Source organism: Flavobacterium rhamnosi (genome assembly GCF_048286515.1).
Classification (GTDB): domain Bacteria; phylum Bacteroidota; class Bacteroidia; order Flavobacteriales; family Flavobacteriaceae; genus Flavobacterium.
The window spans coordinates 1-115,343 of record NZ_JBLVPS010000001.1 but is presented as its reverse complement, the minus strand read 5'-3'; the positions used below and the strand labels follow the sequence as shown (position 1 = coordinate 115,343).

At 34.0% G+C, this 115,343-nt stretch carries 106 protein-coding genes (1 of these 106 running past the window's edge); 63 read left to right on the top strand and 43 right to left on the bottom strand.

All coding sequences use genetic code 11. The features are described from left to right. The 6 genes from ACNQGN_RS00530 to ACNQGN_RS00505 all read left to right on the top strand — a co-directional run. Positions 1-1,762, top strand: partial view of a cation-translocating P-type ATPase gene (locus tag ACNQGN_RS00530; RefSeq protein ID WP_417985920.1) — the 3' portion only. 833 nt of this gene lie to the left of the window's left edge; only the last 1,762 of its 2,595 coding nucleotides appear in the window; its start codon lies beyond the left edge, outside the window; the stop codon is at positions 1,760-1,762. Between the two features lie 320 nt (positions 1,763-2,082). Next, positions 2,083-2,865, top strand: a complete 783-nt coding sequence (locus ACNQGN_RS00525) for an MlaE family ABC transporter permease (protein WP_417985919.1) — start codon at positions 2,083-2,085, stop codon at positions 2,863-2,865. A 6-nt stretch (positions 2,866-2,871) separates the two neighbouring features. Further along, a complete protein-coding gene (locus ACNQGN_RS00520; protein WP_417985918.1) occupies positions 2,872-3,624 on the top strand; it encodes an ABC transporter ATP-binding protein in 753 nt (250 codons plus the stop codon). Between the two features lie 8 nt (positions 3,625-3,632). Then, positions 3,633-4,610, top strand: a complete 978-nt coding sequence (locus tag ACNQGN_RS00515) for an MlaD family protein (protein WP_417985917.1) — start codon at positions 3,633-3,635, stop codon at positions 4,608-4,610. Between the two features lie 44 nt (positions 4,611-4,654). After that, complete coding sequence (locus ACNQGN_RS00510; protein WP_417985916.1) at positions 4,655-5,692, top strand: glycoside hydrolase family 130 protein; 1,038 nt, start codon at positions 4,655-4,657, stop codon at positions 5,690-5,692. 10 nt (positions 5,693-5,702) lie between these two features. Beyond that, positions 5,703-7,925: a glycosyltransferase gene (locus ACNQGN_RS00505; RefSeq protein ID WP_417985915.1), complete on the top strand. Its 2,223-nt coding sequence runs from the start codon at positions 5,703-5,705 to the stop codon at positions 7,923-7,925. Positions 7,926-8,029: 104 nt separating this feature from the next. Here the strand turns inward: ACNQGN_RS00505 and ACNQGN_RS00500 are convergent, their stop codons facing one another. Continuing rightward, positions 8,030-9,154: a cysteine desulfurase family protein gene (locus tag ACNQGN_RS00500; protein WP_417985914.1), complete on the bottom strand. Its 1,125-nt coding sequence runs from the start codon at positions 9,152-9,154 to the stop codon at positions 8,030-8,032. Positions 9,155-9,164: 10 nt separating this feature from the next. Beyond that, positions 9,165-10,088, bottom strand: a complete 924-nt coding sequence (locus tag ACNQGN_RS00495; protein WP_417985913.1) for an EamA family transporter — start codon at positions 10,086-10,088, stop codon at positions 9,165-9,167. Positions 10,089-10,281: 193 nt separating this feature from the next. Between ACNQGN_RS00495 and ACNQGN_RS00490 the strand changes: the two genes are divergently transcribed. Next, a complete protein-coding gene (locus ACNQGN_RS00490) occupies positions 10,282-11,238 on the top strand; it encodes a hypothetical protein (protein WP_417985912.1) in 957 nt (318 codons plus the stop codon). A 110-nt stretch (positions 11,239-11,348) separates the two neighbouring features. Here ACNQGN_RS00490 and ACNQGN_RS00485 read toward each other — a convergent pair whose 3' ends face one another. Both ACNQGN_RS00485 and ACNQGN_RS00480 read right to left on the bottom strand, forming a co-directional pair. Next, complete coding sequence (locus tag ACNQGN_RS00485; protein ID WP_417985911.1) at positions 11,349-11,897, bottom strand: Smr/MutS family protein; 549 nt, start codon at positions 11,895-11,897, stop codon at positions 11,349-11,351. Next, positions 11,890-12,072 carry a hypothetical protein gene (locus ACNQGN_RS00480; RefSeq protein ID WP_417985910.1) on the bottom strand — a complete coding sequence of 61 codons (183 nt, stop codon included), beginning with the start codon at positions 12,070-12,072 and terminating at the stop codon, positions 11,890-11,892. Before ACNQGN_RS00480 ends, ACNQGN_RS00485 begins: the two co-directional genes overlap by 8 nt. Positions 12,073-12,172: 100 nt before the next feature. On the opposite strand from ACNQGN_RS00480, the gene ACNQGN_RS00475 reads away from it, so the two are divergent. From ACNQGN_RS00475 to ACNQGN_RS00450, 6 genes are all read left to right on the top strand, one after another. Next, on the top strand, positions 12,173-12,451 hold the full coding sequence (locus ACNQGN_RS00475) for a DUF2752 domain-containing protein (RefSeq protein WP_417985909.1): 279 nt from the start codon (positions 12,173-12,175) through the stop codon (positions 12,449-12,451). A 229-nt stretch (positions 12,452-12,680) separates the two neighbouring features. Next, positions 12,681-14,075 (top strand): ATP-binding protein, encoded by a 1,395-nt coding sequence (locus ACNQGN_RS00470; protein ID WP_417985908.1) that lies wholly within the window; start codon positions 12,681-12,683, stop codon positions 14,073-14,075. 219 nt (positions 14,076-14,294) lie between these two features. Further along, positions 14,295-15,086, top strand: a complete 792-nt coding sequence (gene epsC, locus ACNQGN_RS00465) for a serine O-acetyltransferase EpsC (RefSeq protein WP_417985907.1) — start codon at positions 14,295-14,297, stop codon at positions 15,084-15,086. 1 nt (position 15,087) lies between these two features. After that, entirely contained in the window at positions 15,088-15,975 is an 888-nt protein-coding gene (cysM, locus tag ACNQGN_RS00460; RefSeq protein WP_417985906.1) for a cysteine synthase CysM, read from the top strand. Positions 15,976-16,075: 100 nt separating this feature from the next. Further along, the gene (locus ACNQGN_RS00455) at positions 16,076-16,768 is read left to right on the top strand and encodes an SGNH/GDSL hydrolase family protein (RefSeq protein WP_417985905.1); all 693 of its coding nucleotides are present in this window, start codon (positions 16,076-16,078) and stop codon (positions 16,766-16,768) included. 25 nt (positions 16,769-16,793) lie between these two features. After that, complete coding sequence (locus ACNQGN_RS00450; RefSeq protein ID WP_417985904.1) at positions 16,794-17,780, top strand: aldo/keto reductase; 987 nt, start codon at positions 16,794-16,796, stop codon at positions 17,778-17,780. 75 nt (positions 17,781-17,855) lie between these two features. Here ACNQGN_RS00450 and ACNQGN_RS00445 read toward each other — a convergent pair whose 3' ends face one another. Then, complete coding sequence (locus ACNQGN_RS00445; RefSeq protein WP_417985903.1) at positions 17,856-18,887, bottom strand: alpha/beta hydrolase fold domain-containing protein; 1,032 nt, start codon at positions 18,885-18,887, stop codon at positions 17,856-17,858. 102 nt (positions 18,888-18,989) lie between these two features. Beyond that, the gene (locus ACNQGN_RS00440) at positions 18,990-19,400 is read right to left on the bottom strand and encodes an OsmC family peroxiredoxin (RefSeq protein ID WP_417985902.1); all 411 of its coding nucleotides are present in this window, start codon (positions 19,398-19,400) and stop codon (positions 18,990-18,992) included. A gap of 310 nt (positions 19,401-19,710) precedes the next feature. Here ACNQGN_RS00440 and rlmD point away from each other — a divergent pair, with 310 nt between their 5' ends. From rlmD to ACNQGN_RS00425, 3 genes are all read left to right on the top strand, one after another. After that, entirely contained in the window at positions 19,711-21,123 is a 1,413-nt protein-coding gene (gene rlmD / locus ACNQGN_RS00435; protein ID WP_417985901.1) for a 23S rRNA (uracil(1939)-C(5))-methyltransferase RlmD, read from the top strand. Between the two features lie 82 nt (positions 21,124-21,205). Further along, positions 21,206-21,745, top strand: coding sequence for a DUF6452 family protein (locus ACNQGN_RS00430; protein WP_417985900.1), 540 nt, complete (start codon positions 21,206-21,208; stop codon positions 21,743-21,745). A 10-nt stretch (positions 21,746-21,755) separates the two neighbouring features. Then, entirely contained in the window at positions 21,756-22,565 is an 810-nt protein-coding gene (locus ACNQGN_RS00425; RefSeq protein WP_417985899.1) for a DUF6048 family protein, read from the top strand. Between the two features lie 84 nt (positions 22,566-22,649). Here the strand turns inward: ACNQGN_RS00425 and ACNQGN_RS00420 are convergent, their stop codons facing one another. Beyond that, entirely contained in the window at positions 22,650-22,886 is a 237-nt protein-coding gene (locus ACNQGN_RS00420) for a hypothetical protein (protein WP_417985898.1), read from the bottom strand. Positions 22,887-22,934: 48 nt separating this feature from the next. Beyond that, positions 22,935-24,125, bottom strand: a complete 1,191-nt coding sequence (locus ACNQGN_RS00415) for a THUMP domain-containing class I SAM-dependent RNA methyltransferase (RefSeq protein ID WP_417985897.1) — start codon at positions 24,123-24,125, stop codon at positions 22,935-22,937. Between the two features lie 69 nt (positions 24,126-24,194). Here ACNQGN_RS00415 and ACNQGN_RS00410 point away from each other — a divergent pair, with 69 nt between their 5' ends. From ACNQGN_RS00410 to ACNQGN_RS00365, 10 genes are all read left to right on the top strand, one after another. Further along, complete coding sequence (locus tag ACNQGN_RS00410; RefSeq protein ID WP_417985896.1) at positions 24,195-24,959, top strand: class I SAM-dependent methyltransferase; 765 nt, start codon at positions 24,195-24,197, stop codon at positions 24,957-24,959. Between the two features lie 81 nt (positions 24,960-25,040). Then, the gene (locus ACNQGN_RS00405; RefSeq protein ID WP_417985895.1) at positions 25,041-25,709 is read left to right on the top strand and encodes a ZIP family metal transporter; all 669 of its coding nucleotides are present in this window, start codon (positions 25,041-25,043) and stop codon (positions 25,707-25,709) included. Positions 25,710-25,860: 151 nt separating this feature from the next. Beyond that, a complete protein-coding gene (gene murQ, locus ACNQGN_RS00400; protein ID WP_417985894.1) occupies positions 25,861-26,679 on the top strand; it encodes an N-acetylmuramic acid 6-phosphate etherase in 819 nt (272 codons plus the stop codon). Positions 26,680-26,713: 34 nt separating this feature from the next. Beyond that, entirely contained in the window at positions 26,714-26,935 is a 222-nt protein-coding gene (locus ACNQGN_RS00395; protein ID WP_417985893.1) for a DUF6095 family protein, read from the top strand. Beyond that, the gene (locus ACNQGN_RS00390; protein WP_417985892.1) at positions 26,935-27,507 is read left to right on the top strand and encodes a pentapeptide repeat-containing protein; all 573 of its coding nucleotides are present in this window, start codon (positions 26,935-26,937) and stop codon (positions 27,505-27,507) included. The genes ACNQGN_RS00395 and ACNQGN_RS00390 overlap by 1 nt, the downstream gene beginning before the upstream one ends. A gap of 2 nt (positions 27,508-27,509) precedes the next feature. Beyond that, positions 27,510-28,085 (top strand): DUF1572 family protein, encoded by a 576-nt coding sequence (locus tag ACNQGN_RS00385; RefSeq protein WP_417985891.1) that lies wholly within the window; start codon positions 27,510-27,512, stop codon positions 28,083-28,085. Between the two features lie 130 nt (positions 28,086-28,215). Continuing rightward, positions 28,216-28,590, top strand: coding sequence for a DNA topoisomerase IV (locus tag ACNQGN_RS00380; protein WP_417985890.1), 375 nt, complete (start codon positions 28,216-28,218; stop codon positions 28,588-28,590). Positions 28,591-28,632: 42 nt separating this feature from the next. Further along, the gene (locus ACNQGN_RS00375) at positions 28,633-29,403 is read left to right on the top strand and encodes a TerC family protein (protein ID WP_417985889.1); all 771 of its coding nucleotides are present in this window, start codon (positions 28,633-28,635) and stop codon (positions 29,401-29,403) included. Between the two features lie 165 nt (positions 29,404-29,568). After that, the gene (locus ACNQGN_RS00370; RefSeq protein ID WP_417985888.1) at positions 29,569-31,488 is read left to right on the top strand and encodes a DUF294 nucleotidyltransferase-like domain-containing protein; all 1,920 of its coding nucleotides are present in this window, start codon (positions 29,569-29,571) and stop codon (positions 31,486-31,488) included. A 2-nt stretch (positions 31,489-31,490) separates the two neighbouring features. Continuing rightward, entirely contained in the window at positions 31,491-32,150 is a 660-nt protein-coding gene (locus ACNQGN_RS00365) for a 3'-5' exonuclease (RefSeq protein ID WP_417985887.1), read from the top strand. 353 nt (positions 32,151-32,503) lie between these two features. On the opposite strand, the gene ACNQGN_RS00360 is transcribed toward ACNQGN_RS00365, so the two are convergent. The 5 genes from ACNQGN_RS00360 to ychF all read right to left on the bottom strand — a co-directional run bounded on the left by ACNQGN_RS00360 (position 32,504) and on the right by ychF (position 40,249). Continuing rightward, on the bottom strand, positions 32,504-35,194 hold the full coding sequence (locus ACNQGN_RS00360; protein WP_417985886.1) for a DNA gyrase/topoisomerase IV subunit A: 2,691 nt from the start codon (positions 35,192-35,194) through the stop codon (positions 32,504-32,506). Between the two features lie 246 nt (positions 35,195-35,440). Then, the gene (locus ACNQGN_RS00355) at positions 35,441-37,303 is read right to left on the bottom strand and encodes a DNA topoisomerase IV subunit B (RefSeq protein ID WP_417985885.1); all 1,863 of its coding nucleotides are present in this window, start codon (positions 37,301-37,303) and stop codon (positions 35,441-35,443) included. Between the two features lie 163 nt (positions 37,304-37,466). Next, positions 37,467-38,444 carry a transglutaminase domain-containing protein gene (locus tag ACNQGN_RS00350; protein WP_417985884.1) on the bottom strand — a complete coding sequence of 326 codons (978 nt, stop codon included), beginning with the start codon at positions 38,442-38,444 and terminating at the stop codon, positions 37,467-37,469. 15 nt (positions 38,445-38,459) lie between these two features. Beyond that, on the bottom strand, positions 38,460-38,981 hold the full coding sequence (locus ACNQGN_RS00345; protein ID WP_417985883.1) for an NADPH-dependent FMN reductase: 522 nt from the start codon (positions 38,979-38,981) through the stop codon (positions 38,460-38,462). A 173-nt stretch (positions 38,982-39,154) separates the two neighbouring features. After that, the gene (gene ychF, locus ACNQGN_RS00340; RefSeq protein WP_417985882.1) at positions 39,155-40,249 is read right to left on the bottom strand and encodes a redox-regulated ATPase YchF; all 1,095 of its coding nucleotides are present in this window, start codon (positions 40,247-40,249) and stop codon (positions 39,155-39,157) included. 368 nt (positions 40,250-40,617) lie between these two features. On the opposite strand from ychF, the gene ACNQGN_RS00335 reads away from it, so the two are divergent. The 3 genes from ACNQGN_RS00335 (at position 40,618) to ACNQGN_RS00325 (ending at position 44,762) form a co-directional block, all read left to right on the top strand. Continuing rightward, a complete protein-coding gene (locus tag ACNQGN_RS00335) occupies positions 40,618-43,266 on the top strand; it encodes a TonB-dependent receptor (RefSeq protein ID WP_417985881.1) in 2,649 nt (882 codons plus the stop codon). 93 nt (positions 43,267-43,359) lie between these two features. Further along, positions 43,360-44,115 carry a class I SAM-dependent DNA methyltransferase gene (locus ACNQGN_RS00330; RefSeq protein WP_417985880.1) on the top strand — a complete coding sequence of 252 codons (756 nt, stop codon included), beginning with the start codon at positions 43,360-43,362 and terminating at the stop codon, positions 44,113-44,115. Positions 44,116-44,225: 110 nt separating this feature from the next. Next, on the top strand, positions 44,226-44,762 hold the full coding sequence (locus ACNQGN_RS00325; RefSeq protein ID WP_417985879.1) for a hypothetical protein: 537 nt from the start codon (positions 44,226-44,228) through the stop codon (positions 44,760-44,762). A 70-nt stretch (positions 44,763-44,832) separates the two neighbouring features. Here ACNQGN_RS00325 and ACNQGN_RS00320 read toward each other — a convergent pair whose 3' ends face one another. Further along, a complete protein-coding gene (locus ACNQGN_RS00320; RefSeq protein WP_417985878.1) occupies positions 44,833-45,183 on the bottom strand; it encodes a 4Fe-4S dicluster domain-containing protein in 351 nt (116 codons plus the stop codon). A gap of 137 nt (positions 45,184-45,320) precedes the next feature. Here ACNQGN_RS00320 and ACNQGN_RS00315 point away from each other — a divergent pair, with 137 nt between their 5' ends. The 5 genes from ACNQGN_RS00315 to ACNQGN_RS00295 all read left to right on the top strand — a co-directional run bounded on the left by ACNQGN_RS00315 (position 45,321) and on the right by ACNQGN_RS00295 (position 49,667). Then, positions 45,321-46,379, top strand: a complete 1,059-nt coding sequence (locus ACNQGN_RS00315; protein WP_417985877.1) for an acyl-CoA reductase — start codon at positions 45,321-45,323, stop codon at positions 46,377-46,379. Positions 46,380-46,472: 93 nt separating this feature from the next. Further along, positions 46,473-47,543: a 3-phosphoserine/phosphohydroxythreonine transaminase gene (serC, locus tag ACNQGN_RS00310; RefSeq protein ID WP_417985876.1), complete on the top strand. Its 1,071-nt coding sequence runs from the start codon at positions 46,473-46,475 to the stop codon at positions 47,541-47,543. Between the two features lie 196 nt (positions 47,544-47,739). Beyond that, entirely contained in the window at positions 47,740-48,690 is a 951-nt protein-coding gene (locus ACNQGN_RS00305) for a D-2-hydroxyacid dehydrogenase (protein ID WP_417985875.1), read from the top strand. A 207-nt stretch (positions 48,691-48,897) separates the two neighbouring features. Further along, positions 48,898-49,332, top strand: a complete 435-nt coding sequence (locus tag ACNQGN_RS00300) for a DUF6146 family protein (RefSeq protein WP_417985874.1) — start codon at positions 48,898-48,900, stop codon at positions 49,330-49,332. A gap of 32 nt (positions 49,333-49,364) precedes the next feature. Further along, on the top strand, positions 49,365-49,667 hold the full coding sequence (locus tag ACNQGN_RS00295) for a DUF6787 family protein (RefSeq protein WP_417985873.1): 303 nt from the start codon (positions 49,365-49,367) through the stop codon (positions 49,665-49,667). A 7-nt stretch (positions 49,668-49,674) separates the two neighbouring features. Here ACNQGN_RS00295 and ACNQGN_RS00290 read toward each other — a convergent pair whose 3' ends face one another. After that, positions 49,675-49,971, bottom strand: a complete 297-nt coding sequence (locus ACNQGN_RS00290; protein WP_417985872.1) for a hypothetical protein — start codon at positions 49,969-49,971, stop codon at positions 49,675-49,677. A gap of 49 nt (positions 49,972-50,020) precedes the next feature. Beyond that, positions 50,021-50,569, bottom strand: a complete 549-nt coding sequence (gene msrA / locus ACNQGN_RS00285) for a peptide-methionine (S)-S-oxide reductase MsrA (RefSeq protein ID WP_417985871.1) — start codon at positions 50,567-50,569, stop codon at positions 50,021-50,023. Positions 50,570-50,757: 188 nt separating this feature from the next. Between msrA and ACNQGN_RS00280 the strand changes: the two genes are divergently transcribed. The 8 genes from ACNQGN_RS00280 to ACNQGN_RS00245 all read left to right on the top strand — a co-directional run bounded on the left by ACNQGN_RS00280 (position 50,758) and on the right by ACNQGN_RS00245 (position 60,801). After that, positions 50,758-51,420, top strand: coding sequence for an ABC transporter ATP-binding protein (locus tag ACNQGN_RS00280; RefSeq protein WP_417985870.1), 663 nt, complete (start codon positions 50,758-50,760; stop codon positions 51,418-51,420). A 65-nt stretch (positions 51,421-51,485) separates the two neighbouring features. After that, positions 51,486-52,250: a TIGR02757 family protein gene (locus tag ACNQGN_RS00275; protein WP_417985869.1), complete on the top strand. Its 765-nt coding sequence runs from the start codon at positions 51,486-51,488 to the stop codon at positions 52,248-52,250. Positions 52,251-52,749: 499 nt separating this feature from the next. Further along, a complete protein-coding gene (locus tag ACNQGN_RS00270; protein WP_417985868.1) occupies positions 52,750-53,118 on the top strand; it encodes a response regulator transcription factor in 369 nt (122 codons plus the stop codon). 32 nt (positions 53,119-53,150) lie between these two features. Further along, positions 53,151-54,254 (top strand): HEAT repeat domain-containing protein, encoded by a 1,104-nt coding sequence (locus ACNQGN_RS00265; protein ID WP_417985867.1) that lies wholly within the window; start codon positions 53,151-53,153, stop codon positions 54,252-54,254. A 2-nt stretch (positions 54,255-54,256) separates the two neighbouring features. Beyond that, positions 54,257-55,681 carry a glycosyltransferase family 2 protein gene (locus tag ACNQGN_RS00260; RefSeq protein WP_417985866.1) on the top strand — a complete coding sequence of 475 codons (1,425 nt, stop codon included), beginning with the start codon at positions 54,257-54,259 and terminating at the stop codon, positions 55,679-55,681. 22 nt (positions 55,682-55,703) lie between these two features. Then, positions 55,704-58,094, top strand: coding sequence for a sulfatase-like hydrolase/transferase (locus ACNQGN_RS00255; RefSeq protein ID WP_417985865.1), 2,391 nt, complete (start codon positions 55,704-55,706; stop codon positions 58,092-58,094). Then, positions 58,091-59,356, top strand: a complete 1,266-nt coding sequence (locus ACNQGN_RS00250; protein ID WP_417985864.1) for a YaiO family outer membrane beta-barrel protein — start codon at positions 58,091-58,093, stop codon at positions 59,354-59,356. Before ACNQGN_RS00255 ends, ACNQGN_RS00250 begins: the two co-directional genes overlap by 4 nt. 92 nt (positions 59,357-59,448) lie before the next feature. Next, complete coding sequence (locus ACNQGN_RS00245) at positions 59,449-60,801, top strand: DEAD/DEAH box helicase (protein WP_417985863.1); 1,353 nt, start codon at positions 59,449-59,451, stop codon at positions 60,799-60,801. Positions 60,802-60,870: 69 nt separating this feature from the next. On the opposite strand, the gene ACNQGN_RS00240 is transcribed toward ACNQGN_RS00245, so the two are convergent. After that, positions 60,871-61,983, bottom strand: a complete 1,113-nt coding sequence (locus tag ACNQGN_RS00240) for a lactonase family protein (RefSeq protein WP_417985862.1) — start codon at positions 61,981-61,983, stop codon at positions 60,871-60,873. 182 nt (positions 61,984-62,165) lie between these two features. Here ACNQGN_RS00240 and ACNQGN_RS00235 point away from each other — a divergent pair, with 182 nt between their 5' ends. From ACNQGN_RS00235 to ACNQGN_RS00220, 4 genes are read left to right on the top strand one after another with little or no spacing between them, the layout of a single operon-like run. Then, positions 62,166-64,094 (top strand): vWA domain-containing protein, encoded by a 1,929-nt coding sequence (locus tag ACNQGN_RS00235; RefSeq protein WP_417985861.1) that lies wholly within the window; start codon positions 62,166-62,168, stop codon positions 64,092-64,094. A gap of 30 nt (positions 64,095-64,124) precedes the next feature. Then, on the top strand, positions 64,125-65,378 hold the full coding sequence (locus tag ACNQGN_RS00230) for a dihydroorotase (RefSeq protein ID WP_417985860.1): 1,254 nt from the start codon (positions 64,125-64,127) through the stop codon (positions 65,376-65,378). Positions 65,379-65,382: 4 nt separating this feature from the next. After that, positions 65,383-65,709 (top strand): hypothetical protein, encoded by a 327-nt coding sequence (locus ACNQGN_RS00225; protein ID WP_417985859.1) that lies wholly within the window; start codon positions 65,383-65,385, stop codon positions 65,707-65,709. A 4-nt stretch (positions 65,710-65,713) separates the two neighbouring features. Next, entirely contained in the window at positions 65,714-66,361 is a 648-nt protein-coding gene (locus ACNQGN_RS00220) for an alpha/beta hydrolase (protein ID WP_417985858.1), read from the top strand. Positions 66,362-66,519: 158 nt separating this feature from the next. On the opposite strand, the gene ACNQGN_RS00215 is transcribed toward ACNQGN_RS00220, so the two are convergent. Then, entirely contained in the window at positions 66,520-67,020 is a 501-nt protein-coding gene (locus ACNQGN_RS00215; protein WP_417985857.1) for a hypothetical protein, read from the bottom strand. An 11-nt stretch (positions 67,021-67,031) separates the two neighbouring features. Next, positions 67,032-67,796: an MBL fold metallo-hydrolase gene (locus tag ACNQGN_RS00210; RefSeq protein ID WP_417985856.1), complete on the bottom strand. Its 765-nt coding sequence runs from the start codon at positions 67,794-67,796 to the stop codon at positions 67,032-67,034. A 95-nt stretch (positions 67,797-67,891) separates the two neighbouring features. Between ACNQGN_RS00210 and ACNQGN_RS00205 the strand changes: the two genes are divergently transcribed. Continuing rightward, positions 67,892-69,352 carry a TonB-dependent receptor gene (locus ACNQGN_RS00205; RefSeq protein ID WP_416853566.1) on the top strand — a complete coding sequence of 487 codons (1,461 nt, stop codon included), beginning with the start codon at positions 67,892-67,894 and terminating at the stop codon, positions 69,350-69,352. 115 nt (positions 69,353-69,467) lie between these two features. Here ACNQGN_RS00205 and bcp read toward each other — a convergent pair whose 3' ends face one another. Beyond that, a complete protein-coding gene (gene bcp / locus ACNQGN_RS00200; RefSeq protein ID WP_417985855.1) occupies positions 69,468-69,920 on the bottom strand; it encodes a thioredoxin-dependent thiol peroxidase in 453 nt (150 codons plus the stop codon). A gap of 90 nt (positions 69,921-70,010) precedes the next feature. On the opposite strand from bcp, the gene ACNQGN_RS00195 reads away from it, so the two are divergent. Then, on the top strand, positions 70,011-70,676 hold the full coding sequence (locus tag ACNQGN_RS00195) for an endonuclease III domain-containing protein (RefSeq protein WP_417985854.1): 666 nt from the start codon (positions 70,011-70,013) through the stop codon (positions 70,674-70,676). A gap of 113 nt (positions 70,677-70,789) precedes the next feature. Here the strand turns inward: ACNQGN_RS00195 and ACNQGN_RS00190 are convergent, their stop codons facing one another. The 3 genes from ACNQGN_RS00190 to ACNQGN_RS00180 all read right to left on the bottom strand — a co-directional run bounded on the left by ACNQGN_RS00190 (position 70,790) and on the right by ACNQGN_RS00180 (position 72,681). Further along, positions 70,790-70,933, bottom strand: coding sequence for a hypothetical protein (locus tag ACNQGN_RS00190; RefSeq protein WP_417985853.1), 144 nt, complete (start codon positions 70,931-70,933; stop codon positions 70,790-70,792). A gap of 51 nt (positions 70,934-70,984) precedes the next feature. Beyond that, complete coding sequence (locus tag ACNQGN_RS00185) at positions 70,985-71,569, bottom strand: RNA polymerase sigma factor (RefSeq protein WP_417985852.1); 585 nt, start codon at positions 71,567-71,569, stop codon at positions 70,985-70,987. A 368-nt stretch (positions 71,570-71,937) separates the two neighbouring features. Next, positions 71,938-72,681 (bottom strand): glycoside hydrolase family 16 protein, encoded by a 744-nt coding sequence (locus ACNQGN_RS00180; RefSeq protein WP_417985851.1) that lies wholly within the window; start codon positions 72,679-72,681, stop codon positions 71,938-71,940. Positions 72,682-72,938: 257 nt separating this feature from the next. Here ACNQGN_RS00180 and uvrA point away from each other — a divergent pair, with 257 nt between their 5' ends. After that, the gene (gene uvrA / locus ACNQGN_RS00175; RefSeq protein WP_417985850.1) at positions 72,939-75,725 is read left to right on the top strand and encodes an excinuclease ABC subunit UvrA; all 2,787 of its coding nucleotides are present in this window, start codon (positions 72,939-72,941) and stop codon (positions 75,723-75,725) included. A gap of 6 nt (positions 75,726-75,731) precedes the next feature. Here the strand turns inward: uvrA and ACNQGN_RS00170 are convergent, their stop codons facing one another. The 5 genes from ACNQGN_RS00170 to ACNQGN_RS00150 form a co-directional block, all read right to left on the bottom strand. Continuing rightward, positions 75,732-76,031 carry a hypothetical protein gene (locus ACNQGN_RS00170; RefSeq protein WP_417985849.1) on the bottom strand — a complete coding sequence of 100 codons (300 nt, stop codon included), beginning with the start codon at positions 76,029-76,031 and terminating at the stop codon, positions 75,732-75,734. 364 nt (positions 76,032-76,395) lie between these two features. Continuing rightward, a complete protein-coding gene (locus tag ACNQGN_RS00165) occupies positions 76,396-77,868 on the bottom strand; it encodes a lipopolysaccharide biosynthesis protein (protein WP_417985848.1) in 1,473 nt (490 codons plus the stop codon). Positions 77,869-77,916: 48 nt separating this feature from the next. Continuing rightward, the gene (locus ACNQGN_RS00160; protein ID WP_417985847.1) at positions 77,917-79,200 is read right to left on the bottom strand and encodes a glycosyltransferase family 4 protein; all 1,284 of its coding nucleotides are present in this window, start codon (positions 79,198-79,200) and stop codon (positions 77,917-77,919) included. A gap of 49 nt (positions 79,201-79,249) precedes the next feature. Continuing rightward, positions 79,250-81,670, bottom strand: a complete 2,421-nt coding sequence (locus ACNQGN_RS00155) for a YfhO family protein (protein ID WP_417985846.1) — start codon at positions 81,668-81,670, stop codon at positions 79,250-79,252. Between the two features lie 49 nt (positions 81,671-81,719). Then, on the bottom strand, positions 81,720-82,001 hold the full coding sequence (locus ACNQGN_RS00150) for a DUF4834 family protein (RefSeq protein WP_417985845.1): 282 nt from the start codon (positions 81,999-82,001) through the stop codon (positions 81,720-81,722). A gap of 124 nt (positions 82,002-82,125) precedes the next feature. Between ACNQGN_RS00150 and ACNQGN_RS00145 the strand changes: the two genes are divergently transcribed. Together ACNQGN_RS00145 and ACNQGN_RS00140 are read left to right on the top strand one after the other, a co-directional pair. Then, positions 82,126-83,091 (top strand): transporter, encoded by a 966-nt coding sequence (locus ACNQGN_RS00145; RefSeq protein ID WP_417985844.1) that lies wholly within the window; start codon positions 82,126-82,128, stop codon positions 83,089-83,091. A gap of 7 nt (positions 83,092-83,098) precedes the next feature. Then, entirely contained in the window at positions 83,099-84,217 is a 1,119-nt protein-coding gene (locus tag ACNQGN_RS00140) for a GTP cyclohydrolase (protein ID WP_417985843.1), read from the top strand. Positions 84,218-84,311: 94 nt separating this feature from the next. Here the strand turns inward: ACNQGN_RS00140 and ACNQGN_RS00135 are convergent, their stop codons facing one another. Continuing rightward, positions 84,312-84,785 carry a hypothetical protein gene (locus ACNQGN_RS00135; RefSeq protein WP_417985842.1) on the bottom strand — a complete coding sequence of 158 codons (474 nt, stop codon included), beginning with the start codon at positions 84,783-84,785 and terminating at the stop codon, positions 84,312-84,314. Between the two features lie 113 nt (positions 84,786-84,898). Next, positions 84,899-86,161, bottom strand: a complete 1,263-nt coding sequence (locus tag ACNQGN_RS00130) for a cysteate-C-fatty acyltransferase (protein WP_417985841.1) — start codon at positions 86,159-86,161, stop codon at positions 84,899-84,901. A gap of 246 nt (positions 86,162-86,407) precedes the next feature. On the opposite strand from ACNQGN_RS00130, the gene ACNQGN_RS00125 reads away from it, so the two are divergent. From ACNQGN_RS00125 to ACNQGN_RS00115, 3 genes are all read left to right on the top strand, one after another. Then, entirely contained in the window at positions 86,408-87,691 is a 1,284-nt protein-coding gene (locus tag ACNQGN_RS00125; RefSeq protein ID WP_417985840.1) for a DUF2157 domain-containing protein, read from the top strand. Next, positions 87,681-88,241, top strand: a complete 561-nt coding sequence (locus tag ACNQGN_RS00120; protein ID WP_417985839.1) for a GDYXXLXY domain-containing protein — start codon at positions 87,681-87,683, stop codon at positions 88,239-88,241. Before ACNQGN_RS00125 ends, ACNQGN_RS00120 begins: the two co-directional genes overlap by 11 nt. 63 nt (positions 88,242-88,304) lie before the next feature. After that, a complete protein-coding gene (locus ACNQGN_RS00115; RefSeq protein ID WP_417985838.1) occupies positions 88,305-89,069 on the top strand; it encodes an NYN domain-containing protein in 765 nt (254 codons plus the stop codon). Here ACNQGN_RS00115 and ACNQGN_RS00110 read toward each other — a convergent pair. Further along, entirely contained in the window at positions 89,066-91,447 is a 2,382-nt protein-coding gene (locus ACNQGN_RS00110; RefSeq protein WP_417985837.1) for a hybrid sensor histidine kinase/response regulator, read from the bottom strand. The genes ACNQGN_RS00115 and ACNQGN_RS00110 overlap by 4 nt on opposite strands. Positions 91,448-92,057: 610 nt before the next feature. Between ACNQGN_RS00110 and ACNQGN_RS00105 the strand changes: the two genes are divergently transcribed. The 5 genes from ACNQGN_RS00105 to ACNQGN_RS00085 all read left to right on the top strand — a co-directional run bounded on the left by ACNQGN_RS00105 (position 92,058) and on the right by ACNQGN_RS00085 (position 99,129). Further along, positions 92,058-93,131, top strand: coding sequence for a serine hydrolase domain-containing protein (locus ACNQGN_RS00105; protein WP_417985836.1), 1,074 nt, complete (start codon positions 92,058-92,060; stop codon positions 93,129-93,131). A 1,957-nt stretch (positions 93,132-95,088) separates the two neighbouring features. Beyond that, positions 95,089-95,667, top strand: a complete 579-nt coding sequence (locus ACNQGN_RS00100) for a non-canonical purine NTP diphosphatase (protein ID WP_417986114.1) — start codon at positions 95,089-95,091, stop codon at positions 95,665-95,667. A 203-nt stretch (positions 95,668-95,870) separates the two neighbouring features. Then, the gene (locus tag ACNQGN_RS00095) at positions 95,871-97,808 is read left to right on the top strand and encodes a DEAD/DEAH box helicase (protein ID WP_417985835.1); all 1,938 of its coding nucleotides are present in this window, start codon (positions 95,871-95,873) and stop codon (positions 97,806-97,808) included. Between the two features lie 86 nt (positions 97,809-97,894). Further along, positions 97,895-98,662 carry a carboxypeptidase-like regulatory domain-containing protein gene (locus ACNQGN_RS00090; RefSeq protein ID WP_417985834.1) on the top strand — a complete coding sequence of 256 codons (768 nt, stop codon included), beginning with the start codon at positions 97,895-97,897 and terminating at the stop codon, positions 98,660-98,662. A gap of 128 nt (positions 98,663-98,790) precedes the next feature. Beyond that, positions 98,791-99,129: a DHCW motif cupin fold protein gene (locus tag ACNQGN_RS00085; protein ID WP_417985833.1), complete on the top strand. Its 339-nt coding sequence runs from the start codon at positions 98,791-98,793 to the stop codon at positions 99,127-99,129. Between the two features lie 249 nt (positions 99,130-99,378). Here ACNQGN_RS00085 and ACNQGN_RS00080 read toward each other — a convergent pair whose 3' ends face one another. Then, positions 99,379-100,839, bottom strand: coding sequence for an aminoacyl-histidine dipeptidase (locus tag ACNQGN_RS00080; RefSeq protein WP_417985832.1), 1,461 nt, complete (start codon positions 100,837-100,839; stop codon positions 99,379-99,381). 109 nt (positions 100,840-100,948) lie between these two features. Here ACNQGN_RS00080 and ACNQGN_RS00075 point away from each other — a divergent pair, with 109 nt between their 5' ends. After that, on the top strand, positions 100,949-102,013 hold the full coding sequence (locus tag ACNQGN_RS00075) for a DUF3810 domain-containing protein (protein WP_417985831.1): 1,065 nt from the start codon (positions 100,949-100,951) through the stop codon (positions 102,011-102,013). Positions 102,014-102,058: 45 nt separating this feature from the next. On the opposite strand, the gene ACNQGN_RS00070 is transcribed toward ACNQGN_RS00075, so the two are convergent. The 3 genes from ACNQGN_RS00070 to ACNQGN_RS00060 form a co-directional block, all read right to left on the bottom strand. Next, a complete protein-coding gene (locus ACNQGN_RS00070; RefSeq protein WP_417985830.1) occupies positions 102,059-103,273 on the bottom strand; it encodes a 3-oxoacyl-[acyl-carrier-protein] synthase III C-terminal domain-containing protein in 1,215 nt (404 codons plus the stop codon). A gap of 436 nt (positions 103,274-103,709) precedes the next feature. Next, positions 103,710-104,837: a lactonase family protein gene (locus ACNQGN_RS00065; protein ID WP_417985829.1), complete on the bottom strand. Its 1,128-nt coding sequence runs from the start codon at positions 104,835-104,837 to the stop codon at positions 103,710-103,712. A 59-nt stretch (positions 104,838-104,896) separates the two neighbouring features. Continuing rightward, positions 104,897-106,201, bottom strand: coding sequence for an NAD(P)/FAD-dependent oxidoreductase (locus tag ACNQGN_RS00060; RefSeq protein WP_417986113.1), 1,305 nt, complete (start codon positions 106,199-106,201; stop codon positions 104,897-104,899). Between the two features lie 259 nt (positions 106,202-106,460). Here ACNQGN_RS00060 and ACNQGN_RS00055 point away from each other — a divergent pair, with 259 nt between their 5' ends. Together ACNQGN_RS00055 and ACNQGN_RS00050 are read left to right on the top strand one after the other, a co-directional pair. Beyond that, positions 106,461-106,964 carry an RNA polymerase sigma factor gene (locus tag ACNQGN_RS00055; protein WP_416853593.1) on the top strand — a complete coding sequence of 168 codons (504 nt, stop codon included), beginning with the start codon at positions 106,461-106,463 and terminating at the stop codon, positions 106,962-106,964. Then, positions 106,961-107,593 carry a hypothetical protein gene (locus ACNQGN_RS00050; protein WP_417985828.1) on the top strand — a complete coding sequence of 211 codons (633 nt, stop codon included), beginning with the start codon at positions 106,961-106,963 and terminating at the stop codon, positions 107,591-107,593. Before ACNQGN_RS00055 ends, ACNQGN_RS00050 begins: the two co-directional genes overlap by 4 nt. A gap of 38 nt (positions 107,594-107,631) precedes the next feature. Here the strand turns inward: ACNQGN_RS00050 and ACNQGN_RS00045 are convergent, their stop codons facing one another. Together ACNQGN_RS00045 and ACNQGN_RS00040 are read right to left on the bottom strand one after the other, a co-directional pair. Continuing rightward, the gene (locus ACNQGN_RS00045) at positions 107,632-108,441 is read right to left on the bottom strand and encodes a lysophospholipid acyltransferase family protein (protein WP_417985827.1); all 810 of its coding nucleotides are present in this window, start codon (positions 108,439-108,441) and stop codon (positions 107,632-107,634) included. 124 nt (positions 108,442-108,565) lie between these two features. Then, entirely contained in the window at positions 108,566-109,207 is a 642-nt protein-coding gene (locus ACNQGN_RS00040) for an NUDIX hydrolase (protein ID WP_417985826.1), read from the bottom strand. A 97-nt stretch (positions 109,208-109,304) separates the two neighbouring features. Here ACNQGN_RS00040 and ACNQGN_RS00035 point away from each other — a divergent pair, with 97 nt between their 5' ends. Continuing rightward, positions 109,305-109,745: a DUF4268 domain-containing protein gene (locus ACNQGN_RS00035; protein ID WP_417985825.1), complete on the top strand. Its 441-nt coding sequence runs from the start codon at positions 109,305-109,307 to the stop codon at positions 109,743-109,745. Positions 109,746-109,962: 217 nt separating this feature from the next. On the opposite strand, the gene ACNQGN_RS00030 is transcribed toward ACNQGN_RS00035, so the two are convergent. The 6 genes from ACNQGN_RS00030 to ACNQGN_RS00005 all read right to left on the bottom strand — a co-directional run. Then, a complete protein-coding gene (locus tag ACNQGN_RS00030; protein WP_417985824.1) occupies positions 109,963-110,373 on the bottom strand; it encodes a hypothetical protein in 411 nt (136 codons plus the stop codon). Positions 110,374-110,376: 3 nt separating this feature from the next. Beyond that, positions 110,377-111,327: an NAD(P)H-dependent flavin oxidoreductase gene (locus ACNQGN_RS00025; RefSeq protein ID WP_417985823.1), complete on the bottom strand. Its 951-nt coding sequence runs from the start codon at positions 111,325-111,327 to the stop codon at positions 110,377-110,379. A gap of 14 nt (positions 111,328-111,341) precedes the next feature. Further along, complete coding sequence (locus ACNQGN_RS00020) at positions 111,342-112,955, bottom strand: S8 family peptidase (protein WP_417985822.1); 1,614 nt, start codon at positions 112,953-112,955, stop codon at positions 111,342-111,344. Between the two features lie 136 nt (positions 112,956-113,091). Continuing rightward, on the bottom strand, positions 113,092-114,279 hold the full coding sequence (gene mnmA, locus ACNQGN_RS00015; protein ID WP_417986112.1) for a tRNA 2-thiouridine(34) synthase MnmA: 1,188 nt from the start codon (positions 114,277-114,279) through the stop codon (positions 113,092-113,094). A 79-nt stretch (positions 114,280-114,358) separates the two neighbouring features. Beyond that, complete coding sequence (locus ACNQGN_RS00010; RefSeq protein WP_417985821.1) at positions 114,359-115,036, bottom strand: toxin-antitoxin system YwqK family antitoxin; 678 nt, start codon at positions 115,034-115,036, stop codon at positions 114,359-114,361. Positions 115,037-115,149: 113 nt separating this feature from the next. Beyond that, positions 115,150-115,343: zinc ribbon domain-containing protein (locus ACNQGN_RS00005; protein WP_417985820.1), on the bottom strand; the 194-nt coding region annotated here is incomplete at its 5' end.

The following is a 115,343-nucleotide window of genomic DNA, read 5'->3' as shown; positions in this document are numbered from 1 at the left end:
CGCCATTCCTGAAGCTTTACCGGCATTGGTGACTATTGCTTTGGCTTTTGGCGCCAAGAAGTTAGCGAAAAGTAATGCACTTATCCGAAAATTACCAGCAGTAGAAACTTTGGGTTCCGTTACCTATATCTGTTCTGATAAAACGGGAACTCTTACGCTGAATAAAATGACAGTGCAGGAAATTTTTGAACCTTCAGACACAAAATACAATGCTTTTTACGGAGAAAACAATACGTTACTCCATGCGATGGCCCTAAACAATGATGTCACAGAGGGTAAAGAAGGTAAGTGGATTGGAGATTCAACTGAAGTGGCCTTAGTTCAATATGCTTCCGATAAAAATTCGAATCGAGCTGATTTAGAACAAAAATTTCCCAGAATTGCAGAATTACCTTTCGATTCTAAAAGAAAGTGCATGACTACAATCCATCAAATTAAAAATTATGACGCTAATCAGAACACGGGAATTATTGTAATTACAAAAGGGGCTGTCGATGTACTACTTAACAAACTAAACACCGACCAGAAATCACTTATTCCTGAATTTGAACTCAAAGCCAACGAGATGGCCGAAAAAGGATATCGCGTATTGGGATATGCTATGAAAACAATTCCTTCGTTGCCGGAAAATTTGGATGCTATTGAAATTGAAACAGAATTAACGCTTATTGGTTTTGCCGGTATGATTGACCCTCCGCGTGAAGAAGCAAAGCAAGCTGTTGCTGAATGCAAAGAAGCAGGTATCATTCCCGTAATGATTACTGGTGATCATAAGCTAACCGCCAAAGCCATTGCCGAAAAACTAGGAATCATTTCTACAGCTGAAGATCTGGTACTGACAGGTCCAGAACTTACGGTATTAACACAAATTGAGTTTATAAATATTGTGGAAAAAGTAAAAGTATATGCCCGGGTAAATCCGGAACAAAAATTAAGAATCATTAACGCCCTGCAATCAAAAAATCACTTTGTCGCGATGACAGGCGATGGCGTGAATGATGCGCCAGCGCTTAAAAATGCCGATATCGGTATTGCAATGGGAATTAATGGAACGGAAGTTTCCAAAGAAGCCTCGCACATGATTTTGCTGGATGATAATTTTGCCACTATCGTTGTAGCAGTAAAACATGGCAGAAAAATATTCGATAACATCCTCAAATTCATTAAGTACATCATGACCGGAAATTCAGGCGAAATCTGGGCGATATTTTTAGCTCCTTTTTTCGGGTTGCCCATTCCACTATTGGCCATACATATTCTTTGGATCAATTTAGTAACCGATGGTTTACCAGGGCTAGCGCTTGCCTCAGAACCGTCCGAATCAAACATAATGAAACGGCCGCCAAGAAATCCGAAGGAAAATATTTTTTCAAATGGTATGGCCCTACATATTTTGTGGGTAGGATTTTTGATGGGTGTCGTAACCATTGGAATGCAAGCATGGGCAATACACGGTGCAAATACCCACTGGCAAACGATGGCATTTACAGTACTATGTTTCAGCCAGCTGGGACATGTTATTGTCATTCGTTCCGGAAGACAATCCATATTCAAAATAGGATTTTTTTCTAACAGACCCATGATAGGCGCCCTACTAATCACCATCATTCTTCAGTTTATGATTATTTACATGCCCTTCTTTAACGAGGTATTTAAAACACAACCCCTTACTATTTATGAGTTGCTGCTAACCTTAGCAGCGTCAAGTATTGTATTTTGGTCTGGTGAATTTGAGAAATGGATTAAAAGCAGAAAAAAATAAACTACAATCATCTTTTAATTCTTTATTTGATTTTAATATAAAAACTGCTGTGAAATTTTCTACTTTGTCTGAATGTTTTTTTTCATTCGCTTCGTAAACAAAAGCAACTTTTATGATCGCTTACTTCAGGACAAATATAGTGTCCAAAATAAAAAGAGTGAATCCATAAGCATCCCTATTTTAGTATAATTTCCCAAATCAATGTTTCCTCGGCGAAACGATTAAAAAAATAGATTAACGACACCTAAAACACCTGATAATCAGAGAAATAATCGTATATTTGGGTAGCCATTTTCTGTTAAAAATTAATTCATTCGCCTATGAATAGTATTTTTAAAATAATCGAATTGTTTAAAGTTTTTTTACTTGAAATTGGTGAACTCTCGTACTTTGCAGCCCGTTTTTTTAAAGAAGTTTTTAAACATCCTTCAGAATTCAAGGAATTCCTTCGCCAATGCTTTAATATGGGAAATCGTTCTCTTCTGCTTGTTGCTGTTACGGGGTTTATCATTGGTTTAGTTTTTACTTTACAATCTCGTCCCACTTTGCAGGAATTTGGCGCAGTTTCCTGGATGCCATCTATGGTGAGTATTTCGCTTATTAGAGAAATAGGACCAATTATAACGGCCTTGATTTGTGCGGGCCGCATCGGCTCCGGAATTGGTGCCGAGCTGGGTTCCATGAGAGTTACAGAACAAATTGATGCCATGGAAGTTTCAGGGACAAACCCTTTTAAATACTTAGTAGTTACACGAATATTAGCGACCACTTTTATGCTGCCCATTTTGGTTTTTTTTGGAGATGCTATCGCCATTTTCGGCTCTTTTCTAGTGGAAAACATCAAGGGAAATGTGTCCTTTTTATTGTATTACAATCAGGTTTTTGATGCCCTGGAATTTGGTGATTTAATCCCGGCGACCATTAAAACTTTCTTTTTTGGATTTGCTATTGGACTGGTTGGTTGTTTCAAGGGATATAATTGTAAAAAAGGTACTGCAGGTGTAGGTTTAGCGGCCAATTCTGCGGTGGTTTTCACATCGATGCTGCTTTTTATTATTGACTTTGTTGCTGTTTTTATTACCGATATTTTTTATGATTTATAATTGATTATGAGTACACCTATACAAAATCAAAAACCTATTATAGAAATCAAAGACTTAAAAAAAAGCTATGGTGATAATCATGTTTTGGCTGGTTTTAATATGGTTTTATACGAAGGTGAAAATTTAGTTATCATGGGGAAATCCGGTTCCGGAAAATCCGTAATGATTAAATGTCTTATTGGACTGGAAGAACATGACAGTGGTTCTATCCTAGTTATGGGAAAAGACATCAATGAACTCGACCATGAGGAATTAGACGAGCTTAGGACAGAAGTTGGATTTCTTTTTCAAGGAAGCGCACTTTATGATTCTATGACGGTCAGAGAAAATCTGGAATTCCCATTAAGACGTCATAAAAAAAAATTCGGAAAAATAAAAGACACCACTCCATTGGTTATGGAAGCATTGGAAAACGTGGGTTTGGCTCAAACTATAAATTTAATGCCCGAAGAACTTTCGGGAGGAATGAAACGGAGGATTGCTTTGGCAAGAACTTTAATTCTCCAACCTAAAATTATTCTTTATGACGAACCAACCACTGGTTTAGACCCCATCACAGCAAAGGAAATTTTGCTACTAATGGTCTCCATCCAGAAAAAATACAACACTTCGGCAATTATCATCACACATGATGTGGATTGCGCCAGAGTGATTTCGAACAGAATGATTTTATTGGTAGATGGTATCAATTATATCGAAGGCACTTTTGAGGAATTATCAGTCTCAACTGATCCTAAGGTACAAGCATTTTTTAAATAAGAATAAAAATGGAAAAAACGACATCACAAAAAATACGCCTTGGGCTTTTTGTAATAATCGGGTTAATAATTTTTATACTAGCCGTTTATTTCATTGGCGATAAGCAACAAATGTTTGGAAAAACCTACCATTTAAAAGCTGTTTTCAACAACGTGAATGGCTTACAATTAGGCAATAATGTACGCTACTCCGGGATAAACGTAGGAACCGTTGAAGGAATTGAAATGGTTAGTGACACAATTATTCGAGTGGATATGCTTATTGAAAAAACCATTTTTTCCTATATCAAAAAAGATGCAGTTGCCATTATAGGTTCCGATGGTCTGGTAGGAAACATGATTATAAACATTCTTCCGGGGAAAGGCAAATTTCCGCCCGTCACCCCAGGAGATGAGATTAAATCCTTAAACCGAATTCGTACGGATGATATGCTTAATACACTTGGGGTGACAAATAAAAACGCATCACTTCTTACCGCTGATTTACTTGAAATCACAAAGGAAATCACTAATGGAAAAGGGACTGTGGGCTTATTGATTAAAGATTCCATTCTAGCAAGAGACCTGAAAGAGACAGCGCATTACTTAAAAATTACAGGAAAAGGGACCTCCGAATCTGTAACAAAATTAAACCAAATCATTTCTTCACTGGATAATAAAGACAATGTGATAGGTGTTTTGAAAGACACGGCTGTAGCCAATAATATGAAAACAATTGTTCGAAATTTAGATGAATCAAGCTATAAAATTGACGAGGTGGTCAGCAATCTCAACGCGACAATAACAAATATTAAAGATGGAAAAGGGACTATAAATTATCTTTCAAATGACCCTGAATTAGTACGAAAAATAGATTCTACGATGACTAACATCAATGAAGCCAGTTTTCGTCTGAATGAAAATATGGAAGCTTTGAAACACAATTTCTTCTTTCGAGGTTATTTTAGAAAACAGGAAAGAGCAAAATTAAAAGAACAGAAAAAATAGATTCATGTGATTAACATTGAAGAAATCTATAAAAAGATCAAATCATGGTTTCAGTAGAAAAACTTGGAATAATCCTTAGCCCCACCGACAAAGAATTTGAAAATAACGGCGTATTTAATCCCGGAATTTATCAGGAAGGCGATACGGTACATATATTATACCGAGCGGTGCAACATGGAAATTACTCCACCATCGGCTATGCAAAAACGGAAGGACCACTCAAGATAATCGAAAGAAAAGAGAAACCATTAATTGTCCGTGATTTTGATTACGAGAAACATGGTGTGGAAGATGCACGAATTGTAAAAATTGAAAATACTTATTACATTACTTATACAGCATATGATGGTATCAATGCGATGGGAGCACTTGCCACTTCAACGGATTTAATCAATTTTGAAAAACACGGAATAATAACACCACATATCAATTACCAGGAATATGAAAACTTTGTGACTTGCACCGCTGATGCCAAATTAAATCCAAAATACCATCAATACTACAATCTTTTTGCACAAATAGGATTAGTAGATGATGAATTTCGACTGCTCAGAGATAAAGATGTGGTATTATTTCCAAGAAAAATAAACGGAAAATTTGTTATGCTGCATCGCATCTGGCCTGGAATTCAGATTGTTCAGTTTGAAGACTGGAAAGATTTAACGGAATATTTTTGGGAAGAGTACCTTAAAAATCTTGTCAATCACATTGTCCTTGACCCCAAGGATGTATTTGAGGTAAATTACATTGGAGCTGGTGGTCCGCCTATAGAAACTGAATTTGGCTGGCTACTCATATATCATGGTGTACAAGAAACGATAACAGGAAAAATATATCACGCCAAGGCGGCTTTATTGCAATTAGACAACCCAAAAATTGAAATAGCAAGATTGCCTTATCCCTTGTTCTCTCCTACCAAACAATGGGAATTAGAAGGTGAAGTAAGCAATATTGTATTCCCAACTGGCCATGCTCTATTCGGTAATGATCTTTATATCTATTATGGTGTAGCAGACAAGCATATTGCTGTTGCAAAATTAGACTTACAAGAAATACTTCTTGAATTGCAAAAACAACCCTAAAAAAAGCGTCATGGAATTCGATAGAAGAATAAAAATGTTAATCGTAAGTTCTTATACGCCAAGAGAATGTGGCATAGCAACTTTTTCAAATGATATTGTCAATGCAATAGAAATTGTTTTTGGAGACACGCTTTCGGTAGAGGTATGTGCATTGGAAAACAAAGACAAGGAATTTAAATACAATAAGGAAGTAACGTATACTTTAGCTGCTGGTTCTTTAGACGATTATCGGCTGGTTGCTGAGCGAATAAATGAGCGAAACGATATAGGTTTGGTTTGCATTCAGCATGAGTTCGGACTTTTTGGTGGTGAATATGGCGATTATATCCTCTCTTTTATACTAGCGCTAAATAAACCAATCGTGACTGTTTTCCATACAGTGCTTCCAAATCCCGATGAGAAGAGAAAAAAAATTGTACATGCCTTTGCAGATTTATCCGACCGCATCATTGTACTTACCAAAAATTCTCAGTCTATTTTAACAAATGATTACGATGTTCATAAAACGAAAACAGTGGTAATTCCTCACGGAAACCATAGTGTGCTTTGGGAACAAAAGGAAAAATTAAAAAACAAATATAATTTCTCGGATAAAATAATAATGTCCACTTTTGGTTTAATCAGTAAAAATAAAGGGATCGAAAACGTATTGCGCGCTTTACCGGAAATTGTTGCTAAATATCCTGAAGTGATTTACTTAGTGATTGGAAAAACGCATCCTGAAATAATTCGTCAGGAGCGTGAAGAATATAGAGAAGTACTTCTCAATACTGTAAAAGAGCTCCATTTAGAAAACAATGTTCTTTTCATCAATAAATATCTTAAACTACAGCAATTACTGGATTACTTAACTTTATCTGAAATCTATTTATTTTCTTCCAAGGACCCCAATCAGACTGTGAGTGGCACTTTTGCCTATGCCATGAGTTGCGGCTGTGCCGTTATTTCTACTCCAATACCACACGCTGTTGAATCACTAGTGCATGGAAACGGAATACTCTTGGAAAATTTTGATAAACCGGAAGAGTTTCAAAAAGCAATACTTCATCTGATTGAAAATAAAGAAGAACGAATTTCGATGGGAAAAAATGCGTTTTCGGCAGCGAGCGCCACGACATGGGAAAATATTGCGATTCAATATCGGCTGTTATTTGATGAATTAACGAATCGTGAAGGAGATTTGCGATTTAATTTTCCTCCAATAAAACTAGACCACATTGAGAAACTTACCACTGATTTTGGAATACTACAATTTTCAAAATTTAGCCAGCCAGATCCGGAATCAGGATACACATTAGACGACAACGCGAGAGCATTAATCGATATGGTGCTCTATAACAAAGCCTATCCAGATGACAATACCTTAAAATTAGCCAGTATTTATTTGAATTTCATAGAAGGAATTCAACAAAGTAATGGATGGTTCAATAATTACAAAGACTTTAATAATCAATTAACGAAACAAAACGCAGAAGTAAACCTTGAAGATGCAAATGGGAGAGCTTTATGGAGTCTGGGAACGGTAATTTCCCATAGGGAATCCTTACCATTAGAAATGGTTTTTCAAGCTGAGAGGTGTTGGGATAAAGCAATAAAAAGGATTGATGATATTAAATCCCCGAGGGCCATAGCCTATGCATTGAAAGGACTTTACCACTACTATTCTATTTATAAAGAGGAGGAAATAAAAAAGTATATTGTGAGACTTGCCGACGAACTATTACATCATTATAACATCAATTCCGAAGAAAATTGGTGCTGGTATGAAGATTACATGACCTATGCTAACAATATATTGCCCGAAGCAATGCTATATAGCTATTTGGTCACAGGAAAACCGAAATATAAAAAAATCGCAGCTATAACATTTGATTTTTTACTATCCCATTATTTCATGAAAGGACAGTTAAAAGTAATATCAAACAGAGGATGGTTTAAAAAAGAAAATGAAAGGGTCTTTTACGGGGAGCAACCCATTGAAGTAGCTACAACAATTATTGCATTAGATTTGTTTTATGAAGTAACCAAAAACAAAAAATACAAAGACCAATTAAAACTGGCTTTCATCTGGTTTTTAGGGAACAATCATCTGAACCAAATCATGTACAATCCTAAAAACGGCGCGTCCTACGATGGATTGGAAGACAAACACATCAACATTAATCAAGGTGCTGAATCTACCTTGTGTTATTTCAAGGCCAGATTAATAATGGAAAAATATTCTGAAAACTAATCCTTAAAACCTCCGATAAAAAACTATTGTACTATTTTTTTTAAAACCTAAAAGAGGCAAATGTTTAGGATTTATTTCTTAAGCCAATGTTCCATTGGACTTTCTCAAATACTTTTCAATGCTTCAATGAGTAAATCGACATCCTCTTTTGTGTTACAATGGCTTAAAGAAATGCGCAAACTTGGTTTCTTTAAATCTTCTTTGGAGAGCATTTCTGCCAATACGTGGGAAGGTTTTATACTTCCGCTTTGACAGGCGCTACCGCGAGAAACCGCAATTCCTTTCATGTCTAAATGGAATAATATCATTGCTGTTTTATCTTCTGAAAAAGGCAATAAAACATTCAATATGTTATAAAATCCATCGATACTTCCGTTGATTTCAAAAGCTGGAAATTCAATTTCAAGTTGGGCAATCAAATAGTCTTTCAACTCTGAAATACGATTCCTTTCTGTTTCCAGATTACTTAACGAAAGTTCCAGTGCCTTAGCCATTCCGGCGATTTGGTGCAATGCTTCTGTCCCGGCTCGCAATCCTTTTTCCTGTTCACCACCAAAAAACAAAGGTTGCAAACCTGAATTTTTTCGAATAAAAGCAAAACCAACACCTTTTGGACCATGAAATTTGTGAGCGCTAGCTACAATAAAATTAAGAGGTAGTTTTTGTAAATCAAATTCTGTTTTACCTATAGACTGCACGGTATCGGAGTGAAACAAGGCACTGTTTTCCTGACAAATAACCCCTATTCTTTCCAAATCCAAAACAGTTCCTGTTTCGTTATTCACATGCATCAGGCTGACTAGTGTTTTCTTTTCCTGCGAAAGCAATTCCACTAAATCAGTGATATCAATTTCACCATTCGGCTTAACAGCTACATAATCTACCTGAATACCATATTCTTTTTCCAAAACTAAAACAGTATACAATACTGCATGATGTTCAATTTTACTTGTTATAATTCGTTTCACTCCCAAATCTTTAACGGAAGAACGAAGAATCCAGTTATTGGCTTCGGTACCACAAGAAGTAAAAATTATTTCTTGTGCAGTCGCATTTAAATGTTTCGCAATTGACTTTCTCGAAAGTTCTAAAATACTTTTTGCATTGCGTCCAAAACTATGTGTTGACGATGGATTTCCATAGTCTTCCGTCATTACTTTTGTCATTTCCTGGATTACTTCAGCACGAATAGCAGTTGTAGAAGCGTTATCGAGATATATTTTTTTCATTTTTTGAAAATTATGAATTATTTGAGCCTTCCATTTTTGGTATCCCTTTTAATTTTCTGGGAAAGATCAGTTTCTCATTAAAAACAGCTATCGAAACCAAAATCAAGAAATACGAAAATAATTGAAGAGAAGTAGCTTCCTCATTGAAATAAAAGATGGCCAGTAAAAACCCAATAATCGGGTTAATGTAGATCATTATTCCAACTGCCGATGAATTAATTCCGTTTAGGGCATACAGATTTAAAAACAACGGAATAATAGTGAAAAACACAACAATAACCAGCAAACATCCATAAAACAAAGGAGCAACAGGAACTGCTCCACTATAATTCGGATAAAACGGCAAAAGGATTATCGCGGTAAACAGTAATTGTATGTTCAAAATCAGAAATTTATCCAATTCACTATTTTTTCGCTGACTCACTAAATACAAAGCATAAGTCGCTGCAGTAATCAAACTATAAAAAATATCTTCAAAATGATTGAATGATAATAACACGCAGCTAATAATACTTATTGTTACTGCAACCCATTGCCATTTACTCAATTTTTCCTTCAGCATAAAAAAAGCAAAAACGGTGGTAAGAATCGGACAAATTAAATAGGCTAAAGATGCCGCTTTTACACTAACATGATTCATCACATAAATAAAAACGAACCAGTTGGAAGACAGAAAAAGCCCTCCTCCCAAAGTTAAAACAACAACTCTTTTTCGCTTTTTTGCAGTCATGCTTTTAAAATGATTCCAATTTTGCGTCAATACATTTCGCCGGAAAGCAACATTAATAAGCACCATTATGATAACACTAAAAAAAACACGGTAAAATAAAATGTCTAAAGACGCGTAATTATGTAAAGGTTTTAACGCTAAACTGAAAAACCCCCAAATAAAAAAGGCAGAAAAAGCAGCTAAATAATATTTATTAATTCTCATAATCGGTATTAAATTCCGGCAAAGATAATGATTTCTATTCGCTTTAAATTACCGACATCTTTCATTTAAACAAAGCGCTAATGATCTGCACTACCCATATAAAAACCCAATATGTTGTTAAATTCGATGATTTTGAATCGGAATGTATTTGGAACAAATTAAAAATTCTATTTTTGTTTCAAATATTATAAACATGAAACGATTACTAGGATTATTGGTTTTTACATTACTGCTAAACAGTTGTGATGATGGTGATTTAACTTTGGAAACCATTAGTTTTGAAGATGCCACAACAGAAAGCTGTACTACGAAAAACATCATCTATAAACTAAAAGATAAAGAATCGTTGCTTCTGGAAATTCCCGAAAGTTCTTTCAAAAACGAACCCAGTTTACCTGATACACCAACGATAGTAGACATTACCAGTACCAACAGGGTTGTGTATCGTTTTTATGACGGAACAGTTTCCTCTTCAACCATTTGCGAATCGATTCCACCAGCAACTCCTGTTGTAACAGATCAATGGACTGCTACAGACGGTAAAATTCAAATATTTACAACCGCTGTAAAAACCACAGATGCTACTGATAATAGCACCAAGATTACGGGTTACAATCATAATATCGTTTTCAAAAACATCACTTTTGCAAAAACTAGCGGTACGCAGGTTTATGAAACGTTCGCATTTGGAGATTATGTCACCTCAGCAACTTCATTGCCTTTTCTATTTGATCAAACAATAGAACAATGCAGTACTTCGAAACAAATTTATAATTACACCAGTAGCGAAGCACTCATATTAGACGTTGATCCTGCTTTGATTGTTAACACAGCTACGCCGCTAAACGCTCCAAGAACCGGACTTATCGGCGCAACAATTAACAAGCTTACGTATCGATTATTTTCAGGTCTACTGACATCAAGCTATTTTTGTAATACGACTTTTCCAACAACTCCTCCAATAAGTGAAGAATGGATTGCCATAGCCGGCGTTGCAAATGTGAGTGGAATTATTGAAGTAACAACAACTCCTTTTGGCAATGGATTCAAACATACCATCGTGCTTAAAAATGTTACAATGAAGAAAGGCAACAACGATTTCAAACTTGGAGATAGCTTTATTTATGGCGAACTATTGACCAGTAATTAAACGTAATTTTAAACCTCAAAAACGGTTTATTTACCTCCAAAAAAAGCGTCCCATTCTAAGTTAGAACGGGACGCTTTTTTTGATGTTACAAACTCAAAAAAAGAGCTTTCCTACTTACTTTGTTTTATAAAAACTTCCGTCGCTCCCTGACCATATTTTTGGTAATTCCCTTCTTGAAAAGCGATGTTGTCATAACGCCCCAATAAAAAATCCAACTCTGCTTTTAGAATTCCTTCTCCCACACCGTGAATAAAAACAATCTTTGGAATGCGATTGCGAATCGCAAATTCTATGTGCCGTTTTGCCGTTTCTGTTTGCAAAGTCAGAATATCATAATTAGACATTCCACGTTTATTAGGAACTAATTTTTCGATATGTAAATCGAACTCCGGAGCTGAAATTTCGTATTTATCTTTACGTTCTTTGACAAAACTTCGTGGTTTTGGGATCTCCTTCTCTTTTGAAATTTCATCTACATTAATTCTTCTAATAGAATCCATTAAGTTACTGGAATCATTTACTTTAAGCAACTCGTTGACAAAAAATGTCATCGTAAAACCATCCTCTGTTTCTATTGTAACTTGGTTCTCTTTTACGGACAACACTACTCCATTCATAGCCTCGTCAAGTACTGAAACTTTATCTCCTTTATTAAACATTTTCGTCTTCTTTATCTTGATTTTTACTTGGCGTTTTGGCACTTAATCGCATCATTCCCATCATAAAAATGACAATCGCAATTACCATTATATAAACATTTTTTTCTGCGCTCACCTGCTCATAAAAAGCAATCATGATAGCAATAACCATTATTGGAATTATAATTTTTTTCATCTCTTAAATATCAGTTTTCAAAAGTAATCAATTTAAATTGCATCAATTTATTATTGAAAAGGTTTCTTATTTTTTCGTAAAATTGTAAAAAATAAAATCAGTGGATTTAGAAAAATATATGCTTCCTTGTTTAAGCAAAACACTCTTCGGAATAGAGTGTTTCGGCTGTGGTTTTCAGAGAGGATTAGTGCTGCTTTTACAAGGTGATTTTACGGCTGCTTTCAAGATGTATCCTGCCCTATTTACAACACTTTTATTTTTAGGAATTGTTAGTTTACATTTCATTGACAAACGCAATAATTATCAAAAATACATTATCGGAATGGCAATCATCAATGGACTATTTATGATTGTTGGTTACTATTATAAACACTATTAAATCACCTCTTTTATTTTTTAAAAGAGAGAACAACTCTTCATGAATTGAAAAATTGATTTTTAGATTCTTAAAAAAGTAAACTGAAAATTAAAACAATTTAAATTCTCTCTACGTCATAAAAATTATTATTTTTGAGCTTATGACCATATTAAATTCATCTGATTGTAAAATTCTACTGTAGTCATACAAAGCCCAAAACTCAGTCACGCCTATTCTGATTTCAGCATTTATGAAAGAAATTAACCTAAAAAAAATACCATTTCAAAGAATAGTCTTTTCTCTAATTCTTATTTTGGGAATATTTTATCTGTACTATACCTGGACCAGGTTCAAAGAGGAACGAACTGACAGCGTATTACAAATTGCGAGATCGATTGAAACAACCTTACCACAAGAAACAATAAAAACTCTTGAAGTAAGCCCATCCGATAGCAATAAGCCCGAGTATCTGGCTTTAAAAAATAGCCTTAAAGCAATAATCCAGATTAATCCCAAAGCAAGTTTTGCCTATTTATACACCCAGAAAAACGGCAAAATATACTTCATGGTTGATTCAGAACCTGAAAATTCTAAAGACTACTCTCCTCCCGGGCAAGAATATACAGAAGCGGATGCCCCCACTTTCAAAGCAATTAATACCGGAAAGGACATTATCACAGAACCTTCTTCCGACAGATGGGGAACATGGGTTAGTGCATATATACCTATAAAAGACAAAGTTTCTGGCAAAACTATTGCTGTATACGGAATGGATTTTGACGCAAAATCATGGAATAATGCCTTACTCATTGAAGTATTTGAATCTGGTTTGTTAGTACTGCTATTTCTAATCACAGCTTTATTTTTATTTAAAATAACAGACAAGAATAAAATTCTTAACTATGACATCATTAATCGAAAAATAGAAGAAAAGAAACTACACCATGCTTTATCAGTGCTTAAAAAAAAGAATGACGAGTTAGACCAATTTGCCTATATCGTTTCTCATGACCTTAAGGCTCCATTAAGAGCAATTCACAGTCTTTCAGAATGGATTATTGAGGATTTACCTACTGTTTCCGATGAGACAAATTCAAATTTCAAATTATTACAGGGAAGAATTCTAAGGATGGAAAACTTAATTAATGGTATTCTGGAATATTCCCGCATTGGATCAACAAATATTGAATTGGAAAGGGTAGATTTATATAAAATGCTAGAAGAAATAGTTGAAACTATTGTCCCCAATGAAGGATTCGAAGTTTCTATTGACAAGGATTTTCCGGTGATTATTACCGAAAAAATATTAATGGATCAGGTTTTCAGCAATCTGATAAGCAATGCGGTAAAATACAACAACAAACCCGTTGGAAAAATAAAATGCACTTATACATCATTACCTGATTTTCATCAATTTACCATAAAAGACAATGGATCTGGAATACCTAAAAAATACCATGAAAAAGTATTTGGCGTTTTTCAAACTATTTTGGCCCGGGACACTAAAGAAAGTACAGGTATTGGACTGTCTATTGTAAAAAAAATAGTCGAAGGAAAATTAGGAAGTATTCATATTGAATCCGAAGAAGACAATGGTGCCAGTTTTGTTTTTACAATCCCTAAAAAACCAAAGATCATACTTTAATAAAATTTTGACTTTTAACCAACCAGAAAAAATAGCAATCAGATAACTTCAGGCTATGTATTTTGTTATATTTTTTTAGAATTTGTTCAAAAATGTTACCAATCAAAAAAAATATTCCATTCTCATTCAATCTCCTAATTTCTTTGCATTATTGTTGCCACTGTTTCTAAAAAACGCCTTACTTTTATCCTTTTAAATTAACAATTCAATTCTATAATCGTGACAAAAGATCTGATTATCAAAAATATTAGCGCTTTAAAAAGCCATTTTTCCATCAACTACGGGATTAAGACAAAAACGGAAGCTTTTACTGAAAAACTGTTTTATACGTTATTTGATGCTAATGCACCTTTAAATGAAAGCATCGATGAGCTGGAAATACTATTCAAAGAGATCTCCGCAATTGCCTGTAAAAAACCGCATGCCTTATGCGATTCTATTTGGGAAAAATATCTTAAAACCTTGCCTTCTGTCCTGGAAAAACTAAATCAGGACGCTGCTTACATCCTAGAGAATGATCCTGCTTCAAATAGTATTGAAGAAGTGTATTTGGCATATCCGGGATTCTACGCAATTGCCATTTACAGATTAAGTCATGAATTGTATTTGTTAGATTTACTGCTTTTCTCCAGATTAATGAGTGAATATGCGCATCGCATTACCGGTACAGACATTCATGCAGGTGCAACCATTGCATCGCCTTTCTTTATAGATCATGCCACCGGAATTGTAATTGGCGAAACTACTGTGATTGAAAAACACGTAAAAATCTACCAAGGAGTTACTTTAGGAGCACTGAGCGTAAGCAAAGACATGAAAAATGCAAAAAGGCATCCTACCGTGGAGAAAAATGTTTGTATTTATGCCAATGCAACTATTCTTGGCGGAGAAACCGTCATAGGTAAAAACAGTATTATTGGTGGAAATGCCTGGGTTACCAAATCTATTCCGGCAAAATCGATGGTATTAAACACTACAACTACAGAAGTAAAAATAAAAGAGATAAATTAGCATGAAACCACAAAAATTATTAGACCTTATTGGAAATACCCCTTTGGTGGAGACTACTAATTTGATACAAAATAAAAACGTAAAACTTCTACTAAAACTCGAAGGAAACAATCCTGGGGGCAGCGTAAAAGACAGAGCGGCTTACAATATGATTAAATCCGCGCTGGAAAGAGGCGATATTAAAAAAGGAGACAAGCTCATTGAAGCGACCAGTGGCAATACCGGAATTGCTTTGGCAATGATTGCCCAATTATTCAATATCGAAATTGAATTAGTTCTTCCGGAAGATTCTACCAAAGAACGTACACAAACCATGCGCGCTTATGGAGCAACAGTGATTTTAACACCTGCAGCAACAGGAATCATTGGCTCCAGAGATTATGCAGATAAAAAAGTTGCCGAAGGTGGCTACATCATGTTGAATCAATTTGCGAATGACGACAACTGGAAAGCACATTATAAAACGACCGGTCCTGAAATATGGAATGATACTGAGGGGACTATAACACATTTCATTTCCGCTATGGGAACCACGGGAACAATTATAGGAACTTCTACTTATTTGAAAGAGAAAAACCCAGCAGTACAAATCATAGGCGCACAACCAAGTGACGGCTCCCAAATTCCGGGAATCAGAAAATGGCCTCAAGAATATTTACCTAAAATTTTTGACGCTTCAAAAGTGGATACAATTATTGAAGTGACAGAGCAGGAAGCACGGGACATGACCAAACGTTTGGCCCTTGAAGAGGGCGTTTTTGCAGGAATGAGTAGCGGAGGTTCTGTTGCTGCTGCCATAAAAACAGCCAATACTTTAGAATCTGGTGTGATTGTCGCTATTATTTGTGATCGTGGCGATCGTTATTTATCTTCGGATTTGTTTGATTAAATTACACTGACCTTTAAAATAGTCTTCCTTATTGAGTATCTTTCAGATAAAAAAGAAAGGCTTCTGATTTTAATCTGATAAACTCATATCCTGAATACAAATGAAGAACATAAAATTAACAGGCTGCATTCTATTTTTATCACTATTTATGGGAGGAAAAGCACAGGCTCAAGACTGGCCAAATTTAAATAAATACGAAAGTGAAAATGCAAATCTCAAACCGGCAGAAGCGGGACAAAAAAGGATTGTATTTATGGGAGATTCGATAACCGAATTTTGGTCAACGGTCAATTCTGAATATTTCTCCGGGAAACCGTATGTAAATCGGGGCATTAGCGGACAAACTTCGCCTCAGATGCTAGTTCGTTTCAGAGCCGACGTTATCGCTTTAAAACCAGCCGCAGTAGTGATTTTAGCTGGGATAAATGACATTGCCGGCAATACAGGTCCTGCATCTTTGGATATGATTAAAAATAATATTTTTTCGATGGTCGAATTGGCAAAAGCCAATCAGATTAAAATAATTCTTTGCTCTGTTCTTCCTGCTTTTGATTTCCCTTGGAAACGCAATCAAAATCCTGCTGAAAAGGTTATGGCATTAAATAAACTACTGAAAAATTATGCAGACGCCAATGGCATTGAATACCTTGATTATTATTCTGCAATGGTGGATAAAAGAAAAGGGCTTCTGGCCTCGTACTCGAATGATGGCGTACATCCCAATAAAGCAGGCTATCAGATAATGGCTCCTCTTGCTGAGGCAGCAATAACCAAAGTTTTATTAGAAAAATAAACTGTCTCTTTTAAAAAATACAAAAATGAACTATCGCAGACTAGGCAAAACAGATTTTGAAATCTCCGAAATATCTCTTGGTACTTGGCAAGTTGGCGGAAAATGGGGATCTCCCTTTAATGACAAAACCGCAGACGAGTTAATCAATACCGCAATCGATAACGGTGTGAATTTTATTGATACTGCCGATGTTTACGAAAATGGATTGAGCGAAACCGCTGTAGGCCGAGTGGTTCGTTCCCGTTCCGAACGAATCTATGTAGCAACAAAATGTGGACGACACATCAATCCGCATGTAAATGAAGGCTACCAGCCAAAAGTATTGCAAAAATTCGTAGAAGACAGCCTGAAAAGAACAGGTTTAGAAACATTGGATTTAATACAATTGCATTGTCCTCCGACTGAAGTATTTTACCGTCCCGAAATCTTTGAGATGTTTGATCGATTAAAAGAACAGGGAAAGATTTTAAACCTTGGCGTTAGTGTCGAAAAAGTAGAAGAAGGACTAAAAGCGATTGAATTCCCAAATGTAACTACAATTCAAATTATCTTTAACCTTTTCCGCCAGCGCCCATCTGAATTATTTTTCAGAGAAGCGGTAAAACATGATGTTGGAATTATTGCAAGAGTACCGTTAGCCAGCGGACTTTTGACGGGAAAATTCAATACAGAAACTACTTTTAACGCTCAAGATCACCGCAATTTTAATCGAAATGGAGAAGCTTTTGACAAAGGCGAAACATTCTCTGGAATTAATTACGAACTGGGCTTAAAAGCTGTTGAAGAATTGAAAGCATTATTTCCAAATGTAACAAACCTTGCTCCTATTGCTTTGCAATGGATTTTGAGTTTCGATGAAGTTAGCTGTATTATTCCAGGCGCCTCTACAGAGAGCCACGTATTGTCCAATCTATCGGTTTACGATTTACCAAAATTGACTTACGAAAAAATCACAGCGATGAATGAAATTTACGAACGTTATATCAAGCCTGAAGTACATCAGCTTTGGTAGCGATTTGATGCAAGTTTAACGCAATAGAAAAAATAAAGCCATCCTAAAAATAGTACGCTAGACATAGCTCTAAAGTTATTTATTAAAAATAGTATTTAAAAAATTGTTGATGTAATTTACCGTTGGATCAAACCAAGGATCAAACAAACAAAATGAATGTGGTGAACCTTCAAATGTGTGAACTTCAGAGTAGACATGACTATTATTCAACACCTTAATATAGTCTTCCCTCCCAGCATGCATCCGAGGTATAGAACTGTTGATAAAAAGTGTCGGAGGCGTTTTGGCACTTACATAACTTAGTGGAGATGCTGCTTCCCATAATTTAGGATTTTCTTTCTTTGAATATCCAAACCAATTGGTCGCCGCTGAAGTTCTTTTACTATCGTCTCCTTCTTGACCATTCGGATGAACAAAGGACAAAGTTCCATCAATATCTACCACTGCATTAACATCCGAGCGGATATTCGTAGTACAATCTGTTCCCTCGAACAATGGCATATTTCCTGTAGTGCCCATGAAAGAAGCTATTTCACCACCAGCAGAAAATCCCAATATCACAATCTGATTAGGATTAACATTATACTTTGAAGCATTTTCTCTTACCCATCGAATTGAAGATTTAACATCATAAATTCCCGCAGGAAAAAGTGCTTCTGTCGAAAGCCTATATTCGGGTGTAAAACATACATAACCTAAATGTGCAAGTTTCTGAGCTAATGGATAATGTTGTGTTCGACTGCCCGATCTCCAGCCCCCTCCATGGATTATTATAATGGCTGTTCTTGGTGATTTCTCTTTTTCAATATTATAAAAAACATCTAATTTTAACGCTCTGTTACCAACTTTACAATAGGTAATATTCTTTTTTTCCTTAACCGATTTAAAACTAAACTCTTTTACAATCTTACTATAAGGATGAGTCTTTTTAGTATTTTCGTAAGCACTGTTAGTAGTAAAAGAGGTATCAAGAGTCATCGTGACTCCTGCTAAAGATTGAGAACTAACCTTTCCGGCTGCTAATAAACCGCAGATGATAAAAAAAAATTGTTTTGAATTCCGTAGCAATGGTGTTCTAGTATACAAATCAAAAAGTTTCATTAACATAACTTAGATTTTATCGATTTTTAAGGCAGTAAAAAAAGCTGGATTCTCTGAACAGAAAAAGGCTTGATTTAATAATAAATCGAGCCTTTAAGAATTACTATTTTATACTAAAGAGGCCGTTGTAGAAATTGCCGCGTTCAATAGTTTAGAAATTGGACAATTTTTCTCTGCTTTTGTAACTAATTGTTGGAACGCGTCTTCACTTATTGCTTTTACTTTTGCATTTACTGTTAAGTGAGAAGTTATAATTGTTCCTTCCACTAAATCGATATCACATTTGGTTTCAATACTTTCAATTTCAAAACCGGCTTCAGTGATATAAGCAGAAAGTTGCATTGTAAAACAACCAGAATGTGCTGCTGCAACAAGTTCTTCTGGATTAGTCCCTACTCCTTCCTCAAACCGGGATTTGAAAGAATATTGGGTGTTTTCTAATGTTTTACTTTGTGTTGTTAATTTCCCGGCTCCTTCTTTAAGTGAACCAATCCAAACTGCGGTTGCATTTCTTTTCATAATTATAGCTTTTTAGTTTTCTCAAATTTACTTTATTTATCAAAAAATACTTTCAAACTAAGCATTTTTTTAACGAAAATTTAAAATACAGATTCGAAAAAACACAATTCCATTTACAGGTTCGTCAGCCGTTCCTATAACCGAGGCGAGTCAAAGCCCCTTTACAGAAGTAGTGTTGCAGCTTGCGGAAAAACATAGAAGGGTCGGGATTTAAGTGGAAAGCGGGAATTGGCTTAAATAAAAATGCTGCCTTTTCAAAAATATTTCCCAATTTGATTTATAAAACCATTCAAAGGCTTATTTTTGCGCTATGGCAAAGAAAAATACAGACAAAGTTGTCTTTCATCAAATAAAAGTCCTTGATGCAGGTGCAAAAGGCGTATCGGTAGCAAAGGCACCCGACGGAAAAGTAGTTTTTATCCCGAATGTGGTCCCAGGTGATGTGGTTGATGTGCAGACTTTCAAGAAGCGTAAGGCTTATTACGAGGGAAAAGCAGTTCATTTTCATGAATATTCGGAGCATCGTGTAGAACCTATTTGTGAGCACTTTGGTGTTTGCGGTGGTTGTAAATGGCAGAATATGAAATACAGCCAACAGTTGTATTACAAGCAAAATGAGGTGAAAAATCACTTGCAACGCATTGGAAAAATAGAACTTCCTGAATTTGAAGCAATCTTAGGTTCAGAAAAACAGTTTTTTTACAGAAACAAAATGGAGTTTTCATTTTCGAACAGCCGTTGGTTAACCGAAGCAGAAATTGACAGTACTGAAGATTTAGGAAACAGAAACGCACTTGGTTTTCACATTCCGAAAATGTGGGACAAAATCCTTGACATTAACAAATGTCATTTGCAGGAAGACCCATCGAATGCGATAAGGAACGAAGTGAGAGCTTTTGCTAACGAGCATGGCTTGACTTTCTTTAACCCAAGAGCGCATGAAGGATTGCTTAGAACTTTAATGTTACGTACAGCTTCAACAGGTGAAATAATGGTTTTGATTCAGTTTTTCGAAAATGACAAAACCAATAGAGAATTACTTTTGGATCATATTTATGACAAATTCCCTCAAATTACTTCGCTTCAATATGTAGTGAACAACAAAGCCAACGATACTTTATACGACACCGATATTAAATTATACAAGGGAAGAGATTACATTTTGGAAGAAATGGAAGGTTTAAAATTCAGCATTAATGCAAAATCTTTTTATCAAACCAACTCCGACCAAGCGTATGAATTGTATAAAATAACGCGCGATTTTGCCGGATTAACCGGAAATGAAATCGTCTATGATTTATATACAGGAACAGGAACGATAGCTCAGTTTGTTTCGAAAAAAGCAAAAAAAGTAATTGGTGTAGAAAGTGTCCCTGAAGCAATTAAAGATGCTAAACTGAATGCAGAACGCAATGAAATTACCAATTGTGAGTTCTTTGTAGGAGATATGAAAGTCGTGTTTAACGATAGTTTCATCGCTCAACACGGCCACCCTGATGTAATTATCACCGATCCGCCAAGAGATGGGATGCACAAAGATGTAATTGAACAAATCATGAAAATTGCTCCTGAAAAAGTAGTTTATGTAAGCTGTAATTCCGCTACACAAGCGCGTGATTTAGCCTTAATGGACGAGAAATATAAAGTAACTCGTGTGCGTCCTGTAGATATGTTTCCGCAAACGCATCACGTTGAAAATGTTGTGCTTTTGGAAAGAAGATAGAGAGATTTCAGAATCCAGTTGGACCCTGATTTCTTTTGCGCAAATTGTCTATAGCATAGGTTTACACAAAAACAAAATGTAAATGAAAAAAATAATTTTCTTAGTATTCGCTTTAGCGTTATCTTTCTCAAGTTGTGAGAAAGATGATATTTGCGATGCAAATACGCCTACCACGCCCCGACTGGTAATTACCTTCTATGATATTGAGAATCCTGCGGTTTTGAAAAGCGTAACGAATCTTAAAGTAGTCGGAGCCGGAATGACTGACGGGATTATTTTTAATGCGGCTGCGACAGATGACTCAAAGTACCTGATCAGCGGAAGTGAAATTTCTATCCCACTAAAAACAAACGAAGATACCACTAGTTATAGCTTTACATTAAATTCCGGAAATGCTAATCCAATATTTGTAAACGAAGACAATATAAAGTTCGATTATACCAGGAATAACGTATTTGTATCAAGAGCCTGCGGTTTTAAGACCCTTTTTATGTTAAACACTTCAAATCCTTACACACACACAGACGCAGCGGTTCCTGATGAAAAATGGATCGAATATATCTCGGTTGAAAAAAGTAATATAGATAACGAAAATGACACACACATTAAAATATTTTTTTAGTTTTTGCCTCATGTTGTCTCTATTTTTGGCACAAGCACAAGAAACTACACCAACCAAGAGTACTACACAACCAACCAAAACAAACAGTGTAATTCCTCAAACTCCTGATCCCTTAAGAACAGTTGATTTAACAGAAAAGGAGAAGGATTCTACTATTCCAGTTCCTGTTAAAACAGAGCGTTACGGTTTTCGCGTAGGTGTAGATTTATACAAATTGACTCGTGCCTTATATGACAAAGATTATAAAGGCCTAGAGTTAGTAGGTGACTATCGCTTGACAAAGAAATATTTTTTAGCAGCAGAAGTCGGAAATGAAAATAAAACAACGGATGACGACCGATTGAATACTACAACAAAAGGTTCTTATTTAAAAGTCGGTTTTGATTACAATGGGTATGAAAACTGGCTGGATATGGAAAACATCATTTCAATAGGTTTGCGATACGGTGTGAGTACTTTTAACCAACAGTTAAACACTTACAAAATTTACAATGCCAATCCGTATTTTGGTGAAGTACCTGTAATTACATCTGGTGCTAAATATAACGGTTTAACCGCTAGTTGGATCGAAGTTGTTGCCGGAGTAAAAGCCAAAGTTTTCAATAATATATTTATGGGCTTCAGTCTTCGGTTGAACCGATTAGTAACCAATAAAGAACCCGAAAATTTCAAAAATTTATATATCCCTGGATTTAACAGAACCTACGATGGAGATTTTGGAGTAGGATTTAATTACACTGTCACCTATTTTATACCTTTTTACAAGAAGAAAATTACCCCTAAGAAAGTTGCCCCTAAGAAAGAAGATATTAAAAAGTAATTATGGATTTTGAATAAAAAAATATCGCAAAGAGAAGAACGACTCTCTTTGCGATATTTTTTTTTTAATCTTGTGCTATAAGAACTATCCTATTTCCTTTATTTCTTTTATAAAAATCCATTTCATAAATAACTTTTCGCCATCTTTCGTCTTCACCGCCTGAAATTTAGGTGATAAGAGCGTACCTACTGCAAAAGCGGTTAACGGAACCCAATAACCGGTTAAATTGGTATATTGATCCACTAAAAATCGGAATGATGTAAATAATATTGCAAAACAACCGAGTTGGAAAAGAAATGCTCGTACTTGTAATTTGGTCATACTAAATTATGATTTTTATATTAATCTGATGCTATTATTAGGGTATTACTAACTGATATCTGAAATCTGATCTCCGCTTTCTGATACTTGAAACTTTGTTCTTTTGCTTCCTTCATACATTTCGTATTTTACCAAACGTGCTTCCAGACCAGCGTTGAAAAGTTTAATTTTTCTCGAAGGTTTTAGCCCGACATATTTTAAGGCTTCAAGATTGGCCGTTATAAGCCAAGCATTTGTTCCCGGATAATTTTTCTTCAGCGTATCCCCAATGCTTTTGTAGAATTCTTCCATGTGAATATCCAAACGCTCATCGTATGGTGGATTAAACACCATATGCAATTTTCCTTCTGATGTTTTTTCCGTATCAAAAAAGTTTTTCTCCTCGATAGTTACGTACTCATCAAGATTAGCATTTTTGATATTGTCTTTGGCTTTTTGAACTGCACTTGGTGCTTTATCATAGCCTTTTATGGTGTAATGAAATTCACGAATACGTTTCAATAAACTATCTGAAATATTATCAAACAAATCATTGTCCCAATCGTTCCATTTTTCGAAAGCAAATTCTTTACGGTTAATGTTTGCTGGAATATTACAAGCAATCATAGCGGCTTCGGCTAGAAATGTTCCCGAACCACACATCGGGTCCAAGAAATCACCCTGACCATCCCAACCGGAAAGCAATAGAATTCCTGCAGCCAACACCTCATTTATAGGAGCAATATTGGTCGCGGTTCTATACCCACGTTGGTTCAATGAATTTCCAGAAGTATCCAGTGCCACCGAAACCTGGTCTTTATCGATGTGAATGTTAATTCGTAAATCGGGATGTACTTTATCAATACTTGGACGCTGACCCGTTCTTTCTCTAAACTGATCTACAATCGCATCTTTACATTTCTGAGAAACAAATTCCGAGTGATTAAAGTATTCCGAATGTACTGTTGTATCAATCACAAAAGTCTGATTAGCATTCAGTAATTTAGACCAGTTCACTCCCGAAATCCCTTTGTATAGCGCTTGCTCATTATTTGCCTTGAAAAAATAAATAGGTTTCAGGATTTTTAAAGCCGTACGCAACGCAATATTCGCTTTATACATAAAGCCTTTATCTCCTTTAAAACTCACCATTCTCACACCTTGCTCGACGTTTTGTGCGCCCAGCATTTGCAATTCTTTAGCTAATATTTCTTCAAAACCGAAAAAGGTTTTGGCAACCATTTTAAAATTATTTTCCATTGTAAAATCAAGTATTCGTTGCAAAAATACACTAAATTTGCATCAATCGAATTAATTGAAAAAGAATAAATGTCTGTAGCACAAAATCCACCAACTGAAAATCAACTAAAATCACCATCAAACTGGTATACCTCTTGGTTTGACACTCCGTATTATCACATTCTTTACAAAGACCGAAACTATAGAGAAGCCCAGGTTTTTATGGATAATCTTACACATTATCTCAATCTTCCTGAAAAAGCAAAAGTATTGGATTTAGCTTGTGGCAAAGGCCGTCATTCTATTTATTTGAATCAATTAGGATTTAATGTCATAGGTGCTGATTTGTCAGAAAACAGTATTGTTGAAGCCAGTAAAAACAGTAATGAAACCCTTCATTTTAAAGTGCACGATATGCGTGAACCTTTTGAAGAGAAATTTGATGCTATTTTTAATTTATTCACCAGCTTTGGCTATTTCGAAAATGACGAAGACAATTTAACTACTCTAAAAGCTATCAAAGAAAGCCTTTCTGAATATGGTTTTGCCGTTATTGACTTCATGAATGTCAACAAAGTCATCGAAACACTGGTTCCTGAAGAAACAAAAACAGTAGAAGGAATCGATTTTCATATCAAACGTTATGTAGCCGATGGCCATATATACAAAGAAATTGATTTTGAAGACAAAGGGCAAAAATTTCACTTTACCGAAAAAGTAAAAGCGCTAACCCTTAAAGATTTTGAAGAATTAATGGAAGAAGCGGGAATTTACCTGTTGGATATTTTCGGCGATTACAAATTGAAAAAATTCCACAAAACAGATAGTGAACGACTAATCATGATTTTTAAATAGGTCAGATAGGTTACTATTGATTAATTGACAAACCATCTCAACAACTTAACGGTTAAACAGATAAACGATTCAACGAATAATATGAATTACCTTTTACCACTACTTTCCGTACTCATAGGATATATCGTCGCATTGGTTTTAAGACCAAAAAACAAAACCAACCTAAAGTTACTGTTAGCCTTTAGCGGCTCTTTTTTACTCTCCCTGACGGTAATGCACCTATTACCGGAAGTGTACGAAAGCACCAATCCTAACATCGGAATCTTTATCATGTTGGGAATCTTATTCCAAATCATTTTGGAGTTTTTCTCAAAAGGAGCAGAACACGGACACGTTCACGGACATGAAATAATGACGCATATTCCGTGGTTACTGTTCATTAGCCTTTGTATCCACGCCTTTCTGGAAGGATTTCCCGTAAGCCATCACCATGATTTAGCCGTGGGAATTGCCATCCATCACTTACCCATCGCTATTATTTTGACCACTTTTTTCATCAATGCAAGTCTGAATAAAAAAGCAATATTTTTCTTTATGGCAACCTTTGCAATCATGACCCCGCTGGGAACATTTTTGTCTGATTATATGCCAATATTAAACGTGTATTATACTGAAATCACAGCTGTTGTAATAGGAATACTATTTCATATTTCATCCACCATTATTTTTGAAACAAGCGAAGGGCATAAGTTTAATATCGCCAAAGTTTCGATGATTGTAATCGGAATTGCATTAGCGTATTTTATATAATTTCATTATTTAGTAGTGACTAACTAAAAAAGGAGTGGACTATTCGCAATCTTTTTTTTAAGAAAAATAAAAAGATTTTTGCTGCTAGCCCTCACGCAAAAAAAAACAATGTATGGATAACTCGTGAGCTATCCCTTCAAAAACATAAATTATGGACTTCACTAAAACTACAGAACAATCTTCAAAATACGAGCATTTAGAAAAAATGTCGGTTCAGGAATTACTTTCCAATATCAATCAGGAAGATAAAACTGTTCCATTTGCGGTAGAAAAAGCCTTGCCCCAAATAGAAAGCCTGGTAACTGAAATCGTTGCAAAAATGAAACTAGGTGGCCGATTATTCTACATTGGAGCAGGAACTTCCGGAAGATTGGGAATTCTTGATGCTTCGGAATGCCCACCAACCTTTGGTGTTCCTTTCGATTTAGTGATCGGAATAATCGCAGGAGGTGATACCGCCATTCGCAGAGCCGTAGAAAATGCAGAAGACAACGCGACACAAGCGTGGATTGACTTGAAAGCTTTCAATGTAAATAAGAATGATGTCGTGGTAGGAATAGCTGCCTCAGGAACAACCCCTTATGTTATTGGAGGACTACAAGCTTGTAACGAAAACAGCATAACTACAGGAAGTATTTCCTGTAATGCAGGAAGTCCTCTTTCGCAAACAGCAAAATTACCTATTGAAGTAGTTGTAGGACCAGAATTTGTTACTGGAAGTTCTCGCATGAAAGCAGGAACTGCCCAGAAATTAGTACTTAATATGATTACCACCGCTACTATGATTCAACTAGGAAAAGTAAAAGGTAACAAAATGGTCGACATGCAACTGAGCAATAGCAAACTGGTGGATCGTGGTGTAAAAATGATTATGGAAGAAATCCCTGTTTCCTATGAACAAGGTGCCGAATTACTGAAACAACATGGCAGTGTGAGAAAAGCTGTTGATTATTTTACAGCTAGGAAATAGCAGGTTCTTAAACATTAAACTTTTAAACTAAAGAATGGCAACCAACAAAGAACTATTATCTAAAGGAATCAAATACTTAGCAGGTGCTTTGCCGTTACTTTTTATAGGACCGGCATTCATTTATAATGCTTTCATGAATCAGCAAAATATCTGGCACTATTTGGTCTTAGCAATAGGAATTATTGCTTGTCTTGCTGCTATGTTACTTATATATTTGGGATTACGAACAATTATGAAAAGCTTATTTAACGACTAATGGAAAGCCTAATACACATTCAAAAAACATTTGAAAAAGTCGTTTATATCGACAAAAAAATCAATAACAGAGAATTTGAGGATTGCGTTTTTAAAAACTGTGATTTCTCAAATAGTGATTTTTCCTATAATACTTTCGTGGATTGTGAGTTCATTGGATGCAATTTATCTATGACAAAATTATCAGGAACCAGCTTAAAAGGAGTACAATTTAGAAATTGCAAATTACTGGGTATACTGTTTGACGAATGTGATGATTTCTTGTTTAATGTAAATTTTCAGGAATGTGTTTTGGATTATTCCTCGTTTGCGAATAAAAAAATGCCCAAAACAAAATTTAGCTCCTGCTCACTGAAAGACACTACCTTTGTTGGAGTCAATCTTACGAATTCAGTTTTTGATAACAGTAATTTGGATGGGGCTATTTTTAACAATACCCAATTAGCAGGGGCCGATTTTTCAAAAGCATCTAACTTTAAAATTGATCCTGAATTCAATCCAATGAAAAAAGCCAAGTTTTCTACCCAAGGAATCATTGGACTTCTAGACAAATACGACATTAAAATCCTGTAATTATGGAAACGTCTGTTACCTATCTTGAAAGCGCGAAAAAGCAGTTTTTGTATTATAAGACGCTTGGAGAAAAAGCCATGGAGCAACTAGAATCAGAACAATTTTTTGTCGCTACAAATGCAGACACAAATAGTATTGCCATGATTGTAAAACATCTTTCGGGGAATATGATTTCACGGTGGACGGATTTCCTGACCACCGACGGCGAAAAAGAATGGCGCAACCGCGATTCTGAATTTGAAAATGATTTACAATCTGAAGAAGCCGTTTTAACCGCCTGGAATAATGGCTGGAATTGTTTGTTCCGCGCTTTAAACGAATTAAAGCCAGAACAGCTTTCGCAAATTATATACATTCGAAATGAAGGACATACTGTCTTGGAGGCTATCATCCGACAATTGGCACATTATCCGTATCATGTGGGACAAATCGTGTTTTACGCAAAACAATTGAAAAATAGCGACTGGGAAAGTTTATCGATTCCAAGAAATAAATCCAACAGTTACAATGCGGATAAATTTGCACAAGAAAAAAGCATCAGGAATTTTACAGATGACGAATTAAAACGATTAAAATAACGGTCCCACTTATGCTTCTTTACTTGACTTTTATTTTAATTAGGAGGTCATTTTTTCCGACCAGACCAATAAAAGATATAGTAAAAGCAGAAAACAGCTCCAAAAAAAATAAAAATAAACGCACTAAAAAATGAAAAAAACGATACTGCTCCTCCCACTACTGTTGCTAATGTCATGTTATGATGCGGAGCGCAACTGCAAGGACTTTAAAACCGGAAAATTCAAATTTGAATATGAAGTTGACGGCATCAAGAAAATGACTGTTTTTGAACGTAATGACAGTATCGAAATCGAAACTTTTGAAGGCAAAACAGATACTGCTTCGATCCGATGGGTAAACGATTGTGAGTACATTTTGCAGAAAATACATCCAAAAAATATGGCAGAGGAAAAAGCAATTGGTATGAAAATTTTGACAACCTCGAAAAATTCCTATACCTTTGAATTTGGAATGATTGGTGTCGATGCAAAACAAAGGGGAACAGTTACTAAGATTTCCGACTAAGTACATAAAATCAAAATTAATTATAAATAATACCAAAATAAAATGGAAGTATTTTTAAATCCAGATGCTTGGATTGCCCTGTTGACATTAACATTCTTGGAAATTGTATTAGGGATTGATAATATTATTTTTATATCGATTGCCACAGGGAAATTACCTCCTGAACAACGTAAGAAAGCCACAAAAATAGGAATGTTCCTTGCCATGTTCATGAGAATTGCGCTTTTGTTTGGTATCAATTTATTGATTCAAATGAAAGAACCTTGGTTTCATATTGATTTCAGTTGGTTTTCAGCAGGAATTACTGGTCAAAGTATCATTTTATTACTCGGAGGATTATTTTTAATTTATAAGAGTACAAATGAAATTCGTGAAAAAGTAGATGAGAAAGGACATGAAGAAAAAGAACTAGGCAAAGCAGCCACAAAATCATTTCAAAATGTACTTTTTCAAATTATCATGATTGATTTAGTTTTCTCTTTCGATAGTATTCTTACCGCAGTAGGTATGACAAACGGAGTTGAAGGCGCTTTATACATTATGATTACAGCTGTAATTATATCTGTACTAATAATGATGCAATTTGCTGTTCCTGTCGGAAGTTTTGTAAATAAACATCCTTCTATTCAAATTTTGGGTTTAGCATTTTTGATTTTAATTGGAATGATGTTACTTACGGAAAGTGCACACTTATCGAATGCTTTAATATTTGGAAATCATGTTACACCGGTACCAAAAGGATATCTGTATTTTGCGATATCTTTCTCATTATTAGTGGAAGTATTAAATATGAAAATGAAGAAAAATAAATAAACGAAACTATGTTTTAGATAAAGAAGCTCCTTTTTTTCGGGAGCTTTTTTTTTTATTCCGAAAATATATTCCTCCTTAAATAGGGAAACGCTAAAAAGACCCAAATTTGGTCTTTTTTCTTTTTATTTTATTTTTTATGAATTATCTTAGGCACAAATAAGCATCATGAAAAATACCATCTCCCATAGAGTTGCAGACTTTTTAAAAAACTTCCCCCCTTTTACTTTTTTACAACAAAAAGAGATCGAAATCATTTCCGAACAAATATCCATAATTTACAAAGAAAAGGATAGTGTTGTGTTTTCCGAAAATGAAGAAACGCACTCCTGCTTTTATGTAGTCCATAAAGGAGCAGTAGCACTCAGAACAAATCTGCAAAACGATATTTTGGACATGTGTGATGAAGGAGACATTTTTGGATTGAGACCACTTATTGCAAATGAAAACTATAAGATGGAAGCCAGAACCCATGAAGAAAGTATTCTTTATGCTATCCCCATTACCATTTTTAAACCTTACGCATTAGAAAACAGAGCTGTCGGTAATTTTTTGATAGAAAGCTTTGCATCAAATACACTCAACCCCTATTCCAAAAGTCACAGCGGAAAACTATATGGTGAAACAGCTGGGAGCGAATTTTTGGATAATGACAAAAAGTTACTGGACTTACAACCTGTAAAATATTCTAAAAAATTAGTCACCTGTTCTGCTACAACTACGGTAAAATCCATTGCTGAGACCATGACCAAAAAAAACGTGGGGGCCATTCTCGTTGTAGAGGATATGCTTCCCGTTGGCATCATTACGGATAAAGATCTGAGGAATAAAATTGTAACTGGCGAATTCCCAATCACCACAACAGCTGACTTGATAATGACAGCCCCTGTTATTACGTACCCCAAGAAAATGACTGTTACTCAAGCGCAAATGGCAATGATGAAAAGTAACATCAGCCATTTATGTATTACAAAAGATGGCACCCCAAATTCCAAAGCTGTTGGAATCCTATCCAAACATGATGTTATGGTAGAACTTGGTAATAATCCAGCGGTATTGATAAAGGCAGTAAAAAGAGCTAAAAAATTCAAACAAATAAAGCCAATACGGGCCAGTATAATGCAATTACTACAAGGATATTTAGATCAAAATATCCCCATGACACTGACTTCTAAAATAATAACAGAATTAAATGACGTCTGTATTAAGCAAGTCATAACGATAGCGTTAAAAAAAATGAAGACTCCGCCACCTGTGAAATTTGCATGGTTGGCATTGGGAAGTCAGGGAAGAAGCGAGCAGTTGCTACATACTGATCAGGACAATGCTTTAGTGTATGAAGATGTTCCGGAAGAATTGAAAATAGAGACCAAAAAATATTTTTTAGAATTGGCTACGCATGTCAATAAAGGGCTCTTTGTTATTGGATACGATTATTGTCCGGCAGAAATGATGGCTTCTAATCCAAAATGGTGTTTGAGCCTTGGTGAATGGGAAAGTCTGGTTTACCATTGGATTACCAACCCAGGAAAAAATGAAGTCCTATTGTCTTTTATATTTTTTGATTATAGTCTCTCTTATGGAGACAGTGAACTCGTAAACAAGCTTTCTGAATTTATTTTTGAAAATGTAAAAGCTAATCCTGTCTTTTATATTCATTTAGTAAGCGGCGCGCTACAAAGCCCTTCTCCAACCGGATTCTTCAGACAATTTTTACTGGAACAGGACGGTGCCCACAAAGATTTTTTTGATATAAAAAGACGGGCGCTAATGCCACTAACTGATGCAGCAAGAGTTTTGATTCTCTCTCACTCTGTGAAATCTATTAGTAATACTCCGGAACGTTTTGAAAAATTGGCAGAATTAGAACCCCATAACACAGAGTTGTATTTAGCCTGTTCCTATTCCTATAAAGCATTATTGAAATTCAGAACTAAACAGGGCCTTTTACATAACGATTCCGGACAGTATATTGCTTTGGAAGCGCTTTCTAAATTAGAAAAAATAAAGTTAAAGCGAACTTTTAAAACGATTAAGGAATTGCAGGAACTCATCACTATCCGATTTAATCCTTCAAATATATTATGATGATGAACTTTATAAAAAAAAGCGAGGCTATTCTATTTAAATTTTTGGGCAAATCCGAAACATTATCCGATGACGAACAATCAAATGATATTGACAGGATGCGCTTTGTTGTGTTGGATACAGAAACTACTGGTTTTGATTATATAAATGACCGGATACTTTGTATTGGAGCCATCATTTTGCAAAATGGGATGATTCCTATTCATGACAGTTTTGAAGTTTTTATTCAACAAGAACATTACGATCAAACGAGCGCACAAATACATGGAATCCTAAAAGAATGTGTTATTGACCACCGAAATACTGAATTAGAAGCCCTTCAACAGCTTTTAGAGTTCCTGGGAGACTCCGTTATAATTGCCCACCATACTATATTTGATATCACCATGATCAATAACGCACTGGAGAGAAACGGATTGCCTAAATTAAAAAACAAGACTTTAGACACTGCAGTGCTGTATAAAAAAACATTATTGGTTTCAAATTTATTAGAACGAAAGGAAAACTATAGTTTAGACGAGCTTGCTGATAAATTTGATATCTCTAAAAAGGATAGGCATACTGCAATGGGCGATGCATATATAACGGCAATCGCTTTTTTAAAAATTCTAAATAAATTGAGAGAGAAAAAGCAAATCACTTTAAAGCAGTTATTCAGATAATGGGTAGTTTCAGATAGGATATAACCCCTATATGTCATTTTACTCCTGACGTTTTATTATTTATTTTTTTCAGTTCTTCCGCTACTCTAATTTCTTTATTTGCATTCACGCCAATCTATTTCTCTTCTGAAAAAACATACATTACCATTTATTCAAAACCAAGTGATGCAATTTCAGCCCATTTCTATATCTTTTCGCTCACTTACAGTAGCATTTCATAACAAACGATAAATTGTTTTGGCTTGCGTCATTTCCTGCAAGAAAATAAGCGACTGAGAATAGAATTACTGCTATTCAACAATCGCTTGTCTTAAATTTTCAAAAAATAGTTAGGTATAGACGGCAGCGCTTTTCTATTCTAAACTTAACGTTATTTGACCATCATCGTCAAGTTGAATAGTAGCATCATCTCCATCCGTCTCTCCTTGAACTTCCATTTCTTCGGGAATAATTTCCTCTGGCAATTCATAAGGCAAAGGTTCTAATAGATTTACTTGTTTCAACTTATCAGTTGTCAATTGGTTTCCTAAAGCTTTAAAACCTTTTACTGCAATAAATGATTCAATATCGACCGTCATATTTTCTTTTTGAACTCCTTTTACTTTCGTAAAAACTAATTCTGCCACAGGACGATAATCTGTGGATACGATTTCAAGATTCGAGTTAGGATGTTCCGTAATAAACGCTTCCTCCTTATTTTCGGTTTCTACCAGGAAACGCTTGATATAATAGCGTTCCTTCTCCCCATCATAGTAAATTGCCGAAATTGGTTTCTTCGGAATCCATTTCTCTAAAACGATCATATCTTCATCAAAATGTGTTGACAATTCTGGTGTAATTACTTTTACTTTTCCAGATTGCGATAAGACCAAAATCTTATCATTCGGTCTGAATTCGCCCAGTAATTCACCTCTGGCATCAACGTTTAATCGTTGAACCGTATCGTCAAACCAAACTTTTCGGGGCAATAAAGTCGAAATTCCTTTCTCCTTTAATTCAATTTTTTTAATTGGGTATTTGGTAACCAAATTCCCTTTAGAAGCCCTTCCTTTTATTGCTAAACTGGCAAAATCAATATCGAATTTTAACTTTTTGACACTTCCTACCTGACGCAATAATATGGTAATCACTTCCGCTTCCCCATTTGGATTACAGGAGAAATACAACACTTGAGAACCTGCAGTCTCATTGGTTAAATCATAAGGTTTGTCCCGGGTTACTCCGGAAACATTAAAACGTTTAATATAGGAAGGTCCGGATTTTCCGTCCCGGTAAATCATATTGTAAATGGTACGCTTATCGCTTTTGTCAAAAATAGCAATGTGAATAATGTCTTTCCCAACAAAGGTTTTGGCATCTACCTTGGTAATCATCATTTTTCCATCACGCAGAAAGACAATTACATCATCAATGTCAGAACAATCTGTAACATACTCGTCTTTTTTCAAACTCGTTCCTACAAAACCCTCTTCTCTATTTACATATAGCTTCGTGTTTCTTAAAACCACTTTGGTTGCCTCGATATCATCAAAAATACGAAGTTCTGTTTGGCGTTCCCGCCCCTTTCCGTACTTCTCTTTTAAGCGGGTAAAATAAGCAATCGCAAAATCAATCAGATGTTCCAAATTTTGTTTTACCTGCTCTATGTCTCCTTCCAGCGATTCAATTTTGTCCTGCGCTTTGTTACTGTCAAATTTTGAAATACGCATGATTCGGATATCCAGTAAACGTAGAATATCGTCTTCGGTAACCGCTCGTTTTAAATGTTGAATATGTGGTTTCAAACCATCATCCACTGATTTTATAACGCCTTCTCTTGTGGTTTGTTCTTCAATGTCGCGATAGATTTTATTCTCGATAAAGATTCGTTCCAAAGAAAGAAAATGCCACTGTTCCTCGAGTTCACTCAACTGAATTTCGAGTTCGCTTTTAAGCAATTGGACGGTTCTGTTGGTCGAAATTTTCAACATTGCAGAAACTCCAATAAATAAAGGTTTATTATCTTCAATCACACAACCTAATGGAGCCACCGAAGTTTCGCAAGCCGTGAAAGCAAACAAAGCATCAATGGTTTTATCTGGAGAAACACCCGGAAAAAGGTGAATTAATATCTCTACCTCGGCAGCTGTATTATCCTCAATTTTCTTGATTTTGATCTTTCCTTTTTCATTTGCTTTAAGAATACTATCAATCAAAGTAGTCGTATTCGTCGAAAACGGAATTTGGGTAATCACCAAAGTATTTTTGTCAAGCTGACCAATTTTAGCACGAACACGAATACGTCCTCCGCGCAATCCATCATTGTAATTTGACACATCAGCAATACCTTGTGTCATAAAATCAGGATAAAGCGTAAAAGGTTTTCCTTTTAATATTTTAATCGAAGAATCAATTAATTCGTTGAAATTATGAGGCAACACTTTCGTGGAAAGACCTACTGCAATACCTTCGGCTCCTTGTGCCAAAAGTAGCGGAAACTTCACCGGAAGATTGTTCGGTTCTGCTCGCCTTCCATCATAAGAAACACCCCAATCGGTGATTTTTGGACTATAAATAACCTCTAAAGCGAATTTAGACAAACGCGCTTCAATATAACGAGAAGCTGCAGCACCATCACCTGTTAGAATATTTCCCCAGTTTCCCTGACAGTCAATTAATAATTCTTTTTGTCCAATTTGTACCATTGCATCACCAATACTCTGGTCTCCGTGAGGATGATACTGCATGGTATGTCCGACAACGTTGGCAACTTTATTATAACGACCATCATCTAATTCTTTCAAAGAGTGCATTATACGACGTTGCACTGGTTTAAAACCATCTTCAATCGCAGGAACAGCACGTTCCAGAATTACATAGGAAGCATAATCCAGAAACCAGTCCTTATACATTCCCGTAACTTTGGTAATAGTATCGTTTGCGTCTTCTTGATTATCGTAAAAATGCTGACCTTCAGATGGTTTTCCCTCATATTGATTTTCATCAGTTGAATTATCCCCTTCTTGACCTTCTGGAATTGTATTTTCGTCTTCTTCGTCTTTCATTAAATATATTCTATTGAATAATAATCAATTATAATTTTGTTCTAGACATTCTAAAAAGAATATTTTTCTTTACAGAGATGTTCATTCCTGGTAATTTTATTTCCATTTTTATCCACCTCTTTCTTTATGACTGTCTCACATTCTTTATGATCATTGCTCCTTATAATAAAAAAGGTAGCAGAAAAACTAATTACAAATAGTAAAGCAATAAAAATAAGTGTTCTTTTTGTAGGCATTTTGTACTATTTAAACTTTCTCGATCACATCTAATTCAACCTTCAAATTTTTGATGATAAATTCTTGTCTGTCCGGAGTATTTTTACCCATATAAAAAGACAATAATTGCTCAATCGAAGTGTTTTTATCCATCATAATAGGATCTAATCGAATGGTTTCTCCAATGAAATTTTTAAACTCATCGGGAGAAATTTCTCCCAATCCTTTGAATCGAGTAATTTCAGGTTTTGGTTTTAGTTTTTCGATAGCAGCTTTACGCTCTTCATCAGAATAGCAGTAAATCGTTTCTTTTTTATTTCGAACCCTGAATAGTGGTGTTTGCAAAATATACAAATGCCCTTCTTTTATCAATTCAGGAAAAAATTGCAAGAAAAAAGTAATCAACAGCAATCGAATGTGCATTCCGTCAACATCTGCATCAGTTGCAATTACGATGTTGTTGTAACGCAATTTTTCTAAACCATCTTCAATATCTAATGCAGCTTGTAGTAAATTGAATTCTTCATTTTCATAAACAATTTTCTTGCTCATTCCATACGAATTCAACGGCTTACCACGCAAACTAAAAACGGCTTGTGTATTTACATCGCGCGATTTGGTAATAGACCCGGAAGCAGAATCCCCCTCCGTAATAAAAAGTGTACTCTCCAAACTTTTAGGATTTTTAGTATCCGGAAGATGCGCACGACAATCCCTTAATTTCTTATTGTGCAGATTCGCTTTTTTGGCACGATCTGTCGCTAATTTTCTAATACCTGATAATTCTTTACGCTCTCTTTCTGCCTGAAGAATTTTTCGCAATAATGCTTCTGCTGTGCTGGGGTTCTTATGCAAATAATTATCTAACTTCGTTTTCACAAAATCATTTACAAAAGTACGCACTGATGGCATTCCTGGTTCAGAACCCATATCAGTTGAACCTAATTTAGTTTTAGTCTGCGACTCAAAAACCGGCTCCATTACTTTAATACTAACAGCTGTAACAATGGATTTCCGAACATCTGAAGCTTCGAAACTTTTATTGTAAAACTCTCGAACGGCTTTTACAATAGCTTCTCTATAGGCCGCTAAATGCGTACCTCCTTGTGTCGTATTTTGTCCATTCACAAAGGAATGGTATTCTTCGCTATATTGCGTTTTGCTATGTGTTAAGGCGATCTCGATATCTTCACCTTTCAAGTGAATAATTGGATATTCTAAATCATCGGCATGAATGGTTTCTTCTAATAAATCTTTCAGACCATTCTCTGAAAAATATTTTTCACCGTTAAATAAAATGGTTAAACCATTGTTTAAGTAACAATAATTTTTAAGCATTTTGATTACATACTCAAATCTGAATTTGTAATTTTTAAAAATCGCCTCATCCGGAGTAAAAGTTACTTTGGTTCCTTTTCGTTTGGTCGTTTCTATAATATCTTCTTCAAGAACAAGATTTCCAGCCGAGAATTCAGCTGCTTTCTGTTTCTCATCACGAACGGATTCTACACGAAAATAATTAGACAAAGCATTCACCGCTTTTGTACCTACTCCATTCAAACCAACAGATTTCTTAAATGCCAAAGAATCGTATTTCCCTCCCGTATTCATTTTAGAAACCACATCAATCACTTTTCCTAATGGAATTCCACGACCATAATCCCTAACCGTAACGGTCTTATCTTTGATAGTAACCTCTATTGTCTTACCTGCACCCATGACGAATTCATCGATACAGTTATCGAGTACTTCTTTTAGAAGAATATAAATACCATCATCCGGAGAGGAACCATCGCCAAGTTTCCCAATATACATTCCGGGACGCATGCGAATATGCTCTTTCCAGTCGAGCGACCGAATATTATCTTCGGTATATTGATTTTGTTCGGACATTTTAAAATTTGTGGATTTTGTGCTAATGTAGTGTAATTCGATAAAATTTAAAACAGGAAGCCATCAAAGTTATTAAGAATAATATTCACAACAAAATTCAGATTTCAGATCACAGACTCAGATTATAGATTTTGCTCTTCGATAATTTTTAAGTCAAAAAAAATCATTCTAAAAAGACTATTTTATAAACGGCAATTATCTTTCTATTTACAAAAAGTGTAAGATAACCATTCTTTTTTTTAGCTAATTGAATATTAAAATCTTTCAAATTATCTTCTTGCTCCAAATAATTCATTTTGTTATCATCGCTATACGAATATGCCACATCGTCGTAGGTATTTAGTCCTTTAATTGCAAAAGTAAAAACTCCATTTTTAACCGTAGTATACAATCCTGATTCAGGCTTAGTCATCTGATAATTATACTGAAAATAATAACCAAAAAACAATGGCAGCTGAGCAAAATCCTTTTTATTTTTGGCAGTCAAAAGCCAATTTTCATCTGACGGGTAATGATTCAAAAAGAACTGATCCGGATCCGTAAGAAAATAACTTTCATTAAAATAAAACTTAAACAAATTTGTAGAAGAAGAAATGAATCCGGCACCTAATGTTGCATCAATAAATTTCCAGTTATTATCGATTTTGACTACATTCCAAGCATGATTCAAGACTTCTGGCAACTCTCCTATTTGCGACGGATCAGATTTTAAATTCCCTATTATAATCTTCGCTTCCAATCCTAATTTTACGCATAAATATTCTACCAATGCAGCGTAAGAATGGCAAACTCCTATTTTGGAAATCATCGTATTGGTTACCAAATCCAATTTAAATTTCTTCTCCTTAATTTCCATTTCTTTTTGGGTTTTATAAGAGAATGCATTTATGGATTTGTAATCCATTGATTTCGCCAAATCAACATCGTAAGCAATAACAGTTGTAACCCACCGAAACACAGCTCTGGCTTTTTCATCCTGTTTAGAGAAATCCTTTTTAATTAACACCAATAACTGATCCGCATTGATTATGTTTTTGGGATAATTATCAACAATAGAATCAACTGAATTGTATTTTTGGGAATAACTCGCATTTAAAAATACGATACTTAAAATAAAAATTAATACATATTTTGATTGCATTTTAGCAAATATGAATTAAAAAGCTTTAACAATATCCCTCAACTGTTTATCCAACTCAGGGTTCGAAATTTTACCATTTACCACATCAAAATTAGCATCAAAACTGGGTAGAGAGAAAGTTGCTTTTATAACTGCTCCAAAACGAGGAAAAGCATTATTTGCAATTTCCAATACGGACGCTCCGCCTCTGCCTCCTGGCGAAGTTGCCATTAGCAACATTGGTTTATCTTGGAATATTTTTGCTGTAATTCTTGAACACCAATCGAAAACATTCTTAAAGGCCGCAGAATAATTGCTATTGTTTTCCGCTAATGAAACGACTAAAATATCAGCTGTGGCAATTTTAGCCAAAAATGCTTTTGCTAATTCATGCTGACCAATTTCTTTTTCTAAATCAACACTAAAAATCGGCATTTGGAAATCGTTTAAATCTAAAACCTCAACATCTGCATTTTCGAAAAGATGAGCAGCATAAGTTGCTAATTTTTTATTAATAGAGTTTTTACTGGGGCTTGCGCCAAAGGCAATTATTTTCATGATGATTTATTTTTACTAAAGTAATTAAAATTGCTACAGTTGCAAAATAATTAGCGACAGATTCACAGATTGCGGAACCAATCATAAATTCGTCGGCCTCACATTATAAATAAAAAACCTGCAAAATTACTCCTGCAGGTCACTTTATTTTAATTCAAATGATTTACTAATTTTTATACATTAAATCTAAAATGCATTACATCACCGTCTTTTACGATGTATTCTTTTCCTTCTACCTTGAATTTTCCTGCTTCTTTACATTTTGCCTCTGAGCCGTAAGTAACGAAATCTTCATAAGCAATAACTTCAGCACGAATAAAGCCTTTTTCAAAATCAGTATGAATAACTCCTGCTGCTTGTGGCGCCGTTGCTCCAATATTTATGGTCCAGGCACGAACTTCTTTAACTCCTGCGGTAAAATAGGTTTGTTGCTTCAATAATTTATAAGCTGCACGGATCAATACAGATGCACCTGGCTCTTGTAACCCCATGTCTTCTAAGAAAACCTGACGCTCTTCGTAGCTTTCCAATTCTGTGATATCAGCTTCAGCACCTACAGAAAGCACGATAACTTCAGCATCTTCATCTTTAACCAATTCACGAACTTGATCTACATATTTGTTTCCGTCAACCGCTGAATTTTCATCTACATTACAAACATACAATACTGGCTTTGCTGTAATTAACTGAAACCCTTCCATTAAAACTTCTTCGTCATAGTTTTGTGGAGTTATAGTTCTGACTGATTTAGCCTGAAGTAAAGTCTCTCTAATTCTGTTCAACAAACCCTCCTCAACAATTGCTTCCTTATTTCCCGTTTTTGCTGCACGCTTTACTTTTTCTAATCGTTTTTCAACATTTTCAAGATCTTTCAACTGCAACTCAATATCAATCGTTTCTTTATCCCGGATTGGATTTACATTCCCGTCAACGTGAACAATGTTATCGTTATCAAAACAACGTAAAACATGAATAATAGCATTACACTCTCTAATATTTCCAAGAAATTGATTTCCCAAACCTTCGCCTTTACTTGCTCCTTTAACTAATCCCGCAATATCAACGATGTCAACAGTTGCCATTTGCACGCGTTCTGGCTTCACCAACTCTTCCAGTTTTTCTATTCTGGAATCCGGTACATTTACAACACCTATATTTGGTTCGATTGTACAAAAAGGAAAGTTAGCACTTTGCGCTTTTGCATTTGATAAACAATTGAATAATGTTGATTTTCCAACATTCGGTAATCCTACAATTCCTGCTTTCATGTGTAGATAATATTTGATTTTAATGGAATATGGCAACGCCATTCTTCATGCTATTTTTGTTTACAGATAACAGTCTCCTGCTAAAAGTTTTAGAATTCACTTTAAAAGTCTGCAAATATAAGATTTAATAAATGTTTGATGGCATAATCAATCTATTTATGTATTTACATTGATTTTTTTACCTTTTTTTCAACCCAATTCTACTCTTTACAACGATTTTCTGCCACCATAATTAACCGTATTACCAATTTTACTAATAAACCACAAGCAAATGTTCGTAAAAAATAAAACTAAATATTAATATTTTGTTAAAAAAAAATTATATTGCGAAAGATTTCAAACCAAACAAAAACCAAAATCAACTATTTATGAAAAAGTTTACACTATTACTATTCTTGTTAAACGTCACGTTTCTTTTTGCGCAAAAAGAAATTTCTGGTACAGTAAAAGACAATGCCGGAGCAGGATTACCGGGCGTTAACATTATCGAAAAAGGGACAAACAACGGTACCTCAACCGATATTGACGGAGCATATAAGATAAAAGTTAAAGACGGAGCCACTTTAGTTTTTAGTTATGTAGGATTCAATAAAGTAGAAAAAGCAGCTACTAGTGCTACAATAGATATAATACTATCGGAAGAAGGCGGGCAAGCTTTGGATGAGATTGTAGTTACAGGGACAAGAACTGCTCCAAGAAGTAATACTACAACTGCACTGCCTATTGATGTATTATCAGCAAAAGACTTAACTTCAACTGGACAAGCTTCATTTGACAAAGCATTACAGTACAAAATCCCATCGTTTAATACGGTTCAAACACCCGTAAATGACGCAACTTCTTTACTTGATCCATACGAAATTAGAAATATGGGACCGAGCAGAACATTAATCTTAATAAACGGAAAACGAAAAAACTTAAGTTCTTTATTATACGTTCAGACATCACCAGGACGTGGAGAAACTGGTGCTGATATTTCTGCTATTCCTACTGACGCGATCGAAAGAGTAGAAATACTTCGTGATGGCGCATCAGCCCAATATGGATCTGATGCTATTGCAGGGGTTATGAATATTATATTAAAAAAGAATACAAGCGGTGGATCTGTAACTGTAAGAAGCGGAGTGACTTCTGAAGGTGATGGTGAAATGTTAGGAGTAAGTATGAACAACGGTTCTACTGTAGGAGAAAAAGGATTTGTAAATTATACGGTTGATTTTTCTAAAGTCAACTTATCTAACAGACCTGGAACAGTAGATGCTGCAGGTGAAGCAGGAGATTTCGGAGCTTCTCTTTCAGATGTTCAAGCCTTTCTTGCTAAAAAACCAGATGCTGGAAATATCAATGGATCTCCAGAAACCGCAGCTGCAAAATTCTTGGTAAATGGTGGATTTAGCTTATCTGATGAAACATTATTATATTACAATGCTGCTTATGTTTACAAAAAAGTAAATTCTTTTGCTAACTATAGAACTCCTTACTGGAGACCGCTATCTGATTACCCTTTCCTAAAAGACTTCTTTGGTGATGGAACACCCGCTTCTTATCAAGGTTACGTACCAACATTTACAGGAGACTTAAACGACTACAACGCTACTTTGGGTTATAAATCAACAAAAAATGACTGGAATACCGATGCTAGTATTACTGTTGGTGGAAATACACAAACCTATTCAGTTGACAACTCTTTCAACAGATCTGACATTCAAGATGCTGACGGAAACAATGTATACTTAGAAAACAGTCCAATCTCTTTTAAACCAGGAGGAACTTCTTTTAACCATGTTGTAGGGAATTTAGACATCTCTAAAGTATTATCTGATGAAATCAGCATTGGTTTTGGATCTGAGATCAGAACAGAAACTTTTGAAGTAATAGAAGGAGACAAAGCTTCATGGGACGGAATGGGTGCAGATTCATTCGCTGGTAACAGACCGGAAAATTCAGGAAAATGGAACCGCTACAACTTAGGTGCTTATTTTGACCTTGCTTATGATGTAACTGAAGACTTCTTAATAAACGGAACGGTTCGTTATGAAGATTATAGTGATTTTGGTGATGCAACAGTATGGAAATTAAGTTCCAGATATAAATTCTTAGACGACAAGATCACATTAAGAGGATCTATTTCAACTGGATTTAGAGCACCTACATTACACCAAATTTACACTCAAAAATCACAATACTCTTTTGTTCCAGGACAAGGAATACAAGTGAGCGGTATTATCAATAACGTTTCTCCACAAGCACGTCAATTAGGAATTGACCCATTAGATGCAGAAAAATCTACCAACATAACAGTAGGAGTAGGTGCCAGACCTTCCAAAAACTTTAACTTCACAGTAGATTACTATAACATTAAAGTAGAAGACAGAATCGTTCTAGGAGATAAAGTGGACACTCAATTTGGTACAGTTGCCTGGTTTGAGAATTCATTTGATTCCAGAACCTCTGGTTTAGATGTTGTTGCTAATTATAGCAACATCCAATTAGGGACAGGGAAATTAGGATTTAATTTATCCGGAAATATTACTTTTGAGAATGAAAGAATCTCTCCTGTAAAAAGTGATAATTTTGGACAGATACTTGAATCTTTAATGTTTACTTCAAGACCTGACACAAAATGGATTTTAGGAGCAAATTATGAAATCGGAAAATTTGGTTTCTCTCTTAACAATACCTACTTTGGAAAAACTACCTTTAATCAAGATGGTCTAAATGCAAATTTAAAAACGGAGTTTACGCCAAAAATTGTTACCGATTTAGGAGTTACTTTCTCTGCTACTGAAAAGTTAACTTTGGCATTGAATGTAAACAATTTATTAAATATATTGCCGGAATGGAAATTTGTAGCAGAAAATGCAGCTGGAACAGCTATTTTAAACGATCCTGCACAAGTAAAAACACAATCAAACTTGATTACTTTCAACCAACGATATTCACAAATGACGTATGATGGTTTTCACTTTAGCCAATTAGGAACAATGTTTAATTTATCTTTAAACTATAAATTCTAATTCGGATATTTAAAAATTTCAAAAGGGGCTATCGAAAGATAGTCCTTTTTTATTTCGCTTATTTTCATTAAATTTAGTTTTTAAACAAATAGCATGACACATCTTTATGACGGTAAAATGGCAGCAATTTTTGATGCAATGTACCAAACCTTCATTGATTATGATGAGGAATATCAGTTTTATAGCACGATAATACAAGAATTCCATTGTAAAACTATTCTGGAAATTGGAAGCGGCACAGGCAATCTTGCCAAGCGATTTCAGGAAAATCACCAAGACTATATTGGCTTGGATTATAGCCAGAGTATGATTGCCATTGCCCAGGAAAAGAATAAAAACTGCACTTTCATTCATGGTGATATGAGGGAATTTGAATTGGAAAAACCAGTGGATTCGATCATTATCACAGGGCGTTCTACAAGTTATTTGATATCAAACGATGATGTAAACAGCACTTTTGATTCTATATATAAAAACATAAATAAAGATGGAATTCTCATTTTTGACTTTATAGATGCCAACCGTTTTATTCCGTTTATTAAAGAAAATGAAGTTATACTGCACCAAGCCGAATATAAAGGAGTAAAATATTATAGAAACAGCAGCTGGAAAACAACTTTATCAGATAACTTTATGCTGGAATGGACTGCGCAATATTACACTATGAAAGACGGTGAAAAAGAAATAATTGCAGACGATTTTTCAACAGTTCGTGTATTCACCTTAAATGAAATCCAGTTATTTTTATATTTAAATGGTTTTGAGATCAGTAGAATAATTGACAGAAAAACCTATGCATACGATACCTATGTTATAGTAGCGAAAAAAACGGAAGCCCTTTCGAAATAAATCATAAATAGTTTTTAAGTAAATAATGTAATTTTTTACAATAATTATGCAACAAATTTACAATCAGATAATTGTAGTTTTGTTAAATACAAATTTTAAATAAAAACATCATGAAAACTATAATTTTAGGAATGTCCGCTTTTTTAGTATCATTAACTATGCAAGCGCAAAATGAAAACGTAAAATCAGAAGTTAAAACTACCATTACAACAATAAAAGATTCCGAAGGAGAACAAAAATTAGTCAAAACTCAGGAAGTAAAAGAAGTTCAAACTATTGAATTAAAAGATGCGGACTCTAATGTCCTGAATAAAGAAATAAAACAAACACCAGTTCAAGTTACAGCAACTACGGCAGTTACCACAAACGGAATTACTAAAGTAATTGATATAGACAGATCTGCTTATTACAACTTAAACGGCAAAAAATATCAGGTTTCATCTGACAATAGTGGCTACACCATGTATTTACCTGACGGTAAAAAAGCCGCTATTTTAAGAAAGACATCAAATAACAATTATATTTATAATGCAAAAAATAAGACTTCCTACGGTTATTTTGATGCTAATGGAAATCTAATTTTAGAATCTTACGACTACAAAACGGATAAAGTTACTGTTACAACTTACGTTATTGTTAAAGAATAAGAAGTAAAATAAGCAAAAAAAAAATCCTGAGTTTAAATACTCAGGATTTTTTTTTTACCTATTATAGAATCTATTCATTATGTAAAAATGCTTGCCTGTTTAGCAGCGTTTCTTCGCTTTCTACATGATTTTCGTCTGGAATACAACAGTCAACAGGACATACTGCTGCACATTGTGGCTCATCGTGAAAACCTTTACATTCGGTACATTTTCCTGGAACAATATAGTATACCTCGTCAGAAATTGGCGTTTGCGCTTCATCTGAATCTACTTCACTACCATCAGGCAAAATCACTTTCCCTTTTAATTTTGTACCATCTTTATATCTCCAGTCATCTGCTCCTTCGTATATTGCTGTATTTGGGCACTCTGGTTCACAAGCACCGCAATTGATACATTCATCTGTTATTATAATTGCCATCTTTATATTTTTATGAGTTAAAAGCTATGCCTTCTGAGATAAAAACATGGAACATTTTTTTCTCTTTTGACTTATAACTTATTATAGCTTATTTTTGCACAAAATTACAATCAAAACTATTCATATACAAGTTACTTATGTTACAAAACGAAAAAAAACGAAGTTTTATCGAATTAGGAAAGTTTTTAAGCCAATTTTCCGAAAATAATACTTCCAAGAAACAAACTGTTTTGCATAACGATTTATTTTTTGATGATTTTACAGCATTAATAAAATTATCTCAATCCCATAATGGATGGTATACGCCCGAACAAGTCTATTTTTCCATTCAGTCCTGGGCCGAAGCATTAACTGAAGAGAACTTAAATCAATGGCTTTCGGCTTATGATTTTCAAATAAACGAACCTAAGACCGTTGCATTAATTCTCGCTGGAAATATCCCATTAGTGGGTTTTCATGATTTCTTGTGTGTTTTAATCACAGGACATAATGTGTTGGTAAAAACATCATCAAATGACCAACATTTATTGCCCTTTTTAGCGAAATATATTAGTGCAATTGATTCTGAACTGGGTAATAAAATAACTTTCGTCGCGGGGAAACTAGAAAATTTTGATGCTGTTATAGCAACTGGAAGTACTAATACAGCCCGATATTTTGAATATTATTTCAAAGACAAACCTTCCATAATCAGAAAAAGCCGGAATTCAATCGCCGTTTTGAACGGAAAAGAAACTAAAGAGCAACTTACCGCTTTAGGGGAAGATATTTTTAGATATTTTGGATTGGGTTGTCGCAATGTTTCTAAAATATTTGTACCCGAAGGATATTCTTTCGACGCTTTTTTTGAAGCTATCTTTGAATATCAGGACGTTATTCATTATGAAAAATATGCCAATAATTATGATTACAACAAAGCCGTTTTCTTAATGAGTAATTTCAAATTATTGGACAATGGATTTTTGACAATAAAAGAAGATAAAAGTCATGCCTCACCTATTTCCAGCGTATTTTATGAATTTTATTCCAACATAAATAATTTACAGGAAAGACTACAATCTGAAAACGAGCAAATTCAGTGTATTGTTAGTAATAATCTTATCGAAAACAGCATTGATTTTGGACAAACCCAAAAACCGAAATTGTGGAATTACGCAGATAACCTCGATACAATTTCATTTTTGTTAACAATATAGTCTAAAATTGTTTAATTTTTTCGAATTATTTAACGCTTTTTAAACTCCTATTGCCGAAATTTGCACTTTAATTTTTTGGACTTAAACTACACCATGAAAAAACACAACTACAGCGCGGGACCTTGTATTTTACCACAAGAAGTTTTTGAAAAATCAGCACAAGCTATTTTAAATTTTAACAATTCTGGGTTATCTATTTTAGAAATTTCGCACAGGAGTAAAGACTTCGTTGCCGTTATGGATGAAGCAAGAGCTCTTGTAATTGAACTTTTAGGCCTTGAGGGAAAAGGATATCAAGCATTATTTCTTGCTGGCGGAGCTAGTTTAGAATTCATTATGGCTCCTTACAACTTGATGAAAGAAGGTGGAAAAGCAGCTTATCTTGATTCTGGAACTTGGGCTTCATCAGCTATAAAAGAAGCAAAACTTTTTGGAGAAACTGTTGTTGTCGCTTCTTCAAAAGAAGAAAATTACAATTATATTCCAAAAGGATATACTGTACCTTCAGATGCTGATTATTTCCATTGTACGAGTAACAACACAATTTTTGGTACACAAATGAAGGAATTCCCAGCAGTGGATGTTCCTATGGTTTGTGATATGAGTTCGGATATATTTTCACGAGAATTGGATTTTTCTAAATTTGATTTGATTTACGCTGGCGCACAAAAAAATATGGGTCCGGCAGGAACCACTTTGGTTGTTGTAAAAGAAGCTATTTTAGGTAAAAATGGCAGAATAATACCAAGCATGTTGGATTACACTAAACACATCAAAGCAGAAAGTATGTATAATACTCCACCTGTTTTCCCAGTGTACGCATCACTATTGACTTTACAATGGTTGAAAAACCTTGGAGGTGTTGCTGCAATTGAAAAACTAAACAATGCTAAAGCAGCATTACTTTATGGAGAAATTGACAGAAACCCATTATTCAAAGGAGCTGCAGCGGTTGAAGATCGTTCAAACATGAATGCAACTTTCTTATTGAATGATACTGCTCATGCAGAAACTTTTGATGCCATGTGGAAAGCTGCAGGAATATCTGGATTACCAGGGCATCGTTCAGTAGGTGGCTATAGAGCTTCTATGTACAATGCTTTGCCATTAGAAAGCGTTCAGGTATTAGTTGATGTAATGAAAGAATTGGAAAAAAGCGTTTAGCAATCAGTCACTGTTTTCAGTTAAAAAAAAAAAAAAAAACAAGGTTTACTGGAAATTCCAACCTCAATAGTAGTACAATCCTCTTTTGTTTTTCCTTAAAAAAAAGACTGTAGTGGATGGCAGGAGTTCTAGAAAAATAAAATAATAAATTAAATATGAGGATGAAATTGCTTCATTTCTCGCAATGATATAAAAAATGAAAGTATTAGCCAATGACGGAATTTCTAAAAGTGGAATTCTTGCTTTAGAAAAAGGTGGATTTGAAGTTATAACTACAAAAGTAGCACAGGAACAAGTAGCTAATTTTGTTAATGAAAACAATGTAAGCGTAGTTTTAGTGCGTAGTGCAACGAAAGTACGTAAAGATATTATTGACGCTTGCCCAGGATTGAAAATTATTGGTCGTGGTGGTGTAGGAATGGACAATATCGATGTGGACTATGCAAAAAGCAAAGGGGTTCACGTAATAAACACTCCAGCTTCTTCATCAGAATCAGTGGCAGAATTGGTTTTTGCTCATTTATTTTCTGGCGTTCGTTTCTTACATGATTCCAACAGAAATATGCCTCTTGAAGGAGATACAAACTTTGAAGGTTTGAAAAAAGCGTATGCAAATGGTGTTGAATTAAGAGGAAAAACTCTTGGAGTAGTTGGAATTGGCCGTATTGGTCAAGCTACTGCTAAAATGGCATTAGGATTAGGCATGAAAGTGATTGCTGCTGATATGTTTATCCCACAAGTTGATGTTACAGTTGAATTTTTTGATGGTCAGTCTATAACAACAAATATCGTTTCCCAATCATTGGAATCTTTATTCAAAGAAGCTGATTTCATAACTTTACACGTTCCTGCTCAAGACGGTTACATCATTGGAGAGAAAGAATTGGCAATCATGAAAGATGGTGTAGGTATTGTAAACTGTGCTCGTGGTGGTGTTATTGATGAAGTTGCATTAGTAAAAGCATTAGACAGCGGAAAAGTATTGTTCGCTGGATTAGATGTCTTTGAAAATGAACCAACTCCTGCAATGGCTCTCTTAATGCATCACAAAATCTCAATGACTCCTCATATTGGAGCTGCAACTGGAGAAGCGCAAGATAGAATTGGTACAGAATTAGCACAACAAATTATTAGTCTTTTGGCTTAATATTTTTGTATTAAATAGTAAAAAGGGATTTATTAACATTGTTTAATAAATCCCTTTTTTTATTTGCTTTGGTTTTCCACCAAAATCATATTTAGTCCAAAAACAGTACACTATAAAACATAACTTATTGAAAATCATTTATTTTTCATACTAAATACAATACAGAAGTTTTTTATTTTTTGTAACTTTATATTTCATTTTTTAATCATGAAAAATAGTTTTTACATAATCGTCTTGTTTTTTTGCTTTCTCGTTGGTTGCAGCTCTTCTAAACCTATAATCCCAGTTAAAGGCGAATCAACTTTTACTCAAAACGATACGGTCAGAATTGCCAATGATGCACTGGAATATGAAGTCATAATAATCGACCCTGGCTTTAGCACTTGGCTTAATTCCAGAGCTTTACCACGAAGCTATCATTCTCAAACCTACTTAGAGGCCAAAAACCAACTGTATGTCAGTGAATGGAATTCTCGTGTTTCACAGCCTCAAAGATATAACCCCAATCTTTATGAAATGACCATTAATTATGATCCCAACATTGACTATGGTTATGAAGTCAATTATTTAATCTACAATTACATGATCTATTTTCAAAACACCTACAAACAAAAACTATTTGGTCATGTTCCCATACGATAATGTTACTATATTTGTAATCATTATAAATAAAAATGAAGAAATTAAAACAACGCTGGGGAATTGAAACTAATTTACAACTCACAATTATTTTTATTGTTTTTGCAATTACAGGTTCTGCTTCTGCTTGGTTATCAAAACCATTTTGTTTTTGGCTAGGAATTACCAAATCAGATTTGGGTTATTGGTTCACTCCTGTTAGACTACTATTAATTTTTCCAATATATCAAGTGCTTCTAGTGGTCATTGGGTTTCTATTCGGACAATTTAAATTCTTTTGGGCATTCGAGAAAAAAATGCTACAACGCATGGGTTTGGGTTTTTTGTTCAAGGAATAAGGAACGCCTACTCGCCCTTTTTGTTTTTAATCCAGTACGTATAAATCCATGTCAGGGTAAATGTGGGAATAACGTCCGAAAACGGTAAAATTTCTTCTAGAAAAGTAAGCACTCCTCCTACCTTCCCTACGGTTCCTTTATACATTACTGTCATTAAATAACCTGCAATTGGTGCCCAAACAACATCCGAGAACTCTCCAATGAACGGAACCGTAAACGATAACATTCCTATTGCATCAAACAATATACTCAGAAAAAAATTTCTGTTTTTATTATCTGTTTTACCAACTTGTATTTCTTCCATCATTATCTATTAGAATTATTCATTATATAATCTGCAAATCTAATGCCAATTAATTTTTGAGCTTATCTTTGAATATCTTCTTTAATTTTTCGACTTTTGGCGTAATAACATAGCTGCAATATCCCTGTAATTTGTTTTGATTATAATAATTTTGGTGGTAATCTTCTGCTTCATAAAAAATAGCAGCAGCTGAAATCTGGGTAACAATTGGTTCCTCAAAGGTATTTTCTCTGGTCATCAGAGCAATATACGCTTCCGCTACATCTTTTTGGTTTTCATTGTTATAAAATATTTCACTTCGGTATTGTGTGCCAATATCATTTCCCTGACGGTTCAAAGTAGTAGGATCATGTGTTGCAAAAAATATTTCCAACAGTTCTCCGTAACTTATTTTATTGGGATCAAATGCAATTTGAATCGCCTCTGCATGCCCTGTATCACCATTACAAATATCCTTATAGGTTGGATTAATTGTTTCCCCGCCTATATATCCCGAAACCACACGTTGCAATCCATTTAACTCTAAAAAAACCGCTTCAGTACACCAAAAACAACCGCCGGCAAAAGTGGCAACTTCCATTCCTTTTTCAATTTCCATTTACAAGATTATTGTGTTTACAAAAAAATATGGAACAATGAAGACCAATATTCAAAATCAAATTTAATCTAATAAATGGAAGCAATTATTCCATATTAACTAAAGTTTATAATTTGTCAAAGCAAAATAAATTGTGAACCATTTAATAATCATTTAAATCTTTGTTTCTTTGTAAAAATAGTTTCAAAATGATACAAGCCAAAAATCTACATAAGTATTACGATCAGCTACATGTGTTGAAAGGAGTCGATCTACATATACAAAAGGGGGAAATTGTCTCTATTGTTGGTGCGTCGGGAGCCGGAAAAACAACACTTTTGCAAATCCTTGGAACTTTAGATAAACCTACAGTCGAAAACGGAATTGAATTGCGCATCAATGATGAAGATATTCTTACGATGAATGACAAAACCCTGTCTAAATTCAGGAATTTAAACTTAGGTTTTATATTCCAATTTCATCAATTATTACCTGAATTTACGGCATTGGAAAACGTTTGCATTCCCGCTTATATTGCTAATAAATCCAAAATAGAAACGGAAATAGAAGCCGAAAAACTGCTGACTTATCTTGGTCTTTCCCACCGTATGAATCACAAACCAAATGAACTTTCTGGTGGAGAACAGCAACGTGTGGCGGTAGCAAGAGCTTTAATTAACAAACCCGCAATCATTTTTGCTGATGAGCCTTCGGGAAATCTTGATACAGCATCGGCTGAAAACTTGCATCAGTTGTTTTTTAAACTGCGTGATGAATTGGGACAAACCTTTGTCATTGTAACGCACAATGAAGAACTAGCGAATATGGCTGATAGAAAATTAGTAATGATTGATGGATTGATAAGTAATTAAAAAGGTTCAGGTTTAAAGTTCATTTCAAAACCATGCCCCTCTTTAACAGCAAACTTTAAACAAAAATGAATGATTCCGAACTAAAAGGCTTCCTGGACGAGAAAGTTATACAATACAACACAATCGAATTTATAGAAAGCGATCCTGTCCAGATTCCACATTTATTTTCACAAAAAGAAGACATTGAAATCGCGGGTTTTCTAAGTGCTACAATTTCTTGGGGAAATCGAAAAATGATTATCAAAAATTCCCATAAAATGTTGAATTTAATGGGGAACGCCCCTTATGACTTTGTTATGTCACATACCGAAAATGATTTGGATCGATTAGAGTCTTTTGTTCATAGAACTTTTAACGGACAGGATTTTGCCTGTTTTATCACAAGCCTAAAAAATATTTATCAAAACCATACTGGGTTAGAATCCGTATATGCTAAAAACCAAGAATTAGCATCTATGCAAAAAAGCATTTCGGAATTCAAAAAGACATTCTTTGAAATTCCACATCAATACAGAACCCAAAAGCACATATCAGATCCTTTGAATAATTCAGCCGCGAAGCGAATCAACATGTTTCTCCGGTGGATGGTACGCCAGGACAATAAAGGAGTTGATTTAGGAATATGGAAAAGTATATCACCTGCTTCTTTATCGTGTCCGTTAGATGTACATTCTGGCAATATCGCACGCAAATTAGGAATACTGACACGAAAACAAAATGATGGAAAAGCAGTAGCTGAATTGGATTTAAAACTCCGTGAATTCGACTCCAATGACCCGGTAAAATATGATTTTGCTTTATTTGGATTAGGTGTTTTTGAGGGTTTTTAAAGCATCTATTTAGTACCGTAACCGACTAAAAAAGAGCCATTCATTTAACTTTTTCTTTGTAGTAAAATTTAATTAAAATTGACTATTTTTGCCGTACATTATATGCAAATACCACAATATTATAACTTACCGTAGAATGAATTTAAACGTGCCCCATTTAATTCATTTTATTTTACTCTTTTTGATTCTTACTCTGATTTTAATTATTTCGGTAATTACAAATCAATCGAGATATGAATCTTACAAGTCTGGAATAAAATTATCAAAAACGAATGTGTTTTTAACATTCCTTTTCCCCTCCTCTGTAGACCAAGAAGGTATCAATTCTGATAGCAATCAATTCAAGAAAGATTTTTTTTTGAAAAAACAATGGCATTTATTAAACTTCAGCGACAAAGAAGTTTTGTAAATGAAATAACCCATTTTTATTGATGAGTTTCAATTCCTGCAACAAACATGTTAAATCTTAACTATTAACCCCACTAAAACAATTAGAACGATGAATGCTGCTAAAAAAATTGTTTTGGCTGAAGACAATTCTATTCTTTTATTACTACTGAAGTACCAATTGGAAAAAGAAGGATACAAACTATTAATCGCTGTGAACGGAAAGGAAGCAGTCGACTTAATAGAAGAACACAATCCCGATTTAATTCTGACCGACATTATGATGCCTTTTATTAGCGGATTAGAGGTAATCAGTCATGTAAGAAACAATTTAAATATGAAAACTCCAATAATCGTTTTTTCTTCAGCTGGTCAAGAGGAAATGGTTCTTAAAGCTTTTGACATAGGAGCTACTGATTTCATGAGTAAACCATTAAGTCCTAACGAACTGGTAATTAGAATAAAAAAACTATTACGTTAATATTTTAAATATAAGTACCTAAGGTATATAAGATGAACGAAAATCATTATTTGATTGAATACTTTAAACAATCCCCCTCTATAATCCAACTGGCATGGATTCTAAGTGGTGTGTTTTTTGTAGCTATCGTTCCATTGATATTTTACCTGAAATATTTAAGGGGCCATTTGCGAGAAAATGAAAAAATAGTTGCGAAATATCAGAATGAATACGAACAATATCTTGTAACTTATTTATACGCTGGAAATGAAGAAGAGGAAATCAGCTCAGACCAACAAGTAATCATTACCAAATTAAAAAAATGCATAACGGAAACATTCAAAAGAAAGATAGTGATTTCAACATTGTTGAAGTTAAAAAATGAAATATCTGGAGAAGTGGCTGAATCCATTCAAAAACTCTATTTTCAAACCGGACTTATAGATTATACTTTACCTAAACTGAGAAGTAAAAAATGGTATAGTATTGCAAAAGGAATCCGAGAACTTCGACAATTTCAGGTAAAGGAAGCGCATGATGAAGTTATTATTTATATAAACCATCCAAAAAGAGAGGTTCGTAAAGAAATGCAATTGTATATGGTCAATTTATTTTATTTCGAAGGACTCGATTTTTTGAATGTTTTAGAAACCCCCTTATCAGAGTGGGATCAGATTCAATTATTAGAAGTCCTTCAAAGATTTGATAATCAAAAAATCCCTGATATTAAACCATGGTTGAAATCATCAAATGATTCCGTAGTTGTATTCGCCTTAAAACTTGCTAAAATTTACAATCAATTTGAGGCAAAAGAGGAGCTTATTACGATGTTAGAACATCCAAATAAAGATATAAGAATAGAAGTCATTTACGTGTTAAGCCATTTAATTGTCCTGGAAGCCAAAGAAGTTTTAAAAAACAATTTTGATGAACGAAGTCAAGAAGAACAAATTGCTATTTTTAAAATGATAGAAAATTTATATCAGAATAGTGATGAACCTTTCCTGCTGGAATATATTCATCATGAAAATTTTGAAATTAAGTTATCCGCATTAAAAATTTTGAAAGTTATCAATAGTGATTCGTTCAAAAGTATGAAGACAGCATCATTGGAACCTGATTTTTTGAGGATTGTTAATTTTATAGAAAACAATTAATTATGAGTACGGAACAAATTTTAATACTTATAGTTCACTATTTATTTTTCATCTATAGCATTTCAGCCATTGGATCTTATATTGTATTAGCTTTTATTTCTGCAATCGAAACAAAAGAATATATGAGAAAAAATAGCTTTGTAAATTACAAAGAAATATTAGCCTCGACTATTTCTCCTTCTATTTCAATTATAGCCCCTGCATACAATGAAAGCTTAAATATTGTTGAAAATGTGAGATCCTTACTATCCAGCTATTATGTGAATTACGATGTGATTATAGTAAATGACGGAAGCTCAGATGATAGTTTGGACAAACTCATTAAAGCCTATAATTTAATTCAGGTAGATTACCTCATCAACGAGCAAATTCAGACAAAACCGCTGAGGAATGGAATTTATAAATCTACCAATCCTGCATTTGAAAAATTGATTGTAATTGATAAAGAAAATGGAGGAAAAGCGGATGCTCTGAATATGGGACTTAACATAAGTAATAACCAATATGTTGCGTGCATCGATGTAGACTGTTTATTACTGGAAGAATCTCTTCAGAAAATGATAAAACCATTTTTAGAAACAACGGATGCCAAAGTTATAGCTGCTGGAGGAGTAATCCGAATTTCGAATTCATGTCTTGTTAAAGACGGTAAATTACACGATGTAAACTTCCCCGGAAAACTGCTTGAAAAAGGACAAATTCTAGAATACTTACGCGCCTTTTTATTAGGAAGAATGGCTTGGAGCAGACTTAATGGTTTATTAGTGATTTCAGGTGCTTTTGGTTTATTTGATAAAAAAATAGCCATTAAAGTGGGAGGTTATGACACAAAAACTGTCGGAGAGGACATGGAAATTGTTGTGCGAATGAGAGGCTATATGGAGGAACAAAAAGAGAAATACAAGGTGGCTTATATTCCTGACCCACTTTGTTGGACTGAAGCTCCTGATAATTACAAAACATTTATTTCCCAAAGAAACAGATGGACTCGTGGTACTATTGAAACGTTGAGGAGACATCGAAAAATTGGGTTTAATCCAAAATACAATTCCTTGGGGCTTCTAAGTTATCCCTATTGGTTTTTCTTCGAAAGAATGGCGCCAGTAGTAGAAGTTGCCGGCTTACTATATTTTGGAATTCTAATAGCACTAAATCATGTGAGGTGGGACTATTCAATAGCCTTTATTCTTTTGGCCTATTTATTTACAGTCTTGTTTTCAATAGTTGCCATAATCACAGAAGAACTTACATATCATCAATATAAAAAGAAGGGAACCGGTTTCCACCTTCTAAAAATTGCTTTTTTAGAACCTTTTGTTAATCATCCTTTCATTTTGTATGCCGCAATTAGAGGGAATTTTGATTACTATTTTAACAAAAAAAAGAAATGGGGAGCTATGACACGAAAAGGAATGGCAAAAGCCTAAAAGCATAAAAAAACGCAGATCTATGAAAGAAAAATTTTCTTACCAAAACAGTTTAGAATATATTTATTCAACGGTTTCTCTTATAATTATTTTTTGCTTGTTAAGTTTAATTGAAGTATTCAAAAATTTTGAGTTACAGGCGTTCGCTTATAAATTATTAAATGATTTTTTTACGGGATTACTAATCGGTTTATTCTTTTTCCCACTGTATTTACTATTAAAATATATAAAAAGTTCTTTAGGAATAATTGTAATTAGAGTACTATTCTCTATTATCGCACTTATTCAACTTGGATTGATAGGCTATAGCCTTACCACTAACATTAATCTTGGAGCTGACCTTTTAGGTTATTCTTTAAGCGACATGTACACCACTGTTACTGCATCTCTCTCCATATCATTTCTGTTATTTTTACCCTTTATAGTCCTACCGGGTGTTTACCTGGCATTGAATTGGCTCTTTCATTTATTTGGACATAAAATCAACCCGAAAATTTTACTTTTAGCCGTATTCGTTTTTGGGAGTTTAAATTTATTAATTGCGAGCTCCAATAAACCTGCTTCCCAAAACAAATTAAATTTCTTGTTGAGTGACATCATAAGAGTTAAAAACGACAGAGCTTTAGCCTCTGAAGGCACGCTCTCTTTTAAGAAAGAATTCCCTTTAGAGAAAGCGGCTGAAAATACTAAAGATGTACTGGAGCCTTTTTTCAACATTAATAAAGAAAATCCAAATCTTGTATTTATTATTGTAGAAGGGCTCGGGAGCGATTTTACTGATGATGGTGAATATAAAGGTTTCACGCCTTACCTCGACTCATTGTGTTCCAAATCACTCTATTGGGAAAATTTCGTAAGTAATGCAGGACGTACATTTGGAGCACTGCCTTCCCTAATCGGTTCATTGCCTTTTGGAGAAAATGGATTTATGGAATTGAATCCGCTGCCGAAACACAATTCACTCATCAGCATTCTAAAATCAAACGGCTATACTACCAATTATTACTGTGGCGATGAATCTACTTTTGACAGAAAAAGTAATTTCTTAGAATACAATGGGATTGATAAAATTATAGATATCAATAAATTTGGCCCTGGATATGTTAAAACAAAGGAAAATTCAGGTGGATTCTCCTGGGGTTATCCTGATGCTGAAATATACCGTAAGACATTATCTGAATTAAAAGATAAAAAACAACCTCGATTGGACATCATAATGACCCTTACCAATCACGAGCCATTTGATTTCCCTTCTAAAAAAGTGTATTTAGAAAAAGTGGAACGTATCTTGAAAACCAAATCTTATTTTGAAAAAAATAAGCTGAAAGAATATAAAGACATATTTGCATGTCTTCTTTATACAGATCAATCTATTCAAAACTTCATGGAAGCCTATTCTAAAAGACCAGATTATGCGAATACCATATTTATAATTACGGGAGATCACAGGTTAATTCCGGTTCCACAAAAAGACAACTTATCTCGTTTTCATGTTCCCTTTTACATTTACAGTCCTATGTTGAAGAAAACGGCAAAATTCAAATCTATTTCTTCACACAGTGATGTAACGCCAAGTTTAGTTTCCTTTTTAATGAATAATTACAAATTCAATAAATTGGAGAAAACGACCTGGATTGGACAGGGCCTGGACACTGTTAGGGAGTTTAGAAATACGCACAGCATTCCATTGATGCGATACAAAGGCAGTATTAATGATTATATATATAAGGACTATTTTTATTCCGATGGGAATCTATTTAAAATTGATGAAAATTTCAATATTAGTGAAACAGGAAGCGACATGACGGAAACGATAAGCAGTTCTTTTAATGATTTTAAAAAATTAAATGCTTATTTAACCACAAAGAATAAAATCACCAATGCTGCCAGCAGCTTTAAGAAGCCTACTTATGAATTTACAGTGGCGCAGCTTTCGACAATCAAAAAATTAACAAAAGGACTGGATCGTGATCAGATTTTCTTTCTGGCCAAAGACTTAGCATTCAAAAAAGAGCGCGAAAAAGCAAGATTATTATGCAATTATGTTTTGAATGACCTACCTAATTATGGTGATGTGAGAACTTTGAAAGGCAGAACACTAGCATGGGATGGTGATTATAAAAATGCTGAAATAGAATTACTTGAAGTTATTAACAGAACACCCTTTTATACGGATTCTTATTTAGCAATAATGGATGTTTATTGGTGGTCAGGCCAGAATAAAAAAGCAGTCACGATTGGTAAAAAAGCATTAGGAAATCAAATTAATGATCCTGAATTGGCTTATAAATTGGCACAAGCTTATAGAAGAACGAATAATATAAAAGATTCGAATAAAACGATTGACAGTCTTTTGAAAATACATCCCGAGAATAGAGAATACGCAACTTTTAAAAAATCCCTAAAAAAATGATTTCAAAATTAATAACAAAACTGACTTACATAATGGCATTTTTGGGTTTCTTTCAAATGTCCGGGCAAGAAATCAAATTTGACGGAGATCCGGATGCATCCTTTGAAAACGCTCGTAACTTAGCCTTTAACCAACATCGCAAACAAGCGCAAGACACCTTATTATTTATTTTGACTAAATATCCTGATTACCATGATATCCGTTCTTTTTTGGCAACAACATATTCATGGGACGGTGACTACAAAAAAGCAAGAAAAGAATTTAATTATATTTTAGAAAAAGACAAAGAAACTAAAAGCATTTGGATAGCAGCCATTAAAAATGAATTATGGGCAGACATGCCCTATGCCGCATTGGAAATGACAAACGACGCTTTAAAAACATTCTCTGATGACTCAGAATTATTGTATTTAAAGGCAAGTGCGCAAGAAAATACAAATAATCCATCAGAAGCATTAAACACTATTCAATTAGTGTTGAATCAAAATCCAGAGGATCAAAAAGCAAAAGACTATAAAGCAAGTTTAAACAATGGCCTAAGCCAAAATGCAATAGGAATAAATTCTTCCGTAGACATCTATTCCGATGTTTTTGATCCAATGCAATATTATGCGTTAATGTACAGACGACAAACAAAATATGGAAGCATTATAGGAAGAGTTAATTTTAATAGACGGTTTAATGAAAATGGCTTGCAATATGAAGTAGATTTATACCCAAAAATTGCTAAAGGTCTTTATGCTTATGTTAATATTGGTTTGTCCAAATCCTTTCTATTTCCAGATATAAGGTATGGTATAGAATTATATAAATCTTTACCAAAAAGCTTTGAAGTTTCTTTAGGATTAAGAACTTTGAAATACAGCACAACGACAAACATATATACAGGCTCTGTGGGCTGGTACACGGGAAATAGTTATTTGTCTTTTCGTCCCTATTTCACTCCGGGAGATACAGGAACCAGTAAATCGGGTACTTTCACCTACCGCAAATACAAAAGTGATGCAGATAATTACTTAGGTGTCTCGCTTAGCGTAGGCTTTTCACCTGAAATAAATCAGTTTAACATCAATGAGGACGCGGCAAAATTCGTCGACTTAAAGGCCCAGAGAATTAATCTCGGATACTATTTTACTTCATCCAATAAACAAAACGCTTGGGGAACCCAGTTTGGCGTTTCACACCAGGAAATAATTTTTGACCAGGGAAATTACTTTTGGATTTATTCAGTTGCATTATCCTGGGAGTTAAAATTCAAGTAAAAACGCTACAAAAAGACCTTCCTACTAGCGGATTGTGGTTGATTTTATAACATTCCTTTCAAAAAGACTATCTTTGCACAAAATTTAAGCAAATGAGTACTTTCGAACAATTCAATCTTCCTAAATCTGTACAAAAAGCAATAGATGATTTAGGATTTACTTCTCCAACTCCCATCCAGGAAAAAACCTTTTCTGTGATAATGTCTGGAAGAGATATGATGGGAATTGCACAAACAGGAACCGGTAAAACATTTGCATACCTATTGCCTTTATTAAAACTATATAAATTCACCCCAGGACATACCCCTAAAATAGTAATTTTAGTTCCTACACGTGAGCTTGTAGTGCAAGTTGTAGAAGAAGTAGAAAAATTGACAAAATATATGTCGGTACGTACCGTTGGTATTTTTGGAGGTGTCAACATTAATACTCAAAAAACAACCGTTTATCAAGGTTGCGACATACTAGTGGGAACTCCCGGAAGAATCATGGATTTAACATTAGATAATGTGATTCGTTTTGAAGAAATGCAAAAGCTTGTAATCGATGAGTTTGATGAAATGCTTAATTTAGGTTTTCGTACCCAGTTGACATCTATTTTGGCCATGATGCCAAAAAAACGTCAAAACATTCTGTTTTCTGCAACTATGACGGATGAAGTAGATGCTATTTTGAACGACTATTTTGATTATCCACAAGAAGTTACGCTTTCAGCATCAGGTACACCATTAGAAAACATCAAACAAATTACCTACCAAGCTGCTAATTTCAACACCAAAATAAACCTTCTAAAACACTTGTTAGAAATCAATGAGGACATGAGTCGCGTTTTGGTTTTTGTCAATAACAAGAAAATTTCGGATATGGTCCACGAACGTATCGAGGAAGATTTTGAAGGTCAGTTTGGAGTGATTCACTCGAACAAATCTCAAAATTATCGTTTGAGCACGATGGCTTCATTCCAAGAAGGAAATTTACGTGGTCTTATCACTACTGATATTATGGCAAGAGGTTTAGACATTTCTAACATCACCCACGTTATCAATTTTGAAATGCCTGAAATGCCCGAATTATATATGCATAGAATTGGTCGAACCGGTCGTGCCGATGCAACAGGAACAGCAATAAGTTTTATCGCACCCCGTGAAGAAGAATATAAAGTGGAAGTGGAAGTATTGATGAATATGGAATTAGAAATCGAACCTTTTCCAGCAACAGTTGAAGTCTCATCTAAATTAATCGAACCTGAAAAGGACAGACAACCGATTAAGTTTATGATGAAAAAACAGAAACTTGAAGGTGATGGCGCTTTTCAAGAAAAAAGTAAAAAGAATAAGAAAGTCAATTTGGGTGGACCTGGTGTAACTAAGAAAAAAACGCACGGTTCTGTCAATAGAAATATGTTAAAAACCAGAGACAAAAAGAGAAAAGATAAAAATAAATAATTTGGAGAAAAGGCTAAAAATGACAATCATTTTTAGCCTTTTTTTATGGTGCTTCTTATGCATTTTAAATTAATTTTTTGTAAAAACTAAACAAACCGGAGCACATAAAGCAATTCTCTTTTTAGTGTCTGTAAGTAATCCCGTGCTTTTATTTCTTTTAAAAATCACAATATCATTAGTATAATGATGCGCTACCAAAAGAAATTTTCCAGTAGGATCTATCGCAAAATTCCTAGGTCCTTTTCCCAAAGTACTCGTTTGATCTTTCAACAGTAATTTTCCGTTTTTTAGAATTTTAAAAATAGAAATGCTATTTGCTTCCCCTCTGTTCGTAGCATATAAAAATTTCCCATCAGGTGAAATGTGAATATCGGCAGCACTAGAAGTTCCTTTAAAATCTTTTGCTAAAATAGTAGTTTCATCTATTTTTTCTAATATTCCGTTTAAATAACTAAAAACAGTTAATGCTCCGTCTAATTCTTGCAATAAATAAACAAATTTTCCGTCGTTACTAAACGTTAAATGTCTTGGTCCACTTCCTGATTTTACTGAAACACTATCTTTAATTTTCAAAACTTCAGTCGTGGCATTTGGATTGTACATATACGAGTATACTTTATCATTCCCTAAATCATTAGACAATACAAACTTTCTATCCGGAGAAAAATGAACCATATGAACGTGAGGACCTTCTTGTCTTTGTTCGTTACTTCCTTTTCCGAAGTGTTGTACTACTTGCTTTGCTTCAGAAATACTTCCGTCGCTGTTTTTACCAAAAACCGAAATATTCCCACCAGAATAATTGGCAACAATTACATTTTTATCATCATTGATAATATAACAAGGATCAGCCCCCTTGGCACTTTGCTTGTTGATTAAATCTAATTTTCCAGTCAAAGGATTATAACCAAAAGAACTCACGGTACTTGCTGTACCGTTTTCATTTACAGAATAAACATAATCATTACTTTTAGAAACAGTCAAATAACTTGGGTTTACAACATTTTCAGTCGCATTTTTAAACTTAAAATTCGCAGTATTTGAATCAAAATCATAGGTGTAAATTCCTTTACTATCACAGCTGTTAGTGTAAGTTCCAATTAGCAAATTGAATTTATTTTTTTGTGCTTGCATATTTGTAAAAACGAAAATTAAAAGAAGGACAGCAAATGAATTTTTCATGTTTTAAAATTTTATTAAAAAGCTAAAATACATAATATATTTATATTGAATACCGATTGTTTATTCCTTTGAAAAATTATAACAACATCAAGGGAAACTGTCAACTAATTTGTATTTTTGAATAATGAAATTCAATGAACTCCATTGAAAATAAAACCCAGTGAAGTAAATTTGAAATCAAAATGCATTTTAAACATCCCGAAATTTTATACTTCCTATTCGTATTAATTGTGCCTATTTTGGTTCATTTATTCCAGCTACGCCGTTTTAAAAAAGAATATTTCACTAATGTTCGTTTCTTAAAAACACTTTCTATACAAACCAGAAAAAGTTCTAAAATCAAAAAATGGTTACTACTAACCTGTCGTTTATTATTGCTCACTTCTATTATTGTGGCATTTGCACAGCCATTTTTCGAATCAAAAGACAGTAAAAATGCAACCAATGAAATGTATATCATTCTGGACAACTCGTTTAGTATGCAGGCTAAAGGGAAAAAAGGGGAACTACTAAAACGTGCAGTTCAGGAATTACTCGAAGAAACCCCAGAAAACCTGAATTTTTCTTTACTAACGAATTCTGAAAATTATTGGAATACAGATATTAAATCTATTCGCAGTTCTTTGCAAAACCTTAAATACAGCGCTACTCCTTTTCAATTGGATAATATAATGGCAAAGTTAAAAGCTCATAAAACTGCTTTCAAAAAAGATATTGTTATTATTACCGACGCTATTGGACTAGATGAAAAACAGTTGAAAAATAGTGATAAAGAAAATCTACCTCAATTCATAATTTTAAAAGCGGAACAAAAAAACAACGTTTCCATTGACAGTGTTTTCATTACTAAAACATTAGATAGTTTTTATGAGATTACGGTCCAATTATCGGGCCATGGTGAAGGTTTCAATCCAGTTCCTATTTCTTTATACAATGACAGCAAACTTATTGCAAAGACGATAATAACGTTAGACTCAAAGAAAAAAAACCATAATTTCACAATTCCAAAACGAGCCTTTCATGGTTATTTTTCCATTATTGACAATGGTTTGAGTTATGATAACACTTTATATTTTAGCATATCAAAAACGAAAAAAACAAATATAATTAGCATTGGCGAACCAGAAAAAAGCAACTTTCTTTCCCGAATTTATACCAAAGAAGAGTTTAATTTCAATAATTATACTTTAAGTTCACTCGATTATAACAAACTGGAAGACCAAAATACAATTGTTTTAAATGAATTGGACGAAATTCCACAAGCGCTCAAAACCACTTTAAAATCGTTTGTAGAAAATGGAGGCAATTTAATTGTGATTCCATCAGCTGCAGCTTCAGTCACTAATTTGAATTCTTTTCTGTCGAATTTTGGAAACCTAAAGTTCAATTCTTTAGAAAACAAAGAAAAACCCATTACGAAAATCAATTTTAATCACCCTATATTCACTAGTGTTTTCGAAAACAAAGTCAACAATTTTCAATATCCAAAAACAAAAAGTTCATTTGTTTTATCCGGTGGAACTCCTGCCGCTTTATCTTATGCCGATCAAAGTGCTTTTCTGGCATCAATAGAAAATTCGATGACAGCTGTTTATGTTTTCTCAGCACCAATTAACACCTTCAATTCAAATTTTCAACAATCGCCATTGATAGTCCCTACTTTTTACAAGATGGCAATAAACAATCAAAGAAAAACTATAAGTAATTTGATAATCGGAAATAATAATCCGCATCTGACAGAAGCCTCCTTGAATAAAGACGACATTCTAACTGTTAAGGCTGCAGAGGAGCAATTTATTCCTATCCAACAAATTCTGAACAATAAAGTAAAAATGATTTTCAATGATTCTCCGGAACAAGCGGGGAATTATAGTATTTATAGTAAAAAAAATTGGTTAGAAAATATCAGTTTTAATTATAATCGAACCGAAAGTAATTTGGACAAAACCAATGAAAATATACTATCTGACTATAAAACAACAGCGTCCATAACAACATTTTTTGATACGATACAAACTGACAGAACCGATAATCAAATTTGGAAATGGTTTGTTATCTTTGCACTGTTATTTCTAATAACCGAAATGGCAATTATACGGTTCGTGAAGTAGAGCCCAATTTCAAATAATTAAACAAGCACTATGAATATAATCATCAGAGAAGCAAAAATTATCGATTCGAAAAGTCCTTTTCATAATAAGACAGTAGATATTTTAATTGTTGATGGTTTTATAAAAAAAATTGGAAAATCACTTCCAAATTTAGAAAATGCAGAAGAAGTAAAAATTGATAATTTACATGCGTCGCAAGGCTGGTTTGACAGTAGTGTTTCACTTGGAGAACCTGGTTTTGAAGAGAGAGAAACGATTTCAAACGGACTTGACGTAGCTTCTAAAAGCGGCTTTACTGCAATAGCATTACAGCCTAATTCCTTCCCTATTATAGACAATCAATCCCAAGTAAATTTTGTGGTAAACAAAGCACAAGGATTTGCTACACAACTTTCCCCGATAGGCGCTTTGACCAAAGGAAGTGAAGGAAAAGACATGGCAGAATTATATGATATGAAAAAAGCGGGTGCAATTGCTTTTGGGGACTATAATAAGAGTCTGGACAATGCTAATTTGCTAAAAATCGCCTTACAATACGTACAAGATTTTGACGGATTAGTTATTGCTTTTACGCAAGACGAAAATATAAAAGGTAACGGAGTGGTTAATGAAGGTATTGTTTCTACGAGATTAGGTCTAAAAGGAATCCCAAATCTTGCCGAAGAATTACAAATTGCAAGAAATTTATTTCTCTTAGAATACACCGGTGGAAAATTACACATCCCAACTATTTCGACTAAAAAATCAGTTCAATTAATCAAAGAAGCGAAAGCCAACGGATTAAATGTAACGTGCAGTGTTGCCGTTCACCATTTGGTTTTAACAGATGAAAAATTAGAAGGATTCGATACTAGATATAAAGTTTCGCCACCACTTAGAACAGAAATTGATAGAAAAGCTTTGCTGAAAGGAATAAAAGACGGAACAATTGATATGATTACTTCCGACCATAATCCGATAGACATTGAGCATAAGAAAATGGAGTTTGATAGTGCAAAAAACGGAACAATTGGCTTAGAAAGTGCTTTTGGTGCTTTGATGACAGTATTACCTTTAGAAACCGTTATAGATAAATTGACGTCGGGAAAATTGACATTTGGTATCGATATCCAAACTATTAACGAAGGCTCAAAAGCAAACATTACCTTATTCAACCCGGAACCAAAAAGTATTTTCACAAAAGCCTCTATTCTCTCAAAATCGAAAAACTCCGCTTTTTTGGGAGCAGAAATTAAGGGTAAAGTCCACGGAATTTTGAATCAAGGAAAATTAATTCTAGTATAAAAATATGAATAACAGTATTGAAGAAGGAAAGACAGCCGCAATAACAAGTTATATTTTAGGAATTGGAGTATTTATAGCAATGTCCATGAATGCCGAAAATAAAAATGCATTTGCCTCATTTCATATCCGCCAAGGATTGGGACTCACTTTAACTTTTATATCATTAGGATTAATCATTAGCAATTTTGATAGCTTAATGATTTCGGCGCCTATGTGGATCTTTGTTTCTGTATTATGGTCTTACGGTATTTTTAGTGCTATAAAAGGCGAAACAAAACCTGTTCCTCTTTTGGGAACTTATTTTCAAAAATGGCTTAAAAACATATCATAATAAAATGAATTTATCTTTAGAATATAAAATACGAGAACCAAAAATAAAATTAGATAAAAACCCACTTTTACTTTTATTACATGGCTACGGCAGCAACGAGGAGGACTTATTTTCGTTTGCGGCTGAACTTCCTGATGAATACTATATTATTTCAGCAAGGGCTCCGTACAGTATGCAATATGGAGCTTACGCTTGGTACGCTATTAATTTTGATGCTGATGAAAATAAATTTTCAGATCACGAACAGGCAAAAATTTCAAGAGATTTAATTGCTCAATTTATTGAAGAATTAATTCAGAAGTATCCAATTGATTCTAAAAACATTACATTGGTTGGGTTCAGCCAAGGTTCGATTTTAAGTTACGCGATAGCGTTATCTCATCCTAATAAAGTCCAAAGGGTCGTTGCGTTAAGTGGTTATGTAAGTGAACCAATTTTGGAAGAAAACTACTTAAGAAATGATTTTACAAAACTTAAGATATTCCATTCGCATGGAACTGCAGATCAGATAATCCCTATCGAATGGGCCCGAAAAACGAAACCTTTTTTGGATAAATTAGGTGTAAAATCCACCTACAACGAATATCCAGTTGGCCATGGTGTAGCACCACAAAATTTTTATGATTTTAAAAAGTGGCTGGAAAACAACTAAAACCGTTTTCCTATATTTTTAATTTCCCTTTTCCCAACACTAGTAATCCAAGTAATCAATTGCCAATTATTAGCTAATAGTTGGCTTTCACCTCCTAATTAAATCCTCTTTTGGATTCATTTTCTTTGTATAATTATTAAAAAAACGTCTTTCCCTACTTATTTTTGATACAATAATGACTGATTTACTTCAAAAGTAATGCTCTCATCATCATTGACAAAGTATTTTAACAATACTTCACCCCAAATTTCTCCGTCACTAAAATCGGCAATAATCCAACGATGGTTTAAGATCCTTACCTTATTGATAATAAATTTATTTGCCCCGATTTTATCCTGCCCTACATAGGGATTCCCATTAGGATTTGAATTATAATCCAATAATTTCTCGGTTACAACTGGAATTAATTTTTCATATTGAATTATCTTTCCTGAATTTGAAGATTCAAAATAATTTTGGGCATTTTCATTTTTTTCCAATGAAAAATAATTGGCATCCGCTACTTTATTTTGAACTGAATTTAAACTATCCTTCAACTTTGTAGTCACTCTTTTGTATCTATCTTGTTCAAAAGTAACTTCCTTACTTAAAAACATGTAGGTATAAACATTAAAAAGTAGGGCTAAAATAAAAGCGTAAAGCAATAATGATTTTTTCATTTTAAGACTAATTAAATTGTAATTTCCAGATTATCATACGCAAGGAAAACGTTTTCCGGAAGTCTTTTTTGTACGTCTTCGTGAAAACCAAGAATATGACTGATGTGAGTAATATAGGCTTTTTTAGGTTGGACCAAAGTTATAAAATCTAATGCTTCCTGCAAATTGAAATGTGCAATATGAGATTCTTCACGTAAAGCATTTATAACTAACACTTTTAGATTTTGTAATTTTTCAATTTCAACTTCTTCTATAGTTTTAACATCTGTCAAATAGGCAAAATCGTCAATCCTATATCCAAAAACCTGAAGCCCTGCATGCATTACATCCACCGGAATAGCAGTTTTATCACCAATTGAAAACGGCTGATTATTGACAACTTCGATTGTTGCTACACAAGGTGCTCCCGGGTATCTGTTTACGGTTTCAAAAACATAATCGAATCGTTTTTTTAGATTATCAATTACCCTTTGATGCGCATAAATTGGAATCTCACCGTGTTTAAAATTAAACGGACGAATATCATCCAAACCAGCAGTATGATCGGAATGCTCGTGGGTAAATAAGATTCCGTCAATTTTCGGGCAATTTGAGGAAAGCATTTGTTGTCTAAAATCAGGTCCGCAATCGATTACGAAAGAGTAATTTTCCCAAGAAACCCAAACTGAAACCCGCAGTCTTTTATCCTTAAAATCAGTACTTTTGCATACTGGATGATTACTTCCTATAACGGGAATACCTTGTGATGTACCGGTGCCTAAAAAATATACCTTCAATTCTCTTAGATTTTTTTACAAAAATAGGGTTAATTCTCTTTCATTAGAAACCTATTTAACTAACTTTGCAACATATTAGCCATATTTAAAACAAAATGGGTACTGAAATAAAATTAAAAGGTGACAAAGTCATCGAGCAAATTCCTTCTATAAAAGACAAGGCTCTTCGTATCAATTTAAATGAAAACATTTACGGAACTTTCGCAGAAATTGGTGCTGGGCAAGAAACTGTAAGACATTTTTTTAGATCGGGCGGTTCCTCAGGAACCATTGCAAAAGCGATGTCTGCTTACGACAAAGACTTTAGTGATGCAGTCTATGGAATAGAAAAAGATGGCCGTTACGTAACCGAAAGTCGTCTTAAAAAAATGCTCACCTTTGAGGGGCAATTAATCGAAGAACGATTAAGCAGAGAGAAACATCCCAATAAAATGTTTTTCAGCTATGCCAATACAGTTGCTACGATCGATTTTGCAAAACAATTTAAAGGACATGGTTGGGTGGGTATTCGGTACCAAATTGAACCTGATGAGGATTACAATGAAATTATCATTCATATCCGTTTTAAAGAAACCGATGTACGCCTACAACAAGAAACTCTTGGTATTCTTGGTGTTAATTTAATTTATGGCGCTTACTATAAATACAATGATCCAAAGCGTCTGTTGCGCTATTTATATGATCATTTAGATAAAGATCAGCTAGAAATAGACACTATTAATTTCTCAGGGCCACGTTTTGCAGATGTGGATAATCGTTTGATGAGTTTACAACTTGTTAAAAATGGAATGACTGATGCGGTTATGTTTAATCCAGATGGAAAAAACATACTTCCTGCAGCCATATTATACAAAAAAAACATTCTTGCTTTTAGAGGAAGTTTTCGTCCAGTTACAAAAGTAAACATGGATATGTATGAGAAATCATTAAAAATGTTTCTGAATGAGAATAAAGTGGAAGTTGATAATACACTCGTTGTTTTTGAAATTACACTTTCGAATTTACGCTCAGATGGAGAAATTGACGAAAGAGATTTTATGGATCGCGCAGAATTACTTTGTTCATTGGGACAAACGGTAATGATCTCTAATTTTCAGGAATATTATAAAGTGGTTGAATATTTTGCCAATTATACTAAAGCCCGAATGGGATTAGCGATGGGCGTAAATAATTTGGTTGATATTTTTGATGAAAAATACTACCGTCATTTGAGCGGTGGAATTCTAGAGGCTTTCGGAAAATTATTTTACCGTGATATGAAAGTCTTTTTATATCCAATGATAGGCGAAAACGGTGAAATTATTACCTCCGACAATTTAAAAGTACATCCTAGAATGAAAGAATTGTACAAATTCTTCAAATTCAATGGTAAAGTTGTTGATATTGTAGACTATGATCCTAATATTCTGGAAGTATTCTCTCGTGAAGTACTTAACATGATAAGTCAAGGAAAACCAGGATGGGAAACTATGCTTCCTTCCGGTATTGCTGAAATAATCAAGGAACATCATCTTTTTGGATATGATCCAAGTAAACTGCTAAAAGAAAGCAACTAGCATTTAGGTTTCAGATCGAAAATGTCTAAGAAAAATTATATCAAAAAAGCCAGTAAAGTATTTTATCTCTTTCTTGGCTTTTTTTTCTTGAATATGTCTTCTGAAATCGGAAAACTTATTTTAATATCTGTGCGGCATGCGCTTTGGTTTTTACGTCCGCAATTACCTCTTCGATAATTCCATTTTCATCGATTACAAATGTGGTTCTGTGAATCCCGTCGTATTCTCTTCCCATGAATTTCTTTGGGCCCCAAACTCCAAATGCCTGAATTACTGATTTATCTTCATCAGCCAACAACGGAAAAGGAAAGTCATATTTTTCTTTGAATTTAGCCTGCGCTTTTTGCGCATCGGCACTTACTCCCAGAAGTTCATAATTATTAGCTTTAAAACGCTCAAAATTATCTCTTAGATCACAGGCTTCGGCGGTGCACCCGGGTGTATTGGCTTTTGGATAAAAGAAAACCACTAGTTTTTTCCCTTTATAATCCGATAATTGATGTGGCTTTCCGTCTTGATCCAGACCAGAAAAATCAGGTGCTTTATCTCCTTTTGTTAATGTTGTCATTAGCTGTTTTTTTTTTATTTGTTTGAATTGAAATGAATTTTGTTATTGAGATTGAAATTGTTTTTCTTTACAAATCAAATTTAATGAATAATGAATAAAGAAGAACGGGTAAGGTTTGTTATAAATACGTTAAAAGAGTTATATCCAACGATTCCTATTCCGTTAAACCACAAAGATCCTTATACTTTATTAATTGCGGTTTTACTTTCAGCGCAATGTACGGATGTTCGCGTAAACCAAATCACGCCTTTACTTTTTGCTAAAGCGGATAATCCCTATGATATGATAAAAATGTCTGTGGAAGAAATAAAGGAAATCATACGTCCGTGTGGCTTGTCGCCAATGAAATCAAAAGGCATTCACGGTTTATCTCATATTTTAATTGATAAGCATGGCGGAAAAGTACCGCAGAGTTTTGAATTTTTGGAAGAATTACCAGCTGTCGGACATAAAACCGCAAGCGTGGTAATGTCTCAAGCTTTTAACGTTCCAGCTTTTCCTGTCGATACGCATATTCATCGATTAATGTACAGATGGAATTTGACAAATGGAAAAAATGTTGTTCAAACAGAGAAGGATGCAAAACGTATTTTCCCAAAGGAAATATGGAATGACTTACATTTACAAATCATTTGGTATGGAAGGGAATATTCCCCAGCACGCGGTTGGGATATAGATAAAGACATTATTACCAAAACCATTGGAAGGAAGACTATTTTAGAGGAGTATTACAAAAAACAGAACTCCCATAAATAGGAGATTCCACTAATTTATTAAATAAAATTAGTGGAATCTGGTTATTCAAGTCTTAAAAATCAGAAGCTTGAATTTTTCAATACAAGACCATCCAATACTTAAATAGGTCTTTTTTAATTAGATATAATTTCGAAACTTTTATCTTCTATTTTTATTATGCTTAACGCTTTTGAATAATTCAATAAAAAAGAAACGATTTCTTTCTCGGGCTTCATCTTGCTATTAACTAATGATTTTTTAGAGTAAATTTTTGCCATATTGTAATAAATTTGTTTTTATAATACAACGCGGCAAATTTTGATTTATTGTTAATTCGTCAAAACAATTTGATGTTTATCAATAACTTTTCTTAGATTCATTAATGCGTAGCGCATTCGACCTAAAGCAGTATTGATACTGACTCCAGTTGTTTCAGAAATTTCTTTAAAACTCATATCCTGATACATTCTCATGACCAAAACCTCTTTTTGATCTATTGGAAGCTCTTCGATAAGTTTTTTCAAATCCATTTCGACCTGTTCCGATATTATTTTGTTTTCTATCGTAAGAGAATCATCTGACATTATTGAAAAAATAGAAAATTCCTCTGTTTCTCTAAACATTGGCATTTTTTTAGTTTTACGATAGTGATCCACAATAAGATTGTGAGAAATTCTCATCACCCATGGTAAGAACTTTCCTTCTTCATTATAAGAGTTTGATTTTAAGGTTTTTATTACCTTAATAAAGGTATCTTGAAAAATATCATTCGAAGTATCTCTGTCAGAGATTTTAGAATATATAAAACCGTAAATTTTTGATTCGTGTCTTTTGATTAATGAAGCTAAGGCATCTTCATTACCTGCAACATAATCCTGAACCAATAATGCGTCTGGAAGTTGTGTATTAGCCATAGTTATACCTTTTAGTTTTTAATTAAAATTGGAGAAATTTTCTCTAAAAAGTAGTTTTATACTATAGGCTAATGATTAATTAAGGTTTATTTTATCGCTCAAATTTAGCAAATAATTATTTTAACAAGCAAATAAAGTTTAGAAAAATTAACATCTAAAGAATAAAGATGTTAAAATCCAGGCTAAGATTTCACGTTCGGGTGGTATAAATATACGCAATAACAAGATGAAAAATTACTTTTTTTTAAACTATTATGTTAAAAAAAGTAAAAAAACGCATCTGCAAATCTATTTAACAAGAAATTTAATTCTATATAATAAACGTTAAGCTACCCTTTTTGATGCCTCTTTTTTAACTTTTTAATAATTTATTGATACACTCTAATGTAATCAACAATAAAATCTTGTGGAAAAATAGTGTCATCCACTTTAGGCCCACCAAAATCCCCTCCAATAGCCATATTAATAATAAAATAAAATGGTTGATTAAAAGGCCAGGTATTCTCGTTTTTAATTTCAGGTTGAAACGTATATACTAGTATGTCATCTACGAAAAAGTCCATTTTGTCTTTTGACCAATCCACTGCGTACACATGAAAACCTTTCTCAATATTTTGAAATTTTGTTTTCCTCGTATTAATAGTATTTCCGTGACTGTCTTGGGTATGCAAAGTTGTAAATACCATATGAGGTTCCCTACCGATATATTCTAAGATATCAATTTCACCACTTTTTGGCCAGCCAACTTCACTAATATTTGAACCCAGCATCCAAAATGCAGGCCAAATACCGTAACCAACTGGTAATTTAGCTCTTGCCTCGAACCGACCGTACTGAAACTCTTTCTTACTTTTTGTTGTAATCCGTGTTGAAGTATATTTCTCTCCTTCTTTTTTTGCAGTAATGACTAATTTTCCTTTAGTTAGTTTATGATTTACACCCGTATACAATTGTCTCTCATTATTACCCCAACCACCGTCACCCAATTCAATATTCCAAGTTTCCTTATTCAAGGTTTTTTCTTTGAAATTCTCCTCCCAAACTAGTTTTCTTTTAGGCTGTTGTGCAAAACAAAAGTTTCCAATAAGAAGCAGAATAAATATTTTTTCCATTTTGATTTAGTTAGAATATTGAAAATCGCATTCTAGAGTTTTTGCAGAGCTCTTCTGATGGTAACTCTAACATCTCCTGGTTTGCCATTTAGCATTTAGCAGTAAAATCTTGAATTGTTTTGTTATCTATCGTAAAAGTAATCATTTTCGTTTCATTGCGTTGCAATTCGACTGCTTTTACCATGTCAAATTTGTAATTTGTTCAAACTATTTTGTCCGATGAAAATTGACTACTTTTGTGAAAATTAATTATTTTTATGCAAGTCGACCTTTCTAAATTAGATCCTAAGAAAAATATTATTATCAAAGGCGCACAAGTACATAACTTAAAAAATGTAGATGTTGCGATTCCTAGAAATAAATTAGTTGTTATAACAGGGCTTTCCGGATCAGGAAAATCAAGTTTGGCGTTTGACACTCTTTACGCTGAAGGGCAACGCCGTTACGTAGAAAGTCTGTCGTCCTATGCGCGACAATTTCTTGGTCGATTAGACAAGCCAAAGGTTGAATATATAAAAGGAATTGCTCCTGCAATTGCTATCGAACAAAAAGTAAACACAACAAATGCACGTTCGACAGTAGGAACTTCAACGGAAATTTACGATTATATAAAATTATTATTTGCCCGAATTGGGCGCACTTATTCTCCTATTTCTGGGAGAGAAGTAAAAAAAAATACGGTTACTGATGTAGTTAGTGATGTAAAAAGCTTTGACATTGACAGTAAATGGATGCTCCTTGCTCCTGTTCATCTGGAAGAAGGCAGAAAACTGGAAGACAAACTAAAAGTACTTTTACAACAAGGATTTGCGAGGATTTTGGTTAATAATCAAATGGTTCGTTTAGACGAGATAGACCAACATTCTTTAGACAATAGCGATATAAAACTCATTATAGATCGAATAGTTGTCAAAGACGAAGAAGAATTCTACAACCGGCTTGCCGATGCGGTTCAAACTGCTTTTTTTGAAGGCAAAGGAATTTGCTATTTACAGGAATTAAATTCTGATAAAATTTTTTCTTATTCTAATAACTTCGAATTGGATGGAATCAATTTCTTGGAACCAAACGTTCATTTATTCAGTTTTAACAATCCTTACGGCGCATGTCCTGTATGTGAAGGCTACGGAAATATTATAGGAATTGATGCCGAATTAGTGGTACCAAACACAACTTTATCGATATTTGAAAATGCTATTTTCCCCTGGAGAGGTGAAAGTATGAGCTGGTTTCGAGACCAGCTGGTAAACAATGCTTACAAATTTGATTTCCCTATCCATAAACCTTTTTATCAATTATCTGAAGATCAAAAAGAATTGATTTGGAATGGAAACAACTATTTCCAAGGACTAAATGATTTCTTTAAGGAATTAGAGGAGAAAAATTATAAAATTCAAAACCGTGTTCTACTTTCTCGTTATCGTGGCAAAACTAAATGTTATTCCTGTAAAGGCAAACGCTTGCGAATAGAAGCTTCTTATGTGAAGATCAATTCCAAAACAGTTTCTGATTTAGTTGATTTACCTATAAAGCATTTGGTTAGCTTTTTTGAAAGCATCGATTTAGACGTTTACGAAAAACAAATTGCAAAACGATTATTAGTGGAGATCAACAACCGTTTGTCTTTTTTGACCGAAGTAGGATTAGATTATCTGACATTAAACAGAAACTCTGCTACCCTCTCTGGTGGAGAATCGCAACGCATCAACTTAGCAACCTCCCTGGGAAGCAGTTTAGTGGGATCCATGTATATTCTTGACGAACCCAGTATTGGTTTACACCCAAAAGATACAGAACGTCTGATAAAAGTATTAGTGTCGCTTCGTAATTTAGGAAATACTGTTATTGTTGTAGAACATGATGAGGATATCATGAAAGCGGCCGATATGATTATTGATATTGGTCCGGAGGCAGGAACCTTTGGTGGTAATTTAGTTGCTCAGGGCACGTTTGATGAAATCCTTAAATCAACTTCACTTACTGCGAAATATTTGAATGGTGATTTAGAAATTACTGTTCCAAAAAAACGACGACCTTTCAAAAATTTTATTGAAATAAAAGGGGCAAGAGAAAACAATCTGCAAAATATAGATGTCACATTTCCACTAGATGTATTGACAGTTATCACTGGAGTGTCAGGAAGTGGAAAAAGCACGCTTGTCAAGAAAATTCTATTTCCTGCCATGCAAAAAAAATTGGAAAATGTTGGTGAAAAAGCAGGTCACTTCACTGAAATGACTGGCTCATTTTCGCAAATAAAACATATTGAATATGTAGATCAAAATCCAATTGGACGAAGTTCCCGCTCTAACCCTGTGACTTATATTAAAGCATATGATGATATTCGGGAATTGTATGCCAAAGAAAAATTATCAAAAATAAGAGGATATCAAGCTAAACATTTTTCTTTTAATGTTGATGGCGGCCGATGTGAAACTTGCAAAGGCGAAGGTTCGATAAATGTAGAGATGGTTTTTATGGCCGATGTACAATTGCCTTGCGAAACCTGTAACGGGAAACGATTTAAGAAAGAAGTTTTGGAAGTCGCTTTTGAAGGAAAAAACATTCATGATGTTCTTACTATGACTATTGATGATGCGATTGCCTTTTTTATAGCAAACAAGCAAACTAAAATCACTCAAAAACTGCAACCGCTACAAGATGTGGGATTAGGGTATGTACAATTAGGACAGTCGTCTTCTACTCTCTCCGGTGGAGAAGCCCAGCGTATAAAACTTGCTTCATTCTTAGTAAAAGGAGCAACAAAAGATAAAGCCCTTTTTGTTTTTGACGAACCTACAACAGGCCTGCATTTTCATGATATCAAGAAACTATTGGCTTCATTTGATGCTTTGATAGATAAAGGTCACTCGATACTTGTAATCGAACACAATCTTGATCTTATAAAATGTGCCGACTGGATTATTGATTTAGGTCCCGAAGGCGGAGAAAATGGTGGACAATTATTAGCTGTTGGAACTCCCGAAGAGATTGTGAAAATAAAAAAATCAATCACTGGAAAATACCTAAAGGATAAATTATAAGAAAGTCTATTCAGAATAGCATTTTTCTTCAAATGTATTCCCATCCTCATCGATGGCTATCACTATATTTTTTTCTTTAGAAGAAACACAAGTTAAATAAATCCAACCAACGGACCATACACCTAATGTCAAACAACAAAGCAAAAAATTAAAACCGTGATCAACTTCTTTTCTACCTTTTGATAAAACCGCAAAAGGCAAAGTATCATTTCTTTCTATAATAGTAAATCCATGGTGGATTTTATTAGCTAGGATATTAGAAAATTTTTGTAAACTTTCTTCGTTTATGTATTGATGGCTTTGCATAATCATTGGGGTAAATTACTTTAGCTACTTATTATTGTTTTTGAAAATATTTAGTAAAAATATCATTTGCAAAAATAAGGGTGATACCTCATTTCCACAATACCCACTTCTAGTGATTTTTCCAATAGCAGTCGTCATGTCTAAAACTTAAAATAGTATACAAATATATTTTTAAAAAAGCTTTTTAACATTACATAATAATTGAAAAATATTATATAATTCACAGTATACAAATCACTTACCTGCTGAAAAACTATACAAAAAAATGATCCTCAAAAATCAAAATATAAATAGAAAAGGATTCTCAAAAAAAATAAGAAGCCTTGTTTAAAAATTACTCGCCCTCTTTTGAAACGGAATAAATTTATTTTAATTTAATTTTGAGTTTTTTCAATACAGAATCCATAACGTTGTTTAATTCAATAGAAATAACAAATTTATAATTGATATAAACATATAAAATGGTCACTAAAACTGATTTCAATCCGATACTAAGTATAGGATGAAAAGGAAACTGCCAAAAATAAAACAACAAAAATAAGACAAATGTAATTGCTAAAGAATACAATGTTTGACTTGTAAAAGGATATAGATCCAAACGCTTAACCACGAAAAGCAATTTGGCAAGACTATACAAAGTTATGGATAATAGCGTCGCAAAAGCAGAACCCATAATACCATATATAGGAATAAAAATCATATTCAGTACTATAGTCAAAACAACTAAAAACACACCGAGAAACAATACTGCCCGGTAATATTTTGTATTAAAAATAATAGCATTATTATTCCCTAAAACCAGGTCAAAATATTTGGAAATACCTATCATAAAAACAACCAAAATACCTCCACTGTATTCGGGTGGTACCAATTCATACATTTGATTGATGTTGACGAAAATACATAACATCACAAAACCTCCTACTATTTGTAGGTTTATAGATGTTTTTTTATAAAGAGCATTTAGCTCATCATGTTTATTCTCATGCATTAACCTTGCAGTAATTGGATAAACAATTTGATGCATTGCACGACTGGGAACGGATATAACCAATGCAATATATGTAGCTACTGAATAATAAGCGATATTTTCAATAATCATATATTGATTGAGCATCATTTTATCGCCATCCAAAAGCAAATTAGCAACACTTCCTGATAAAATAATATAAAAGGTATACTCCATTATATTTTTCACATCGTGAGGGATGGCAAATTGAAAAACTGGTTTTTTTATATTAAACGCATATAGCATCGTAATCATTAAAGCCAAAAAATAAACGCCTGCAGTAACATAAACAAATTCTATAACAGAAATCCATTCATAATAAACCCCAATCAAAGCAAACAACGAAAATAATCGAAGTCCGACTTCCTTGATAAAATTACCAAAAACAGAATGCATATGTACTCTTGCCCAAGCGTAAAAAATTTCGAAATAGGCCATACATAACCCTATGAACGGAATAAGCCAAATAAATTCTTTAACAACCGGATTTTTCTTGGATAAAAAGATTGAAATATCATCAAAGAAAAATAAACCAATCAGCATTAACGGAATAAAAAGAAACAAAGGAAATAAGACCGTAAAAGATAAAAACCGTGACCTTTCGGCATCGGATTCATATTGTGAATAAAACTTCACTAAAGTATTTTGCATTCCTATGGCAAATAATGGCATTATAACATTCGCTGCCGAAAGAATGTAATTTGTCAAAGCATAATAGGTAGCACCTAAAAAAATAGGATATAAATAAAGTGTATTTATTGCTCCAATGCCAAAGCCAATGTAGGTTATTATGGTGTTTTTTAAAGACTGATTTAATACTATTCCCATTCTAGGAGTTTAAAATTTAAGATTTAAAGTTGCAAAAACTTTGGCTTTCTATTGAATCAATTGTACTAATTCCTTGGTAAGGTTTATTCTGGAATAGCGTTGTAAACCCACTCCATTTGATTGTAATTTTCCTTCCAAAAACTGATTATAAAAGTCCAAAATTACACCTTTTAATCTCATCTTTTCTGAATAATTAAAAAACACACCAGTATTCGTTTCCGTTATGATTTCGGCAAAATCAGAACCATTTGGCCCAATCGCTATAATCGGCCTGCCAGAAACCATATATTCGAATAATTTCCCCGGAATAATACTCTTTGTATCTTCGGAATTGATTTCGACAAGCAATAAAACTTGTGATTTTCTTTGATGTGCGATCGCTTCCGCATGGGAAACATAACCTAAATTATTCAAATACGCATTTAATCCAAATTGCGTTACAGCTTCCAAAACTTCCTGGCTTACTGCCCCTATCATTTTTAGTTCTAAATGCGATTTGAAACCGGGAATCTCATCAATTAATTCGACTAAACTTTCCCATAGAATAAGAGGGTTTCTCTCAGAAAGAAAAGAACCAATGTGCGCTAAACTAAATTTTGAATCCAAGGTTTGTTTCTCAACATTTTCCGTATCATAACCATTTGTTATTACTACAATTGGTTTGTTAGTAATGGCTTCAAATTCGGTTTTTGTTGTTTTACTAGTTACTATAATCGTATCTGCCGTATTTAAAACCTGACGCTCAAATTCTTTGTGCTTTTTGGCAGCATAATCTGACAATCGTAACGATTTATGATAACCAATAGTCGTCCAAGGATCCCGAAAATCAGCAAACCATTTTAAATCTAATTTTTGTTTTACCTCTAATCCAATGAGATGCAAACTATGTGGCGGACCAGAAGTGATAATCGTATCAATATTATTTTCTTTAATGTATTTTTCCAAATAAGAAACTGATGGTTTTACCCAAAAAACACGGGCATCCGGAATAAAAAGATTGCCACGAATCCAAAGAAACACTTTATCTAAAAAAGATTGTTTTTTTTGATTTGGGATAATTCCCGAACTGATTTTTTTGGTTTTATTCTTTGAAAAAAAAGAGGCTAATTGATACGGCTCAAAGATTTTCTGTTTCAGAATAATTGCTTTATCTGAAACTTCTTTAACTAAATTTTCATCAATAATTGGATACGTCGGGTTCTCAGGAATATATACAATTGGCTGAATTCCAAAATCAGGTAAATATTTCACAAACTTAAGCCAACGTTGTACGCCAGGTCCCCCAGCTGGTGGCCAATAATAGGTTATGATTAAAATTTTCTTTACTTCCAAGTTTAAGTTTTAAGGTTACTAATTTAATTCTAAAATCTTAAATCATAATCTACCTACTTAATCTCTTCTTCCTTTCAACATAAATACCGCCTGCTAAAAGTAATAACATTCCTATTGAACTAATTAAGGTAATCGTCCCTCCTGTTTTTATAACCTGAGGCTCAAACTTAAATTCTACCGCGTGTTTTCCTGCTGGAATTTGCAAACCTCTTAAAACATAATCTACTCTTAGATGCTCTACTTTTTTACCATCGACATAAGCATTCCACCCTTTTCCATAATACATTTCAGAGAAAACAGCCAGACCATCATTCCTGCTATTCGATGTATATTTCAAATGGTTCGGTTTATAGGAATCTAAAATTATTATAGCCGAACTATCTTTGGCGAAAGATGTATTTCTAATTTTAAATTCATTTTGATTTACTATGGCAACATTTTTAGAATCAAAACTATCCAATGCTTTCATTTCTTCATCAGCAGTTTGAACTAATTTTATGTTTTTTACAAACCATGCATTTCCATTAGTGTTTGGATTTTGAGTTGGGATAGAATTGCCTGTGCTATCGCTTTGAATCACATACTTAACATTAAGCATGTTAAGTATTTCCATATTGTTTTTAGCAATTTGGTAATCGAATAATTGCTGTACTCTTCGAGGTCTTACAGCGCTATAACCCCCAATAGATTTATGGAAATAAGAAGTTCTTGCACCTAATAAATCCCCAACTTCAAAAACTCTGTAACTCGACGTATCTTTTAGAATTTGAGCATCCGCTGGTGTTTGCTGAAATGGTGCTTCTACCTCTCTTTTGTTGACAAAATCCTTACTAGAAACGTATTTTTTATCGACAAAGAATAAATCAAAAATCATTAAAATACCTACCAAAATTATTGCCGTATTCTGAGCGAATCTATTTTTAACGAACAACCATAAAACACCTGCTGAAACAAAAATAAAGAACCCCGAACGCAATAAATCAGCGTTATATAAGCTCATCCTGTCTTCTTTAAGGGCATTTATAAAATCTGGACCATAATTTTGCAGATAATAATTATCATTACCCCCAGAAAAACTAAAAAGGCTTTTACATAAGAACAAAATGAGAATCACACCCAAACTAAAAACAGCTGTTTCTAATAGTGCTTTTTCCTGCTGCTTAGGAATCTTTTCATCTAATTTAAAAAAGGACTGTAATCCCATAATTGCAAGGACAGGAAAACATAATTCCAAAATTACTTGTATTGAAGAAACCGCTCTAAATTTATCATACATTGGGACATAATCAATAAAAAAGTCAGTCAAAGCTGGAAAATTTTTACCCCAGGAAAGTACTAATGCTACGATTGCTCCAGAAAGAAATACATATTTAATTTTTCGCTTATCAATAAACAAAGCCAAGATCCCTAAAAAGAAAACGACTGCTCCAATGTATGCAGGCGCAGCAACAATAGGCTGATCACCCCAATACGTAGGCAATCCAGAAACAAAATCGTTCGCCTGTGCTTCCGGCACACCTTTACTGATCATGAAGTTATACATTTCGCTATCTTGTCCTACAGCTTCATTATTAGAACCTCCAAAAAGTCTTGGAGCAATAAGATTAAAACTTTCGGCTATTCCATAGCTGTATTCTGTAATATATTCATGTGTCATAGCACTATTGCTAGTGGTTTTTGACCCATCAGGATTAAAGGTTAATTCGCTTTTCCCACGAATACTAAAATTAGCAAATTCTGAAGTCGCTAATAAATTTGTCGCATTGGCTCCCAAAGCCAAAATTCCTGCTATCGCAAGAACTCCAAACGAATAGGACAGCGACTTATATTCCTTCTCTTTTACACCCTGATATATAAAATAACCCGAAAGTATTAACAAGAAAATTAATAAGTAATAAGTCATTTGAAAGTGATTGGCATTAATTTCTAATGCTGTGGCAAACAACGTTATCAATCCTCCTAAAATATATTTTTTTTGAAAAACCAAAATAAATCCAGCAATCACGAGCGGCATATAAGCAATTGCATGAGCTTTGGCATTATGTCCAACTCCCAGAATTATAATCAAATAAGTAGAGAAACCGAAAGCCAACGCTCCAAAAAATGCTTTCAACGGATCGATTTTCAGAACCAATAACAAACCATAAAAACAAAGGAAATACATAAATAAATAATCAGCTGGACGCGGTAAAAATCGTAAAGCGTCATCAATAGCTCCAATATAATCGTGCGGATATTTTGCTCCTAATTGATACGTGGGCATCCCTCCAAAAGCTGAATTTGTCCAATAAGGTTCTACATGATCGGAGGCTCTAAAATCATTTTGTTCCTTAGCCATTCCAGTATATTGGGCAATGTCCGACTGATAGATTTGCTTTCCTTGTAATACAGGAAAAAAATAGATTAAGGAAATAACTACAAAACCAAGTATGGCAAGCGCGTGCGGGTAGAACTTATTTATTATTTTCAATTTTTAGAAAGTTTGGTTTAAAGTATGAGGTCTTCGTTTTACGGCAAATTTAATCTATTTCTTCGTAATCAACGTAATCCCCTACTTTTTTGGTTTCACGAGGATTTTTGGCATTCGCTGTATTGTAAACAACTTCGTCTTTACTTTGCGTTTGCTTCCAAGAATTATCCTGTGCGTTTTGCTGCTGTTGCTGAAAATTCTGTCCCGCTTTCTCCACTACTTTTTTAACCAATAATGGCAAGAATAACTTTGCCAAAAATCTAAAAATGTAATAGAAAGCAATCATATAAAAAAGTGCTTTTATAAAACCAGTAAATGAAGCTGTTTGCATAATCAAAATATTTTTTGCAAAATTAACAAATCCAACATTCAAAACTAAAATATCATTCTTAAATAAATAATAAAATATAGTACATTTGAAAAGCGTTATTATTTTTTAACCCAAAAAAATTAATATGTTTAAAATTAAAACCATACTTATCTCTGCCATTTTTATGATTCCATACATGCATTATGGCCAGCATACAGATCAAATCAATTCCAACAGACCTGGCGAAACAATGTCAGCTTTTGCGGTTGGGAAATCTGTTATTCAAGTAGAAGCAGGTATTTATGGGATAAAAGAAAATCATAGCTTATTGAATTATGACGCCAATGGCTTTGGTCTGGACGTCACATTAAGATGGGGATTACTCATGGAAAAATTGGAATTGATAGCCGATTTACAATACCAAAACGAAGAATTTACCACGCTATTCAACAGTTCCAATAGATCAGCATTAAAGCAAACCGTTTTAGGAGCAAAATATTTGATTTATGATCCTTTCAAGAATTATGAAAAAAAGATCAATGTATTCAGTTGGAAAGCCAATCGCAAATTCAATTGGCATCAATTAATCCCAGCGGTTTCTGTATTTGCGGGAGCTAATTTTACCATGGCCGACAATCCGTATTCTTTTTCCCCAGAATCCAACATATCACCAAAAGTCATGTTGATTACCCAAAACCACTTAGGTGACGGAAGTTGGGTTTTTGTAACTAATATCATAGCAGATTACGTCACTACCGATTTTCCAAGTTATGGCTATGTTCTGACCTTAACAAGAGGATTCAATGACAAATGGTCTGGATTTATAGAAAACCAGGGATTCAAAAGCGATTTCTACAGCGATGCAATTGTTCGGGGAGGTGCGGCTTATCTATTGAACAAAGACATGCAAATTGACGCATCCATAAGCACAAGCCTTAAAGACACTCCATCTATATTGTATGGTGGGGTTGGTTTTTCTTGGCGCTATGACGCCAATTACCAAGAAGTGCGAATGAGTATTGACAGTGGTGACAATTCCGGCACTAAGGCCGAAAAAAAAGCAAGATCAAAAGCCAAAAAGCGTAAAGACCAAATAGAAACTACACCATAAACAACAAATGATTACAATAAAAGAAGCGACAACAAAAAGGGAATTAACGGATTATATAAAATTTCCTTTTTCCTTATACAAAAACAATAAAAACTGGGTCCCACCAATCATCGCAGATGAACTGGAAACCTTTGATAAAACTAAAAATCCTTCGTTCGAGAATGCCGAGGCCTATTTTTATATCGCCTACAAAAACAATGAAATTGTGGGGCGAATTGCAGCCATAATAAATTGGAGCGAAGTGAATGATCAGAAAAAAAAGAAAGTTCGTTTTGGCTGGTTTGATGTCATTGATGACGTTGAAGTGACAAAAGCATTACTTGAAAAAGTATATGAATTAGGTAGAAAGAACAATTTAGAACACGTTGAAGGCCCAATGGGATTTTCAAATTTAGATAAAGTAGGTGTTCTTACCGAAGGGTTTGACCAGATGGGAACAATGATCACATGGTACAATCATCCGTATTATGCCTGTCATTTTGAGCAATTGGGATATGTTAAAGAGAAGGAATACATTGAAAGCAAATTTCCATTTGCAAATGTAAAACCAGAATTTTTCGAAAAGGCCAATGATTTGGTAAAAAGAAGATATCAATTAAGCCCGCTTAATTTCACAACCACCAAGGAAGTGATGCCTCATGTCGATAAAATGTTTGATTTATTCAATAAATCCTATGCTTCCTTATCTTCTTTTGTAGCTGTTTCAGACACACAAAAAGAATATTTTAAGAAAAAATACATCAGCTTCATCAATCCTGAATTCATCAAATTTGTGGAAGATAAAGAGCATAATATTGTTGCTTTTAGTATTGTAATGCCTTCTTTTTCGGAAGCCTTGCAAAAATCAAAAGGAAAATTATTCCCTTTCGGATTTTTGCATTTACTCAAAGCAAGAAAACAGAGCAAAGATGTCATTTTTTATCTTATTGGTGTTCTACCGGAATATCAAAACAAAGCAGTTACGGCAATCATTTTTAAAGAATATTACGAAACTTTCAGAAAAAAGGGAATTATCAATTGCTTCAGAACTCCTGAACTAGCAGATAATATTGCCGTTCACAATTTGTGGAAGCATTTCGACCCCGTAGTTCACAAACGCAGATGTACTTTTATAAAGAATCTGTAGAAATAAAATAGTATAATATCAAAACTAAAAAAATCCATAAACTCGCAGTTTATGGATTTTTCAGTTTTAAGTGATTTTATTTTTTAAACGCAGATTACAATTTACAATCCACTTTTGACAAAACGATATTTCCTTCAAATTTTAATTGTTTCCTATCTTTAAAAGTTACTTTCCCTTTATTATCGTCAACAACATCTCCAAAACCCTCAACATACGCATCCCCTTTTTTCAAGAAAGCAACTTGACGAACTGAGGAAACACCTTCGGACATGAATGTATATTCCGCAAAAAGTGTATCTCCTTTTAATTCTCCCACCAATTCACCTTCGCTTTTGTCCTTTTCATAGAAATTATAACTCAATTTCCCAGAAGTCAATTGATCTCCTTTTATATTCAAAACCATTGAAATAGTATCCTTTTTTATAATTGCATTGTAGCATTCCTTGGCTGCAGGTTGTTCAACAACTATTTTTTCTGATGGATCCATAGCGTCTTCCTTTTCTTTTTCTTTTTTACAAGAAACTAGAATACTCATAAAAACGATTCCTAATAAAATTACTTTTTTCATAAATTCAATTTTAGTTTTATAAATGTACTAATTCATAGCTAAATTCATTCCAAAAAAAAAACCATCAGTCAAGTCAAGACTAATGGTTTTTCATATAAAACTTCTTCACTGAACTAAGCGTCCAAATCAACTTTAGTTCGTGATGCAATTTCTTTATAGGTTCCGTTTTCTAATTTTTCACGAATAGCCTCAAAAGCAGTTAGCGTTTCATCAATATCAGCTAAAGTATGCGAAGCTGTAGGTGTCATTCTTAATAAAATAATTCCTTTTGGAATCACCGGATAAATCACGATCGACAAGAAAATTCCGTAATTCTCTCTCAAATCATTTACCATAACCATCGCTTCTGGTACACTTCCTTCCAGATAAACTGGTGTAACACAAGTATTAGTATCACCAATATTAAAATTTCTAGAACGCAAACCACTCTGTAAAGCATTAACGATCACCCAAAGTTTATCTTTTAATTCTGTTGAATTTCTCAACAATTCCAATCGTTTCAATGATCCAATTGTTTGAATCATCGGTAATGCTTTCGCAAACATTTGCGAACGCAAATTGTATTTTAGATAATCAATTATTGCTGCATCAGCCGCCACAAAAGCACCAATATTAGCCATAGATTTTGCAAAAGTTGAGAAATAAACATCAATATCATCCTGAACTCCTTGTTCCTCACCTGCTCCTGCTCCTGTTGCTCCAAGAGTTCCAAAACCATGCGCGTCATCTACAAGCAAACGGAAATTGTATTTTTGTTTCATAGCAACAATCTCTTTCAATTTTCCTTGTTGCCCACGCATTCCAAAAACACCTTCAGTAATAAAAAGAATACCCCCACCATTTTCTGCAGCCAATTTTGTAGCACGCTGAAGATTTTTCTCCATGCTCTCCAAATCATTATGCTTATAGGTGAAACGCTTTCCCATATGTAAACGAACCCCGTCAATAATACAAGCATGAGCATCTACATCATACACAATTACATCATTTTTAGTAACCAAAGCGTCAATAATTGACACCATTCCCTGGTACCCAAAATTCAATAAATAAGCCGATTCTTTCATTACAAAAGCAGCCAGCTCATTCTCTAATTGCTCATGATATTTAGTGTGCCCACTCAACATACGGGCACCCATTGGGTAAGCCGCACCATATTGTGCCGCCGCATCAGTATCTGCTTTACGAACTTCCGGGTGATTTGCAAGACCTAAATAGTCATTCAAGCTCCAGTTCAAAACTTCCTTTCCAGCAAACTGCATTCTTGGACCCAATTCCCCTTCTAATTTAGGAAAAACAAAATAACCTTCCGCTTGTGAAGCCCATTTTCCTAATGGCCCTTTATTGTTTTGAATCCTTTCGAATAAATCCTTTACCATAATATATCAAGTAATAATTTTAATTTTAAGAAGTTGCAAAAATAATTATTTAAATTTTATAATGGTATTGAAAGTAAATTTATTTTTAAGGGTTTCTACTAATGGATAGTAGAAGCTATTTTCTGCTTCACACTATTTCCTTTCTGCCTATTTTTCTTTGCCACAAAAAGACGCCGTTTCGTACAGGGCTAAAAAAACGATTACTCTGATAAACATTGTATATTTGAATTATAGAAAATATAGTTTATGTCTGACAAAATTACAAACGAACTTCAAGAACTACTCAAAGCCAATGTAGTTACAGAAGAAACTGCCGAAAAAATCAGGCACTACTTCCGGCAAAAAAAGGAAGAAGAACAGAACAAAATTTCTTCTGTTTTTGGAATTTTGGGAGCGATCCTTGTCGGACTTGGTATTATTCTCGTTTTCGCACACAATTGGGACAATCTTTCCCAAATAACAAAAACAATTCTGTCGTTTCTTCCTCTGATAATTGGTCAACTTTTATGTGGTTATTCCCTTTTAAAAAAACCAGAAAGTACCCCTTGGAGAGAAACATCTTCTGTTTTTTTATTTTTCGCCATTGGCGCAAGCATTTCATTAATTGCTCAGGTTTATAATATCCCCGGAGATATCGATTCGTTCCTACTTACATGGATGTTATTGGGCTTACCTCTGGTTTATCTGCTTAAATCCTCTATAGCTTCGCTGCTATTCATTTTAGGAATTACATATTACGGCAGTAATACCAATTACTTCACATATCCAAAAACGGATTCTTTTTACTATTGGATACTGCTTTTAGGAATTGCTCCACATTATTATAAACTTCTAAAAACCAAAGCGCAAAGCAATTTCACACTATTTCATAACTGGTTTGTATCTTTATCAATTGTGATTTGTTTAGGAACTATTGCCAACGAAAACAGGAATTTAATATATTTGAGCTACATGAGTTTATTTAGCATTTTTTATTTCATTGGTCAAACGTCATTTTTCGACAAACAGAAATTAAAGAACAATAGTTTCCTGATCCTTGGAAAATTAGGAATATTATACCTGCTGTTGGTCTACAGTTTCAAATGGTTTTGGGACAAACCCATTTACAAAACAGCTTCTTTATCAGCAATTTTTCTTTCTACAGAATTCATCGTTGCTTTAGTGTTAACATTGCTTGCTGCTGTATTGTTTTATAAAAAAAACAACAAAACATTCTTCAAAGATATTTCCATTTTGGAACTCGTTTTCGTAACAAATATTCTTCCTTTTATTAATGGATATGATTTTTCTATAGTTGCAAACCTCTTAGTATTATTAATTGGTATCGCCGAGATTAAACGCGGAAGTAAACTAAATCATTTAGGAATATTAAATTTCGGCTTGCTGTTAATTACCGTTCTTGTTACGTGTCGTTTTTTTGATACTGATTTAAGTTTTATACTTCGGGGTATTTTATTTATCACAATAGGGTTAGGATTCTTCTTAGCTAATTATTTTATTCTTAAAAAAAGAAATAGAAATGAAAAATAAGAAAACCTTATTCCTGGTATTTATTCTGGTTGTTTTAGCACAATTATTTGTCCCTTTACAAATGATATTCAGTCAGGAAGATATCATAAGAACCGGAAAGGAATTTAAATTCCAAACAGCTCCCATAGATCCTTATGATCCTTTCAGAGGAAAATACATTACGCTATTCTTTAAAGAAAGAGAAATCACGGTAAAAAATGCTACTAAATGGACACCAGGAGAAACAGTTTTCGCAACCATTATTACGAGCAAAAATGGATTTGCTAAAATAACTTCCATTTCTAAATCAAAACCAAAAAACAGCGAATCGTATCTTAAATTGAAAATTGGCTTTGCTTTAAATAATGATAAAATAGCAATTGATTTCCCTTTTAATCGATTCTACATGAATGAAAAAAGTGCGCCAAAAGCCGAAAAAATTTATCAGGAATTTTCAATGAAAAAGAAAAATGAAACGTACGCAGTGGTTGCCGTAAAAAATGGAGAATCAGTACTAAAAGACATACGCATCAATGAAGTTTCGATTAAGGATTTGGCTTCCAAAAAATAAAAAAAACACAAAACAAAAGAATAATCTGTACCTTTAAATACGAAAATCAACACTATTACTAAAATGTCACAAGATACAAAAGAATTAAAATTGGCCGTTCTAATTGATGCTGACAATGTTCCCTACAGTAATGTAAAGGGAATGATGGAAGAAATAGCCAAATTTGGCACACCAACTACCAAACGTATTTATGCCGATTGGACCAAACCAAATGCAGGAGGCTGGAAAAGTGTTTTGTTAGAACACGCCATTACACCTATTCAACAATACAGCTATACAGTTGGAAAAAACTCTTCCGATTCCGCGATGATTATTGACGCAATGGATCTATTGTACTCGGATAAAGTAGATGGATTTTGTATTGTATCCAGTGATTCTGATTTTACCCGTTTAGCAATTCGATTGAGAGAATCCGGAATGAAAGTCATCGGAATTGGCGAACAAAAAACCCCTAATTCTTTTATTGTTGCCTGTGATAGATTTATTTATATTGAAGTTTTAGATGGCGCCATTAAAAAGAAATTACCAAAAAGAACTGCTGCCGACACTAAAAAAGCAACGCCCAAAAGCTTAAATAAAGTCGATTTACACACCATAGAATTAATAGAGTCAACCATCGAAGATATCGCTGACGATAGTGGATGGGCTTTTCTAGGAGATGTAGGAAACCTGATTGTAAAGAAAAAACCTGAATTCGATCCAAGAAATTATGGCTTTGCTAAATTAACTCCAATGTTAAAATCGCTTACTGATATTCTAGAAATTGATGAAAGAGACTCCGACAAAAAAGGAATCAAACACGTATACGTACGACTGCGTTTTAGTTAAACTAATTTTTTAACAGCCTCATATAAAGCTTCTTTCTTGATTGGTTTAGACAAATAATCATTCATTCCTATTTCTTTAACACGCAGTTTTGTAGTTTCCATCACGTCGGCAGTTACTGCAATAATGGGAATATTACTATTATCTGCTCCAGCTTCGCCATTTCTAATTGCGATTGTAGCTTCATAACCATCCATGACTGGCATTTGAAGATCCATTAATACAATATCAAAATGATTTGTTTTAAAGGCTTCCAATGCTTCCTGTCCATTATCGACATAAACAGCCCTCGTATTCAGCCATTTCTTGATGATCATTTTTACCACCATTTGGTTAATAGGATTATCTTCAACTACTAAAATAGACTTCCCTTCCAAATCGTTAATGATAGTTTTAGCAAGAGTCTCGACCTTTTTCTGTTCTGTCGATATATCAAAATCAATTGTAATTACGCAAGTTGTGCCTTCATTGATTTTACTGTCCATTTTGATAGTTCCGTTTTGCATATCAACCAAAGTCTTTACTATATAAAGCCCTAATCCAAGTCCTCCGAATTTTCGCTTATTATCAATATTATTTTGAGAAAAAGAGTCAAAAATACTATTCATTTTATCTTTGGAAATCCCAACGCCAGAATCCGAAACAGTTAAAATTAAGCTGGTTCTATTGTTAGGTTTCAGCACATTACTAATTGTGAATTTCACAAAACCACTAGCCGTAAATTTTATGGCATTATTCAACACGTTGTTCACAATCTGAACCAATCGGGTCATATCTCCAATTAAGAAATCAGGGATCGCATCTGATTTTGAAAATTGAAATTCCAATCCTTTGTCTTTAGCAATATTGATTGCGTTATTCTTTAAATGTTCCAAAACCTGGACCGGATCAAATTGATTATTTTCCAGCCTCAATTCCCCTTTTTCAATTTTAGAAAAATCTAAAATATCATTTACAGAACTCAGTAAACTATGAGAGGAGTATTTTATGATTTGGCAATTTTTTCTAATTTTATCATCTTGAACTTCATTAGAAATAGAATCAATTAAATTCATAATAGCATTCAGTGGCGTACGAAGTTCATGACTAATATTCGACAAAAAATACGATTTTAAATCATTCATTTCTTCCGATCGAACCAGAGCGATCCGATTGAGTTCGTTTTTTTCATTTTTCAAATTTCTTATCAAATTAGACATTGACAGAGAAAGAAAAATAACTTCTAAACCCGTTCCTAATTTCGAACTGTTTTGAGTAAAAAAGTTAATAGGAAACAACCCGAAATTATATAAAATAAATATTCCAAAACCAATAATCAAAAATAAAATACCCGCGGTAAAAAAAGAATCCACCGGTTTTCTTTTATAGTAAAGATAGATTATTGAATAAACAATTAAGATCAAGAAAACCAGCGTCAGCACGTTAACTAAAACATAGGAAAACAACAGGATTGAAGGAATAAAAATCACACAGAACAATAAAAAGAACAATAACCCGTACGCTACCTTGAATAGCACATAAATTCTCTTACTATTCGTTTTGATTTTTAAATACAATTCGCTGTATTTGCCCGATAAAAAAACGGCAATTATTGCTATAAAAAGCACGGCATGGTTAGAAAACCATCCTGCAAATGGTGTGACAAACTTGTAGAAAAAACCATCTAAAGCAAATTGCAACAAACCGACAAATAAAACATACAAACTATAGTACAGAAATATCTTTTCGTTCAAAGCAAAAAAGAAGAAAAAATAGATAATTGCTGCAATCAACAAAATACCATAAAATATCCCAAAAAATAATTGCTCATTTGAAACCATCTGTATAAAGCTTTCAGATGAATAGAGCATCACAGGAATTTTTATCACTTCACCATCGCTTTTTAGGTGCAAAAATAACTGTAGAGTGGATTGTGGTGCAATTTCTATTTTGAAAATAGTTTTCCGATTATCAAAACTACGTTGGGAATAAGGCATAGTATCACCACTTACCTTTTTGACAATTCTCCGGGAAACCCCATCTATAATATATAACTCTACCAAATCTGTTATTGGACGAGCAGTTTCTAAATAGTAATTTAAGGTTAAATCAGTAGTATTTTCAAACTCTGTTTTTGTCCAAAAATGGTTTTGAGTGAAGCCTAAGTCATCATTTTCAGTTTGAAGTTTTTTAAAATTTAATACATTGTAATTAGCTGTAACATATTGTATATCTAATTCTTTTTGGCCAACATCTGCAATTGTGGTGTAATTGTGTAAAGAAAATTCTTGAGGAATAGAATTACTCCTAAACACATATTGTGAATAGGTTTTTGTAAAAAACAACATGAAAAACAATAATTTAAAAACAATAGAAAACAGCTTGCATTTTTTTTTACTCATGTTTAATAAATTACAATTAGGCAAAAACATTTACGTAAAAAAGAGCTTTTTAGTTTTCATCCTTTTAAACCTTGTTTTTCTATTTGGTGAAATAAAACAAATCATTTCAAATAATAGCATGAAAGACACAAAATCTTTTATATTCTTAGTAACTGAAATAACTTTCACCCTTAGACAAAAGCTTTCCGTTTTTTTGCCCGTTGTGTTTATGCGCTCCGCTCTCAGAATATCTATCTTCAGAATTTTGACAATAAGTCGTAATAATCGCTTTTCCCCTTTTCTAACACTTAATTTTTGATGCTTGACTTTATCAAAGAATTTTGCTAAATCCGATTCTACTATATTCTATTTGCGGATTTCACTGCTTGAATCCGGAGTAGTTCTTGATGGGCAGTGCTATTTAACTGTTGGGAGAAAATTTGGAGCCAAATAGAAGTAATATATACCTGTAGTAATTTGAAATAGTTAATTAATTGTAGTAAAAATATTCCTTATATTCGCTTAGAGGAAAAGCTAATTTATGCCTAAACCAGCTATAATTGAAACACTTGGAGCCATTTTGTTGATAGTCATTGTATCCAAAAAAATCATAAAATAAACCAAATAAAATATGAAAAAAATAATGTTTTTACTTGCCTTTTTTGCAGTTTGTAATTTTACTTATTCACAAGTTGACAAAGTCGATGTTGCAATAAAAGAACTGATGCAAAAAAATAGAATTATTGGCTTGCAATTAGCAATAATTAAAGATAATGTGATTGTTAAAACAAGTCATTACGGATTAGCTAATATTGAAGATTCAATTGCAGTTGATAGCCAAACTGTTTTCAGCATTAATTCTATTGTTAAAGCATTTACAGGAGTTGCAATTATGCAATTAGTAGAAAATGGCAAATTAAATCTTGAAGAACCTATTTCAAAGTATTTGGATAGACTGCCCAATACTTGGCAAAATATTACCGTAAAACAAGTAGTAACTCATAAATCGGGAATTCCGAATATTTGGGATTCAGAGGGAAATATGTTGTCTGAAAATAGTGAAACTTTATTCCAAAAAATGAAAAAGTTACCTCTAGTTTTTACACCTGGGGAAGAATTAAGAGACAACCAAGCTAATTACCTGCTGCTTGGAATGATTATTGAAAAAATAAGTGGACAATCATTTGAAAAATATATTATAGAAAACGAGTTTAAAAAAGCGGGAATGAAGAACTCCATTAAAGCAGGAATGGGAGATTTTTACAATATAATTAATCACTCCGCAAGGCCTTATTCTTATTTTAGAAATGGTATCCTAACCAATGTTTATCAACCAATACCTTCAAATTTGTATCCAGCAGCAGGGATATATTCAACTGCAACTGAAATGGCACAATGGGTAATAGCATTACAAAGTAATAAATTAATTAATGCAGAAAATCTTAAAACACTCTGGACTCCAATAGTATTAAATAATGGAAAAACATATGAAACAAACGATTTTCTGAACAGAAGTTCGATTGGTTTTTCTACAACGTCAAGAATTAAAAACCCTGTAATTGCTTCGTTAGGCGGTAACAGAAATGCCTTATACATTTATCCAAAAGATAATGTTTCAGTAGTGATTTTAACCAATTTAGTAGGTTCACATCCAGAAAATTTTATAGAAGATATAGCTAATTTATATATAACGGAGAAAAAATAACAACTGCTGCCAACATCTAAATAAAAGCAAAAAAAAGCTGCTCGAAATATAGTATTCAGCGCACACAAAAAAGGAGGACCTTTAGAGTCCTCCAATTGTTGATTCTGATTTACCATTATCTAACTTATACTTTACTGTATAGCTGACTATTGAATTATCATATCTTGTTGCAAGATCGACATACTCAAGTAATTAATCAGAATCACACTCAAAGATATAATTTATTTTTATAACAACAACTCTAAATCAGGTTTTTAACTAACCATTAACGCGTCAATAAATAGCAGTACAATCACAGTTATTAAGATATTAAAATCGTGAAAATTAGCTTATGGAATTTTAATAAAAGTTATTCTAATAAAATTATATTTTCGAAACAGGTAAACTAAAAATTAATTAGCCTGACACGAAACCACAAAAAAGGAGGCCTTTTTACAGACCTCCAATTCAGACTTTGGTTTGTTATTATCAGTTTATATCTTTCGATACAACTAACTATCAAATACGCTACTCTTTGCAGATGGCTATATTCAAGAACAAAGCAAAACCATATTCAAAGATAATACAAAAACCATAATAAACAACTCCGACAAAGCACTTTAACCAACAATTAACACACTTACTTTCAACACCTTAAATGTAAATTTTCAAGCAACTCTTTTATCTAATCGAGTCAAAAAAATTGTGGTGATTATTTTGAGAAACGTAAATTAAAAAAACCTATTCTAGCAAACAATCCTTAAATAAAGTAGAACCCAAAAAATGATGCTTGACCCGATTTCACCCTGGAGATAGGCATCGTAGCGCACAAAAAAGAGGCCTTTTTAAAGGGCCTCCAATGTGATTCTGAGTTACCGATATTAACTCTTACCGTTACTGGTATAGTCTATTGTGAGCTATCAATCTCATTATAAAATTGACATTCTCAGGTATTCAATCAGAATCACACTCAAAGATATTATTTGTTCCTAAAAAAAACAACTCTAATTCAACATTTTAACCAATAATTAACGTGCCAAATTTTTGCATAAAAAACACTGCCATTTAGATATTTCGACCGTTAAAATTACTTCTGCTAATTTAATAAAAAGAGGTTTTTAATAAAAATACGTTTGAAAAAAAAACACAGTAAATTACTTTTTTTTAGATATAATCCAAAAAAAAAGAGGCCTTGTTACAGGCCTCCAGTTTAGATTTTGGTTTGTTGTTATCTACTGATCCCTTTCGGTACTCGTGACTATCAAATACGCTTCTCTTTGCAGATGGCCATATTCAAGAACAAATCAAAATCATACTCAAAGATAAGACAAATTTTTCTTGAACTAATTCCAAAAAAGCATTTTAACTAATCATTAACTCGTTTCCTATTAGCGCTTTAAAACAACCTGCAATTGTAATGCAAAACCGTCAAATTCCAGTTTTATAAACCCTCCTATTGTCACCTTCGCTTCGCGTCTTTTATACTACCCCTGTATTGACTTCTTGATATTCTCCCTTCACATCAGGTTGCAACACCCTCAGAATAACACTCCTATTCTTTCATGGCTGACTTATACAAAGACGCACATACTGCTAGAAAACAACCATGCCCGACATACAAAAAAGGAGGCCTTATTAAAGGGCCTCCAATCGTAGATTTTGATTTACCATTTATCAACTCATACCATTCAGTATGAAATGACTATTTGAATAAGCTTCTCTTTTCAGATGGTTTTACCCAAGTGATTAATCAAAATCACACTCAAAGATATAATTTTTATTTTTTTAAAACACTAATAAACAATACTTTAACCATTAATTAACTAACTAACTTTTAACTAATTACAGGTACATATATTCCTTGAATTCCAAACAGCATATGTATTAGTATAACCAACAGGCCATTCAGACCGTTAGTACCTATCCCTGTGAAAACATCAAAAAAAATGTACCTTTGGAAGAAATTAAAACCAATAAAATGCAACTCGTTTTCGCCTCTAATAACAAGAATAAAATTTTGGAAATACAAAGTATACTTCCTGATACAATCAAAATTCTGAGCCTGGAAGACATCGGCTGTTATGAAGAAATCCCTGAAACCGCGGAAACCATTGAAGGCAATGCGATCTTAAAAGCAAACTATGTGACCCAAAAATATGGTTTCGATTGCTTTGCTGATGACAGTGGGCTTGAAGTGGATTCTTTAAACGGAGAACCCGGAGTTTTTTCTGCACGATATGCGGGAGAACAGCGCAATGCTGATAACAATATGAATAAATTATTGGAGGCCTTAGTGGATAAAAATAATAGAAAGGCACAATTTAAAACGGTCATGGCGTTAAATTTAAATGACAAACAGTATCTTTTTACAGGAATTGCCACTGGTGAAATTACTTTAGAAAAATCAGGCAGCTTAGGATTTGGATACGATCCTATTTTTAGACCTGAAGAATATCAGGAGACTTTCGCACAATTACCGCTAGACATAAAAAATAAAGTAAGTCACAGAGGAAAAGCGACGCTACAACTAATCGCCTTCTTAAAGGAAAATACTTAAATGTTTTTAATACAACATTTTTATAACAATATATCCGATTTTAAGCCGTAATTTCACATCGCATTTCTAAATCAAAAGCCTTAATTCTCGAAAAAAAACATAACTTTCTGATAATCAAATTACAATAAATTATTAAATCTTAAAATAGCATTAGTTTATATGAATTATAAACAGTAATTTTGCACCCTATTTTAAAAATACATATGAATAAATTTGAACAATTAGGATTGAGTGAATCGTTACTGAAGGCGATTTTAGATCTAGGATTTGAAAATCCGACCGAAGTACAGGAGAAAGCGATTCCCCTATTATTGGAAAAAGACACAGATATGGTTGCGTTGGCTCAGACAGGGACAGGGAAAACGGCAGCATTTGGTTTTCCAGTTATTCAGAAAATTGATGCCAACAACAGAAATACACAAGCATTAATTTTATCTCCAACACGCGAACTTTGTTTGCAGATTACCAACGAAATTAAAAACTACTCTAAATACGAAAAAGGTATTAATGTGGTAGCAGTTTACGGTGGAGCTAGCATAACAGAACAAGCAAGAGACATAAAGAGAGGCGCACAAATTATTGTGGCGACTCCAGGAAGAATGCAAGACATGATTAATAGAGGTTTAGTAAACATCTCTCAAATCAACTATTGTATTCTTGACGAAGCTGACGAAATGTTGAACATGGGTTTCTACGAAGACATCGTAAACATCCTTTCTACTACGCCAGACGAAAAAAACACATGGTTATTCTCTGCAACAATGCCTGCTGAAGTTGCACGTATTGGAAAACAATTCATGACTGATCCGATTGAAATTACAGTTGGAGCTAAGAACTCAGGTTCTGCCACAGTTTCTCACGAATTTTACCTTGTAAATGCACGTGACCGTTACGAAGCTTTGAAACGTCTAGCTGATGCTAATCCAGACATTTTCTCAGTAGTTTTTTGTCGTACAAAAAGGGACACTCAAGCTGTTGCAGAAAAATTAGTTGAAGACGGATACAGCGCTGCTGCATTGCATGGAGATTTATCTCAAGCGCAACGTGATGGTGTAATGAAATCTTTTAGAGGAAGACAAATCCAAATGCTTGTAGCTACTGACGTTGCTGCCCGTGGAATTGACGTTGACAGCATTACTCACGTAGTTAACTACCAACTACCTGACGAAATAGAAACGTACAACCACCGTTCAGGTCGTACTGGTCGTGCTGGAAAATTAGGAACTTCTATTGTAATTGTTACTAAAAGTGAATTGCGTAAGATTTCTTCTATTGAAAGAATCATCAAACAAAAATTCGAAGAAAAAACGATTCCTTCCGGAATTGAAATCTGCGAAATCCAATTATTACACTTAGCTAATAAAATTAAAGATACAGAAGTTGATCATGAAATTGACAACTATCTTCCTGCAATTAACAGTGTACTTGAAGGTTTATCGAAAGAAGAATTAATCAAGAAAATGGTATCGGTTGAATTCAACCGCTTTATCAATTATTACAAGAAAACTAGAGATATTTCTAATCAAGCTTCAGGTTCTGAAAGACGTGAGCGCGATGACAGAGATGGTGCTCCAAGAGAAAATAATAATGGTGGTGCAACAAGATATTTCGTGAACATAGGTTCTAGAGATAATTTTGATTGGATGTCATTGAAAGATTACTTGAAAGAAACATTAGACTTAGGTCGCGATGACGTTTTCAAAGTAGATGTAAAAGAAGGTTTCTCTTTCTTTAATACTGATCCAGAACATACTGATAAAGTAATGGAAATATTGAACAACGTACAATTAGAAGGACGTAGAATCAATGTTGAAATTTCTAAAAATGATGGTGGCGGAAGACGTGACCATAACGGAAGAAGTTCGGGTGGAAGTTTTGGTGGCGGAAGAAGTTCAGCTCCAAGAAGAGAAGGTAGTTTTGCTCCAAGAAGAGAAGGTTCAGGTGGATTTAGAAGCGATAGAAATTCAGCTCCTAGAGAAGGTGGATTTGGCGGAAGAAGTGATTCTAGAAGCGCTGCTCCAAGAAGAGAAGGTGGTTTTTCATCTGACAGACCTAGAACTGAAGGTTCATCAGATAGAGCACCAAGACGTTCTGAAAGCTTTGGTGATTCACCAAGACCAAGAAGACCGAGAAGAGACTAACATTTAGTTAATTTTCTTATAATTATACTGAGAAACTACAAAATATTTAATCCTCTTTTATTACTTTTAAAGTTTTAAATGAGTTTATGAAATATTTTGTAGTTTTCTTTTTTTTAGTACTATCTTCAAACGCTTTCGCGCAAGTTACAGAACCTTCCCAAAGGGTTAACGGTATTATTATCAATAACAGCACCAAGCAGCCACTGTCTAATGTAAACATCATCAACGTAAATAAAGTAAGAGGTGCAACTACTGATTCGAGAGGATATTTTGAAATTGATGTACAGCCAAGCGATACTTTACACTTTACTATTTTAGGTTTCCAATCTTTAAGAGTACGCGTTACTAATGACTGGATAAAAAACAAAAGCACAAAAATTCAACTTACAGAAAAAGCAATTGCGCTAGAAGAAGTAATCATTAGACCATTTAATTTAACGGGATATCTGGAAGTTGATTCAAAGTTAATCCCAACAAAGGAAAACTATCGTTACAGCATCTCCGGACTGACACAAGGTTACGAAGCAGGTGAATATTCTCCAAATGCCTTTGGAAGAGTACTTGGCTCTATTTTTAATCCTGCAGATATGCTTTATAATTTTTTTGGTAAAAATCCAAAAGAACTTAAGAAGCTAAAAGAAATGAAAAAGGATGACACAGTTCGAAATCTACTCGAATCTAAATTTGATAGAGAAACTATATCCGTTCTTTTGGGTGTAGATAAAAACGAATTAGCTGAAATTTTGCAGCGTTGTAACTATTCTGAAGCTTTTATACAAACAGCAAATGATTTACAAATTATGGATGCCATAAGTGGCTGTTACGAGGAATATAAGATTCTAAAGAAGAAATAGAAGCACCATTTTAAGTAATAGTTATCCAAGATAATTTCAATCCTCAATTATGAAAGTAGTTGTCGATTTTTATTTTAAAACATTAGATTTGAGTCAGCTATTTTTTTTCAATCCAATAAACAAAATCCATGTCTCACATACCTTTCCAAACCATCAATTGGGATAAAATAGAAAAAACAGAACATAAAGGAGAAACAGGAACAGCCCATTGGCAATCTTTGCAATTAGGAGGGCTTCGCATTCGGAAGGTTATATATTCCGAGGGCTATTTAGCCGATCACTGGTGTCAAAAAGGCCACATTGTACATTGCCTCGAAGGCGATTTCATAAGCGAAATGGAAAATGGAGAATTAATTAAGCTTTCTAAAGGAATGACTTATGTTGTTTCTGATGATCTAAGTTCTCATCGTTCTATAGCCACTAATGGAGTTGAATTATTAATCATTGATGGGGATTTTTTGAAATAATATTTAAAACAAATCAAAATATTATATACATTTACTTACATCAAAATTAAAAATAAATCTAAATACCTATATCATGGCAAAAAGTCAAGACGCTAAGAAGACCGTAAAAAAAGAACCTTTAAAAACGGCTAAAGAAAAGAAAGAAGAAAAAAGAGATAAGAAAAACAGTCCTAAAAGAGACTAATTTTTTTATAAGAAATAGACCCCCGCTTGTAAAACGGGGGTTTTCTATTCTATTGATATTGAATATTATTTTACTGGAATATTAGCTAAAATTTCCAATACAAATTTCCAAAATTTCTGAGAAGAGGAAATACTTGCTCTTTCATCCGGAGAATGAGCCCCGTGAATCGTTGGTCCAAAAGAAATCATATCCATCTCGGGATAATTAGTTCCCAAAATCCCGCATTCTAATCCTGCATGACAAGCTACCACTTTTGGTTTCTCGTTATTTTGTTTCTCGTAAATAGCAACAAGAACATCTAAAATTTCCGAATTAACATTTGGAGTCCAACCTGGATAAGAACCGGAAAGCTCTACTTCACAGCCAACTAATTCGAAAGCAGATCGCAAAGAATTGGCCAAATCATATTTAGCCGTTTCTACAGAAGAGCGAGTCAAACAACCTATTGAGATTTCACCCTCTTTAATGATTACTCTGGCAATATTATTAGAAGTTTCCACTAAATTAGCCATATCGGCACTCATGCGATAGACACCGTTGTGCGCAGCATAAATTGCCCTGATTATCCCTTCCTGCACTCCCAAATCCATAACTTTTTTTGGTAAATCGCATTTCACGATTTCAATAGTCAAATTTGGCTCGGTAGTTTTATATTCGTTTTTGATGTCGTTGATTATTTCCTGCATGTCAAAAATATAGGCTTCATCAAACATTTCGGAAATAACCACCTTAGCAACACTCTCTCTCGGAATAGCATTACGCAGACTTCCTCCATTAATCTCCGCAACCTGCAAACCGAAGTTTTCAAAAGCATCAAATAACAAACGATTCATAATTTTATTGGCATTTCCCAAACCTTTATGAATATCCATTCCTGAATGCCCTCCAGTCAATCCTTTTACAGTGATAATATGACCAACAGAACCTTCCGGAACTTCCTCTTCATGATAACTTCTTGTAGCCGTTACATCGATCCCACCGGCACAACCAATGTCAATTTCATCATCCTCTTCAGTATCTAAATTCAAAAGAATCTGCCCCTGCAGAATACCTCCTTTTAAATTCAAAGCTCCAGTCATTCCTGTTTCTTCGTCAATCGTAAACAAAGCTTCAATAGCTGGATGCGGGATATCCTTGCTTTCCAGGATTGCCATAATTGTAGCTACTCCAAGTCCGTTATCAGCGCCAAGAGTTGTTCCTCTAGCACGAACCCAGTCCCCATCCACGTACATATCTATACCTTGTTTATCAAAATCAAAAACGGTATCAGCATTTTTTTGATGCACCATATCCAAATGGCCTTGAAGCACAATCGCTTTACGATTCTCCATTCCTGGAGTCCCCGGCTTACGAATAATTACATTTCGTATTTCATCTTCAAAAGTTTCCAATCCCAGACTATTTCCGAAATTTTTCATAAACTCAATTACCCGTGCTTCTTTTTTGGAAGGACGAGGTATCGCATTCAAATCAGCAAACTTATTCCAAAGTGCTTTGGGTTCCAGATTTCTTATTTCTTGGCTCATTTATTTTTGTTTGAAGTTTAACATTTACAAGTTCCAAAGTTACAAAGTTTAAATTCTTTTCGATACTAATTGATATTGTAATTATCTTTACACTTTCAAAATTAATCCAGTGAAACCAAAATATTTTCTTTCCTTTTTTCTTTTTATTCAAATAGTCTTTCTTCAGATTATTCCTTTCTATCCAGAATATGTGGAACAATTTTACAGTAATGGCCTTTATCCAATTATTGCTAAGTTTTTGAGAATTATTTTTGGCACAATTCCTTTTTCTGTAGGTGATTTTATTTATTTTATTGTGATTACACTTGTTTTAATATGGTTTTGGAACAAAAGAAAATCTTGGAAGCTAGAATGGAAAAACAACATTCTTGCTGTTTTAAGTTTTGTTTCGATTTTTTATTTTTTGTTCCATATTCTTTGGGCTTTTAATTATCACCGCCAGCCACTCTTTGAGAAAATGGCACTTAGAAGAGAGTATTCTGATGCTGATTTATTGACTTTTACCAAAAAATTAATCGCAAAAACTAACGCAGTTCAAAGTCAAATTACAAAAAATGACAGTTTAAAAGTAGTATTTCCGTATTCACAAGAACAGGTTTTTGAAATGAATTTAAATGGTTATAAAAACTTATCCAATCAATACTCCTATTTTACTTATAATCACCTGAGTACAAAGAAATCGATTCTCAGTTTACCATTGGTTTATATGGGTTTCGGGGGCTATTTGAATCCGTTTACCAATGAAGCTCAGGTAAATTATCTTGGACCAATGTATAGCTTCCCAATGACTACCAATCACGAAATGGCGCATCAAATGGGCTATGCCAGTGAAAGCGAGTGCAATTTCATCGGATTTTTGGCTTCAGTAAAAAACCCTAATTTATATTTTCAATATTCGGGATATAGTATGGCTTTACACTATTGTTTAGGTAATTGGCAAGTTCGTGATGAAAAGACATTTAAACAATTACTTAAAACTATTCATCCGGGAATTCTAAAAAACTACAAAGAAAGCGAGGATTTCTGGAAACAATATCAAACACCAATTGAAACTGGCTTCCATGCTTTTTACGACAATTTCCTAAAATTAAACCAACAAAAAGATGGCATGGAGGGATACAGCAAATTTGTGAATTTGATGGTAAATTATTACAAAAATGACAATAGGCTATAAACGCAAACCGCTTATAGCCTATTGTTTTTTCTTTTTTACTCTACTTTATATTTTTTCAAGCAACAGTCCTGTAGCTGTAAGTCCAGGCCCAAATGCCATTGCCACAACTTTCGTTCCTGATTTTATATTTGGATCATTTACAATTTCGTTAAATATATGAGGAATCGTAGCCGAAGACATATTTCCTTGACGTCGCAATATTTCATAAGACCAACTAGCCTGCTCTTTGGACAATCCTACTGCATCTATAACATAATCTATAATTTTTGGTCCACCAGGATGGATTGCAAAGTGCATATTGGCTTTCTGATCTTCAAGATCCACATCCCCTTTTTTACAAAGTGTAGCCAGAAAAGGTTTGATGTTTTTACGGATAAAAACAGGAACTCGTTTTGAGAGTGTCATTAAAAAATTATACTCCCCTAAATCCCAAGACATGTCCTCCAATGAATCTGGAATAATTACCTCATGAGCTGCTAAAATTCGTAATCCTTTTTTTTCCGGAAAGGCCTCATCTTGCATAAAAGATTCCTCATCAAATAAGGAATACCCAATGAATCCATCAGCAAAAAGTGAGCAAATCATAGTATTTGAATTAGAAAACTCAACTAAATTTAAATGTGCTGACAATAATTCTGTGTGAACTACATCTACTCTTCCCTTAGTTGTACTGGCACATAACAAACTTCGACCGGTGCGAATTGCTGGAAAAGCACCATAACATCCCATATGATACGAATGAGTAACCTGAACAGTTTCCCAGTCTCTTTCTATCACGGCTTCCTGTGCAACGCTGGGAGAAGAATAACCCGAACAAGTAACATGAATGAGATTTTCGGGGATTGATTTTGTATTGGAATAAAATTCGTCAAAAACATATCCCATTTTTCTTTTAAACCACTCCATTCGAACCTCTATTTTAGGGCCATAAAGATTTCCTGCCTTCACTTCAAAACCGGGAGGAAAATGGTATTCAGAAGGTAAAGTAACATCCATTTCATTTTCGATAAAATTCTCAACATCTTCGAAAATTAAAATTTGCCTGCTGTTTATGCTCTCTGAAGAAACAGAATACTTATCTACATGATCAGATATAGACTCAAAACTTACTGGCTCGACGTTATCACTTCCTAAAACACCAGATTGTGGGTGATTCTGAAAATGATAGTAGAGAAATTTTGTGTACTGATTGAGCTTTGTTTGATCTATTAATTTTCCCACTAAGATGGGATGAAAATTGGAGAGGATAACGCTTTTCATTAATTATTTAACTTTTATATAAAAGATAAAATTAATTCAAATCTCTTTTAAAAAACAACCTTAGAAACGCAGTCATTCATTAGATATGCCAACTTGTTGATTATCAATTAGTTAATAAACTTATATTTTTGTTAAAATATTGTAAATCAATAAGTTGTAAGAATGATTTTACACTCTATTATTTGCTAATTATCAAGCCTGTAGGAATGCTACCCCACTTTTTATTCCTAGATTTTAATGTATTTCTGCTATTCAGAATACCCTATTTCCAAGCTATTTCAAACCCCTGCAAAAACTTATGCGCTAAATATTTCCCTTTAAAAAAATTAAACTCAAAAAAAATAATTTACACGAACCAAAAATTTGATGTACACAATTAAAGATAAAGGTTTTGATCCGCGTTTTGTTTTCGATTAGCTAAATTATAGAAAGCAAATTATGGGTACTGTTTAATTTGGACACAAGAACCATTTTCTACTTTTATTTCAGTTCCCGATTTTTTCAACAGACCCGTAACTGAATTTCGTTTAAAAACGACCACATTACCACTGGTCTGATTAGCCACTATTAAAAACTTCCCAGAGGGATCAATAGCAAAGATTCTTGGTGTTTTGCCTAAAGTAGATTGATATCCCACTATTTTTAACGTTCCCTTACTTTCGATAGAGAATATTGCAATATTATTTTCTTCCCCGCGATTAGAAGCATACAGAAAACGTCCGTCGGGTGATATATGAATATCTGCGCCACTAAACCCTTCTTTAAACTCATCAGAATGCGCATTAATTCGTTGAATACTCTCTAATTTACCATCCTCATAGCTATAAACACTTATTGTACCTGTGAGTTCTTCAATACAATAGGCAAATTTTGCACTGGGATGAAATGTAAAATGTCTTGGTCCGCTACCTAATGTGGCTTGCATAAAAGGATTTTGATTCTCTGAAAGTGGTTTTTTTTCAGTAGCATCAAATCGATAACTTCTAATTTTATCTGCGCCTAAATCAGGTAAAAACACAAAATCATACTTTGGAGAAAAAACAGCCGAATGAACATGTGAACGCTCTTGTCTTTCCTTGTTAATACTGCCTTCAAAATAGGAAAAAATTTGCGCAATAGAATCTATCTTACCACCCGCGGTTATTGGATAAACAGAAACACTTCCTTGATTATAGTTCGCATTTACAAGCCATTTTCCATTTTTATGAACCGAAAGATAAACTGGATTTTCACCCCCACTTTTTTGACTATTAATAAATTTTAGCGACTTCTTTTTGGGTTTGAATTCAAAACTACTTACACTTCCTGCATTTTTTGTACGTGTATCTGTACACGCAAAAATATATTTTCCGTTTGGAGATACCGTTAAGTAGGAAGGATTTAATACGTCTTTGACTGTTGTAATTTTCTTTAAATTACCCGTTACTGTATCTAATTGAAATACATATATTCCGTCTTTATCTTTATCCGAATTATAAGAGCCAACAAATACATAACTATTTTGTGAATAGGAATTAAAGTTGACACACAATACAAATAGAAAAATCGCTGTCTTTTTTATCATTTTTGAAAAGAATAGGAGTTAAAATTTCAGGCGACAAGATAGCACTAAAATTATTAAATTTATACCTCATCACTTGTAAAGGTCATAAAACTTTTCTTTTTATACGGCCGAATAATCAATCGACCCTCACGGTCAAAACGAATGTAATTGTATACCCAATTCAAGAAAACTACTGCTTTGTTTTTAAAACCAATAAGTGAAAACAAATGCACAAACATCCACACAAACCAAGCAAAAACACCACTAAAATGGTATTTTGGCAAATCGACCACGGCTTTGTTTCTTCCTATGGTTGCCATGGCACCTTTATCATCGTATTCGAAAGCTTCCATAGGTTCGTTTCTAATTAATTTAATTATGTTTTCCCCTAACATTTTCCCTTGTTGCATGGCTGGTTGTGCCATCATGGGATGCCCTTGTGGGTACTTTTCGGTTTCCATGGATGCTATGTCGCCTACGGCAAAAATAGTATCGTAACCAAGTACTTGACTGTATTGGTTTACTCGAATGCGTTCTACTTTTTCAATCAAAGATTTAGAATCCAATCCAGCAACAATAGCACCTTGTACGCCAGCAGTCCAGATTACAGTTGCTGTTTCAAATGTCAAATCAGAATTGGTTAGAATGGTTCGTCCGTCATAATTGGTTACACGCACGTTTTTCCATATTTTAACGCCCAGACTGAGCAGAAATTTTTCGGCTGTTTGTGAGGATTTCTCACTCATAGTGTTGAGAATTCTGTCGCCGCTTTGAATGAGATTAATTTCCATTTTGGCAATATCAAGGTCAGGATAATCTTTTTGCAAAATGGCTTTTTTCATTTCGGCTAAGGCACCGGCCAGTTCAACTCCCGTTGGCCCACCTCCGACAAGTACAAAATTAATAAGGCTATTGCGTTCCGCTAAATCGGTAGTTAAAACGGCTTGTTCAAAATTCTCAAGAATAAGACTGCGAATGTTGAGTGATTGCGGTATGGTCTTCATGGCCATACTGTTGCGCTCTATTTCTTTGTTGCCAAAATAATTGGTTTTAGAACCTGTCGCAATAACCAAATAATCATAGCTCAATTCCCCTATTTCTGCAATTACTTTTCGGTTCTTGGTGTCGATTTCTTTGACAGAAGTCAGTCTAAAGTAGAAATCATCATATTCCTGAATTACTTTTCGAATAGGGTATGCAATGGAACCAGCTTCGAGTCCGCCTGTTGCTACTTGATATAATAGTGGCTGGAAGGTATGGTAATTGTGTTTATCTAAAAGAACAACCTGAACTTTTTTGCTTTTTAGTTTTTTGGCTAGTGCGATTCCTGCGAAGCCACCTCCAATAATTACTATTCTGGGTAAAGTTGAATTTGGGATGTTCATGTCTAAAAGTTCTGAATTGTTGATACTCAAAGATACAATGTTTTTCAACCTTGAATTCTATCTATTATTATCAAAATTTTTGTTTTTGGTCATACCAAATACTAAACTTGCAAAATTAGCCCTGATGGTGATACAACTCCTTTATTTCCATTTTTCACAAAACAAAGATTCCAATCAACAGATGAATTGGAAAATTTGTGCTACCAGAAAAAAAGTGCTACTTTGTAACAAAATCTATTTTTAGATTACTAACATATATATGAGTGAAAATCTAGAACATTCTTTTGTAAAGCAGTTGCAGGAAAATCAGAATATAATCCACAAAATTTGTCGGTTGTATACTAATGGTGATGATGCACACAAGGATTTGTTTCAAGAAATCACGATTCAGTTATGGAAAGCATTCCCAAAGTTTCGGGGCGATAGCAAATTTTCTACTTGGGCATATCGCGTGGCTTTAAATACTGCAATTACTTTGTATCGAAAGACCAAACGATCGATAAACACCATTGAATTTGAAGGGCGACAACATTTTACTCATGACATTGAGTATAATTATGAGGAAGAAGAACAAATAAAACTTATGTATAAGGCCGTTTATCAGCTGAATGATATTGAAAAAGCACTCGTATTTATGTATTTGGAAGATAAAGATTATACTGAAATAGCAGAGACATTAGGAATTAGTGAAGTAAATGCTAGGGTGAAAATGAATAGAATAAAAGGGAAATTAAAAAAAATATTAAATCCATTAGGAATATGAAAGAGCTGGATTTATTGAAAAAAGACTGGAAGAAGAATGATAATTCTTTTGAGCAAGTGTCGGAAATTGAGATTTACAAAATGATTCATAAAAAATCGTCTTCGATTGTGAAGTGGATTTTGATTATCAGTATTTTGGAAGTTTCAATATGGACATTAATTAGCGTGGCTTTTAATACGGACGATTATTTTAAGAAACTAAAACATGATGAACTAATATTCTATTTCAAAATACTGAACATTTTTAGTTATGGAGTTATACTTGCTTTTATCTATTTATTTTATAAAAATTATATCGCCATTACGACTACTTCTTCTACGAAACAATTGATGAAAGACATCTTAAAGACGCGCAAAACGGTTCAATATTATGTTGCTTATAACCTTGGCATGATTGTATTGGGCCTAATCATTGGTTTTGTCATCGCTTTTACATACAATCCCGAAACAATTGTTCTAAGAAGTAAAATAGCCGAAAACGGAAGTATTATGGCAATAACTTTTGGAATCTTATTCGTAATTATCGTATTGTTTTTTGGTGCTTTTTGGTTATTTTACCGGGTACTATACGGTATCCTTCTTCGAAGATTGTACTCAAATTATAACGAATTGAAGAAGATCGATTTATAAATTTCACAAAAAAGAGTTGTTTGAACTCTTTTTTTATATTAATAATCCCATTGACGTGTTTTATTTAGTTCTTCCTGCTCCTTAATTATTTCAGCAGGAATCACTTTTAAAAATGAAGGATGTTGCTCAATGGCATACTCCACTTTTTCGACAATTTGATCAATTGTATCATTATCGTAATCAATCTCTAAGGGTTCTTTGATGATGAATGACTGAAGAATACCTTTCTTTTTCATGCGTAACCCCTTTTTATCAAATGAACGACGAAAACCATCTATTACGATAGGCACAACAATCGGTCTGTGCTGTTTAATAATATGGGCCGTTCCTTTACGAACAGGTTTAAAAGATTTTGTTGTTCCCTGCGGAAAAGTAATTACCCAACCATCCTTTAGCGCTATTTTAATATTTTCAGTGTCATCTGGATTTACATCTTTCTTTTCTGCAACATCAACTCCTTTCGCACGCCATGTTCGTTCCACAGAAATTGCTCCAGCATATGCCATGATTCTTGGTAATAAACCGGATTGCATGGTTTCTTTGGCGGCAACATAGTAAATATTCATTTTGGGTTGCCAGAGGTAACATACATTTTTAATAGTGTCGTCTCGTCCACTCAAACTTGCGTTAAAAACATGAAACATTGCTACAACATCTGCAAAATAGGTTTGATGATTAGAAATAAAAAGCACATTGGTGTCCGGTAAATTTCTAATAATTTCAGAACCCTCAATTTGTAATTCATTAAATCCTCTATACCTTCTGTGCGTCATGGCTCCAAAGATTCGGATCAACCATTTTTTTATAAATAATATATGCCCAAAAGGATTTCTCTTAAACAATACCATAAAATTGTGTCATTTTTTGTTAATTTGGATTACAAACGTACGAAAATAATATTTGTAGTTCCTCACTGCTTTTTAGTAGAACATAGTATAAATTGCTCTGCAATTTATTTTTTCTTAAAAAGATTCAACCTAAAACCTCTTTCAAAACTTCTTTCAATTCACTCAGCATCATAGCTGTAGCACCCCATACGATATGCTCCTCTATTTTAAAAGCAGGAACAGTAATTTTACCGGCATAGGATGTCTCCATTTCAGCACTTATAATTATTTCATCACTCAAAAAAACGGACAAAGGCAATTCAATTATATTTGCCACTTCATTGGGATCAGGAATAAAACTGATTTCTTCTCTGCTTATTCCGAAAAAAGGATGCACCATAAAATTACTTGGCGGAACATACAATTCCGTAAAAGACTTTATAATTTCTATGCTTCCAGGAAGAATTCCAATTTCCTCATGGGTTTCCCTTAAAGCTGTATTTTCAAAAACCTCGTCTTCAGCTTCAAATTTTCCGCCAGGAAATGCTATTTGGGAAGAATGAGTCCCATCGTAGGAACTCCGTACAATTAGTACCAAATGTACTCTTCCATTTTTAGGATAAAACAACATCATGACGGCAGCTTTTCTTGATTTTTCAGCATCAAAAATTCCATTTTTTAAAGCATCTATCCGCTCTACTGGCGCCATTTTAATATGCGCTTCAAAGGCAGGAAGCTTTACTTGAGCAAAATTAGGAACATATTTTAAAAAATCTTGAAAATCCATAATCATAGACTATTTTTGCATACCAAAAGATCTTATAAATATAGTTTAGAAAAAAACGTTTAGCAAATTTTCTAAAATCAAATTCAAATAAATAAAAATGTACAGCAAAGAAGAAACTCAAAAATTAAAACGAGAATTCTGGATCGCATTCGCAGAAAAACACCCCAGAAAATGGGTACTATACGACACTAAAATAAAGGATTTCTCTTTCAAGTTTTATGTCGACAATAAAAAAGCACAAGTTTTAATAGATATTGAGCATCGAAATGATGAAAAGCGAATTGCTTATTTTGAAAAAATAGAAGCGTTAAAAAACATTCTAGAAGAAGAATTTATTAAAGATTTGGTTTTCGAGAAAGACTTTAATCTCGAAAACGGTAAAACCATCAGTCGCATTTGGGTTGAAAAATTAGGCGTAGGTGTCAGCAATCGTAGCTATTGGAATGAAATTTTTGATTTCTATAATGAGAAAATGAATGCTTTAGAATTGTTCTATATGGAGTATGACGAATTTATTAAAGATATCGAGAAATTTTAGGGCGACCTACTTAAAAAAGGTCGGACTGTATATTAAACCCCAGATTCTCCTTCAGCGGAAATTTTAAAGATATGCGATTGTTGAATAGCGGTAATTCTATTCTCAATCGCTTAATTTTGAAAGGCAACAAGACAGCACAACTTTTTGGATTGGCCTTCAAAAACCTTATTAATTATGTAAGGTTAGCTATTCTTTAAAGAACTATCCTCCTTTATATTTACATATTGAAGATATTATAAACTACAATCCTATCCTCATAATTTATGTATAATTGCTTCCTGTTTCCCTGCTTTTTTCTGGTAATTATAGAAACCGTACAATCGACTCCTTCATTATCTTTACAGGTAAAAGAATAAACAATATCAGTATCATTTTCTTCTGTTGTTTGATAATCAATAATTTCAAAGAGTTGAATAATTTGAGAATAAACCACAATTCTATTTTTATTAGTATCCAAAGTAACTAAAATATTGACCAAATTCAGATCAGACCATTTCCCCCATTTCCCTCTTTCATTTTTTTCTAAAACACTAAAGCCCGACGTTTTAAACTTATAGTTTTGACCATACGAATGTTGCAGTCCTATAACCAAAAAAAACAATAGTATATAAATTTTTTTCTTCGTCATTATTTATAAATTAAAATCAAAATTGCTAATTTCTTTTCTCGCTGTCGAAAAATCGGCTATTATTTCCTGAATGATCTCTCCCGCCGGTTTAATCTCGTGAATTAATCCCGCCACTTGACCAATTTCTAATTCTCCTTCGATCAAATCTCCTTCAAACATCCCGCGTTTTGCTCTCGCTCTACCTAATAAACCGATTAAATCTTCTTTTGTTGCACATTGCTCATACAAATGCTGAACGTCCTGATAAAATTTATTTTTAATCAATCGAACTGGAGCAAGTTCTTTTAAGGTCAATTGTGTATCCCCTTCCTTTACTTTTAGAATAGTTTTCTTGAAATCTTCATGTGAAGAAGATTCAACTGATGCTGCAAACCGACTTCCAATCTGAACTCCATCTGCTCCCAGTACCATTGCAGCAAGCATTCCGCGACCAGTCGCTACTCCACCAGCAGCAATCAACGGAATTTTAATTTTTTCTTTTACCATTGGAATCAAAGTAAACGTAGTGGTTTCCTCTCTTCCGTTATGACCTCCTGCTTCAAATCCTTCGGCAACTACCGCATCAACACCTGCATCTTGCGCTTTTAGCGCAAAAATGGAACTGCTTACCACATGCACCACCGTTATACCGTTTCCTTTCAAATAAGAAGTCCATGTTTTAGGATTTCCAGCGGATGTAAAAACGATTTTGACGCCTTCATCAATAATAATTTTGATTATTTCTTCAATATTGGGATATAACATCGGAACATTTACACCAAAAGGTTTTGAAGTGGCCGTTTTACATTTTTGAATATGCTCTCGCAAGACTTCAGGATACATCGAACCTGCTCCGATCAATCCCAAACCTCCTGCATTACTAACTGCACTAGCTAATTTATAGCCACTGTTCCAAATCATCCCTCCCTGAATAATTGGATATTTAATTTTGAAAAGCGTTGTGATTTTATTCATGTATTGTTGAGAAATTAACGTTTTATTATTTTTCCGGTTTTAGAAAAAGAACAGGATTCTACTTTATATATATACATTCCTTTACTCAATCCTTTCAATGAAACACTTCCGGATTGTGCTGTAATTTCTTTATCTAACACTTTTTGACCTAAAATAGTATAAATAACAAGCGTTGCTTTATCAACACTTAGAGGTAATAAAATTGAAATAAAATCACTTGCCGGATTCGGATAGAGTATAAAATCATCCTTGGAAAAAGTGTCCAGTGATAATCCGTTGCTCATAGCCAGACCAAAATCTGGAATACCATACCCATATTGATTATTGGGAGTTGCAAATCTATCTGCAGATCTTAGTAATAATTGTCTGATTTCCTGATTAGTCATGGTAGGATTTGCCTGCCATAAACAAGCAATCATTCCTGCCATAATAGGACTGGAAAAAGAGGTTCCATTTGCCGTTACAATATTCCCAAGATCATCAGACAGGACAACTGATTGTCCCTGAGCCATAATATCAGGTTTTATCCTTTGGTCAAAAGAAGGCCCTATAGAACTAAATGAAGCCAATTCCTCTGCAGCATTTACTGCCCCTACTGCAATCACTGATAACGCATCAGCAGGCACGGCAATATATGGATCGGACGTACGCCCTGAATTACCGGCTGACACCACCACAATCATACCTCTGCTAACAGCAATTTCAGCCCCACGCGACATGTATGCAGTTGTACCGTTCATGTCACTATAAGTATGATTGTAAGCGGTATTATCATAATCAAAATAACCTAAAGAGGTATTGATAATATCTACTCCCAAACTGTCTGCTCTTTCTGCAGCTTCTACCCAAAGTGATTCCTCAACAGGGTTTTCGGAAGTACTGTCTTCGGTGATAAATAAATAATAGGAAGCATCCGGTGCTGTTCCTACTAATAAATTTTCCTTGTAACCACCCATTGAAGAAAGCACACTTGTTCCGTGTGACGCTCCTGTATAGAAATCCGGATTTCTTGACACAAAATCATACCCCCCCAAAATCTGGTTATTATCCCTCAATCTTTGAAAAGGAATTGCTGTATTAACGCCGGGAAAACCAGCATCTAAAACCGCTATTATTTTCCCGGAACCGGTATAATTCTGTTGGTGCAACAATTGTCCGTTAAGCATCTGTATTTGATTCGCAGAAGTTCCGTAAGCGTAATCAATTTTGGTTTTCTTACTTTTACTTATCTTTTTAATTTTTGAAGACTTCGCTATTTTACCGGTTTGATTAAGAGATTTATCCGCAAAATCAACTTTGCTGACAAACGAAAACATACCTAATAAATTTATATTTGCTTGCGTACCACGAACGTGAATAGCATTCAACCATTTGGATTTTGCCATAACAGTGATTCCTGGAACCGCTTTTACTTGATTCAAATATGATCGCTCAATGGGAATATCTTTAAAATCTAAAACGACATTCTGATTGCTTCTCCTATCCAAAGCTCTCTGAGTAAGCATTTCTAATGGTGTATCTAAATACAATTGAGAACTGGGTTTTGCATTGAAATATATCCAAGCATCTTCTTGAGAAAATCCTGCTGACGTAAACAATAAAAAAACAAGCAAATAGACTTTTCTCATAGTAACTTTATTTGTAAGTTATAAAATTCCTACACCGCTCAGACGGTCCCACAATATAATGAATACATGATCCTATGTTATATCCCCACAAAGCAAGTGTTTGCTTTTAGCCACTTATTATAAACAAAGTACTAAACTAAGAAATAACTCCCGAACCAACTAATTCATCCGCTAAATACCAAGCAACAAATTGTCCTTCGGTTATTGCGGATTGCGGTTCTTCAAAGGCGACATACATTCCGTTTTCAAATTGGTGTAATATTGCTTTTTGCAGCGGTTGTCTGTACCGAATTCTTGCCATAACTTCCATCGTTTCACCATTGGCCAAAGCCAAATCTTTACGAATCCAATGCACCTCAGATTTTTCGACAAGCAATGATTTTTTAAACAATCCGGGATGTTGACTTGTCAATCCAGTATAAATGGTATTGGTTACCACATTAGTAGCTATAATAAATAAAGGATCCGTCGTTCCTCCAACATTCAATCCTTTTCGTTGTCCAATAGTAAAATAATGAGCACCTTGATGTTTCCCCACTTTTTTACCCATTTCTGGAGTGTATGGAATTTTTCTTGCATCGAAAGCTAAATCCTCTTCCAAAGTTAAGCCTTCTTGTTTTTCAGAATTGTAAACAGAATCGCTTTTATCAATTTGAATAATAACTCCATCTTTAGGCTCCAGTTTTTGTTGCAAAAACTCTGGCAAACGTACTTTTCCAATGAAGCACAAACCTTGGGAATCTTTCTTTTCAGCGGTAATCAAATCCATTTGAGAAGCAATTTCCCGAACTTCAGGTTTTGTCAATTCTCCAATAGGAAATAACGATTTTGCCAATTGTTCTTGCGACAACTGACAAAGAAAATAGGATTGATCTTTGTTTGTATCAGCACCAGCCTTTAGTTGGTAAACCGTTTCTCCATTGACTTCGATTTCGCTTTTTTGACAATAATGTCCAGTAGCTACATAATCCGCTCCCAGACTCAAAGCTATTTTCATGAAAACATCAAATTTTATTTCACGATTACAAAGCACATCAGGGTTTGGAGTACGCCCTTTTTCATATTCGCTGAACATATAGTCAACGATTTTTTCTTTATATTCTTCACTTAAATCTACAGTTTGAAAAGGAATTCCCAATTTTTCAGCAACAAGCAATGCATCATTGCTGTCTTCCAGCCATGGGCATTCGTTTGAAATGGTAACAGAATCATCGTGCCAATTTTTCATAAACAGACCTATGACCTCATAGCCTTGCTGTTGCAACAAATAAGCCGCAACACTTGAATCTACACCTCCGGAAAGCCCTACAACAACACGCTTCATTTTCAAAAAATTATAATTTTAATAAGGGTGCAAAGTTACAAAAAGATTTACAATAGTATTTATGTAATCTGAGACTTAATTATTCATGCTTTTTTGTAGCATTTTGAGGATTACTCATGTTCAATTCCCTGAGCAATTTTCCTTTTTCAAAAAACTGCCACCTCCCTACTTTTTTACCATTTAAAAATTGCCCTTTAGAAACCACTTTCCCATCAGTGTCTTTGAAAATTGCCAAACCATTATATTTATTGTTCTTGAAAATAGATTCTTCAAGTACAATCCCTTTCTCGGTATATTTCTTATAACTACCGTCTTTCAAATTGTTTTTATAAGTGATTTCTTCTGCGATTTTGCCATCAGGGTAAAAAACGGTTCGTAAACCTTCCAACTTTCCTTTACTGTAGTTTTCAGTTGCCATGATGTTTTTTGAGGCTTGATGGTAATACTTCCACTGCCCTTCAAATAATTTATTCACCACTTTACCTTCACTCACTTTATTACTCTTCTGATCGTAAAAAATAGTGTACGCTGAAGTATCATTAGCATTGAATTCTCTTGTAGCAATTACCGAAGTCGATTTGGTATCATCAAAAAATTTAAAAATACCAATTTCTTTCCCATGCGAGAAACTGCCTTCGTATCTTGGTCTTTTAGATTCCTCATAAAAGCCTTTCCATACTCCATGCTTTCTTCCCTTTTCGTCTACTTTATTATAATCCGTTTGCGATACTAACGTTTGACTAAAAAGGATCAACATGAAAATTTTAAAAAAACAAAATTTATTTTTTTTCATTATTACTTCGAGTTTATATATGTCTATTTGACAACTCCTCCAGCTTAAGCGTTGAGGATTCTTGGAAAAAGCTTGCCTCAACAGGCTACTTTAGCTTCCATGAGAAATTGCCCTTTCTCCAAAATATTATTTGCGGCGTTTAGATCCGCATTATCTACATGTCCACAAGATACACACTCAAAAATAGATTGCGTTTTGCGACTTTCCTTGTTTACGTCTGCGCATGAATTACACGTTTGAGAAGTGTAGGCTGGATTGACTTTTATTATAT

Coding starts and splice junctions, on each gene's coding strand:
- ACNQGN_RS00170 (WP_417985849.1), bottom strand. CDS start 76,031: ATGCAAAGCCATCAATACATAAACGAAGAAAGTTTACAAAAATTTTCT.
- ACNQGN_RS00380 (WP_417985890.1), top strand. CDS start 28,216: ATGAAAAAAACGATACTGCTCCTCCCACTACTGTTGCTAATGTCATGT.
- ACNQGN_RS00320 (WP_417985878.1), bottom strand. CDS start 45,183: ATGGCAATTATAATAACAGATGAATGTATCAATTGCGGTGCTTGTGAA.
- ACNQGN_RS00270 (WP_417985868.1), top strand. CDS start 52,750: ATGAATGCTGCTAAAAAAATTGTTTTGGCTGAAGACAATTCTATTCTT.
- ACNQGN_RS00315 (WP_417985877.1), top strand. CDS start 45,321: ATGTTACAAAACGAAAAAAAACGAAGTTTTATCGAATTAGGAAAGTTT.
- ACNQGN_RS00470 (WP_417985908.1), top strand. CDS start 12,681: ATGAAAGAAATTAACCTAAAAAAAATACCATTTCAAAGAATAGTCTTT.
- ACNQGN_RS00110 (WP_417985837.1), bottom strand. CDS start 91,447: ATGAGTAAAAAAAAATGCAAGCTGTTTTCTATTGTTTTTAAATTATTG.
- ACNQGN_RS00390 (WP_417985892.1), top strand. CDS start 26,935: ATGGAAAGCCTAATACACATTCAAAAAACATTTGAAAAAGTCGTTTAT.
- ACNQGN_RS00350 (WP_417985884.1), bottom strand. CDS start 38,444: ATGCAATCAAAATATGTATTAATTTTTATTTTAAGTATCGTATTTTTA.
- ACNQGN_RS00225 (WP_417985859.1), top strand. CDS start 65,383: ATGAATAACAGTATTGAAGAAGGAAAGACAGCCGCAATAACAAGTTAT.
- ACNQGN_RS00085 (WP_417985833.1), top strand. CDS start 98,791: ATGTCTCACATACCTTTCCAAACCATCAATTGGGATAAAATAGAAAAA.
- ACNQGN_RS00355 (WP_417985885.1), bottom strand. CDS start 37,303: ATGTCCGAACAAAATCAATATACCGAAGATAATATTCGGTCGCTCGAC.
- ACNQGN_RS00045 (WP_417985827.1), bottom strand. CDS start 108,441: ATGGTATTGTTTAAGAGAAATCCTTTTGGGCATATATTATTTATAAAA.
- murQ (WP_417985894.1), top strand. CDS start 25,861: ATGGACTTCACTAAAACTACAGAACAATCTTCAAAATACGAGCATTTA.
- ACNQGN_RS00515 (WP_417985917.1), top strand. CDS start 3,633: ATGGAAAAAACGACATCACAAAAAATACGCCTTGGGCTTTTTGTAATA.
- ACNQGN_RS00235 (WP_417985861.1), top strand. CDS start 62,166: ATGCATTTTAAACATCCCGAAATTTTATACTTCCTATTCGTATTAATT.
- ACNQGN_RS00055 (WP_416853593.1), top strand. CDS start 106,461: ATGAGTGAAAATCTAGAACATTCTTTTGTAAAGCAGTTGCAGGAAAAT.
- ACNQGN_RS00440 (WP_417985902.1), bottom strand. CDS start 19,400: ATGAAAAGAAATGCAACCGCAGTTTGGATTGGTTCACTTAAAGAAGGA.
- ACNQGN_RS00070 (WP_417985830.1), bottom strand. CDS start 103,273: ATGAAAAGCGTTATCCTCTCCAATTTTCATCCCATCTTAGTGGGAAAA.
- ACNQGN_RS00040 (WP_417985826.1), bottom strand. CDS start 109,207: ATGGATTTTCAAGATTTTTTAAAATATGTTCCTAATTTTGCTCAAGTA.
- ACNQGN_RS00505 (WP_417985915.1), top strand. CDS start 5,703: ATGGAATTCGATAGAAGAATAAAAATGTTAATCGTAAGTTCTTATACG.
- ACNQGN_RS00405 (WP_417985895.1), top strand. CDS start 25,041: ATGAATTACCTTTTACCACTACTTTCCGTACTCATAGGATATATCGTC.
- ACNQGN_RS00240 (WP_417985862.1), bottom strand. CDS start 61,983: ATGAAAAATTCATTTGCTGTCCTTCTTTTAATTTTCGTTTTTACAAAT.
- ACNQGN_RS00275 (WP_417985869.1), top strand. CDS start 51,486: ATGAATGATTCCGAACTAAAAGGCTTCCTGGACGAGAAAGTTATACAA.
- ACNQGN_RS00450 (WP_417985904.1), top strand. CDS start 16,794: ATGAACTATCGCAGACTAGGCAAAACAGATTTTGAAATCTCCGAAATA.
- ACNQGN_RS00135 (WP_417985842.1), bottom strand. CDS start 84,785: ATGAAAAAAGTAATTTTATTAGGAATCGTTTTTATGAGTATTCTAGTT.
- uvrA (WP_417985850.1), top strand. CDS start 72,939: ATGCAAGTCGACCTTTCTAAATTAGATCCTAAGAAAAATATTATTATC.
- ACNQGN_RS00335 (WP_417985881.1), top strand. CDS start 40,618: ATGAAAAAGTTTACACTATTACTATTCTTGTTAAACGTCACGTTTCTT.
- cysM (WP_417985906.1), top strand. CDS start 15,088: ATGAAACCACAAAAATTATTAGACCTTATTGGAAATACCCCTTTGGTG.
- ACNQGN_RS00305 (WP_417985875.1), top strand. CDS start 47,740: ATGAAAGTATTAGCCAATGACGGAATTTCTAAAAGTGGAATTCTTGCT.
- ACNQGN_RS00180 (WP_417985851.1), bottom strand. CDS start 72,681: ATGGAAAAAATATTTATTCTGCTTCTTATTGGAAACTTTTGTTTTGCA.
- ACNQGN_RS00415 (WP_417985897.1), bottom strand. CDS start 24,125: ATGGAAAATAATTTTAAAATGGTTGCCAAAACCTTTTTCGGTTTTGAA.
- bcp (WP_417985855.1), bottom strand. CDS start 69,920: ATGACAACATTAACAAAAGGAGATAAAGCACCTGATTTTTCTGGTCTG.
- ACNQGN_RS00035 (WP_417985825.1), top strand. CDS start 109,305: ATGTACAGCAAAGAAGAAACTCAAAAATTAAAACGAGAATTCTGGATC.
- ACNQGN_RS00010 (WP_417985821.1), bottom strand. CDS start 115,036: ATGTTGATCCTTTTTAGTCAAACGTTAGTATCGCAAACGGATTATAAT.
- ACNQGN_RS00360 (WP_417985886.1), bottom strand. CDS start 35,194: ATGAAAGACGAAGAAGACGAAAATACAATTCCAGAAGGTCAAGAAGGG.
- ACNQGN_RS00100 (WP_417986114.1), top strand. CDS start 95,089: ATGCAACTCGTTTTCGCCTCTAATAACAAGAATAAAATTTTGGAAATA.
- ACNQGN_RS00325 (WP_417985879.1), top strand. CDS start 44,226: ATGAAAACTATAATTTTAGGAATGTCCGCTTTTTTAGTATCATTAACT.
- ACNQGN_RS00455 (WP_417985905.1), top strand. CDS start 16,076: ATGAAGAACATAAAATTAACAGGCTGCATTCTATTTTTATCACTATTT.
- ACNQGN_RS00190 (WP_417985853.1), bottom strand. CDS start 70,933: ATGGCAAAAATTTACTCTAAAAAATCATTAGTTAATAGCAAGATGAAG.
- ACNQGN_RS00430 (WP_417985900.1), top strand. CDS start 21,206: ATGAAAAAAATAATTTTCTTAGTATTCGCTTTAGCGTTATCTTTCTCA.
- ACNQGN_RS00520 (WP_417985918.1), top strand. CDS start 2,872: ATGAGTACACCTATACAAAATCAAAAACCTATTATAGAAATCAAAGAC.
- ACNQGN_RS00115 (WP_417985838.1), top strand. CDS start 88,305: ATGTCACAAGATACAAAAGAATTAAAATTGGCCGTTCTAATTGATGCT.
- ACNQGN_RS00395 (WP_417985893.1), top strand. CDS start 26,714: ATGGCAACCAACAAAGAACTATTATCTAAAGGAATCAAATACTTAGCA.
- mnmA (WP_417986112.1), bottom strand. CDS start 114,279: ATGAAGCGTGTTGTTGTAGGGCTTTCCGGAGGTGTAGATTCAAGTGTT.
- ACNQGN_RS00250 (WP_417985864.1), top strand. CDS start 58,091: ATGATTTCAAAATTAATAACAAAACTGACTTACATAATGGCATTTTTG.
- ACNQGN_RS00490 (WP_417985912.1), top strand. CDS start 10,282: ATGAAACGATTACTAGGATTATTGGTTTTTACATTACTGCTAAACAGT.
- ACNQGN_RS00510 (WP_417985916.1), top strand. CDS start 4,655: ATGGTTTCAGTAGAAAAACTTGGAATAATCCTTAGCCCCACCGACAAA.
- ACNQGN_RS00255 (WP_417985865.1), top strand. CDS start 55,704: ATGAAAGAAAAATTTTCTTACCAAAACAGTTTAGAATATATTTATTCA.
- ACNQGN_RS00495 (WP_417985913.1), bottom strand. CDS start 10,088: ATGAGAATTAATAAATATTATTTAGCTGCTTTTTCTGCCTTTTTTATT.
- ACNQGN_RS00185 (WP_417985852.1), bottom strand. CDS start 71,569: ATGGCTAATACACAACTTCCAGACGCATTATTGGTTCAGGATTATGTT.
- ACNQGN_RS00265 (WP_417985867.1), top strand. CDS start 53,151: ATGAACGAAAATCATTATTTGATTGAATACTTTAAACAATCCCCCTCT.
- ACNQGN_RS00215 (WP_417985857.1), bottom strand. CDS start 67,020: ATGAAAAAATCATTATTGCTTTACGCTTTTATTTTAGCCCTACTTTTT.
- serC (WP_417985876.1), top strand. CDS start 46,473: ATGAAAAAACACAACTACAGCGCGGGACCTTGTATTTTACCACAAGAA.
- ACNQGN_RS00140 (WP_417985843.1), top strand. CDS start 83,099: ATGATTACAATAAAAGAAGCGACAACAAAAAGGGAATTAACGGATTAT.
- ACNQGN_RS00065 (WP_417985829.1), bottom strand. CDS start 104,837: ATGATAAAAAAGACAGCGATTTTTCTATTTGTATTGTGTGTCAACTTT.
- ACNQGN_RS00370 (WP_417985888.1), top strand. CDS start 29,569: ATGAAAAATACCATCTCCCATAGAGTTGCAGACTTTTTAAAAAACTTC.
- ACNQGN_RS00080 (WP_417985832.1), bottom strand. CDS start 100,839: ATGAGCCAAGAAATAAGAAATCTGGAACCCAAAGCACTTTGGAATAAG.
- ACNQGN_RS00525 (WP_417985919.1), top strand. CDS start 2,083: ATGAATAGTATTTTTAAAATAATCGAATTGTTTAAAGTTTTTTTACTT.
- ACNQGN_RS00150 (WP_417985845.1), bottom strand. CDS start 82,001: ATGCAAACAGCTTCATTTACTGGTTTTATAAAAGCACTTTTTTATATG.
- ACNQGN_RS00280 (WP_417985870.1), top strand. CDS start 50,758: ATGATACAAGCCAAAAATCTACATAAGTATTACGATCAGCTACATGTG.
- ACNQGN_RS00445 (WP_417985903.1), bottom strand. CDS start 18,887: ATGTTAATGAAACTTTTTGATTTGTATACTAGAACACCATTGCTACGG.
- ACNQGN_RS00220 (WP_417985858.1), top strand. CDS start 65,714: ATGAATTTATCTTTAGAATATAAAATACGAGAACCAAAAATAAAATTA.
- ACNQGN_RS00095 (WP_417985835.1), top strand. CDS start 95,871: ATGAATAAATTTGAACAATTAGGATTGAGTGAATCGTTACTGAAGGCG.
- ACNQGN_RS00025 (WP_417985823.1), bottom strand. CDS start 111,327: ATGAATAAAATCACAACGCTTTTCAAAATTAAATATCCAATTATTCAG.
- ychF (WP_417985882.1), bottom strand. CDS start 40,249: ATGAAAGCAGGAATTGTAGGATTACCGAATGTTGGAAAATCAACATTA.
- ACNQGN_RS00060 (WP_417986113.1), bottom strand. CDS start 106,201: ATGAACATCCCAAATTCAACTTTACCCAGAATAGTAATTATTGGAGGT.
- ACNQGN_RS00345 (WP_417985883.1), bottom strand. CDS start 38,981: ATGAAAATAATTGCCTTTGGCGCAAGCCCCAGTAAAAACTCTATTAAT.
- ACNQGN_RS00500 (WP_417985914.1), bottom strand. CDS start 9,154: ATGAAAAAAATATATCTCGATAACGCTTCTACAACTGCTATTCGTGCT.
- ACNQGN_RS00125 (WP_417985840.1), top strand. CDS start 86,408: ATGTCTGACAAAATTACAAACGAACTTCAAGAACTACTCAAAGCCAAT.
- ACNQGN_RS00330 (WP_417985880.1), top strand. CDS start 43,360: ATGACACATCTTTATGACGGTAAAATGGCAGCAATTTTTGATGCAATG.
- ACNQGN_RS00020 (WP_417985822.1), bottom strand. CDS start 112,955: ATGAGAAAAGTCTATTTGCTTGTTTTTTTATTGTTTACGTCAGCAGGA.
- ACNQGN_RS00230 (WP_417985860.1), top strand. CDS start 64,125: ATGAATATAATCATCAGAGAAGCAAAAATTATCGATTCGAAAAGTCCT.
- ACNQGN_RS00165 (WP_417985848.1), bottom strand. CDS start 77,868: ATGGGAATAGTATTAAATCAGTCTTTAAAAAACACCATAATAACCTAC.
- ACNQGN_RS00245 (WP_417985863.1), top strand. CDS start 59,449: ATGAGTACTTTCGAACAATTCAATCTTCCTAAATCTGTACAAAAAGCA.
- ACNQGN_RS00130 (WP_417985841.1), bottom strand. CDS start 86,161: ATGGTAAAGGATTTATTCGAAAGGATTCAAAACAATAAAGGGCCATTA.
- ACNQGN_RS00145 (WP_417985844.1), top strand. CDS start 82,126: ATGTTTAAAATTAAAACCATACTTATCTCTGCCATTTTTATGATTCCA.
- ACNQGN_RS00050 (WP_417985828.1), top strand. CDS start 106,961: ATGAAAGAGCTGGATTTATTGAAAAAAGACTGGAAGAAGAATGATAAT.
- ACNQGN_RS00030 (WP_417985824.1), bottom strand. CDS start 110,373: ATGACGAAGAAAAAAATTTATATACTATTGTTTTTTTTGGTTATAGGA.
- rlmD (WP_417985901.1), top strand. CDS start 19,711: ATGGCAAAGAAAAATACAGACAAAGTTGTCTTTCATCAAATAAAAGTC.
- ACNQGN_RS00385 (WP_417985891.1), top strand. CDS start 27,510: ATGGAAACGTCTGTTACCTATCTTGAAAGCGCGAAAAAGCAGTTTTTG.
- ACNQGN_RS00260 (WP_417985866.1), top strand. CDS start 54,257: ATGAGTACGGAACAAATTTTAATACTTATAGTTCACTATTTATTTTTC.
- ACNQGN_RS00295 (WP_417985873.1), top strand. CDS start 49,365: ATGAAGAAATTAAAACAACGCTGGGGAATTGAAACTAATTTACAACTC.
- ACNQGN_RS00105 (WP_417985836.1), top strand. CDS start 92,058: ATGAAAAAAATAATGTTTTTACTTGCCTTTTTTGCAGTTTGTAATTTT.
- ACNQGN_RS00425 (WP_417985899.1), top strand. CDS start 21,756: ATGTTGTCTCTATTTTTGGCACAAGCACAAGAAACTACACCAACCAAG.
- ACNQGN_RS00365 (WP_417985887.1), top strand. CDS start 31,491: ATGAACTTTATAAAAAAAAGCGAGGCTATTCTATTTAAATTTTTGGGC.
- ACNQGN_RS00375 (WP_417985889.1), top strand. CDS start 28,633: ATGGAAGTATTTTTAAATCCAGATGCTTGGATTGCCCTGTTGACATTA.
- ACNQGN_RS00195 (WP_417985854.1), top strand. CDS start 70,011: ATGAATAAAGAAGAACGGGTAAGGTTTGTTATAAATACGTTAAAAGAG.
- ACNQGN_RS00090 (WP_417985834.1), top strand. CDS start 97,895: ATGAAATATTTTGTAGTTTTCTTTTTTTTAGTACTATCTTCAAACGCT.
- ACNQGN_RS00300 (WP_417985874.1), top strand. CDS start 48,898: ATGAAAAATAGTTTTTACATAATCGTCTTGTTTTTTTGCTTTCTCGTT.
- ACNQGN_RS00120 (WP_417985839.1), top strand. CDS start 87,681: ATGAAAAATAAGAAAACCTTATTCCTGGTATTTATTCTGGTTGTTTTA.
- ACNQGN_RS00290 (WP_417985872.1), bottom strand. CDS start 49,971: ATGGAAGAAATACAAGTTGGTAAAACAGATAATAAAAACAGAAATTTT.
- ACNQGN_RS00480 (WP_417985910.1), bottom strand. CDS start 12,072: ATGAAAAAAATTATAATTCCAATAATGGTTATTGCTATCATGATTGCT.
- ACNQGN_RS00410 (WP_417985896.1), top strand. CDS start 24,195: ATGTCTGTAGCACAAAATCCACCAACTGAAAATCAACTAAAATCACCA.
- ACNQGN_RS00420 (WP_417985898.1), bottom strand. CDS start 22,886: ATGACCAAATTACAAGTACGAGCATTTCTTTTCCAACTCGGTTGTTTT.
- ACNQGN_RS00205 (WP_416853566.1), top strand. CDS start 67,892: ATGGGTACTGAAATAAAATTAAAAGGTGACAAAGTCATCGAGCAAATT.
- msrA (WP_417985871.1), bottom strand. CDS start 50,569: ATGGAAATTGAAAAAGGAATGGAAGTTGCCACTTTTGCCGGCGGTTGT.
- ACNQGN_RS00485 (WP_417985911.1), bottom strand. CDS start 11,897: ATGTTTAATAAAGGAGATAAAGTTTCAGTACTTGACGAGGCTATGAAT.